The 115,343-nt window shown below is 40.6% G+C and carries 102 protein-coding genes, 1 pseudogene and 1 riboswitch (1 of these 104 only partly in view); of the genes and pseudogenes, 37 read left to right on the top strand and 66 right to left on the bottom strand.

Translation table 11 applies throughout. From position 1 onward, the window contains the following. Positions 1–48 precede the first annotated feature (48 nt). From ssb to EXE30_RS00780, 3 genes are all read right to left on the bottom strand, one after another. Positions 49–615: a single-stranded DNA-binding protein gene (gene ssb, locus EXE30_RS00790; protein ID WP_004673380.1), complete on the bottom strand. Its 567-nt coding sequence runs from the start codon at positions 613–615 to the stop codon at positions 49–51. 51 nt (positions 616–666) lie between these two features. Then, positions 667–2,031 carry an MFS transporter gene (locus EXE30_RS00785; RefSeq protein ID WP_130160788.1) on the bottom strand — a complete coding sequence of 455 codons (1,365 nt, stop codon included), beginning with the start codon at positions 2,029–2,031 and terminating at the stop codon, positions 667–669. Between the two features lie 134 nt (positions 2,032–2,165). Next, entirely contained in the window at positions 2,166–3,248 is a 1,083-nt protein-coding gene (locus EXE30_RS00780) for a DUF475 domain-containing protein (RefSeq protein ID WP_121928997.1), read from the bottom strand. Between the two features lie 175 nt (positions 3,249–3,423). Between EXE30_RS00780 and tenA the strand changes: the two genes are divergently transcribed. Beyond that, complete coding sequence (gene tenA / locus EXE30_RS00775; RefSeq protein WP_130160787.1) at positions 3,424–4,098, top strand: thiaminase II; 675 nt, start codon at positions 3,424–3,426, stop codon at positions 4,096–4,098. Between the two features lie 144 nt (positions 4,099–4,242). Here the strand turns inward: tenA and EXE30_RS00770 are convergent, their stop codons facing one another. The 3 genes from EXE30_RS00770 to EXE30_RS00760 form a co-directional block, all read right to left on the bottom strand. After that, the gene (locus EXE30_RS00770) at positions 4,243–4,596 is read right to left on the bottom strand and encodes a DUF1304 domain-containing protein (RefSeq protein WP_130160786.1); all 354 of its coding nucleotides are present in this window, start codon (positions 4,594–4,596) and stop codon (positions 4,243–4,245) included. A gap of 74 nt (positions 4,597–4,670) precedes the next feature. Then, positions 4,671–5,648 carry a zinc-binding dehydrogenase gene (locus EXE30_RS00765; protein ID WP_130160785.1) on the bottom strand — a complete coding sequence of 326 codons (978 nt, stop codon included), beginning with the start codon at positions 5,646–5,648 and terminating at the stop codon, positions 4,671–4,673. 3 nt (positions 5,649–5,651) lie between these two features. Next, positions 5,652–6,254: a TetR/AcrR family transcriptional regulator gene (locus EXE30_RS00760; RefSeq protein ID WP_034594675.1), complete on the bottom strand. Its 603-nt coding sequence runs from the start codon at positions 6,252–6,254 to the stop codon at positions 5,652–5,654. A gap of 367 nt (positions 6,255–6,621) precedes the next feature. Between EXE30_RS00760 and uvrA the strand changes: the two genes are divergently transcribed. After that, on the top strand, positions 6,622–9,453 hold the full coding sequence (gene uvrA / locus EXE30_RS00755) for an excinuclease ABC subunit UvrA (protein ID WP_130160784.1): 2,832 nt from the start codon (positions 6,622–6,624) through the stop codon (positions 9,451–9,453). A gap of 67 nt (positions 9,454–9,520) precedes the next feature. After that, positions 9,521–10,375 carry an AbiJ-NTD4 domain-containing protein gene (locus tag EXE30_RS00750; RefSeq protein WP_130160783.1) on the top strand — a complete coding sequence of 285 codons (855 nt, stop codon included), beginning with the start codon at positions 9,521–9,523 and terminating at the stop codon, positions 10,373–10,375. 25 nt (positions 10,376–10,400) lie between these two features. Here the strand turns inward: EXE30_RS00750 and EXE30_RS00745 are convergent, their stop codons facing one another. Both EXE30_RS00745 and blaOXA read right to left on the bottom strand, forming a co-directional pair. Continuing rightward, the gene (locus tag EXE30_RS00745) at positions 10,401–12,122 is read right to left on the bottom strand and encodes a GGDEF domain-containing protein (protein WP_130160782.1); all 1,722 of its coding nucleotides are present in this window, start codon (positions 12,120–12,122) and stop codon (positions 10,401–10,403) included. A gap of 333 nt (positions 12,123–12,455) precedes the next feature. After that, a complete protein-coding gene (gene blaOXA, locus EXE30_RS00740; protein ID WP_130160781.1) occupies positions 12,456–13,292 on the bottom strand; it encodes a class D beta-lactamase in 837 nt (278 codons plus the stop codon). A 710-nt stretch (positions 13,293–14,002) separates the two neighbouring features. On the opposite strand from blaOXA, the gene omp33-36 reads away from it, so the two are divergent. After that, positions 14,003–14,899: a porin Omp33-36 gene (gene omp33-36 / locus EXE30_RS00735; protein ID WP_265937111.1), complete on the top strand. Its 897-nt coding sequence runs from the start codon at positions 14,003–14,005 to the stop codon at positions 14,897–14,899. Between the two features lie 123 nt (positions 14,900–15,022). Here omp33-36 and EXE30_RS00730 read toward each other — a convergent pair whose 3' ends face one another. Next, on the bottom strand, positions 15,023–15,673 hold the full coding sequence (locus EXE30_RS00730) for a response regulator transcription factor (protein ID WP_005194029.1): 651 nt from the start codon (positions 15,671–15,673) through the stop codon (positions 15,023–15,025). Between the two features lie 349 nt (positions 15,674–16,022). On the opposite strand from EXE30_RS00730, the gene msuE reads away from it, so the two are divergent. Then, positions 16,023–16,763 (top strand): FMN reductase, encoded by a 741-nt coding sequence (msuE, locus tag EXE30_RS00725; RefSeq protein ID WP_130160779.1) that lies wholly within the window; start codon positions 16,023–16,025, stop codon positions 16,761–16,763. A gap of 27 nt (positions 16,764–16,790) precedes the next feature. Further along, entirely contained in the window at positions 16,791–17,894 is a 1,104-nt protein-coding gene (sfnG, locus tag EXE30_RS00720) for a dimethylsulfone monooxygenase SfnG (protein WP_130160778.1), read from the top strand. A gap of 88 nt (positions 17,895–17,982) precedes the next feature. Here sfnG and acs read toward each other — a convergent pair whose 3' ends face one another. Continuing rightward, positions 17,983–19,941 carry an acetate--CoA ligase gene (acs, locus tag EXE30_RS00715; protein WP_130160777.1) on the bottom strand — a complete coding sequence of 653 codons (1,959 nt, stop codon included), beginning with the start codon at positions 19,939–19,941 and terminating at the stop codon, positions 17,983–17,985. A 451-nt stretch (positions 19,942–20,392) separates the two neighbouring features. Between acs and EXE30_RS00710 the strand changes: the two genes are divergently transcribed. Continuing rightward, positions 20,393–21,382 (top strand): mechanosensitive ion channel family protein, encoded by a 990-nt coding sequence (locus tag EXE30_RS00710; RefSeq protein ID WP_130160776.1) that lies wholly within the window; start codon positions 20,393–20,395, stop codon positions 21,380–21,382. Here EXE30_RS00710 and EXE30_RS00705 read toward each other — a convergent pair. The 5 genes from EXE30_RS00705 to prfB all read right to left on the bottom strand — a co-directional run bounded on the left by EXE30_RS00705 (position 21,362) and on the right by prfB (position 26,219). After that, on the bottom strand, positions 21,362–22,072 hold the full coding sequence (locus EXE30_RS00705) for a 16S rRNA (uracil(1498)-N(3))-methyltransferase (RefSeq protein ID WP_130160775.1): 711 nt from the start codon (positions 22,070–22,072) through the stop codon (positions 21,362–21,364). The genes EXE30_RS00710 and EXE30_RS00705 overlap by 21 nt on opposite strands. Beyond that, positions 22,069–23,388 (bottom strand): 3-deoxy-D-manno-octulosonic acid transferase, encoded by a 1,320-nt coding sequence (locus EXE30_RS00700; RefSeq protein WP_130160774.1) that lies wholly within the window; start codon positions 23,386–23,388, stop codon positions 22,069–22,071. The genes EXE30_RS00705 and EXE30_RS00700 overlap by 4 nt, the downstream gene beginning before the upstream one ends. Before the next feature lie 126 nt (positions 23,389–23,514). Next, the gene (locus tag EXE30_RS00695; RefSeq protein ID WP_130160773.1) at positions 23,515–24,579 is read right to left on the bottom strand and encodes an alkene reductase; all 1,065 of its coding nucleotides are present in this window, start codon (positions 24,577–24,579) and stop codon (positions 23,515–23,517) included. Between the two features lie 56 nt (positions 24,580–24,635). Next, the gene (locus EXE30_RS00690) at positions 24,636–24,938 is read right to left on the bottom strand and encodes an ArsR/SmtB family transcription factor (protein ID WP_034595781.1); all 303 of its coding nucleotides are present in this window, start codon (positions 24,936–24,938) and stop codon (positions 24,636–24,638) included. A 185-nt stretch (positions 24,939–25,123) separates the two neighbouring features. Beyond that, positions 25,124–26,219 (bottom strand): peptide chain release factor 2 gene (gene prfB, locus EXE30_RS00685; RefSeq protein ID WP_130160772.1). Its coding sequence is split into 2 segments (ribosomal slippage): positions 25,124–26,146 and positions 26,148–26,219, totalling 1,095 coding nucleotides; the frame shifts between segments, so codons are not numbered across the junction. A gap of 413 nt (positions 26,220–26,632) precedes the next feature. On the opposite strand from prfB, the gene EXE30_RS00680 reads away from it, so the two are divergent. After that, positions 26,633–27,400, top strand: a complete 768-nt coding sequence (locus EXE30_RS00680) for a putative porin (RefSeq protein ID WP_130160771.1) — start codon at positions 26,633–26,635, stop codon at positions 27,398–27,400. Between the two features lie 287 nt (positions 27,401–27,687). Then, on the top strand, positions 27,688–28,545 hold the full coding sequence (locus tag EXE30_RS00675) for a putative porin (protein WP_130160770.1): 858 nt from the start codon (positions 27,688–27,690) through the stop codon (positions 28,543–28,545). A 43-nt stretch (positions 28,546–28,588) separates the two neighbouring features. Here EXE30_RS00675 and recJ read toward each other — a convergent pair whose 3' ends face one another. From recJ to guaB, 4 genes are all read right to left on the bottom strand, one after another. After that, the gene (gene recJ / locus EXE30_RS00670) at positions 28,589–30,289 is read right to left on the bottom strand and encodes a single-stranded-DNA-specific exonuclease RecJ (RefSeq protein WP_130160769.1); all 1,701 of its coding nucleotides are present in this window, start codon (positions 30,287–30,289) and stop codon (positions 28,589–28,591) included. Then, positions 30,290–30,946: a pyridoxamine 5'-phosphate oxidase gene (gene pdxH / locus EXE30_RS00665; protein WP_130160768.1), complete on the bottom strand. Its 657-nt coding sequence runs from the start codon at positions 30,944–30,946 to the stop codon at positions 30,290–30,292. A 12-nt stretch (positions 30,947–30,958) separates the two neighbouring features. After that, on the bottom strand, positions 30,959–32,296 hold the full coding sequence (gene glmM, locus EXE30_RS00660) for a phosphoglucosamine mutase (protein WP_130160767.1): 1,338 nt from the start codon (positions 32,294–32,296) through the stop codon (positions 30,959–30,961). 126 nt (positions 32,297–32,422) lie between these two features. Further along, positions 32,423–33,889 carry an IMP dehydrogenase gene (gene guaB / locus EXE30_RS00655; protein WP_121929022.1) on the bottom strand — a complete coding sequence of 489 codons (1,467 nt, stop codon included), beginning with the start codon at positions 33,887–33,889 and terminating at the stop codon, positions 32,423–32,425. Between the two features lie 283 nt (positions 33,890–34,172). Between guaB and EXE30_RS00650 the strand changes: the two genes are divergently transcribed. After that, complete coding sequence (locus EXE30_RS00650; RefSeq protein WP_130160766.1) at positions 34,173–36,332, top strand: TonB-dependent siderophore receptor; 2,160 nt, start codon at positions 34,173–34,175, stop codon at positions 36,330–36,332. A gap of 614 nt (positions 36,333–36,946) precedes the next feature. Here EXE30_RS00650 and EXE30_RS00645 read toward each other — a convergent pair. From EXE30_RS00645 to EXE30_RS00620, 5 genes are all read right to left on the bottom strand, one after another. Next, on the bottom strand, positions 36,947–37,522 hold the full coding sequence (locus EXE30_RS00645) for a TMEM165/GDT1 family protein (protein WP_004673431.1): 576 nt from the start codon (positions 37,520–37,522) through the stop codon (positions 36,947–36,949). Between the two features lie 84 nt (positions 37,523–37,606). Next, a riboswitch (yybP-ykoY riboswitch) is annotated at positions 37,607–37,748 on the bottom strand. A 40-nt stretch (positions 37,749–37,788) separates the two neighbouring features. Further along, positions 37,789–38,070, bottom strand: coding sequence for a hypothetical protein (locus EXE30_RS00635; protein ID WP_130160765.1), 282 nt, complete (start codon positions 38,068–38,070; stop codon positions 37,789–37,791). Between the two features lie 134 nt (positions 38,071–38,204). Further along, positions 38,205–40,151: a 2-oxo acid dehydrogenase subunit E2 gene (locus tag EXE30_RS00630; protein WP_130160764.1), complete on the bottom strand. Its 1,947-nt coding sequence runs from the start codon at positions 40,149–40,151 to the stop codon at positions 38,205–38,207. A gap of 2 nt (positions 40,152–40,153) precedes the next feature. Continuing rightward, positions 40,154–42,871: a pyruvate dehydrogenase (acetyl-transferring), homodimeric type gene (aceE, locus tag EXE30_RS00625; RefSeq protein ID WP_130160763.1), complete on the bottom strand. Its 2,718-nt coding sequence runs from the start codon at positions 42,869–42,871 to the stop codon at positions 40,154–40,156. A 206-nt stretch (positions 42,872–43,077) separates the two neighbouring features. Next, the gene (locus EXE30_RS00620) at positions 43,078–43,764 is read right to left on the bottom strand and encodes a M23 family metallopeptidase (protein ID WP_130160762.1); all 687 of its coding nucleotides are present in this window, start codon (positions 43,762–43,764) and stop codon (positions 43,078–43,080) included. A gap of 106 nt (positions 43,765–43,870) precedes the next feature. Between EXE30_RS00620 and EXE30_RS00615 the strand changes: the two genes are divergently transcribed. Next, positions 43,871–44,311: a DUF721 domain-containing protein gene (locus EXE30_RS00615; RefSeq protein ID WP_130160761.1), complete on the top strand. Its 441-nt coding sequence runs from the start codon at positions 43,871–43,873 to the stop codon at positions 44,309–44,311. A gap of 97 nt (positions 44,312–44,408) precedes the next feature. Here the strand turns inward: EXE30_RS00615 and lpxC are convergent, their stop codons facing one another. The 9 genes from lpxC to EXE30_RS00570 all read right to left on the bottom strand — a co-directional run bounded on the left by lpxC (position 44,409) and on the right by EXE30_RS00570 (position 54,502). After that, positions 44,409–45,311, bottom strand: coding sequence for a UDP-3-O-acyl-N-acetylglucosamine deacetylase (gene lpxC, locus EXE30_RS00610; protein ID WP_130160760.1), 903 nt, complete (start codon positions 45,309–45,311; stop codon positions 44,409–44,411). 203 nt (positions 45,312–45,514) lie between these two features. After that, complete coding sequence (gene ftsZ, locus EXE30_RS00605; protein ID WP_130160759.1) at positions 45,515–46,690, bottom strand: cell division protein FtsZ; 1,176 nt, start codon at positions 46,688–46,690, stop codon at positions 45,515–45,517. Between the two features lie 224 nt (positions 46,691–46,914). Beyond that, complete coding sequence (gene ftsA / locus EXE30_RS00600; RefSeq protein WP_130160758.1) at positions 46,915–48,177, bottom strand: cell division protein FtsA; 1,263 nt, start codon at positions 48,175–48,177, stop codon at positions 46,915–46,917. Positions 48,178–48,240: 63 nt separating this feature from the next. Continuing rightward, positions 48,241–49,098: a cell division protein FtsQ/DivIB gene (locus EXE30_RS00595; protein ID WP_130160757.1), complete on the bottom strand. Its 858-nt coding sequence runs from the start codon at positions 49,096–49,098 to the stop codon at positions 48,241–48,243. Positions 49,099–49,101: 3 nt separating this feature from the next. After that, complete coding sequence (locus EXE30_RS00590; protein ID WP_130160756.1) at positions 49,102–50,028, bottom strand: D-alanine--D-alanine ligase; 927 nt, start codon at positions 50,026–50,028, stop codon at positions 49,102–49,104. A 38-nt stretch (positions 50,029–50,066) separates the two neighbouring features. Beyond that, positions 50,067–51,512: a UDP-N-acetylmuramate--L-alanine ligase gene (gene murC, locus EXE30_RS00585; RefSeq protein WP_130160755.1), complete on the bottom strand. Its 1,446-nt coding sequence runs from the start codon at positions 51,510–51,512 to the stop codon at positions 50,067–50,069. 14 nt (positions 51,513–51,526) lie between these two features. Then, positions 51,527–52,624 (bottom strand): undecaprenyldiphospho-muramoylpentapeptide beta-N-acetylglucosaminyltransferase, encoded by a 1,098-nt coding sequence (gene murG, locus EXE30_RS00580; RefSeq protein ID WP_130160754.1) that lies wholly within the window; start codon positions 52,622–52,624, stop codon positions 51,527–51,529. Between the two features lie 228 nt (positions 52,625–52,852). Beyond that, positions 52,853–53,797: a glutathione synthase gene (gene gshB / locus EXE30_RS00575; RefSeq protein ID WP_004673453.1), complete on the bottom strand. Its 945-nt coding sequence runs from the start codon at positions 53,795–53,797 to the stop codon at positions 52,853–52,855. Positions 53,798–54,019: 222 nt separating this feature from the next. Continuing rightward, positions 54,020–54,502, bottom strand: a complete 483-nt coding sequence (locus EXE30_RS00570; RefSeq protein WP_130160753.1) for a glutathione peroxidase — start codon at positions 54,500–54,502, stop codon at positions 54,020–54,022. Positions 54,503–54,684: 182 nt separating this feature from the next. On the opposite strand from EXE30_RS00570, the gene EXE30_RS00565 reads away from it, so the two are divergent. Together EXE30_RS00565 and EXE30_RS00560 are read left to right on the top strand one after the other, a co-directional pair. Continuing rightward, a complete protein-coding gene (locus EXE30_RS00565) occupies positions 54,685–55,137 on the top strand; it encodes a MarR family winged helix-turn-helix transcriptional regulator (protein WP_130160752.1) in 453 nt (150 codons plus the stop codon). Next, a complete protein-coding gene (locus EXE30_RS00560; protein WP_130160751.1) occupies positions 55,138–55,341 on the top strand; it encodes a DUF3565 domain-containing protein in 204 nt (67 codons plus the stop codon). A 7-nt stretch (positions 55,342–55,348) separates the two neighbouring features. Here EXE30_RS00560 and EXE30_RS16150 read toward each other — a convergent pair. Further along, a pseudogene (locus tag EXE30_RS16150) lies at positions 55,349–55,469 on the bottom strand (transcriptional regulator); the annotation flags it as partial. Positions 55,470–55,475: 6 nt separating this feature from the next. Beyond that, positions 55,476–55,811, bottom strand: coding sequence for a hypothetical protein (locus EXE30_RS00555; protein WP_130160750.1), 336 nt, complete (start codon positions 55,809–55,811; stop codon positions 55,476–55,478). A gap of 286 nt (positions 55,812–56,097) precedes the next feature. Between EXE30_RS00555 and EXE30_RS00550 the strand changes: the two genes are divergently transcribed. The 3 genes from EXE30_RS00550 to ddlA all read left to right on the top strand — a co-directional run bounded on the left by EXE30_RS00550 (position 56,098) and on the right by ddlA (position 58,864). Beyond that, positions 56,098–56,523 (top strand): GNAT family N-acetyltransferase, encoded by a 426-nt coding sequence (locus tag EXE30_RS00550; RefSeq protein ID WP_130160749.1) that lies wholly within the window; start codon positions 56,098–56,100, stop codon positions 56,521–56,523. A 282-nt stretch (positions 56,524–56,805) separates the two neighbouring features. Continuing rightward, positions 56,806–57,525: an SDR family oxidoreductase gene (locus EXE30_RS00545; RefSeq protein WP_130160748.1), complete on the top strand. Its 720-nt coding sequence runs from the start codon at positions 56,806–56,808 to the stop codon at positions 57,523–57,525. 229 nt (positions 57,526–57,754) lie between these two features. Further along, on the top strand, positions 57,755–58,864 hold the full coding sequence (gene ddlA / locus EXE30_RS00535; protein ID WP_130160747.1) for a D-alanine--D-alanine ligase: 1,110 nt from the start codon (positions 57,755–57,757) through the stop codon (positions 58,862–58,864). Positions 58,865–58,931: 67 nt separating this feature from the next. Here the strand turns inward: ddlA and pyrE are convergent, their stop codons facing one another. Next, on the bottom strand, positions 58,932–59,582 hold the full coding sequence (pyrE, locus tag EXE30_RS00530; protein WP_004673479.1) for an orotate phosphoribosyltransferase: 651 nt from the start codon (positions 59,580–59,582) through the stop codon (positions 58,932–58,934). A 41-nt stretch (positions 59,583–59,623) separates the two neighbouring features. Here pyrE and EXE30_RS00525 point away from each other — a divergent pair, with 41 nt between their 5' ends. Both EXE30_RS00525 and EXE30_RS00520 read left to right on the top strand, forming a co-directional pair. Next, a complete protein-coding gene (locus EXE30_RS00525) occupies positions 59,624–60,448 on the top strand; it encodes an exodeoxyribonuclease III (protein ID WP_130160746.1) in 825 nt (274 codons plus the stop codon). A 439-nt stretch (positions 60,449–60,887) separates the two neighbouring features. Further along, entirely contained in the window at positions 60,888–61,238 is a 351-nt protein-coding gene (locus EXE30_RS00520) for an arsenate reductase (RefSeq protein ID WP_130160745.1), read from the top strand. A 61-nt stretch (positions 61,239–61,299) separates the two neighbouring features. Here the strand turns inward: EXE30_RS00520 and EXE30_RS00515 are convergent, their stop codons facing one another. Beyond that, positions 61,300–61,737, bottom strand: coding sequence for a DUF2147 domain-containing protein (locus EXE30_RS00515; protein ID WP_130160744.1), 438 nt, complete (start codon positions 61,735–61,737; stop codon positions 61,300–61,302). 188 nt (positions 61,738–61,925) lie between these two features. On the opposite strand from EXE30_RS00515, the gene EXE30_RS00510 reads away from it, so the two are divergent. Then, entirely contained in the window at positions 61,926–62,837 is a 912-nt protein-coding gene (locus tag EXE30_RS00510; RefSeq protein WP_130160743.1) for an alpha/beta hydrolase, read from the top strand. 282 nt (positions 62,838–63,119) lie between these two features. Then, positions 63,120–64,307 (top strand): GGDEF domain-containing protein, encoded by a 1,188-nt coding sequence (locus tag EXE30_RS00505; protein ID WP_130160742.1) that lies wholly within the window; start codon positions 63,120–63,122, stop codon positions 64,305–64,307. Positions 64,308–64,322: 15 nt separating this feature from the next. Here EXE30_RS00505 and EXE30_RS00500 read toward each other — a convergent pair whose 3' ends face one another. The 6 genes from EXE30_RS00500 to EXE30_RS00475 form a co-directional block, all read right to left on the bottom strand. Beyond that, positions 64,323–65,987, bottom strand: a complete 1,665-nt coding sequence (locus EXE30_RS00500; RefSeq protein WP_130160741.1) for an ATP-binding cassette domain-containing protein — start codon at positions 65,985–65,987, stop codon at positions 64,323–64,325. Positions 65,988–66,076: 89 nt separating this feature from the next. Further along, the gene (locus tag EXE30_RS00495; RefSeq protein ID WP_130160740.1) at positions 66,077–66,772 is read right to left on the bottom strand and encodes a glutathione S-transferase family protein; all 696 of its coding nucleotides are present in this window, start codon (positions 66,770–66,772) and stop codon (positions 66,077–66,079) included. Positions 66,773–66,774: 2 nt separating this feature from the next. Beyond that, positions 66,775–68,550, bottom strand: coding sequence for a protein-disulfide reductase DsbD (dsbD, locus tag EXE30_RS00490; RefSeq protein WP_407641618.1), 1,776 nt, complete (start codon positions 68,548–68,550; stop codon positions 66,775–66,777). Positions 68,551–68,711: 161 nt separating this feature from the next. Further along, positions 68,712–69,479: a transporter gene (locus tag EXE30_RS00485; protein WP_171457305.1), complete on the bottom strand. Its 768-nt coding sequence runs from the start codon at positions 69,477–69,479 to the stop codon at positions 68,712–68,714. Between the two features lie 30 nt (positions 69,480–69,509). Beyond that, positions 69,510–70,055, bottom strand: coding sequence for an ankyrin repeat domain-containing protein (locus EXE30_RS00480; protein ID WP_130160737.1), 546 nt, complete (start codon positions 70,053–70,055; stop codon positions 69,510–69,512). Between the two features lie 144 nt (positions 70,056–70,199). After that, positions 70,200–70,571, bottom strand: coding sequence for an HPF/RaiA family ribosome-associated protein (locus EXE30_RS00475; protein ID WP_004673497.1), 372 nt, complete (start codon positions 70,569–70,571; stop codon positions 70,200–70,202). Positions 70,572–71,063: 492 nt separating this feature from the next. On the opposite strand from EXE30_RS00475, the gene EXE30_RS00470 reads away from it, so the two are divergent. The 3 genes from EXE30_RS00470 (at position 71,064) to EXE30_RS00460 (ending at position 73,392) form a co-directional block, all read left to right on the top strand. Beyond that, a complete protein-coding gene (locus EXE30_RS00470) occupies positions 71,064–71,789 on the top strand; it encodes an outer membrane protein OmpK (protein ID WP_130160736.1) in 726 nt (241 codons plus the stop codon). Positions 71,790–72,032: 243 nt separating this feature from the next. After that, positions 72,033–72,581, top strand: a complete 549-nt coding sequence (locus tag EXE30_RS00465) for a GNAT family N-acetyltransferase (protein ID WP_130160735.1) — start codon at positions 72,033–72,035, stop codon at positions 72,579–72,581. A 76-nt stretch (positions 72,582–72,657) separates the two neighbouring features. Then, the gene (locus tag EXE30_RS00460) at positions 72,658–73,392 is read left to right on the top strand and encodes a hypothetical protein (protein ID WP_130160734.1); all 735 of its coding nucleotides are present in this window, start codon (positions 72,658–72,660) and stop codon (positions 73,390–73,392) included. A gap of 267 nt (positions 73,393–73,659) precedes the next feature. Here EXE30_RS00460 and urtE read toward each other — a convergent pair whose 3' ends face one another. From urtE to EXE30_RS00425, 7 genes are all read right to left on the bottom strand, one after another. Continuing rightward, positions 73,660–74,358, bottom strand: a complete 699-nt coding sequence (gene urtE / locus EXE30_RS00455) for an urea ABC transporter ATP-binding subunit UrtE (protein WP_130160733.1) — start codon at positions 74,356–74,358, stop codon at positions 73,660–73,662. 10 nt (positions 74,359–74,368) lie between these two features. Next, a complete protein-coding gene (urtD, locus tag EXE30_RS00450; RefSeq protein WP_130160732.1) occupies positions 74,369–75,196 on the bottom strand; it encodes an urea ABC transporter ATP-binding protein UrtD in 828 nt (275 codons plus the stop codon). Then, entirely contained in the window at positions 75,197–76,267 is a 1,071-nt protein-coding gene (urtC, locus tag EXE30_RS00445; protein ID WP_130160731.1) for an urea ABC transporter permease subunit UrtC, read from the bottom strand. 4 nt (positions 76,268–76,271) lie between these two features. Then, entirely contained in the window at positions 76,272–77,906 is a 1,635-nt protein-coding gene (gene urtB / locus EXE30_RS00440; protein WP_130160730.1) for an urea ABC transporter permease subunit UrtB, read from the bottom strand. A 90-nt stretch (positions 77,907–77,996) separates the two neighbouring features. Continuing rightward, entirely contained in the window at positions 77,997–79,274 is a 1,278-nt protein-coding gene (gene urtA, locus EXE30_RS00435) for an urea ABC transporter substrate-binding protein (protein WP_130160729.1), read from the bottom strand. 251 nt (positions 79,275–79,525) lie between these two features. Further along, positions 79,526–81,409 carry a DNA topoisomerase IV subunit B gene (gene parE / locus EXE30_RS00430; protein ID WP_130160728.1) on the bottom strand — a complete coding sequence of 628 codons (1,884 nt, stop codon included), beginning with the start codon at positions 81,407–81,409 and terminating at the stop codon, positions 79,526–79,528. A 14-nt stretch (positions 81,410–81,423) separates the two neighbouring features. Next, positions 81,424–82,014 carry a YqiA/YcfP family alpha/beta fold hydrolase gene (locus tag EXE30_RS00425; protein ID WP_130160727.1) on the bottom strand — a complete coding sequence of 197 codons (591 nt, stop codon included), beginning with the start codon at positions 82,012–82,014 and terminating at the stop codon, positions 81,424–81,426. Positions 82,015–82,276: 262 nt separating this feature from the next. Between EXE30_RS00425 and EXE30_RS00420 the strand changes: the two genes are divergently transcribed. Further along, a complete protein-coding gene (locus EXE30_RS00420) occupies positions 82,277–83,623 on the top strand; it encodes a PGAP1-like alpha/beta domain-containing protein (RefSeq protein WP_130160726.1) in 1,347 nt (448 codons plus the stop codon). A gap of 119 nt (positions 83,624–83,742) precedes the next feature. On the opposite strand, the gene EXE30_RS00415 is transcribed toward EXE30_RS00420, so the two are convergent. The 7 genes from EXE30_RS00415 to gshA all read right to left on the bottom strand — a co-directional run bounded on the left by EXE30_RS00415 (position 83,743) and on the right by gshA (position 94,329). Further along, positions 83,743–84,207 carry a hypothetical protein gene (locus tag EXE30_RS00415; protein ID WP_130160725.1) on the bottom strand — a complete coding sequence of 155 codons (465 nt, stop codon included), beginning with the start codon at positions 84,205–84,207 and terminating at the stop codon, positions 83,743–83,745. Between the two features lie 973 nt (positions 84,208–85,180). Next, complete coding sequence (locus tag EXE30_RS00410; RefSeq protein ID WP_130160724.1) at positions 85,181–85,696, bottom strand: hypothetical protein; 516 nt, start codon at positions 85,694–85,696, stop codon at positions 85,181–85,183. Continuing rightward, positions 85,680–88,112 carry a hypothetical protein gene (locus EXE30_RS00405; RefSeq protein ID WP_130160723.1) on the bottom strand — a complete coding sequence of 811 codons (2,433 nt, stop codon included), beginning with the start codon at positions 88,110–88,112 and terminating at the stop codon, positions 85,680–85,682. The genes EXE30_RS00410 and EXE30_RS00405 overlap by 17 nt, the downstream gene beginning before the upstream one ends. Position 88,113: 1 nt before the next feature. Continuing rightward, the gene (locus EXE30_RS00400; protein ID WP_130160722.1) at positions 88,114–88,644 is read right to left on the bottom strand and encodes a hypothetical protein; all 531 of its coding nucleotides are present in this window, start codon (positions 88,642–88,644) and stop codon (positions 88,114–88,116) included. Between the two features lie 3 nt (positions 88,645–88,647). Continuing rightward, positions 88,648–92,055 (bottom strand): type VI secretion system Vgr family protein, encoded by a 3,408-nt coding sequence (locus EXE30_RS00395; RefSeq protein ID WP_130160721.1) that lies wholly within the window; start codon positions 92,053–92,055, stop codon positions 88,648–88,650. A 171-nt stretch (positions 92,056–92,226) separates the two neighbouring features. Further along, complete coding sequence (locus tag EXE30_RS00390; RefSeq protein ID WP_130160720.1) at positions 92,227–92,733, bottom strand: disulfide bond formation protein B; 507 nt, start codon at positions 92,731–92,733, stop codon at positions 92,227–92,229. Between the two features lie 18 nt (positions 92,734–92,751). Continuing rightward, entirely contained in the window at positions 92,752–94,329 is a 1,578-nt protein-coding gene (gshA, locus tag EXE30_RS00385) for a glutamate--cysteine ligase (protein WP_130160719.1), read from the bottom strand. 237 nt (positions 94,330–94,566) lie between these two features. Here gshA and EXE30_RS00380 point away from each other — a divergent pair, with 237 nt between their 5' ends. The 4 genes from EXE30_RS00380 (at position 94,567) to EXE30_RS00365 (ending at position 98,546) form a co-directional block, all read left to right on the top strand. After that, on the top strand, positions 94,567–95,106 hold the full coding sequence (locus EXE30_RS00380) for a DUF924 family protein (protein WP_130160718.1): 540 nt from the start codon (positions 94,567–94,569) through the stop codon (positions 95,104–95,106). 37 nt (positions 95,107–95,143) lie between these two features. Then, the gene (locus EXE30_RS00375) at positions 95,144–95,704 is read left to right on the top strand and encodes a CC0125/CC1285 family lipoprotein (protein WP_005194100.1); all 561 of its coding nucleotides are present in this window, start codon (positions 95,144–95,146) and stop codon (positions 95,702–95,704) included. Between the two features lie 13 nt (positions 95,705–95,717). Next, complete coding sequence (locus tag EXE30_RS00370) at positions 95,718–97,028, top strand: DUF445 domain-containing protein (protein WP_130160717.1); 1,311 nt, start codon at positions 95,718–95,720, stop codon at positions 97,026–97,028. A gap of 150 nt (positions 97,029–97,178) precedes the next feature. After that, complete coding sequence (locus EXE30_RS00365; protein ID WP_121929070.1) at positions 97,179–98,546, top strand: MATE family efflux transporter; 1,368 nt, start codon at positions 97,179–97,181, stop codon at positions 98,544–98,546. A 79-nt stretch (positions 98,547–98,625) separates the two neighbouring features. Here EXE30_RS00365 and EXE30_RS00360 read toward each other — a convergent pair whose 3' ends face one another. Then, positions 98,626–99,456, bottom strand: a complete 831-nt coding sequence (locus tag EXE30_RS00360) for an SDR family NAD(P)-dependent oxidoreductase (protein WP_130160716.1) — start codon at positions 99,454–99,456, stop codon at positions 98,626–98,628. A gap of 268 nt (positions 99,457–99,724) precedes the next feature. On the opposite strand from EXE30_RS00360, the gene EXE30_RS00355 reads away from it, so the two are divergent. From EXE30_RS00355 to phoR, 3 genes are all read left to right on the top strand, one after another. After that, entirely contained in the window at positions 99,725–100,402 is a 678-nt protein-coding gene (locus EXE30_RS00355) for a TetR/AcrR family transcriptional regulator (RefSeq protein WP_130160715.1), read from the top strand. A gap of 256 nt (positions 100,403–100,658) precedes the next feature. Then, on the top strand, positions 100,659–101,369 hold the full coding sequence (phoB, locus tag EXE30_RS00350; protein WP_004673541.1) for a phosphate regulon transcriptional regulator PhoB: 711 nt from the start codon (positions 100,659–100,661) through the stop codon (positions 101,367–101,369). Positions 101,370–101,377: 8 nt separating this feature from the next. Further along, positions 101,378–102,736, top strand: a complete 1,359-nt coding sequence (phoR, locus tag EXE30_RS00345; RefSeq protein WP_130160714.1) for a phosphate regulon sensor histidine kinase PhoR — start codon at positions 101,378–101,380, stop codon at positions 102,734–102,736. 86 nt (positions 102,737–102,822) lie between these two features. Here the strand turns inward: phoR and EXE30_RS00340 are convergent, their stop codons facing one another. Continuing rightward, the gene (locus tag EXE30_RS00340; protein WP_130160713.1) at positions 102,823–103,275 is read right to left on the bottom strand and encodes a PACE efflux transporter; all 453 of its coding nucleotides are present in this window, start codon (positions 103,273–103,275) and stop codon (positions 102,823–102,825) included. Between the two features lie 94 nt (positions 103,276–103,369). Between EXE30_RS00340 and EXE30_RS00335 the strand changes: the two genes are divergently transcribed. Continuing rightward, positions 103,370–104,263: a LysR family transcriptional regulator gene (locus EXE30_RS00335; protein ID WP_130160712.1), complete on the top strand. Its 894-nt coding sequence runs from the start codon at positions 103,370–103,372 to the stop codon at positions 104,261–104,263. Between the two features lie 341 nt (positions 104,264–104,604). Here the strand turns inward: EXE30_RS00335 and EXE30_RS00330 are convergent, their stop codons facing one another. Next, a complete protein-coding gene (locus EXE30_RS00330) occupies positions 104,605–105,006 on the bottom strand; it encodes a MarR family winged helix-turn-helix transcriptional regulator (protein ID WP_130160711.1) in 402 nt (133 codons plus the stop codon). 121 nt (positions 105,007–105,127) lie between these two features. On the opposite strand from EXE30_RS00330, the gene EXE30_RS00325 reads away from it, so the two are divergent. The 3 genes from EXE30_RS00325 (at position 105,128) to EXE30_RS00315 (ending at position 107,907) form a co-directional block, all read left to right on the top strand. Continuing rightward, positions 105,128–105,604, top strand: a complete 477-nt coding sequence (locus EXE30_RS00325; RefSeq protein ID WP_130160710.1) for a GNAT family N-acetyltransferase — start codon at positions 105,128–105,130, stop codon at positions 105,602–105,604. A gap of 504 nt (positions 105,605–106,108) precedes the next feature. Beyond that, complete coding sequence (locus EXE30_RS00320; protein ID WP_004673553.1) at positions 106,109–106,450, top strand: DHCW motif cupin fold protein; 342 nt, start codon at positions 106,109–106,111, stop codon at positions 106,448–106,450. Between the two features lie 521 nt (positions 106,451–106,971). Further along, the gene (locus EXE30_RS00315; protein ID WP_130160709.1) at positions 106,972–107,907 is read left to right on the top strand and encodes a hypothetical protein; all 936 of its coding nucleotides are present in this window, start codon (positions 106,972–106,974) and stop codon (positions 107,905–107,907) included. 114 nt (positions 107,908–108,021) lie between these two features. Here EXE30_RS00315 and asd read toward each other — a convergent pair whose 3' ends face one another. The 3 genes from asd to pncB form a co-directional block, all read right to left on the bottom strand. Continuing rightward, positions 108,022–108,873, bottom strand: a complete 852-nt coding sequence (gene asd / locus EXE30_RS00310; protein ID WP_130160708.1) for an archaetidylserine decarboxylase — start codon at positions 108,871–108,873, stop codon at positions 108,022–108,024. Further along, a complete protein-coding gene (locus EXE30_RS00305) occupies positions 108,870–109,718 on the bottom strand; it encodes a sulfurtransferase (RefSeq protein ID WP_130160707.1) in 849 nt (282 codons plus the stop codon). The genes asd and EXE30_RS00305 overlap by 4 nt, the downstream gene beginning before the upstream one ends. 369 nt (positions 109,719–110,087) lie before the next feature. Continuing rightward, positions 110,088–111,290 (bottom strand): nicotinate phosphoribosyltransferase, encoded by a 1,203-nt coding sequence (pncB, locus tag EXE30_RS00300; protein WP_004673560.1) that lies wholly within the window; start codon positions 111,288–111,290, stop codon positions 110,088–110,090. A 152-nt stretch (positions 111,291–111,442) separates the two neighbouring features. Here pncB and dtd point away from each other — a divergent pair, with 152 nt between their 5' ends. Next, positions 111,443–111,883, top strand: coding sequence for a D-aminoacyl-tRNA deacylase (gene dtd / locus EXE30_RS00295; protein ID WP_130160706.1), 441 nt, complete (start codon positions 111,443–111,445; stop codon positions 111,881–111,883). A 63-nt stretch (positions 111,884–111,946) separates the two neighbouring features. Here the strand turns inward: dtd and EXE30_RS00290 are convergent, their stop codons facing one another. From EXE30_RS00290 to serB, 3 genes are all read right to left on the bottom strand, one after another. Next, positions 111,947–112,426, bottom strand: a complete 480-nt coding sequence (locus EXE30_RS00290; RefSeq protein ID WP_130160705.1) for an SCP-2 sterol transfer family protein — start codon at positions 112,424–112,426, stop codon at positions 111,947–111,949. A 142-nt stretch (positions 112,427–112,568) separates the two neighbouring features. Further along, entirely contained in the window at positions 112,569–112,904 is a 336-nt protein-coding gene (aciT, locus tag EXE30_RS00285; protein WP_130160704.1) for a ciprofloxacin tolerance protein AciT, read from the bottom strand. Between the two features lie 408 nt (positions 112,905–113,312). Beyond that, a complete protein-coding gene (serB, locus tag EXE30_RS00280; protein WP_121929082.1) occupies positions 113,313–114,533 on the bottom strand; it encodes a phosphoserine phosphatase SerB in 1,221 nt (406 codons plus the stop codon). Positions 114,534–114,596: 63 nt separating this feature from the next. On the opposite strand from serB, the gene EXE30_RS00275 reads away from it, so the two are divergent. Continuing rightward, on the top strand, positions 114,597–115,343 hold the 5' portion of the coding sequence (locus tag EXE30_RS00275; RefSeq protein ID WP_171457304.1) for a hypothetical protein. The gene runs 549 nt beyond the window's last position; the window shows 747 of its 1,296 coding nt (coding positions 1–747); the start codon lies at positions 114,597–114,599; the stop codon falls past the right edge of the window.

Below are 115,343 nucleotides of genomic sequence, written 5' to 3'. Positions count from 1 at the left end.
CTTCTCAACTATTGAAAAGGGGCTTTTTTTAAATCTTAATTCAACCAATTAGAATGGTAAATCATCATCTAAATCAGCAGGTGCTGTCGCAGCAGGTTGTGGTGCAGATTTTGGTGTATTAAAACCATTACCCGCTTGTGGATTGCCCGCATAATTGCCTTGACCCTGACCACCTTGGTTATTGTTGTTATAACCTGTATTTTGGTAACCACCGCCTTGATTATTATTGTTATTAAAACGTGGTTGGTTAAAATCGCCACCGCTCTGTTCACTACTTTGCTGACGTGAATCCAACATTTGCATTTGATCGCCACGAATTTCTGTGGTGTAACGCTCTTGACCATTTTGGTCTGTCCATTGGCGTGTACGCAATGAACCTTCGATGTACACTTTTGAGCCTTTGCGCAAATATTGCTGCGCGATTTCACCTAAACGGTTATGCAATACAATACGATGCCACTCAGTCTGTTCTTTACGTTCGCCCGTACTTTTATCTGTCCACGATTCACTAGTTGCAATCGAAAACTGTGTGAGCGAGCCACCATTTGGAAAAGTTTTTGTTTCAGGATCTTTACCCAAAGTACCGACTAAAATTACTTTATTCACACCACGCATTTGCTGTCATCATCCTATGTATTTCTGTGTTTTACTTTATAAGAGTTATGCTTAAATGGCTAGCTCTTTCCCCAACAGCTGCGTTAAATCCTGTCGCGCAGCATCATCTAAACACTGTTTATCGACTTTAATATAAGCAACTTGCTGATCAGGCATCACCACAACTTCTTCAATACCACGAATTGCCAATAGTTTTGAAGTCCACTCATCCATTTGTTTAATTTCAGGTAATGTAAACACCACTGAAGACAAATAACGCGGCTGGGCGAGACTAAAACTAATCAACAACCATAGTATAGCAATGACCGTCAAGACACTCCAACCCAGTGCAGTATTCTGTAACATGATCAATTGACCACCCAAAATACCACCACAAAATGCACCTAAAAATTGGGCACTGGCATTCACCCCCATCGCAGTCGCTTTGGATTGCAGCGGTGCCGATTTAGACAACCACGATGGCAGTAGCGCTTCCATAACATTAAACGCAATAAAGAAAATACCCAAACCTGCCAATAGCAGATATTTTGATTCATAACCAAAAATCAAAATAAAGAGTCCGAGAATAATCCCTGCGATTGCAGACAAGAAAATACCGCGCATTTTGCGATATTTTTCAGCAATGATAATGCTTGGAAAAGCAAAAAATAGACTAATCAGCAATAACGGTAAATACACCCAACCATGTTTTGCCAAAGGAATTTGAGCATATTCGATTAACTGCGATGGCACATACAAAAACATCGAGGTGAGAAGTAAATGTAAAGAAAAAACAGAAACATGCAGTCGATTTAAATCGGCCATCTGAATGACTTGTTTAAGCTGTGGCAAGTAGCCTTGTTGAAAGTTGCGATGATGGCGTGTGACTTTGGGAACCAACGACAACATCACGATCGCAATCAAGCCCATCAATGTCGTGACCCAAAACAGCCCTGAGATTCCCACGAGATGAGTCAACCAAGGACCTAAGCTAAAGGCAACCACAAACGACAGACCGATACTCATGCCCATAATCGCCATAGCTTTAGTACGTTGCTCTTCACGCGTCACATCTGCCAGCAAAGCCATGACCACCGCAGAAACCGCGCCAGCACCCGCAATTGCTCGACCAATAATCACCCCATAAATGGTTTCTGACATGGCCGCAATCGCACCACCGAGTGCAAATAACAATAAGCCAAGGATGACCAAGGGCTTACGATTAAACCGATCCGCCAGCAAACTAAATGGAATTTGTAACAGTGCTTGGGTCAGTCCATACACGCCAACCGCCAAACCGATCAATGCTGGTGTTGCATATTGGTATGATTGTCCTGCAACCGCAAACACAGGAATAATCATGAACAAGCCCAACATGCGTAAGGCAAAAATGCTACTTAAGGCAAAGGTTGAACGGCGTTCTAAAGCATTCATCATTTCAAGACACTAAAACTGGCTCAGCGGATTATAAGCCATCCGCTCACAAAGCGTTAAAAAAACACGACCTAAAAATTAAAAAGGGACGTTTCCGCCCCTTAGTTTTATTTTAAGCCTTTAAACTGAATTCAAGCTTAAGGCAGTTGTTGCTGTCGTCTGTTGTATTGGATGGAAGCGATCACCGCCCAAACAATAAACGCTACACCAATCAAACCTGTGACCACTTCTGGCACATGCACCCCAGTACCACTGGTAATCATAATAAATGCCAAAGCACCAATCGCATAGTGAGCACCATGTTCTAGGAAAATATAAGCTTCTAAAGTCCCTTTCTCGACCAAATAAATCGTCATCGAACGTACGAAGATCGCACCAATCGCCAGACCCAGCATGATGATCACTACATCACTGGTAATCGCAAACGCACCAATGACACCATCGAAACTGAAAGATGCATCGAGCACTTCTAAATACAAGAAACCACCAATTCCTGCTTTTACCACACCCTTCGACGCACCATCAGCACCTGAGGTTACTGCATTTCCACTCTCGTCTACTTCGGGCTCACCACCCAGTAAATGACTTAAGACTTTCACGCCAATGTAAACCACAATGCCCCAAATACCCGCCATGGTCACAACCAAACGCTTCGCTTCATCGACATGCGACGCCATAATCAACATCGCCACCAATGCAATAAACACAGACATCGCAGGGACACTGGCCAAATGCGCAAGTTTAGATTCGATCCAACGGAACCAATGGGTTTCTTTTTCATCATCAAAGAAGAAGTTTAAAAACACCATTAACAGGAATGTGCCACCAAAGGCAGCAATCTCAGGATGATGTTCCATGAGGCGTGCGGAGTATGCCTTTGGATCATTCAGTGCCAATTTCACCACTTCCATCATACCCATGTCTGCGGTCACAGCCACAATCATAACGGGGAAGATTAAACGCATGCCAAATACAGCGATTAAGATACCGACAGTTAAGAATAGCATCTTCCAAAAATGATCCCAGTTACGTAACACTGAGGCATTCACAACGGCATTATCAAACGAGAGTGAAACTTCCATAATGGCCAAGATGGCCGTAATGGTTAAGGCTTTGAGCATGGTTGACACACCCGCCTCAGGACCATGCGTATAGCCCCAATAAGCAGACAGTGCCAAGCACACGATCGTAAAGAATATTGAAAAACGGAAATGCTTCATGAGCAGCCTTTTATTCGAAATTGTTGGGTCATAAAAATGTGTCTATTGTAGGCGAGTTTTTGCCGAAAGATAGTGCAGATTGTTGGACTTATTTTGAGATCAAACGCGATCAAAACCGACTTCTGTTATAGTTTTAACACGATTCATTTTCATCATTTTTTAACAGGTTCAATTCATGACTTTTTCCCAGACACTTTGGCAACGCAACCACCATTTATATCAACAAATTTTAGCCTTGCCCTTTAACCAAGAACTGGCTGCGGGCACCTTGGATCGGACGGTTTTTTGTCATTATGTGATTCAAGATGCACATTATTTATTGGCTTATGGTCGGGCACTTGCAGTTGCGGCAGCAAAAGCCTTTGATGCAGATGATGTGATTCAGTTTTCTGAGGCTGCCAAAATTGCGATTATTGTGGAGCGCAGTTTGCACAATGATTTTATGCAGGAATTTGACGTTACTAAAACCGAGTTTGAAAACACGCCGTTGACACTCGCTTGTCATCATTACACCTCTTTCCTGACAGCGACGGCTTGGTCAGAAAGCTATCCCGTGATTTTGGCAGCACTACTGCCTTGTTTCTGGATTTACGCGGAAGTGGGGAAAGATATCGTGAGCCAATCGGTTGCGAATAATCCGTACCAAGCATGGATAGATACTTATGCAGGTGAAGAATTTAATACAGCGGTACGCAATGTGATAGCAACCGTGGATAAAGTAGCGGCGCGCTGTGATGAAGATACTTTAGCAAAAATGCACGCAGCTTATACCATGGGTGCAAAACTGGAATGGTTGTTTTGGGACAGTGCCTATCAAAAACGTCAATGGTTCGGTTTAGACAACATTTAACCAATTAAAATCATTTATATCATCGTAAAAAAGCCCCAATTAAGGGGCTTAGTCGTATATCGTATCGTCCGATATACTGTATGAGGCTCATCTCAAACTGATTGCATTAAAACACAAACGAGATCGAGTGAATACCTTTATCCATTAAAAAAAGTTAACCGCAATTAAAGCAATCAATGCCGGCACAGCTTGAATATAAATAATCTTTTTACTGGCGGTCAGCCCACCATAAATACCAGCCACCAACACACAGCCTAAAAAGAAATTCGCTAAAGGCAATGCGTAGCTTTCAGGTGCACACAACGACCACAATAAACCTGCGGCAAGAAAACCATTATAAAGACCCTGATTTTGTGCCAAGATCTTGGTTAGTTTTGCCTTTTCTAAACTATTACCAAATGCTTTTAAACCCGCGGGTTTATCCCACAAAAACATTTCAAGCACTAAAATATAAACATGCAATAATGCAATCAATCCTACGAGCAGTTGTCCGATCATACTTTTTTCCTTTTTATTGTGTCTGAACTTAAACAGACCAACCGCGCGGCTGATCTGCTATTTTTCCAATTATGTTATGGTTTTAACAATACTTTACCCTGACGAGCGCCGTGAGTCGCCTTCAGTGCAGCCGTTTTAATGTCATCAAAACTAAAAACGCCTTCAACAGGTAAAGTCAGTTTCTTTTGTGTCGCAAGCGTTAACAGCTCAACAAACAACGCTTTTTTACGTTCTGCTGGCATTTCTTTATTGACCACACTTGCCCAGAAACCTTTCACCGTCGCTTGTTTGAATATCAAATCACCCGATGAAATCTGCATGGTTTCGCCTGTCATACTACCAAATGAAACCAATAAACTATTTTCACTTAGCAAATTCAGCATCTCACCACTGGCCGTTCCACCGATTGAATCTACCCCAGCAATCAGAGCTTGATCCGCATGAATGGCTTTGACTTGTTGCTTCCAATCCTCCTGATCAGTTGCAACCACATGTTGGATACCTAAAGCCTGCATCTCAGCAATTGCATCAGTACGGCGTACTAGGTTAATGACTTGTAAACCACGTGCCTGTGCAATCATGGCAACTGTTTTACCGACTGCGCCATTGGCAGTATTTTGAATCAACCATTGTCCTGCTTGAACATTCACGAAGTCTAATAACATCAAGGCACTAATCGGCATCCCGATCAATTGTGCTGCTGTTTCATCATCAATCGCATCGTTTAAAGCAATGATACTGTGTGCAGGGGCAATAAAATATTCAGCCCAACTCCCATGGACACCAGCGACTGCTACACGTTGACCTAGTTTACTTTGATCAACGCCTTCACCGACTGCATCGACAATACCTACCGCTTCGCTCCCGCCAATAGCAGGTAAGGTCGGCTTGTAGCCATAACTACCACGCACGGTCCAAACATCATGATTATGCATCGGAGACATGATGGTCTTGATACGTACTTCACCCGCTTTAGGTTCAGGTTGTGGCATATCACCTAACGCTAAAACGTCTACGGGTTCGCCAAATTGATGATGGATAATACTTTGCATAATTTATTCCTGTATCGGTTGTAACAGCTGTTGCGTGGTTTCTAAGGCCAAATGTAATGGTGCTTTGTCCTGTGCCAATTTGGTCATCAATGCAGCACCTAACCATAGCTGGTACATCACTTGAGCTGTTTTAAATGGGTCAAGATGTGTCGGAATCGAACCTTGCTGTTGCCCTTCTTGCAGCAATAAAGCCAGCTGTTGCGTCAGCCGATGCACACCTAAGTTCAAAATCTGTCGCATGTCTTCTGATAGATCAGAAACCTCTGCCGCGAGTTTCACAATTAAACAATTCTCTGCCCAACTGCCATAAATAGGATCGTCAATCCACGCCTGCCACAAAGCCATCAACCGTGCATAAGCACTTGATTCGCTCTGCTGCCAAAGTTGTTCCATTCGTACTTTATAGTCAGCCATATATTGTTCTAACAAAGCACAACCAAAGGCTTCCTTTGAAGCAAAATAATGGTAGAACGAACCTTTCGGCACATCACAGGCTTTTAAAATTTCTTGTAAGCCCACGCCGACAAAACCTTTACGCAGTACCAATTCAAAACTGGTATCTAGAATGTGTTGTCGAGTTGCTTCACTCTTCATTGATCGTTTCATGTCCATACTATAAATTAATATTAGACCAGTCGTCTAGTAAAGTTATGTATTTTTCTTTGCCTACACCTTAGCTGTAGATATCTGTGGCAATGAATGATAAAAATACAACTCGGTTAGCGTGAGACAGTGGTTATAAATGTGGTCTAACCGTCACAATTTGTCGTTTTAAATATTTTTATACCACTTGAACAATTTTAAGGCGCTATCATATAAGACCTGTTCAACAGTAAGATGCTGCTCAGAAATTATTTTAAATTTAGATGTACTGAATCTTCCAGCATTGCATTTAAATTGAATAATTGATGATGCATGACATCAATGTTCAACGTCGTTTGATTTTCTATTTGCATATTATTGAGATGTTTTAATGAGCCAAAGTCATATCCGTATTCGAGGTGCACGTACCCATAATTTAAAGAATGTGTCACTCGATATTCCACGTGACAAGTTTGTGGTGATCACAGGGCTTTCAGGTTCAGGGAAATCATCGCTCGCATTTGATACATTATATGCTGAAGGCCAACGTCGCTATGTTGAATCGCTTTCAGCCTATGCACGCCAATTCCTTTCGCAAATGGAAAAACCTGAAGTTGATTCCATTGAAGGTTTATCGCCTGCAATTGCGATTGAGCAAAAATCCACGAGCCACAATCCTCGCTCAACTGTCGGCACGATTACTGAAATCTATGACTATTTGCGTTTGCTGTACGCGCGTGTCGGCACACCGTATTGTCCTGAACATGACCTCCCAATGGTGGCACAAACCGTTTCAGAAATGGTCGATGCGGTCAAAGCGCTGGAAGAAGGCACCGCACTGATGTTGCTTGCGCCTGTGGTACGTGAACGTAAAGGTGAATACACTCAACTGTTTGAACAATTACAAGGTCAAGGTTTTGTACGTGCACGTGTCGACGGCGAAATTATTGATATAGATACCCCACCTGAACTGGATAAAAAGAAAAAACATACCATTGAAGTGGTGGTGGATCGTTTTAAAGTCCGTGATGACTTAGGCAATCGTATCGCAGAGTCTTTTGAAACAGCGCTGCGTTTAGGCAGTGACATTGCCGTTTTATCGTGGATGAATGGAGAACACCCTGAACGTGTTTTTTCAGCCAAACATTCATGCCCTAAATGCGATCGTGCTGTGGCAGAACTTGAACCGCGTTTATTCTCGTTCAACAATCCATTTGGTGCCTGCCCTGTCTGTGATGGCCTAGGCACACGCAGCCATTTCAGCGCAGATAAACTGATTCCAAATCCTGAACTCGCGATTAGCCAAGGGGCGATCCGTGGTTGGGATAGACAGCGTCCGTATTACTACACCATGTTGCAAAAAGTCGCAGATCATTTTGGCATTGGCTTAGATGAGCCGTGGAATACGCTGGATAAAGATACACAAAAGAAATTCTTACAAGGCACAGGCAAAGAGAAAATCGACCTCAGTTATATCGATGAGCGTGGTCGCAAACACAACCGTGTTCAAGCTTTTGAAGGTGTATTGCCGCATTTAGAACGTCGTTATCGTGAAACCGAATCAAATTACGTGCGTGATGATCTGGCGCAATATTTATCTAATGCTGCCTGTGATGCTTGTGATGGTTCGCGTCTCAATGAAATCTCTCGTCACGTCCGTGTCAAAGATAAAACCATTGCCCAAATCACCCAAATGTCGATTGGTGATGCCGAGAATTACTATCAAGACCTCAGTCTTGAAGGTGCTAAAGGTGAAATCGCCGATAAGATCTTTAAAGAGATTCGTGAGCGTTTACATTTCTTGGTCAGCGTTGGATTGAATTATTTGAGTTTGGCACGTTCAGCAGAAACCCTCTCGGGTGGTGAAGCACAACGTATTCGTCTCGCTTCGCAAATTGGTGCAGGCTTGATGGGCGTCATGTATGTACTGGATGAACCATCGATTGGTCTACATCAGCGCGATAATGATCGCTTGTTGCAGACTTTGGTTCGCTTACGTGACTTGGGCAATACCGTGCTTGTGGTCGAACATGATGAAGATGCCATTCGTGCTGCCGACCATATTATTGATATTGGACCAGGTGCTGGAATCCATGGCGGCGTCATTATCGGTGAAGGCAGCTATGATGAAATTGCCAACAATAAAGACTCACTTACAGGTCAGTATCTTTCAGGCAAACTGAAAATCGAGATACCTAAGCAACGCACCCTATCACCACGCCCCGACGAATTTATCAAACTCTCTGGGGCAAGTGGTCATAACTTACAAAATGTCGATCTCACCATTCCATTGGGCATCATGACCTGTGTCACTGGCGTTTCGGGTTCAGGTAAATCGACCTTAATTAACCGTACCTTATTGCCTTTAGCGGCAACTCAGCTGAATGGCGCAACCACACTGACTGCTGAAAAATTCGATTCGATTGATGGTTTACAGCATCTCGATAAAGTAGTGGATATTGATCAAAGCCCGATTGGACGTACTCCGCGTTCGAACCCTGCAACCTATACAGGTTTATTCACTCCAATTCGTGAATTATTTGCACAAACACCTGAAGCCAAAGCACGTGGTTATAGTGCAGGTCGTTTCTCATTTAACGTCAAAGGTGGACGTTGTGAGGCTTGTGAAGGCGATGGCATGATCAAGGTGGCGATGCATTTCTTACCTGATATGTATGTGCCGTGTGATGCTTGTCATGGCAAGCGTTATAACCGTGAGACTTTAGAAGTCGGTTATAAAGGTAAGAACATTTCTGATGTTTTGGAAATGACGGTGGAAGATGCAGCCGAGTTCTTTAGTGCGATTCCTGTGATTCACCGTCGCTTAGATACTTTAATGCAAGTCGGTCTGGGTTATATTCGTTTAGGTCAAGCCGCAACCACGCTTTCAGGTGGTGAAGCGCAACGGGTCAAACTGGCGCGTGAGTTGGCAAAACGAGATACAGGTAAAACTTTATATATCTTGGATGAACCAACCACAGGTCTGCATTTCCATGATATCGCCAAGCTACTCGACATCTTGTATGAGCTACGCAACAAGGGAAATACCATTGTGGTGATTGAGCATAATTTGGATGTGATCAAAACTGCCGACTGGGTGATTGATTTAGGGCCTGAAGGTGGTTCTGGTGGTGGTCAAATCATCGCAGAAGGCACACCTGAGCAAGTGGCTGAGGTTGAAATGTCACATACAGGTAAGTTCTTAAAACAGATGTTGAAATAAAATACAACCTATTATGATTTCATGATAAAACGGTGATTCATTCACCGTTTTTTTATTTGAGGGAATAATGCGGTTTTCAGAAAGATATGGTTTTAAAACAGTCCGTGAAACCTTACTAATCGATAGAATTACAGATGATCTAAGAAATAGAATTTGGTCTGAAATCTATACCCAGTTTCTAAAACCTTATGAAAAAAATACCAATGACAAGGCAGAGATATATTCTTATCTAATTGAAGATATTTGGAGTAATTTTTGTAAATTACCTTTAGATGAGATGAATATTGTTCAAATCGATATATATCGCCGAAAAAATATCAATACACTCAAGCAAAATATTTTTGATTCAGAATGGTTTTCAATTTATGAATTTTTAGAGTTTATACTTACAAATTCTTTTACCAATCGCCCATATAACCGACATCCTTATAATCAACTAGTAAAAAATATATCAATTATTTTAGAGCAAGAGTCTTCTGCCTATAGAATTATAAATAGTGTACTAGTTCAAATAACTTCCGAACAAGAAATACGATCTATTGAAGATGCATTAGCAAATACTAGTAAATTTTCTGGTATTCAACAACATCTCCATCAAGCATTGAAATTAATATCAGATCGTCAAAATCCTGATTATCGAAACTCAATTAAAGAGTCCATTAGCGCCGTAGAATCAATCTGTAAGATCATTACTCAGGATGATAAAGCTACACTAGGTAAAGCGCTTAAAATTATTGGAGAAAAATATAGTTTACACGCTGCTCTTAAAAGTAGTTTAAGCCAACTTTATGGCTATACTTCGGATGGAGATGGCATACGCCATGCAATGCTAGAAGAGTCGAATTTATCTTATATAGATGCAAAGTTCATGTTAGTTTCTTGCACAAATTTCATAAACTATCTAATTGAAAAGACCAAATAGTTATGGGGTAAATTCAATTTATTCCTTACCCCTCCACTACATTCTTACCTCTGGCTTTCGCTTTTAACAACGATTGATCTGCTTTTTCCAAAAGCTCTAACCAACTCTCTGCACCAATAGCCACTCCAATACTGACAGAAACCTGAATCGCCTTCCCCAGACTTGTAACAACGATATTCTGCGTAGCAATCCCTAAGCGAATACTTTCCGCAATCGCTTTCGCTGCCTCCATTTGAATACTTTCAATCACTACCAAGAACTCATCACCGCCATAACGCACAATGAGGTCAGAAGCACGTACATTGTGCTTAAGTTGTTCTGCAACCATTGCGATCACCTCATCGCCAACCAGATGCCCATATTGATCATTTACGAATTTAAAATGATCAATATCGATCGCAAACACACATGTTTGAGATAGTGCATTGGGCTTGGCAGTTAAATCATTAATATATTCTTCTAGTGCCAACCGATTTGATACACCCGTTAATACATCAGAATTGGCAATTTGCTTGAGTTGTGACTCCATCAAATCACGCTGTTTAAGCATTAGTTTTAATTTATTAATTGCTTCAAACAAGGTATAAAACTCATGTTTTGATTTCTGACGAGAAGGTGGCCCATGCATCGTATCCGATAAACCCAAAATCATCTCACGTGCTTTAATCAAAGGGCTAAACACCTTTCTCTTGGTATAGATCATCGTAAATAAAGCAATTAATAAAGATAAACTTGAAATAGATAGAGTAAAAAAATACTGTTGTTTAGCATTTTTATTCTGTTGCGTTGCGATAAGCACACTGTAATCCAAAATATACTTTTGTAGATCAATGACGGTGGTGTATTTATCAACAATTTGCTCTGTCAGTTGCGTCCCTGTTAAAAAATACGTTTGATTATTTTGACTTTCATCCAATAATCTACGGATGATAGGTAAGCCTTGATCTAGAAACTCCGTTTTTACACGTTGATGTAATCGGATGTAATCAGAAGTTTTCATATATTGCGGCTGAATCACATCAACCAAGGACCAAAGGTATTGGGTCTGATGCTCTGTCTGCAACGTCCTTGCACGGTTTATATCAGAAATTTTTTCAGAAAAAGTAATCGGCGCCATAACATTCGATGCAACTCGTCCCGCCTGATCACGCATATCCGTTAGAATCAATATTGAAATAAAATAGTTCGACATCTTACTGTCTTTACTTTTCGACTGCGCCATCAACTCATTAAGAAGCTCACGACCGTTATCCCAAACACTGAACATTGTTAAAATGGCATGATCTAATTGCTGCGATGTTCGTTGAGATTGTGGTATTTCCGCATAGGCATCAACGATTTTACGCGCATGCTCTAATTTTACTTTTAAATCTGTTTGGAGCTGTGTTGATACTGAATTAAAACCTGCTTGATTTAAAATAGATACTGTTTCATTAATCTGCTCATCAACAACTAATCTAAAATCAGCCAATTCCTGTTTATTTTTTTCTATTTCTTCTGATGTACTCGACATAACCTTATTGGCAGGTCCACGCTCTCTAGAAATCTTATTTGCTGTTTGGACTAATGCACGTAAGCTGGTGATTTCATTCAGGACCTGATTTGTTTTATTATATTCTTGAAAACTATTAAGAATTAAGGGAATTGAAATATAGAGAATGGATAAGATAATAATCGCCATGCAGACAAAAAGTCGAAGGCTAATTTGTTCTGAACGTAATTTAACACGCCTTAAGTTACGTCCCATAAACCCACCTTGTTTTTCTCAAAAAGCAATCCAGATTGATTTTTAAACAATCACTGATTCTACCTGTGTTCTCTCAACCTCAGCAAATATCAATCTTCTCAATATCATTGATCAAATCACCTAGCGGCAAGGCTATTGGAGAAATAGATTCTAAAGATAAAAATTATCAATTTCACAAATCAGTCTCATCCGTACATAATTTAATCAAGCCAGACGATATCTACATTTTTATTTTTTACCCTCTAGGATGTTTTCTCCCCCAAATGCAAGCATCCTATTTCCCAGCCCAACTTTATTGTTAAAGTTGGGCTTTTTTTAGAGAAAGAAATTTTATTATTTGGGTAGCAAATCCAATTGTTGTAATGCTTGATAAACAATGGCTTTACGCGCATCGCCTTGCTTAGGATTATTTATTTGCATATTTAAAGAAAATGCGATCACTTGCCCATTCGGTTGCTCAATCCAGCCCGTCCACCAACCTACTTGCGGCGTTACATCCATACCCCAACCACTTTTGGCATAAATTTTGGTTCCTTTAACTTCATCAACCAAAACCATTTGTTTCACTTGTTGTTGTACAGACTGATCAAATGCAAGCTGCTTATGAGCCAAAGCATAAGCAAATTTCACTTCTTCAACGGGGGTGATTTTGAGCGGACCAACCAACCAAAAATCATCGACTTGCGTTCCGATCTCAGTATTGCCAAAGCCCACTCGTTTCACTTCCTTTGCCATCAGCTCTAACCCAATACGTCGGGCCAATTCTTGATAAACAGGCACTGCCGATGCCTGCATCGCCTCTGCTAAGGTTAAATCTTTTTCCCAACTCGCAAAAGCGCGTTTTTGACCATCCCATTTAAACACTTCATTTGGTGAGCTTTTGTGATGTTGTATCCCAATCAATGCATTTAACATTTTGAAGGTTGAAGCAGGAATAAATGCTGTATTGGCACGGCTCAGATCATTCCCATATGCTTGAAGCGTCTGCCCATCATAAGTGAGCAATACGCCTACCGTTTGAGCCTGTTGAAACAAAGAAGCGATCTTGGTTTGATCCTCTTTTTTTATCGTGGCTGTTTGTGCTTGAGAATTTAAATTTTGACACCCCACCAAAGTCAGCCCAACCGTCAATGCAGCACTTAAGGTAAGATGTTTTAGTATTTTTGACATAGCAGAAGAGAACTAGAGTATAGGATTGATTACTATAAAACTTTTATATTATTCACTCTGTATTGTTATCTCATCTATAATAGGAAATGAACAGACAAAAAAAAGCTCAACCTTGGGGAAAGCTGAGCTGCTAAACTTAAAATACACAAAGAAAATGTTCGGAGATTGTAAAATGCAAATTACCTATCTCTTGCTTCACATTATGTGAACTAGACCTCACAATGTAAAGCTGATTAAATAAATCATTTTTTAATATTTAATCGGATTATCAGATTTCACCTTTAAATCTTTTCTTTCATTCATATTAACTGATCATGATTTACGCAAAATTTACTCACTATTTTCTGTATAGTTCATCGCAAAATTATTAAAAAAATATGCTTAAAACACACTTTTAATGGCAAAATTATGACACCAGCCAGTACACATTAAATGTAAAAAACGATCACAATGATCGTATTAACCAATAAACAAAATCTCATACAACACCCAAAAATGATCTTGGATCTTAGCTACAAATAATCATATCCAATTGTTAATTATAAAATTTAATAAAGGTTGACAACAAAATTCACTTTTGTTTGTTTTTTGAACAAACTTCAATTTAGGCTTCACACTTCGTCGGAGGCTTAGATTTATGACATTGACATCATACTTTGTTACAATACAATGAGTCCAACTTAACTCAATCACTGTTAAAGCTGGAAATTATTATGAAAAAACTCGGTTTAGCCACTGCTTTATTATTAGCCATGACCGGTGCTAATGCTTATCAAGTTGAAGTTCAAGGTCAATCTGAATTTTTAGATACAACTGTAAATGACAAAAACTTTACTGGTGCTGGACAAGCAACTTACTACTTCAAAGATGTAGACGCTTCTAAAGGTCCTTTAGCTGAAGCTGCGTTCTTAAACCACGCATCTAATGTTTCTGCTGCTTACAGCTATACTAAACATGATGGTGATGAAGTTGTAACTTCTGAAACTCAATCATATGGCGCAAAAGGTGAAGCTTACATCCCTACACCATACCTTCCAGTATATACAAGCGCATCTTATAGCCACACTAAATCTAAAGTTGACGGCGAAAAAGACAATGGCGATCGCTATGCTTTAGAAGTTGGTGCGATGCTTACACCTAATTTCTTAGTTGCTGTTGGTTATACCAGCATTGCTGATCAGTTTGCTTTAGATGCAAACAGCGTACTTTCAAGCGGTATCGTAAAATCAGTAGCTCAACCATTAGTGATTGGCGAAGACCAAGATGCAATTACTGCACGTACTAAATATGTAGGTAACATCGACGGTACAAACATGGCTGTAGGCTTTGAAGCTGGTCTTGTTTATGGCGATACAACTGCATATGAATTAAAGTCTGACCTTTACCTAACGCCTAAGTTAAGCGTTGGTGCTTCTTATGCAGAAGTAAGCGCAAGCTCTAACCCAGCAAGTGACAAATTCTCTCCAATCAAATCTGCTTGGGGCGCGAACGTAAACTACTTCATCACTCCAGCGGTTGCTGTTGGTGCAAGCTACGTAAATGCAAATGCAGTAAATGCTGACTTAGATACGCAAACTGTTGGCGTAAACGCGAAGTTCCGTTTCTAAGATTGAATCTATGCTCTATATAGAGCAGACGATACATCATAAAAAACCAGTTCATTTGAACTGGTTTTTTATTTTTAAAGATCAAAGAGAAATGAAGTATCTCACCTTTATCTTTATATTGAATTACATCTTTTTGTCTTCAATATTTAATGCACCAATGGCTAATACGGCTTGAGTACGGTTTTGTACCCCTAATTTACGAAAAATCGCAGTCACATGCGCTTTAATGGTGGCTTCTGAAACCTCTAACTCATAGGCGATTTGTTTGTTCAATAGCCCCTCAGCGACCATCATAAGCACACGGAATTGTTGGGGGGTCAGTGATTGCAGACGTTCTGCCAAAGCTGTCTCATCAGCAGCTCTTGGGTCAAAACCTGCATGTTTCGGTAAGCTTGGCGGTAACCAGATTTCCCCTTCTAACACATGCTTAATAGCTTCACCAATATGACTTGGATGTGATGACTTCGGAATATAGCCCATAGCACCATGTGCTATGGCACGCTGAATAATCGAAGCTTCTTCATGTGCAGAAACCACAATGATCGGAATGGCAGGATATTGAGCCCGCACATAGACCAGAGCAGAGAAACCCGAAGCACCAGGTAGATTTAAATCGAGTAACACTAAATCTGGTTCTGCACCCTGTTCTAAACGCTTATAGAATTCGTTTACATCAGCCGTTTCTTGGATCTGCGCTTGTGGCAAACTGTAACGAACCGCTTGAATTAAAGCATGTCTAAAGAGAGGGTGATCATCTACAATTAAAATATTCATAAGCGCTATAAGCAATCTGCTGTTTTAGTACGTCACTGTACGGTGTTTATTAAAATTAACCTATCTAAGCCTATTTTTAAATAAACCATTGGTCAAGCACTCTGACATTTTTTATTCCCTTTTCCAGTAAAATAAATCAGATATTCGTATAAATCACATAAATTAAAATTCAACATTCAAAATTTTGAGGAGAAACATAGAATTAAACCACTGTGAATTTCCAATGTTGTGCGATTGAGCGATATATCTTTAAATCAGATAAGCTTGCAGCATTTCCTTATTTTACTGTGGTACGACGATATAGATAAATAAAAGCCATTGGTAATGAACTTTTATTTAGGCAATCACTATGTCCAATCGTAATGCAGTTTCTACTCCCCTCAATATCGTTGCTGTTTCTGGGGGTTTAAATAGCCCATCAAAGACTGAGAGCCTCATCCAAGCCATTCTGGATGAGCTTGCAGAAGCCATTCATATCAAAGTACATTTTGTGAAACTCAGCGAGATCGGGCCGTTATTAGGTGGTGCAATTTACCGCAATCAATTACCCCAACGGGTACAAGATGACTTGGCTGCGGTAGAAGCAGCCGATGCATTGATTGTTGGCACACCTGTTTATCGTGCTTCATTCACAGGATTATTCAAACACTTCTTTGATTTCGTCGAACAAACAGCGTTGGTCGATGTTCCAGTTTTATTGGCTGCTTCAGGCGGCAGTGATCGTCATGCATTGGTGTTAGAGCATCAATTGCGTCCTTTGTTTAGCTTCTTTCAAGCACAAACCTTACCCATTGGGGTCTATGCAACTGATCGCGATTTCACACCAGAATATACCGTCAAAAGTGAACAGTTGTCTGATCGCGTGACCTTAGCCGTGGCACGTGCGTTACCGATTCTCGAATGGGCGCCAGCCAAAGGACAACGCGCTGCCGTGATCAAAGCCAAAACCGAACAGGCCAATCAAAACTTAGGGATTAACAAGCAGATTGAACAAGCAGAGGTTTTACCATCTGCGGCCGTTCCAGACTTAGATGCAGCCGAATCTCGCTTGCACCCCAAGTCCACAAAGAATTTAACCCACGTCGCATAAAATCAAAAATGTCTAGAGGGTAGAAAAATGACAACAACATCAGCAATTAAATTCGCTTATTGGGTCCCCAATGTCAGTGGTGGACTTGTGGTCAGCAATATTGAACAACGTACCGATTGGAGCTATGACTATAATATCCGTCTAGCACAAGCTGCCGAGAAAAGTGGCTTTGAATATGCACTGACCCAAATCCGTTTCACCGCAGGCTATGGCGCAGAAAATCAACATGAATCAGTCAGCTTTAGTCATGCGCTATTAGCCAAGACTGAAAAACTTAAAGTGATTGCTGCCATCTTACCCGGCCCTTGGAAGCCTGTACTTGCCGCGAAACAACTAGCGACTATTGACTATCTCACCCAAGGCCGTGTTGCGATTAATGTCGTCAGTGGATGGTTTCATGGCGAGTTCGATGCAATAGGCGAGCCGTGGCCTGAACATGATGAACGTTACGTCCGCTCTGAGGAATTTATTCGTACACTCAAAGGCATTTGGAGCACAGATGACTACAGCTTTGAAGGCAAATATTATCAATTCAAAAACTACACCCTAAAACCAAAACCTTTGCAGAAACCCTTTATTGAAGTGTTCCAAGGAGGGAGTTCACGTGCTGCGCGAGATATGGCCGCACGCGTCTCAGACTGGTATTTTACCAATGGCAATAGCATTGAAGAAATCAAAAAACAGGTCGACGACGTTCGTCACAAAGCCAAGCTTGCCCATCGACAAGTGAAGATCGGAGTGAATGCATTTATCATTGCCCGCGATACAGAGCAAGAAGCACATGCTGTGCTGAATGAAATCATCGCTAAAGCAAATATAGAGGCAGTCAATGCTTTTGGAGATGCGACCCGTGAAGCAGGTGCTGCTGCACCAGAAGGCGAAGGTAATTGGGCAAAATCAACTTTCGATGATTTAGTGCAATATAACGATGGCTTTAAAACCAATTTAATCGGCACACCGCAACAAATCGCTGAACGCATTGTGGCGTTGAAACATGTGGGCGTAGATCTTGTGCTGTCTGGTTTTCTGCATTTTATTGAAGAAGTTGAATATTTTGGAGAGAAAGTACTGCCTCTGGTGCGACAGTTGGAACAAGAACAACGAAATCAACTAACTGCTAAATCGGCTTAAACTTAAATGGTATTTTGAATAATAAGAAAAATAAAAGGTTGTGGCGCAAAAAACTACCCCCAAGACTCGGCTTGGGGGCTTTTTCTATTTATCCTTCAACACTGCTGGCTGTTGGATACACCGTTGCAATTAAAGCATCAACCACCGCTGGTTCAGCAAGGGTTGAAGTATCGCCCAAGCTATCCAATTCATTCGCTGCAATCTTTCTTAAGATACGACGCATGATTTTACCCGAACGAGTTTTTGGTAAAGCTGGCGCCCAATGCAAGGCATCTGGCGTTGCCACTGGACCAAGGACTTTACGCACCCAATTGACCAACTCTTTACGTAACTCTTCAGACTCAGAGACATCCGCTTGTAAGGTCACAAAGGTACAAATGCCTTGTCCTTTAATATCATGTGGCATACCAACCACAGCCGCTTCAGCAACTGCTTCATGGGCCACCAGTGCACTTTCAATTTCAGCAGTCCCTAGACGATGTCCAGAGACATTGAGTACGTCATCGACACGACCTGTGATCCAGTAATAGCCATCTGCATCGCGACGTGCGCCATCACCTGTGAAATAGCTATTTTTGAAGGTCGAGAAATACGCTTCAATAAAGCGTTCAGGATCACCCCAAATGGTGCGCATTTGACCCGGCCAAGAATCTTTAATGACAAGGTTACCTTCATTGGCACCTTCAAGTTCATTGCCTTCACCATCCACCAAAGCAGGCTGAACCCCAAACATTGGTCGAGTTGCTGAACCTGGTTTCAATGCAGTGGCACCTGGTAATGGTGAAATCAAAATACCGCCTGTTTCTGTTTGCCACCATGTATCCACAATCGGGCAACGGCCTTCACCGACCACTTCGTTATACCAATTCCATGCTTCTGGGTTAATTGGTTCACCCACTGAGCCTAATAAACGAAGGCTACTACGATCACTTTCACGAACATAAGCATCACCCTCTCGCATCATGGCGCGAATCGCGGTTGGTGCAGTATAAAGAATGGTGACATTGTGCTTATCAATTACATGGCCGATACGTGCCCAAGTTGGATATTGTGGAATACCTTCAAACATTACGGTTGTCGTGCCATTACACAACGGTCCATAAAGTAAATAACTATGTCCTGTAATCCAACCCACATCGGCTGTACACCAGTACACATCATCTTCTTTAAGATCAAACACTTCTCTAAACGTGGTATTTACATACACCAAATAACCACCAGTGGTATGTAATACGCCCTTCGGCTTACCTGTAGAGCCAGAGGTATACAGAATAAATAGTGGATCTTCCGCTTTCATCGGTTCAGGTGGGCAGTGTTCATCCACTTCCATGATTTCGAGGTGATACCATAAATCACGTGCTTCATTGAACTGAATCGGATTGCCCGTGCGATGTACCACAATTACATGTTCAACGCTATCCGTACCCTGAATCTGTAATGCAGCATCCACATTTTCTTTTAACGGAATGATCTTGCCACCACGCATCCCAGCATCGGCAGTAATGACTAATTTCGCTTGGCTATCGTCAATTCGGCTGGCCAAAGAGTCTGGTGAGAAGCCACCAAATACCACACAATGTACAGCACCGATACGCGCACATGCCAACATGGCAATCGCCGCTTCAGGAACCATTGGCATATATAAAACGACGCGGTCACCTTTAACTATCCCATGTTTCTTGAGAACATTGGCAAAACGACAAACTTCATCATGCAATTCAGCGAATGAAATGATTTTATGACGTGATGGATGATCACCTTCCCATATAATGGCAGGCTTTAATGGATTGTCTTTTAAATGACGATCCAGACAGTTAGCAGAGACATTCAGCTCCCCATCAGCAAACCATTCAATTTTAAAATTATCTGGGTCAAAACTGGTATTTTTGACTTTGGTAAATGGTTTAATCCAATCAATATTTTGTGCTTCTTCTGCCCAAAATGCATCAGGCTGTTCAATAGAATATTGATAGCGATTGAAATAGTCTGTTTCCGAGATTCTTGCCGTTTCTTTAAATTTTTCAGGCACTGGGTAGATTTCTTTCATAACTTATTACTTCCTTGGTCTTTTATCTCATACCCTAGATGTACACATCTATTTCTTGGGTATGCTTGTGCTTTCTTGCAGTATGGCGAGCATATACACGAGTAAACAATGCGGCTTTGGTCGTAGGAGTATTGTTCTTATACACCCAATCTAGTTTGAAAATTTATTTAAAATAATTTAAATTTGAACGACTTGTCGATGGTTTTTATTCTCAAAATTGATCGTTATTTTGATCATTGCCCCACACTTTAAGCGCGCGATTCATCAGAAATACCGACCATGAGGAACGTCTATTCAGCAACATTTTTTCCAACAATAATCATAAACGATTACGATGGTTTCGTTATAAAATAAACCGATAAAGCTGTTAGTAAATTTTTCATCCATGTTGGTCATACATTCATCATGATGGCTTTCTTGATCAACCTCCAAACGAAATAGAGACGTCCCCTTGGCAAACGAACAAATCAACTTGACGAGTGTCGCTAAAGATACAGGTACCCTGATCCAACAAGCAGGCACAAAAACCTCAGAAACTGTATTGGCGCATACTGAAAAATACCATGAGGCATATAGTGCTATCGATAAAATGGTACTGGTTTTTTGGGAACGCTTACCCTATATCGGCTTAGCCATTTTTGTCTTTGTTTTGTTTTGGTTACTGACCAAATTTTTTAAATTCTTTATCAATAAAACCCTCAGTAATCGCTCTTACACGCGACAAAACTTAGTTCTTGTTTTGCATCGCGTCGGCAGTACCTTTATTTTATTTTTCGGTTTCCTGATCGCACTTGTGATCGCGATTCCTGGCTTTACTCCTGGTCAATTAATTGGCGCACTAGGGATTGGTTCGGTTGCCATTGGTTTTGCCTTTAAGGATATCTTCCAGAACTTACTATCCGGCATACTGATCTTATTAGGAGAACCGTTCCGCATCGGTGATGCCATTATTGTCAATGGGATGGAAGGCACGGTCGAAGATATTCAAATTCGAGCCACTTTTTTACGCTCTTACGATGGTCGTCGGATCGTGATTCCAAACGCGACGGTGTATACCAGTGCAATCACCGTAAATACAGCTTATCAGCAACGACGCTGTGAATTTGTTGTGGGGATTGGCTATGATGATGATGAACAAAAAGCCAAGCAAATCGTATTGGATATTCTCAACAATGAACGTAGCGTACTGAGTCAACCGAAATTTTCGGTCAATGTGACTGCACTGGCGGACTTCTCAGTCAACCTTACTGTTCGTTGGTGGATTGATACCACAGAAACCGATATTCTGTCCTCTTCAAGTATGATACAAGCACAGGTTAAACAGGCCTTTAGTGCCCAAGGAATTAATATTCCTTATCCGATCCAAGAATTTAAAGTTCAGTCAAACCAAGTCGCTCAACTTCCAACAAACATAAAGCCTTCAGACAATCAGACGACCTAAAATATAAGAAATAGCGGTTTCTGTACGTAAAATACGGTTGCCCAAGCACATCGCTTGGCAACCATTTTTTTTGAGCAGCTCAATCTCATACGGGATAAAACCACCTTCAGGTCCTACGATCACCGTACATGTCTGTTGAATGGCATGCGGCATCGACTGGTCTGCATAAGGATGCGCCACATAGGCAGGTTTTTCGGCGCTAATCAAACTTGGCAGCACATCCTCTACAAAAGGTTTGAAGCGTTTATACATCTGAATTTCAGGCTCAACCGTATCGCCTGCCTGCTCTAGCCCCAAAGTGACATAGTCATTCAGTTGTTGCAAAAATGGGCTTTGCCAATAGCTTTTATCCACCCGATAACTATGAATCAAGCTGATCCGCTCTACACCCAGTGTGACCGCATCCATGATGATGCGACGTAAAACTTTCGGACGCGGTAACGCTAGAATCAAATGCACAGGAAGTTTTTCAGGTACGTCCTCCACCTGAATCGGTTTCAACACAATCCTTTGCTCTGAAATATTCAAAACTTCGGTGAGATAACGCTGACCATGACGAATACCGATTTTTAAAGTATCGCCTATATTCAATTGAACATGCTGTTTTAAATGTTGTAATTGACGTGGATTTTCAATCAACCATTGCTCTGCGCAAGCTGTTTGAGAGGGTTCAAGTAAAACGATGTTCATGATGCATCTGGTGCTTTCAAATAGTGATCGAGCAGTTGAATATGCTGTTGCAACGAACCTTGATTGCGTTGCAACACCACTTGAGCCTGTTCGATGAGTTGCTGACGTTGCTTTGAATCATCCAAACAGCCGAGAAGCTGCGCTGTCACCTGTTCAGCATTTTCCCCGACCAAAATCCCTCGCGCTATAACGAATTCATCGACAATGCTTTGGAAATTAAAATACCGAGGGCCTATGACCGTGGGCACATTCAACACCATCGGTTCTAAAATATTGTGCCCGCCACCGGGTTCATTAAGTGAACCACCAACAAAACACGCCTGACTCATGGCATACCACAACCACATTTCACCCATACTATCAGCCAGAAAAACTTGGGTATTCGCCTCGATACGCTGTCCTAAGCTGCGACGCTGCGTATCTAAATTTAGATTTTGGCAAACTTTATAGACTTCATCAAAACGCTCAGGATGACGTGGCACAACGATACAGAGTAAATTTGGGTTTGAATTTAAATGTTGTTGAAGCTGCTTCAGTAAAATTTCTTCTTCAGGCGCATGAGTACTGGCTAAAGTGATAATTTGCCGATCTGCCAATTGCCAATCTTGTTTTAGTTGTTCTGCTTGCTCAATAAAATCAGTTGGTGCGGTAATATCAAACTTAATATTTCCCACCACTTGACTCTTCGTTTGATCTAAACCTAAATCAACATAACGCGCTAAGGTGGCGGAATCTTGTGCCAACATCCACGTGAGTTGCTGCAACATCGGCTGGGTTAATCGTCTCACCTTGGCATAGCCTTTGGCTGATTTTTCTGATAGTCGAGCATTCAATAAAATACAAGCAATCTGGTGCTGCTGTGCTGCTGCAATTAAATTTGGCCAGATTTCAGTTTCGACTAACGCTAAAATTTTCGGTTGATACAGAGCAAAAAACTGCTTGAGTAAAGGCTTTTGATCAACAGGCAAATAGACGGCTTGAAATAAATCCAGATAAGGTGCTTTTAGAAACAGGGACTTTGCGCGGGCTTGACCTGTCTTGGTAGTATTGGTCACGAGCACAGGATGACCTAGTTTTAGATAATGTTCGATTAACGGCTGCGCTGCATTGGTTTCACCCACCGAGACCACATGGAACCACATTGCATGCAGATTTTTAGGCGGTTGAAAGGGACCAAAACGCTCAATACATTCTTGTTGAAATAGCACATCACTTTCAGCACGTTGTTTTATTTTCCAACGGTATAAGGGCTTAAGACAAGCCAGTAGAAGGTTGTACCAAAATGGGGTTTGCTGTGCTGATTTTGCCTGCGCCATTCGAGACCATGATTCACTATTTGATTTCAGTTCATTATGCGGAATTTAAACAAAAAACTCATGCCATTTTTTAGGGCTCATTGATATTTAACAAGCCTCAATGACATGAGTCTTTTTTAAAGCATGTTATGCCTCAAGCTTTTCAAATGCAGGATAGTCGGTATAACCCTCTGCACCAGCAGCATATAACGTTTGAAAATTTACCTGATTTAAGGGTAGATCATGCTCTAAACGGTCTAATAGATCTGGATTGGCAATATACGCTAGACCAAATGAGACAGCATCTGCTTGTTCAGTGGCCAAAATACGTTTCGCAGACGCTGGCGTTAATTTTTCATTGGCAATCCAAACACCATTAAATTTCGGACGTAAAGCGGGCATTAAACTATCTTCCGCCTCATATTCACGGGTGAAAATAAAGCCAACTTGACGTTGATCAAGTTGTTCAACCACATAACCGAAAGTCGCTAACGGATTTTCATCCGTCATGTCATGTGAGTCACCACGAGGAGCAAGGTGTACGCCGACCCGACCGGCACCCCATACTTCGATAAAAGCATCCACGACTTGTAACAATAGACGCGCACGGTTTTCAACTGAGCCACCGTATTCATCATTACGTTGATTGGTTCCACTTTGTAAGAATTGGTCGATCAAATAGCCGTTCGCTGCATGTAGTTCAACCCCATCAAAGCCAGCGGCTTTGGCAAGTTCGGCGGCATTTTTATATTGTGCAACAATCTCTTGAATTTCCTCATGAGATAAAGCACGAGGCGTCACAAATGGACGTTTAGGACGAAGTAAACTCACTTCACCTGCAGGCTGAATCGCACTTGGCGCAACGGGGATATCGCCATCCAATAAATCTGGATGTGAAATACGCCCAACATGCCAGAGCTGAACCACAATTTTTGAACCCTGCGCATGCACAGCATCTACAATTTTATGCCACGCCTGAGCTTGCTCTTGTGACCATAGACCTGGTGTGTTGGCATAACCCGCTGCTTTAGGACTAATCACTGTTGCTTCAGTAATGATTAAGCCCGCATTGGCACGTTGTTGGTAATACTCCACCATTAAATCGTTTGGAATACGCTCCGCACCACTACGTGCTCTCGTTAATGGTGCTAATACCAAACGGTTTTTAATCGTAAAGTCACCTACTCGTAATGCAGAATTTAGTTCAGCCATGATCGCCTCAACTTCACTTTTATCAACGTATTAAAGGTTGACCTTTAAATACGTTTTTAGAGTGTTTGTTTCAAATGTTCGATGTATTGCTGAATCAAAGCTTCATTACGCGTGAAATATGACCACTGTCCATATTTTTCAACTTGTATCAAACCAGCCTGCTGTAATACAGACAAATGATTCGACATCGTTGATTGCGCAACTTTTCCTAAACGCTCAATGTGCCCTGCACATACGCCGCGTTCAAAACTACCACCACATTGTTCAACGGGCAAAAATCGCTCAGGCTCTTTTAACCATTGCAAAATCTGTCGACGTAATGGATTGGCTAGGGCCTTGCTTATAACATCAATATCCATAGACTCACCACGTTTCTCAACAAGCGAAGCTTCGTTCAGCACCTAGAATCAGTATATCGAAATTTTTAAATATTAATATCTATTTTTTTCGATATTAATATCATGTTTTTCCGATTAACTGGTTTGTGCTAAACGAACTTGCCGTTTAAATTAATTTTCCAAAGTCTCTTTGTTAGGAAAGAGATTTATAGACCCTGCTTTAAACTTGCTTCGATAAATTTATCTAGATCACCATCAAGAACCGCTTTGGTATTTGAATTTTCCACACCTGTACGCAAGTCTTTAATGCGTGAGTCATCTAAAACATATGAACGAATTTGACTGCCCCAACCAATATCTGACTTTGAATCCTCTAAGGCTTGCGCAGCTTCATTACGTTTACTCATCTCTAATTCATAGAGTTTGGCGCGTAACTGTTTCCAAGCATGGTCGCGGTTCGCATGTTGTGAACGTTGATTCTGACAAGCCACCACAATCCCTGTTGGCGCATGCGTTAAACGCACCGCAGAGTCAGTTTTGTTAATGTGCTGACCACCTGCACCCGAAGCACGATAAGTATCCGTGCGGACATCGGATGGATTGATATCAATTTCAATATTGTCATCGATCTCAGGAGAAATAAACACGGCAGAGAAAGATGTATGACGGTTATTGTTACTATCAAATGGTGATTTACGCACTAAACGATGAACACCCGTTTCTGTCCGTAACCAACCATATGCAAACTCACCATCCACACGGATGGTTGCAGATTTAATACCTGCCACATCACCGTCAGACACTTCCATCAATTCAGCTTTAAAACCGTGACGCTCGATCCAACGCATATACATACGCAACAACATCGATGCCCAGTCTTGCGCTTCGGTACCGCCAGAGCCTGACTGAATTTCGAGGAAGCATGGATTTGGATCCATTGGATGACTAAACATACGACGGAATTCAAGATTGGCCAATGCAGTTTCAGCACTGTCTAATTCAGTTTGCACATCGATGAGTAGACTTTCATCATCCGCCTCAACAGCAAGGTCAAGCATGGCTTTGGCATCATCAAGTTGTTCCGCCAAACGGTCAAACACTCCAAGCGTATTTTCTAAACTGCCCTTTTCTTTGGCGATGGCTTGCGCGCGGCTTTGATCATTCCAAATTTCTGGGTCTTCTAACTCTCTTAAAACTTCTTCTAAACGCTCAGCCTTTAGATCGTAGTCAAAGATACCCCCGTAATGTTTGGCTACGATCAGATAAATCTTTCAATTGGTTTAAATACGGATTAATTTCCACGCGTTTTGTCTCACAATATTTTTTCACTCAATCGATTATTTTAACATAAGTGTTTTGTACTACACAGCCTCTGCGAATCGAACAAATTTCTTTATTTCTGATCTCAGAATAATCACTTTTTCTTATTGATTTTATGATTCTCAAATGACACATTTAGCGACAATAGTGTTTATGAATTACACGAAAAATACCAAAACACACAATGCCTCCCAAGTTTTAATAAATCAAAACATTAATTTTTATTTAAATTAATCAATTAATTAAGGAATACAAGTTACAAGCTACTTACATTCGTACTATCCGATTACCGACTTAGGATTGACGCAGGATGTTTTTAGCCTAGACTAGAAGTTGTAACAAAACATGTAATCAACATTCCTTTGGTTCATTATCTCAAAAAAAGGGGCATAACCATGAAAAAATTAGCAATTGCATCAGCACTTTTATCTGCGCTTGCAGTAACAGGAACTGCTCATGCTTATCAAGCTGAAGTAGGTGGTTCATATACTTATACTGATTGGGATGATTTCGATGGTAATCATAGCTTTGGTGTTGACGGGACTTATTATTTTAACCCAGTGCAGACTCGTAATGCACCCCTTGCAGAAGCAGCATTCTTAAACCGTGCTAGCAATGTAAATGCAAAAATTAACTATGCTGATAATAGCGGCGTAAAAAATTCCCAGTATAGCGCTGGTGTAGAGTATTTCGTACCGAACAGTGATTTCTATGTGAGTGGTCGACTAGGTCGTAGCGAATTAGAAGTAGACAAAACGCCGATTGACCAGAAAGTGACAACCTACGGCGCAGAAATTGGTTATTTACCAGCTCCAGGTTTACTACTTGCACTTGGTGTAGTCGGCTACGATGAAAAAGATGGTAAAGACGGTGCAGATCCAACCTTACGTGCTAAATATGTGACTCAAGTGGGTGGCAATGACATTAACTTAGAAGCATATGGTGCATTTGGTGATCTTGACGAATATCGCGTTAAAGGTGACTACTACCTTGATAAAACGCTAAGTGTTGGAGCTGACTACTACAACAATGACTTAACTGATCGCGATGAGTGGGGCATTTCAGCGAAAAAATTCCTCAACCAACAAGTGAGCTTTGAAGGTCGTGTTGGCTTCGGTGATGACTACAATACTTACGGTATCCGTGGTGCATACCGCTTCTAATACTTGAAGCTAAATACTTTAAATCAACAAACAAACAGCCTGAAAATTTATTTTCAGGCTGTTTTTAGTTTTATATCTTCGCAAAATAAATGCGCCCAACCTCATACATGCAAAGTCATACTAAATATAATCAAAAACTGAAATAATAAAAAATGTCTAATTAAGATGCCTAAAACAAAAATATAACTGACCATTTATTTAATTATTGACGTTTTTTCTTTTTTGATTAAACTACCGCTGTTACAAAATATTAATAAATTAATTATTTTAATGAATGGGGTCTCCATATGAAAAAACTCAGTTTAGTCACCGCAATTTTCGCATCTGTTTTTGCATTGAATGCAAATGCCTATCAAGCAGAATCAACAGTTTCATATGAACATATCGACATGGATGATGGCAAAGGCAATAGTGTTGCGATTACGGGTAAATACTATTTCAGCCCAATACAAACCCGCAATGCACCTTTAGCAGAAGCAGCATTTTTGAATAAAGCATCCAATATTGGTGGGGGTTTTGCTTATAACAAACTTGAAGATGATGAAGATCTAATAGAGTTACAATTTAATAGTCTTGGTGTAACAGGTGAAGTCTTTATTCCTGATACACAATTCTATGTATCGGGTGCCTTGTACCGTACCAACACCAAAGTCACAGTTCCATTATTCGGTTCAGACTCAAAAGCACATAATGGTTATGCGCTTGAGGCAGGTTTCTTGCCTATCAATGGTTTATTATTCGCAGTTGGTGTTGCTGATTTATCGAAAAGTTTTGATCCAGTACAACTTGCACAATATGGTTTTATTACCAATTTCATGAACTCTGCTACCGTTTCGGGCAAAGATGATGATACTGCAGTGACCTTACGTGCCAAATATGTCACTCAAATTGGTGATCACTATACTAACTTTGAAGCTCAAAGTTATTTCGGTGATGAAACCACATACCGTTTGGCTGCTGATCTTTATTTAGACCCAACACTCAGTGTCGGTATTTCATTTGCAGACTCTACTGCTGATGATTCAGATAGTATATTCAACATTCGCGCACAAAAATTCTTTACACCACAAGTCGCTGTTGGTGTTGGCTATACCACTATTGATGGCGCAGATTCTTTTGGCATCAACGGTACTTTCCGTTTCTAATTCTAAAAAATAATATAAAAAGTCGCTATTAAAAGCGGCTTTTTTATTGTGTTAAATGTATCACTTGCAATTGCAAGCTAGTATTTCCATTATAGATATTACGTTCTAGGGTATAAACCAAATCGACATAGCCCAACATCGGATTAAATTCAAAGCGATCAACTGCATTAAAAGCAATTGCATCAATTGCATGTTGCCCCAGTGAAACTTTTAATTTCAAATGTTGGTCTTTCAACCAACGATAATCAATCACTTTAAAACGACCTTCAAACTGAGGCAGTGGAAACTTTTGTCCCCAAGGTCCCAACTGCTCAATCCAGTCCAATGTAGACAAATGCAAGGCTGAATCAACCAACTCACCATCTGTCCACAAGGTCGCTTGAAATAGCTCTTTATCCATTTCAGCAATAGACTGGGTAAAGACCATTTTGAATTCATCAAAATGCTGTTTTCTAAGGGTCAAACCAGCTGCAGCAGCATGCCCACCAAAATGACTGATCAAATCTGGGCGTTGTTCTGCCACCAGTTCAATCATATCGCGAATATGAATCCCATCGATGGAACGTGCTGAACCTTTGATATGAATACCATCTTCATCTGGTGCAAACACTAAGCTTGGACGATAGAATTGTTCCTTCAACCGCCCTGCCACAATACCAATCACACCTTGATGCCATTGTTCATCAAACATCACCAACGCAGCAGGTAAATGCTCGGCTTCAAGCTGAATATGCTGTAAAGCTGTTAATGCTTGCTGCTTCATTTCAGTTTCGACTTGGCGACGTTCGATATTGAGCTGATTGAGTTGCTCTGCAAGTGGATAGGCCGTTGCCATATCTGGTGCTAATAAACACTCAATACCGATGCGCATACTCTCCATACGCCCAGCGGCATTAATTCGTGGTCCAATGACAAAACCTAAATCTTGCGCGCGCAATGTTGCTGCATCGCGTTTGGCAATATCCAGTAAAGCTAAGATTCCGGCACGACATTGTTGCTGCTGAATGCGCTTTAAACCAGTATCAATCAGAATACGATTGTTATAGTCCAAAGTTGCCACATCCGCATAGGTGCCGAGTGCGACTAAATCTAAATATTGGGTAACTTTACAGCTACTTTTACCCTGCTGAGTGCGAGCACTAGCTAGTTTGGCCAACACATAAAAAGCAACACCCACTCCTGCCAATGCTTTACTCGGAAAATCACAACCCAGTTGATTTGGGTTAACCACCGCCTCTGCATTTGGCGTCGCTTTTGTGGTCAAGTGATGATCGGTAATAATCACTTGCATTCCCAATGCCTGTGCTGTTTCTACCCCTGCGTGGCTGGAAATACCATTATCGACTGTAATCAACAAATCAGGCTGATAGCTTTGTTGTGCCAGCTCAGCAATCTTTGGTGTGAGTCCATAACCATATTTAAAACGATCAGGAACAAGATATTCAACCTGAGCCCCCATTTCCCTTAATACCAACACCATCAGGGCCGTACTGGTTGCACCATCGGCATCATAATCGCCGATAATGACAATTTTTTTCTGTTGATCAATCGCTTGATCAATCAATTCCACCGCAACATCTAACCCTTTTAAGTTGGGAGAGAGTAAATGCTTCAGCTTTAGTTCAAGTTCTTGCTCGGATTGAACCCCTCGTCTCGCTAAAATTTCAGCCATAAACGACGGCACGCCCTGAAATTGTTCAGGGCGCGTGAGAAAGGGTCTTTGTTGAATGTGTATCTTGGTCATTTATGGCATCAAGCGTTGGATAATCCAAAGTCCGTTTTGTTTTTCATAACTCAAACGATCATGTAATCGATTCGGTCGTCCCTGCCAGAACTCATAATAATCAGCCACTAATCGATAGCCACCCCAAAATTCAGGCTTAGCGAGTTCACCCTGTTCACCGATCTGCTGCTGCAAGTCTTGGAAACGTTGCTGTAATTCGTCGCGGCTGGCAATTCGTCCACTTTGCGGTGTACTGATATGGGCTGCAATCTGACTATCACGTGGGCGTTTGTGATAATACTCCGCTGACTCTTGTTCAGAAATCTTGATCACCTGTCCGCTAATCCGTACCTGACGCTCCAAACTCGGCCAATAAAATAACAATTCGGCAAAAGGATTCTCAGCAAGGTCTACACCTTTTTGACTGTCATAGTTGGTATAAAAGTCATAGCCTGCTTCCGTGGCGCCACGTAACAATACGGTACGCACATGTGGTCGCCCTTGGGCATTTGCCGTTGCCAAAGACATGGTATACGGCTCATGTAAATGTGCAGCTAGAGCATGATTAAACCAATTTAAAAACTGAAGATGTGGATGATCACTAATCTGTGCTTCGTGTAACTCACCTTGTTCATAACTTAAACGTAATTCACTTAAGTCTTTAATCACATCACTCATGCCGACTCTCCGCTATGCAACTTGGGCTTGAGCGCGTACTGCATCAGCCAATTGATGCGCTAAAGTTTCAACTTCTTGTTGTTGATCACCTTCAACCATCACCCGAATCACTGGCTCAGTTCCTGATTTACGAATCAAAAGTCGCCCACGCCCCTTCAATTGTTGTTCAGCTTTTTCAAATTCAGCAACTAAAGCAGGAATCGAGTATGGATCAATCATCTGCTGCAAACGCACGTTGACCAGTATTTGTGGGAATAAGTCAAAACCTTCGACCAACTCATGTAAAGCTTTGCCTTGTTCGACCATCACTGTTAACACTTGCAATGCTGCGATAATTGCATCACCAGTGGTGCTCTTATCCAGTGTCAGAATATGACCTGATGGCTCACCGCCAATCACCCAGTCATTTTCTTCAAGCGCTTGTAAAACATAACGATCACCTACACTCGCACGCACAAAACCGACATTGGCTTTTTGCAATGCCAACTCAAGTGCCATGTTGCTCATCACTGTTCCAACCACCCCTGTAGGCTTATTTTTCGCCTGTGTCGCTAGGATATATAGAATATGATCACCATCAATCAATTGACCATTTTTATCTACCATCACGACGCGGTCGGCATCACCATCAAAAGCAATACCTAGATCGGCGTTATGTTCAACAACTGCTTTCTGTAAATGTTCAGGATGAGTAGAACCACAATTTTCATTGATATTTAGACCATCTGGTTCGTTATACATCGAGATCACTTTAGCACCCAACTCACGGAATACTGAAGGTCCTACGCTATAAGCAGCGCCATTGGCACAATCCACCACAATTTTTAAATTACGCAAATCAAAATGGTATGGGAAGGTCGACTTACAAAATTCGATATAACGTCCATTGGCATCTTTTACCCGAACGCTTTTGCCTAAACTCGCATTGTCCTCAATTTGAAGATCATTTTCTAATTCTTGGTTAATTTGTTCTTGCAACGCATCGGGAAGCTTTTTACCCTCACTCGAGAAGAACTTAATGCCATTGTCATAATAAGGGTTGTGGGATGCTGAAATCACAATCCCAGCATGGGCATGTAGTGCACGGGTTAAATGAGCGATGGCTGGCGTCGGTAATGGACCTAATAGATGTACATATACACCTGCTGCATTAAGACCTGCTTGTAGAGCCGCCTCTAAAATATAACCGGATAAGCGTGTATCTTTCCCCAAAACAACAATTGGCTTATTTTTCGGACTGGTGCGTTTTAATACTTTTCCAGCTGCAAAACCTAGTTTCAATGCAAATTCAGGAGTAATTGGCATTTCTCCAAATTTGCCACGAATTCCATCAGTACCAAAATAACTCATTATTTACTCACTTTCTTATCTTTTATATGGATTGTAACCATATCTTTTTCATGTTATTCACTTTACACCAAAACAAAAAAACCGTCAGTGAACTGACGGTTTTTCAATCTAAACAGTTACCAAAAATCAACCAATACGATAGTTGGGTGCTTCTTTGGTAATCGTCACGTCATGCACATGTGATTCTTGCATACCCGCAGAGGTGATCTTCACAAATTTAGCATTTTCAGCCATTGCTTCGATATCTGCTGAACCGGTATAGCCCATAGATGAACGTAAACCACCCATCATTTGATGTACAATCGCACTCATTGGGCCTTTATAAGGTACTCGACCTTCAATACCTTCAGGAACGAGCTTCTCTACCCCTGCTTTGGCATCTTGGAAATAACGGTCAGATGAACCTGAAGCACCAGACATCGCTCCTAAAGAACCCATACCACGATAGGCTTTATAGTAACGTCCTTGGAAAAATTCAACCTCACCCGGCGCTTCTTCAGTACCCGCCATGAGTGAACCTACCATGATCGTGCTTGCACCTGCTGCAATCGCTTTCGCCATATCGCCTGAGTAACGAATACCACCATCAGCAATCAAAGGAATCTGACCTTTCAAAGCACTCGCAACATTATCAATCGCAGACATTTGAGGAACGCCAATCCCTGCAACGATACGTGTGGTACAGATTGAACCTGGGCCTATACCGACTTTCACAGCATCTGCACCCGCATCGAGTAATGCCAATGCTGCATCACCAGTGGCAATATTACCGCCAATCACTTGAACTTGTGGGAAGTTTTGTTTAACCCAACGCACACGTTCAATCACACCAGCAGAATGACCATGTGCCGTATCTACGACAATCACATCCACACCAGCTTCAACCAACGCTTCTACACGTGCAGGTGTTTCCGCACCCGTACCAACTGCAGCGCCCACGCGTAAACGACCGAGTTCGTCTTTACAGCTATTTGGATAAAGCTCAGCTTTACGGAAGTCAGTAACTGTGATTAAACCTTTCAGTGCATTGTTTTCATCAACCACCAATACTTTTTCAATACGGTGTTTTTGAAGAAGTGCTTGAATATTTTCTTTCGATTCGCTTTCAAGAACGGTAACTAAGCGGTCTTGACCTGTCATGATGTTGCTTACAGGTTGCTCAAGATTGGTTTCAAAACGTGTATCACGCCCTGTCACGATCCCAACCACTTTGCCATCTTTCACCACTGGCACGCCACTAATGTTATTGGCTTGAGTAATCGCAATCAATTCACGAACAGTGGTTTCAGGCGTAACGGTGATTGGATCTTTCACCATCCCCGCTTCAAATTTTTTCACACGGCGTACTTCAGCGGCTTGTGCTGCAATATCCATGTTTTTGTGCAAAATACCAATACCACCATTCTGCGCCATCGCAATCGCCATACGTGACTCAGTCACTGTATCCATTGCAGCCGAAACGAGAGGGATATTAAGTTGAATTCCGCGAGTTAAACGTGTCTTTAGAGAGACATCTTTTGGGAGAACAGTTGAGTAGGCAGGAAGTAATAAGACATCATCGAAGGTTAACGCTTCTTGAACGATGGTCAGCATAACAATCTCACTGGTAATTTCCGTGAGCTATTATAAACAAATTTCGCTGTATTTTTCATTTTCTATGATGAAATAATTTCTACCTGACCATTTCTTTTCTATTTCACCCATGCTTCACACTGCCATTTTTACCACAACCACAGATTTTCGATGATTTTTTTAGACAACACTTCCATCACTCAGTTTAAAAATAAATATTTTGGACATTTTAAAAAAGCTCTTTTTTAAATACAATAATTCTCATTATCAAATCCGACTTCTGCTTGTCTAGGCTGACTCACTTATGCGACTATCGCAACGACTCCCATATTCACCTACCCTCTTAACGCTTGCTGTTCTGACCCTTATGACCACAAGTCATGCAGCAACTGCGACTCCCCAAAGTAGCGAATCAACCAATATCCTGCCCACAATCGAAATTCAGGCAGAACAAGAGCCTACATCAAGTTACGTGGCCACCAAAGCCAGCTCACTGTTAAAGTCAAATGACCCTTTATTTAAAACAGCTCAATCCGTTAGTGTGATTACCCAAGAACAATTAGAACAGAAACAGGCCTCTACGCTAGCCGAAGCCATCAATGGGGTTGCAGGTGTGGTATCAGGACAACTTGGACGACGTGGCTGGGATGATTTTATTATTCGCGGGCAAAACTCATCCGATCAGGTGTTTATTGATGGATTACGCCAAGGGCAAAGCACTTTCGTTGCCACCGAAATTTCAGGCATGGATCAAGTCCAAGTTTTAAAAGGCCCTGCATCGGTCAATTTTGGTTTGGTACAACCCGGTGGCATGGTCAATATGGTGACCAAGCGGCCCCAAGCAGAAAGTTTCTATCGCGGCACATTGACCTATGGCTCAAATCAACTCAAACAAGGCACATTTGATCTCAACTACAGCCCGAATAATAGTGATAAAGGTGCTTTTCGTTTAAATGGACGTATTGCTGATCAAAACGATCCCACCGACTTTGTTTATTTCAAGAACGACTATATTTCACCATCTTATAATTTTGATCTCGGTGAAAATACGAATTTATCGGTGATTGCCAGTTACCAACATCGTGAATATCTGCGCCAACAAGGTTTACCCATTTTAGGAACGTTGTTGGACAATCCAAATGGTTCATTAAACAGCAAATTATTTATCAGTGAACCGTCACATGGTGCTTACAATGCAGATGTGTATCGGGCAGGTTATAATTTCGCTCATAAGTTTGAGAACGAATGGCAGTTCAAGCAAAATTTTGCCGTACAAAAAACCGAAATGCTAGGTCCAGCAGTGTTTGCAGCAACAGGTAAAAACTTTTGGGCGAAAGATAAAGATGGAAAAATTGATTACACCACGATTCAGCGCCAAGGGCGCTACCAAGACGTGGATAATCTAAACTTTGCGATCGACAATCAGCTACAGAAAACCTTTAAACTTGCCAATATGGCGCATGAATTGACTGTTGGTGTCGATGCCATGCAAGAAAAAAGTGATTACATCAATAATCGCTGTACAGTCGGCAATTTGAATGTATATGAACCGCAATATGATACCACCGTGGTTTGCCCTGAAACGCCAACGAACCATGATATCAATCGTCTCAGATATACTGGCTTATACCTACGTGATCGAATCCAACTCAATGATCAGTTGGTTTTAAATCTTGCTGGACGTCATGATTGGGCAGAAACCAGCAATACCAATTTGATCAAAAATACTGAAACAACACAATCTGACAATGCCTTTACCGGCAATGCCTCCCTCCTGTATAGCATTAACGATATCGTTGCACCTTATGTCAGTTACGCAACATCCTTCTTGCCCACAACAGGAACTGATTTTTATGACAATGCCTTTAAGCCAGAGAAAGGAAAACAAATCGAAGTCGGTTTAAAACTGCAAAGTCCCGACCAACATATTCAAGGCAGCATTGCATGGTTTGATTTACGCCGCCAAAATGTTTCTGTTACCGACCCAATAAATAGTGGTTTTAAAGTACAACGTGGCGAACAAATGACACGTGGGGTCGAAACTGAAATCGCCGCCCAGCTCTTTAATCAGCTCAAAATCACAGCGGCTTATACCTACACGCCTGACGCTGAAACCAGCAAAGATACCGTAGCCGATAACATTGGATTGCGAATCGATAATATTCCCAAACACAGCTACAGCCTTTCTTCCCGTTATCGTTTTGAACAGAATTCCAATATAGGCTGGTATGTGGGTGCTGGCTTTCGAGGTGAAACGAAGAAAAGCGTCAATGGGTTAGCTGTCGACATCCCAAGCTATACATTATTTGATACAGAAGCAGGTTATGATGCCGAACACTGGGGTGCTCAGCTTGCCATTCGTAATTTATTTGATAAGGATTATTATGCAGGCGCACTCAATGAGAATCTAATTACCTTAGGCAATCCACGTCAAATTAACTTTACAGTGAAGTTTAACTATTAATCGGATAGAGTCCCCCTTTATCAAAGAGAGGGGACTCAAAAATTGTAACTTGTTCTGAACAAGTGAGTATGTATAACCTGAGTCCGACATAAGGCTAATTCAATAACGAAGTGCAACAAATTTCAGTGTGGTTTTCATTTTCTATGATGAAAATAATTTTAATACTGTCCCTTAGAAATATAAGTACAGGCTATAGAGGTGTTAGGTCGTAAAACTGTCAAAAAAATATCATTGCTTAAATAACTATATTGTATTGTCCATGTTAGATTTCTTGTATCTCGATCCGCCTCCGTAAGCTTATAAATATCTGAGCAACCCCTTACAGGTTCGCCATAATATTTCCATTTCGTATACATTAAATAATCATGCGATGTTCGGAACAAAATCGTCACCGCACCTAAAATGACAAAACCCAAAATCGTTCCAATCAAAATTTGATAAAAATAGCGTTTCTCATTTTTTTTATTCACAGGCTCAATCATCATTATCCTTGATCGCTGAAATTCTAAAAAAGTTAGGTTTAAATGCAAAAGATTTGTAAGGTCTTTATCCGCATAAAACCTTAAAAACTCACGTGATACACACGTGAGCGTTGCTCTTTCTCATGTTAAACATTACAAGAAATAATGCTGAACCAAAGCCGATAGACCAATAATTAAGAAAATCGCAGCACCAATCTTATGAATCAAAGCAATCGGCAAACGTTCAGCCAATTTATTACCAATAAATACCGCCGGTGCATTGGCAATCATCATGCCTAAGGTTGTGCCGAGCGTGACCCAAAAAATACTGTCAAAACGAGCCGCCAATGCGACCGTTGCAATTTGGGTTTTATCGCCGATTTCTGCCAAGAAAAATAAGATAAACGTTGCACCAAACACACCAAATTTTTGCCATTTATTGATATTTTCAGTTTCATCACCCAATTCATCTGGAATCAACATCCAAATCGCCATCCCAATGAAACCCAAGGCAAGAATCCACAATAAGATTTCAGGACTCAGTACGGTGGTGATCCATTGCCCAAGGACAGCCGATAAACCATGATTAATCAATGTCGCCAATAATATGGCAATCAGAATCGGAATCGGTTTACGAAAACGTGCGGCAAGCAATAAAGCCAGAAGTTGAGTTTTATCGCCCATTTCTGCAAGGGCAACGATAGAAGTCGAGATGAGAAATTCATACATTGTTGAATGCTCTGGCTAGCAAAATATACCGATGACCTATCCCTCCTGCTAGCCAAAATCAAATAGATTGATTGCAGAGTGATAAATCAAAGGTCTTGCCAACAAAAGCACAGCTAAAAAGCTGTTTTTGGTTCTTTGCTATGATGACCATGTTCTGTTGAACAATTATGTTGATCATCACCTCTTTACTTTGCGTAAAGAGCGGCTACTCCCCAATGAAGTGGTTTTATTCTAACAAATCCATATCCTATTTAAAATCTCTAAATTTAGATTTTTTGATACCACCACAGTACACATCTAAAAAGCCCCAATAGGCATGCAAAAACGACATTGCCGCCAATAATCCCCATACTTCCCCAACCGCTGGTGCTGCCCGCATGCTGCGCTTGATATTCCATTGTCATCGCCACGGTCGCAAGCAACACCTCCAAGCCCATTACGGCATAGATGATCCATTCCCATGGAAAGTGTAAGTAACTCACCCACAATCCCATCAGCACAAAAACAATCAACACGAGCGGTAACATCACTTTATAAATCGCGAACATCTCTACCTCTAGTTTAAGCGTATTGAATTCTGATGATTCATTCTAAATAAAACAGCGCTCAAAGAAAGTCTGTTATTTTAAATTTCCCAAAAAAGAAAACCCCGCATAAGCGAGGTTCTCTATATTCAAATTATTTACAGCAATAAACTGCGAATATCTTTTAATAACTTAGTGAGCTTATTACTAAAACGTGCCGCATCTGCACCATTAATCACACGATGATCATAAGATAATGATAGTGGCAGCATTAGTCGCGGATCAAAGTCTTTGCCATTCCAGACTGGTTGCATAGTTGCAGGTGAAATACCCAAAATTGCAACTTGAGGCCAGTTGACCAGTGGTGTAAACGCCGTACCGCCAATTGAACCTAAGCTGGTAATAGTAAAGTTCGCACCTTGCAAATCTTTCGGTGACAACTTACGATCACGCGCTTTTTGGCTCAGCTCAGCCAATTCAGTGGCAATTTGCTTAATCGATTTCTGGTCAGGATTGCGCAATACAGGAACGGTTAATCCATCTGGCGTTGCAACCGCAATACCCATATGAATTTCATTACGTAATAGCACGGATTTTTGATCATCCGCCAAGTGTCCAGCAAAATAAGGCTCTTCTTTCAGCAAGTGAGCAACCGCTTTGGCAATAAATGCCAAGATGGTTAAGCTAATCCCTTGCTTTTTAAAACCTTCTTTGAGTTCACCACGCCACGCTTCTAACTCAGTAATATCCGCTAAATCAAACTGCGTGACTTGAGGAATAAAGTTATTCAATGACAACTGCGGAACAGAAACTTGCTGCAAGCGCGTCATCGCTTTAACTTCACCGCCACCGAAGGCACTAAAGTCTGGTAAAGCTGGTAAACCAGAAGCCGCTGGTGCAGCTTGAGTTGTTGGACTTGCTGGTGCTGTAGTCAATCGAGTTTTTACATATGCAAAAACATCGTCTTTCATCACACGACCATGCTCACCCGAAGCTTTGACTTGCCCAAGTACCACACCCAATTCCCGTGCCAACTTACGCACCGCTGGGCCAGCATACACTTTGGCGTTGTCGGCCTCTTGTTGCTTGCTCAGCTTCTCTGGTTGCGCTGGAGCTGACTGCGTTTGAGCCGCCACTGGTTGTGGTTTAGTTGCTGGACTACGTACTTCTTCAGCTGGAGACGCTTTCGGTGCTTTGGCAGTGGCTGGAACAGCCTCGCCACTCACTTCAATACTTGCCAACGGCATCCCTTGGCGCACATCTTGATTCAATGACACATGAATGGCTTTCACGATGCCTGCTGATGAACTTGGTACTTCCACTGAGGCTTTATCTGACTCAACCACGCATAGACTTTGTTGTGCTTCTACACGATCACCGACATTGACCAAAATTTCAGAAACAACTGCCTTATCTACACCAAGATCAGGCACTGTGATTTCAACTTCACCTGTTGTGGTACTGGTTGAGGCAGGTGCTTCGGCTTCAGCAGGTTCAGCTTGCGGTGCTGACGCAGTTTCAGTGGTTGTTGTTTTGACTTGAATCAATACAACACCCTCTTTAACACTGTCGCCTTCTTTAATCTGAATCGACTCAACCACACCAGCGACCGAGCTTGGCACTTCTACTGTGGCTTTGTCTGACTCAACCACCACGATGCTTTGCTCAGTTTCAATCTGATCACCAACTTTGACCAAAATCTCTGCAACCAATGCTTTTTCAACACCAATGTCAGGCACTTTCACATCAACCACTTGCGTCGCATTCGCTGTTTTAGCCGCCACTGGTGCTGGTTGGTCTTCAGTTTTCTCAGCTTTTACTTCCGCTTTCTGACTTTCTGCTTTAGGTGCTTCAGTCGTGGTCGCTTCTGACGCTTGAGCTTGCTCTTCAAGCTCAATCAGAGCCACGCCTTCTGTGACTTCATCACCTTGTTTTACCAAAATGCTTTTAACGACCCCTGCTGCAGTGCTGGGTACTTCAACTGTTGCTTTATCTGATTCTAGAACCAAAAGGCTATCCTCAACTGCAACGTGATCACCCACTTTTACCAAAATCTCTGCGACAAGAGCCTTATCTACGCCAATATCAGGTGCTTGGATTTGCATGATTAATTCCCCTCACCCGCTTGATTTTCAGTGTATTCAGCCACGGCTTGAACTTGTGGATGCGCTTGTGGAGCCCAAGCCACTGGACGATCAGTATCTAATTCAAAGTTAGAAATTGCATCTTTAACCAAACGTGCATCTACTTCACCTTCGTCAGCTAATTTTTTCAAAGTCGCAACAACGATATGCGCAGCATCAACACCAAAGAAACTACGTAAGTTCGCACGTGTATCTGAACGGCCGTAACCATCTGTACCTAATGCAACAAATGGACGACCATCAGGAAGATATGCACGGATTTGTTCGCTGTACGCACGCATATGGTCTGTAGCAGAAACGACGATACCTTCTGTACCACGTAATTGTTTAGATACCCAAGATTCTTTCACTTCTTCAGCAAGCGGGTGTAAGCGGTTGTATTCTTCACATGCCATGCCATCACGTGACAACTCATTGAAGCTCGTTACACTCCAAACGTTTGAGTGGATTTGGTATTCATCACGTAAGATTTTCGCAGCTTTAATCACTTCACGAAGAATTACACCTGAACCAAGTAATTGGACAGTTGCTTTTTCATCTTTTTCGAACAAGTACATACCACGTTTAATGCCTTCCTCAGCGCCTTCTGGCATTGCAGGATGCTCATAGTTTTCGTTCATTACCGTGAGGTAATAGAACACGCGCTCTTGGTTCACATACATACGTTGTAAACCGTCGTGTACGATCACGGCCAATTCATAACCAAAGCATGGATCATAAGATACACAGTTTGGAATTGTGTTCGCCAAGATATGTGAATGACCATCTTGGTGCTGTAAACCTTCACCGTTCAATGTGGTACGGCCAGCAGTAGCACCGAGTAAGAAACCTTGTGCCTGTGCATCACCTGCCGCCCATGCAATGTCACCAATACGTTGGAAACCAAACATTGAGTAGTACATGTACATTGGAATCATCGGCAAGTTGTTGGTTGAATAACTGGTACCTAACGCCGCCCATGCACTCATCGCACCAGCTTCATTAATTCCTTCTTGAAGCATGTGGCCGTCACTTGCTTCACGGTAATGCATTAACTGCTCTTGGTCTTCTGGGGTATATTTTTGACCGTGAGCGGCATAAATACCGAGCTGACGGAACATGCCTTCTAAACCAAAAGTACGTGCTTCATCTGGAACGATTGGTACTACGCGGTCTTTAATTGCTTTTTCTTTCAGTAAGGCAGAAATTAAACGCACCATCAACATCGTGGTCGATTGTTCTTTACCACCTGAACCATTTAATACAGCATCAAATACAGACAACTCAGGAATCGCTAAAGTTTCACTCTCACGACGACGTGCAGGTAGGTAACCACCTAATGCTTCACGACGCGCCTTCATATACTTCATTTCTGGAGAGTTTTCACTTGGGCGATAGAATGGGAGCTCTTCTAACTTATCATCTGTAAATGGCAGGTTAAAACGGTCACGTACATATTTCAAAGAGTCGACCTGCATTTTTTTGATTTGATGAGTTTTGTTCACCGCTTCAATTTCCTCAGACAAACCGTAACCTTTGACAGTTTTCGCAAGAATAACTGTTGGTTGACCTTTGGCTTTCATTGCTTCTGCATAGGCAGCAAAAACTTTATACGGGTCATGACCACCACGGTTAAGATTATCGATGTCTTCATCGCTTAAATCTTTTACAAGTTCCGCAGCTTCTGGGTACTTGCCAAAGAATTTCTCACGTGTATATGCACCACCTTTCACTTGATAGCGCTGGTACTCACCATCAACTGTTTCTTCCATTACCGCTTTTAAAGCGCCTGAATTATCTTGAGCCAGTAGAGGATCCCAATGACGGCCCCACACCACTTTAATCACACGCCAGCCCGCACCACGGAATAAAGATTCTAATTCTTGAATAATTTTACCGTTACCACGTACAGGACCATCGAGGCGCTGTAAGTTACAGTTCACGACCCAAATTAGGTTATCAAGCTTTTCACGACCAGCAAGTGAAATTGCACCCGTACTTTCTGGCTCATCCATCTCACCATCGCCAAGATATGCCCAGACTTTACGATCTTCTTCTTTGATTAAGCCACGATTCATCAAATATTTTTGAATGTGTGCCTGATAAATCGACATGATTGGACCAAGACCCATTGATACTGTTGGGAATTGCCAATAGTCCGGCATTAAATACGGATGTGGATAGCTTGGTAAACCGTTACCCCCCACTTCACGGCGGAAATTACTTAACTGTTCTTCAGTTAAACGTCCTTCAAGGAATGAACGTGCATAAATACCAGGAGCACAGTGTCCTTGGTAATAAATCATATCTCCGCCAAAGTTATTGCTGTTTGCGCGGAAGAAATGGTTAAAACCTACGTCATATAATGTTGCACTTGATGCGAAGCTCGCCAAGTGTCCACCTAAATCATCACCTGTTTTATTCGCACGAAGTACCATTGCTAAGGCATTCCAACGAATCAATGCACGAATACGGCGTTCCATATCTTGGTCGCCGGGCATCGCAGGTTGTTCTTCAACTGAAATCGTATTGAGATAAGGTGTATTTAAGCGTTGAATCGGAACATGTTTCGCAATCGCCCGTTGATAAAGCTTTTCCAGTAAGAAAGCAGCGCGCTCCGTGCCCATGTGCTGTAATACTGAATCAAAAGCATCTTGCCATTCTTGGGTTTCCTGCGCGTCAGAGTCGCCATAAAACGCCATATAATTCACCTTTTCCCTTAAGTTATATTGTTGTTGCTATATTTATCATGTTTTGGCTTCATAAAGGTATTGCCCTAAATGAATACAAAAGCACTTAATATTTTTTTCCTAAATAGTCATTGACCCAAATCAAACATAAAACATAAAAAATCGCCAATAAAGACGATTTTTTTTAAATATTGATATACAAGTGTTAACAAATTACATTAAGGCAACATTGCAAGGTAAGTTGAAGGGTTTTTACGTTGACCATCTTTCACAACTTCAAAATGTAAATGCGGTCCAGTACAACGACCTGTACACCCAACATTGGCAATATGCTGACCAGCACCTACACGTTCACCTGCATTCACCATCAAGCGTGATGCATGTGCATAACGCGTGACATAACCGCTGCCATGATCAATTTCAACGTATTGACCATAACCTGTACCCCAACCCGCTTTTGTCACTACACCAGGACCTGTTGCATAAATGGGTGTGCCTGATGGTGCTGCAATATCAACACCAGAATGGTGACGGGTCGAACCTAATAAAGTACGATTGCCCCAAGTGGAACTTACTCGACCTTCTTGTAGCGGGTGACTCACCAACCAAGAATGACCTGTACCCGCTGAGAATGATGATCCGCTATCTTGACGACCATATTTTTTCTCAATGGTGGCATTATTCAATTCAATGGTTTTTTCACGTAACTTAACCGATACATTGGATACAGCAGGTAAATCAATATCATCTGGGTGGGCATAAGAACCCTGAGCTAAAGTCTTTGATAACTGTTCTAAACGGTCACCGTCAGTTGCTTGATTCATATTTTGATAGTCTGCAAAAGCAACTGAAGCAGCTGAAGCAGCCAATGAAAATGCGAGTAAAATACGACGCGTATGATGCATAAAAAACCTCTTGAAACCGTCCTTAAAAAGTCCCTTTATCATCTCTTCCTTGATAACAGCTAAAATAAACGCTTAAGATGAACACACCACCTCGAAGGAAGTTGACATGTCTGAACCTAGCAACGTTTTTCAACAGAAAGGACAACGTACCAAAACTGGAAACTTAACGTTTCTGACGACGCAAGTCACACAATGGACACAACTTACGAAAATTATTCAACCTTTACTACCCCAACCAGAGCAATGGCAGGTTGTTTGTTATCAACATGGTGTTCTGATCATAACAGGTGAAAATCAAGCAATGATTAGTCAACTCAGTTATTTGCAAAGCCACTATGTTGCGCAGTTAGCTCAACTCGAAGGACTCCATGATTTACGAAAAATTCAAGTTCGTTTAAGACACAAAATGATTGTATCTAAAGAACTATCCCCCCCATCAAAGGTACTTACATCAGAGACTCAAGAGCAATTGCGTAGCGCCGCTGAATATGTGAGCGACCCTAAGCTTAGCCAAGCTTTACTACGTTTGGCAAGCAATAAAAAGTAACAGCTCAACTTAAGTGATGGAATATGCTGTTATTTTCCGTGATATGTGTCTCATTTTAATTCGTTACATTATAACATAGGCATGAAAAGACAATGACTTATGTCACACTTACATAAGGAATCGGGCAATTACTTTCGTCATCAAATGTTACAATTTCATAGCTGCTTGGATCATTTTGAACATTGCGTAATAGTTGATTATTGAGCGCATGACCTGATTTATAGCCATCAAACTTGGCGATAACCTGATGCCCGAGTAAATATAAATCCCCCACAGCATCTAAAATTTTATGTCGAACAAATTCATCTGAGAAGCGCAATCCTTCTTCATTCACAACGCCCGTATCATCCACACCAATCGCATTGTCTAAGCTTGCGCCCAATGCCAGATTATTGGCTTTTAAGTAGTCTAAATCTTTCATAAAACCAAAGGTGCGAGCTTCACTCACTTCATACACAAAGACTTCCGTTGAAAAATCAATGGTGGCGGATTGGTATTCTTTGGCAAATGCAGGGTGATCAAAATCAATGGTAAAGTTCAGCTGAAAACCTGAATGAGGTGTAAAAATCGCGCGTTTATCTTCTATTAATGCTTCAACAGGCTTTAAAATTCGAATAAATTTCTTCGGGGCATCTTGCTCAGCGAGTTCGCCTTGCATCAGCAAATAAATAAATGGCCCTGCACTTCCATCCATAATCGGAACTTCAGACGCAGACACCTCAACAATCAAATTATCAATCCCCAGTCCAGCAATCGCACTCATGACATGCTCAATAGTCCCGACTTTAATATCATCTCGAACAAGATTTGAACACATGAATGCTTCTTGAATCAGCAAAGCATCGGCGGGAATGTCCACTGGCGGATTTAAGTCGATACGGCGAAAGACAATACCTCCATCAATATGGTGTGGAACAAAATTAATCAGCACCTTTTGACCACTGTGCAGACCAATACCGCTCGCTTTCACCACACGTTTGAGAGTCCGTTGTTTCAACATGCCATGCCAACTTTATTTGCAAAAACCGCTATAAGTTAGCATATTTGGGGTCTTTTGGCACTTCATAAATGGATTGCCTTGTCAAAGAAAATCTTAATAAGAGCAGACATAAAACGTAAGCAATAGCGACATGACGGCCAATTTATTCTAAAAAATAAAAAAAGGGGTAATGAATACCCCTTTTTAACAACTCTAAAATTTGATTATTTGCGTTGCTGATTTTTCAAATAGTCTTGAATACTCATTGGAGATGAAAGCGGCGAAGAACTTGGTGCTGCACTCGCGGAAGACTCCGCATTGGCACGCTTGTTAATCGCAGGAACATCATCCTCATCAACGGCTTGCGCCCCTTGAGATGAAGCATGCGCACTGGTCGTACGTTTTTTATGATCAACCTCAGCCGAATTTCGAGTTAAACCCGTTGCAATAACGGTCACACGAAGCTCATCACGTGCATCTGGATCAAATACGGTGCCATAGAAAATCTCACCATCATCCAAATCAACAATTTGATTGACAATATCGGTAATAATTTCTGTTTCACGAAGGGTAATATCATCACCACCCGTAATATTGATCAACACGCCTTTGGCATTGATAATATTTACATTATCTAGCAACGGGCTGCGAATCGCTTGCTCAGCAGCTTGGCGTGCACGATCTTCACCACGACCTAAACCAGCACCCATCATGGCATAACCACGTGTACTCATCGCTGTTTTTAAGTCGGCAAAGTCAAGGTTAATATGACCACGATTGACCACGAGATCGAAGATACTGCGAACCGCATTTAACAATACGTCATCTGCCTTTTTATAGGCATCTTTCATTGAAATATCGCCATAAACACTGAGTAGGCGCTGGTTCGGAATGATAATTAATGAATCAACATGCGCTTCTAAAGCATCAATACCTTTTTCCGCAGATTTCTGGCGACGACGACCTTCAAAGTTGAATGGTGTGGTGACGACACCCACAGTCAAGATACCCATTTCTTTTGCAACTTCAGCCACCACTGGCGCTGCGCCGGTACCCGTACCACCACCCATGCCTGCAGTGACAAAGACCATGTCCGTGCCTTCAAGGTGTTGGCGAATCAGGTCACGACTTTCTTCCGCAGCAACCTGACCGACTTCTGGGTTTGCGCCAGCGCCTAGGCCACGGGTACTTTGCTCACCCAATTGAATCTTGAATGGTGCATTCATACAATCCAGTGCTTGCTTATCTGTATTTGCACAGACAAATTTCACACCTTGAATATCAGACTGCGCCATGTGCTGAACAGCATTACCACCACCACCACCAACGCCAAACACTGTGAAACGGGCTTGACCGTTGCCATCGTCTAGTTCATCTTCTATAAATTCAAATGAGGCCATGACCTTTAGATTTCCTAATATATTAATGGCAGTTACTTCAGCCCGTTACTGCCCTGATTTTTAAAACTACTGATGTTTAGGATGCTGTGCAATAATCACCAACTTGTCAAGTAGAGTGACCTACTATTACAACTTCCTAACAAATTTTCCTAAAAATAACTACAACTAAAGGTGTGTTTAGATTTCAATCATGCCTTGCGTTATCTGTGAAATCTCTACCAACCCTAGAATATAGCCTTTAATTTGCTATTCAATGCATTCCAGCCATTGGCAACACGATCCACAAAACTACGATCCGCTGCTTCTTCTGGTTCTTCAACCACATCTTGCAATTCACTTTGGCTAAACATCAACAGACCTGAAGCCGTGGCATACATCGAACGACGCAAAGCTGGTAAATGTTGATCGTCCGCATAGACCTGCAACGGTGGATTGCCCAAGTGTGCAGAAACACCAAGCATCCGTCGCGCCAAATTCACCATACCCTCAATTTGACAAGCATCACCCGTTAACACCACGCCATGATACAAACCATGAATCGCGCCACTATGTTGTAACTCTTCACGAATGAGTGCAAAGATCTCTTCATAACGAGCAATGATGATTTCTGCAAGCTCAATGCGACTAATGGTTTGAGGACCATCAATGCCTTGCACTTGAATCATATGATCAGGTTTCACCACACTTAGGTCAACACAACCATGCAGTATCTTGATACGCTCAGCTTCGTCTGTAGTGGTCTGTAGAACAGCGGCAATATCACGCGTTACATTTTCACCGCCACGCTGCAAAGTACGTGCTAGCGCTAGGCGTCCATCCAGGTATACCGCAATATTGGTAATACCCGCACCAATATCCACCAAACATACGCCATATTCTTTTTCATCTTTGAGCAGACTTGCTTCCGCGGTTGCTAAGCAAGAGACCACCATTTTTTCCACCCCGATATTCGCACCTTTCATCGCACGATCAAGGTTCTGCATAGTACTAATCGGCATCATCATCAATTGATAATGCCCCGTCATACTGTGCGCAGACATATTAACGGGGTTCTGTACCCATTCTGCCGAATCACCCAATTCAAATCCGAGTGGCACTGCACTTGCTAGGTAATAATCTGGGGAAACATGACTGGCTTTCGCCAACTCTAACGCCCTGACCACTTCATTTGTTGTAATAATATGATCATGGTTAGCTACAGGCGTACGACCAGACGCATAAAAACTCTGTAATTCAGTACTTGGAATAGATACCCATGCACTATGAATACGGCACTCTGCCATATCCTCAGCTTCGGATACCGCATTTTTGATTGCCGCAATGACCTTATCTAGACTGACAATCTTGCCCTTAACCATACCTCGGTTACGAGCAGATGCCATGCCAATGACTTGAATCTTGTCCGGCGCATGGATTTTACCAATTAAAACTGTGACCTTATGAGTCCCAATATCAATCGTAACAACTGAGGGAACAGTTTCACTCATTACTTGAATACCATATTTTGTTGTGTAGTACGGGCAAACTGCCTGTTGTTTTCAAGCCACGTATTATGGCTTTGCCTGAATTGCACCTGCAAGGCTTGTGTCATCAATCGTTACAACAAACTGACCGTTGACGATCTTAGGCGGTGTTGCATTTCTCCATTGAATGGCAAGGCCATTCCGATAACGCAAGTCAATCGCCGAGATTTTGGGCCATACAGGTTTAAGATCCGTTTGTGCCAAATGGCTTAAGCGTTGTAGTTTATTCATGGTTTGATCTTGATCTACAATAATACGTAAACCCGAATCAAACTGCATAAACCACGTCATACGCTCAGTTAAATACAACTCTTTTAAACGCAAATCAGCAGGCAGAAAAAGCTGATTAATTTCATTATAACGGCGCATCATCATTTTGGATTGGCTGGTGGGACCATGTAAAAGCGGTAAATTTGGATGTGCTTTTGGCACAGCTTCGCTAAATACTTCACCATTGTCACTGAGCAAACGCCCTGTTCCCCAACGCGCAATTGCATGACGCGGCATCACCCGCACACGAATTGCATTTGGCCAAGCTCGTGACACGACCACACGGTCGACCCATGAAACGTTTAATGCTTGATCTCGAATAAGCTCTAAATCCGAAGTGAAATAATTATCTTGAATAATCGGTGTTAGTTTTTGAGCTAACAGCTGGTTTTCTTGTTCTGAATTTGCGCCAACCACCTGCAATTCCGCCACTGTGGCATCAGTCATGACTTTATACAAGCCATAAATACCCAATGCCAGCATCGCGACTGCAATCACCAGCAATATCCAGCCACCCGCATTCACCATCTTTTGTTGAGGTGAAGGCGGTTTCTCATGAATAGAGCTAATCGCAGGCCGTGATTTACGACGCATAGATGCAGGGAGTTGAGCCATAAATTAAGCCGACTTTGTTAACGTTTGCTCTAAAATCGCAACGCAGAGCTGATCGAAACTATAACCCACGGCTTGTGCTGCTTTTGGCACGAGAGAATGACTGGTCATACCTGGAACAGTATTCACTTCCAACAACCAGAAGTTGCCTTGCTCATCTTGCATGGCATCAATACGTCCCCAATCTTCCGCACCCACGGCTTGAAAAGCACGCAAGCAAAGCGCTTTTAAACTTTGCTCTTCGGCTTCGCTTAATCCACAAGGAATCCCGTACTCAACATCATTACGTTGATACTTGGTTTCATAGTCATAAAATGCGACATCTGCTGGAGGTTGTAAACGAATCACAGGTAAAGGCTGACCATTCAAAAATGAAATGGTAAATTCACGGCCTGTAATCCATTTTTCAGCCATCACCACAGCATCATGCTGCGTTGCTTTTTCAATTGCAGCAGCAAAGTCTTCTGCTTTCTCAACCTTACTCATGCCGACACTTGAGCCTTCATGCACAGGTTTAATAATCACAGGCAAGCCTAATTCCGCAATCACAGCATCTAGGTCAGTCGCTTTGCTAATAATGCGGTATGGCGCTGTTGGTAAGTCACTGCCTTGCCAAATTTGCTTGGTTTTGACCTTGTCCATACCAATCGCTGAACCTTGTACCCCAGTGCCTGTATAAGGAACATTTAACCATTCCAACACCCCTTGGATCTGGCCATCTTCGCCACCGCGACCATGTAATACGATAAAAGCACGATCATAATCAGCCAATTCAGTCACACTACGATCTTGTGGATCAAATGCTTCTGCTTGCACGCCCGAACGCAACAATGCATCTAAAACGGCTTGACCACTATCCAATGACACAGCACGTTCAGCCGACTTCCCACCAAACAACACAGCAACTTTGCCGAATTTTGCAGCATTTGACACGTTTATATCCTTAAAACTTTAATATTCACAAAATACAATTATTTGGCATACAAGCGATGCTGAGCCAATTCTACCGAAATTGCCCCCACGTTACCTGCGCCTTGTGTTAATAACAAGTCATTCGCTTGTAACACTTTTTGTAAAACACTTGGTAAATTGCCTTCGACTGGATCAACCAAAATCGGTTCAACCTGACCGCGTAGACGAATACTACGCGCTAAAGCTCGGCTATCAGCACCGACCACTGGTTTTTCACCTGCAGCATATACTTCCAACAACAGTAATTGATCAACCTGAGACAACACATCCACAAAATCATCAAAACAATCACGGGTACGACTATAACGGTGCGGCTGGAACATCATCACTAGACGGCGATCTGGGTGGCTGGCACGCGCCGCTTTAATGGTCGCTTCGACTTCTTTAGGATGGTGACCATAGTCATCTACCAATTTCACCAAGCCATCCCCGACTTCAAACTCACCTTGAACCTGGAAACGACGACCGACACCGCTAAATCCGGCTAGCGCACGACAAATCGCCTCATCCGAAACGCCCTCATCGGTTGCCACCCCAATCGCAGCAAGTGCATTCAGTACATTATGCAAACCTGGTTGGTTGACGGTGACACGTAACGGCTCACGATCTTTACGCAACACCGTGAAGTGTGACCGCATACCATCTTGTTCTACATCAATGGCACGAACGTCATTGTCGTCATCAAAGCCATAAGTAATCACAGGACGACCGACTCGCGGAAGAATCTCGCGAATATTGGCATCATCACCACAGACTACAGCTAAGCCATAGAACGGTAAATTATGTAAAAATTGGATGAAGGTATCTTTTAACTTGTCAAAGCTACCGTCGTAGGTATCCATGTGATCCGCATCAATATTGGTGACGATGGCCGCCATCGGTTGCAAATACAAGAACGATGCATCTGACTCATCGGCTTCAGCTACGATAAAACGGCTTTCACCAAGTGCAGCATTTACACCTGTGCTATTCAACAATCCACCGATCACATAGGTCGGATCGAGGTTTTCTTCAGCCAACATAGTGGTGAGCAAACTGGTGGTGGTGGTTTTACCATGCGTACCTGCCACAGCAATCCCGTGACGATAGCGCATCAACTCACCCAACATCTCCGCACGACGCACGATCGGCGTACGCTGCTCGATCGCGGCTTTGATCTCTGGATTTTCAGGATCGATTGCAGTTGAAACGACCAATACATTGGCATTTTTAATATTTTCAGCACTATGACCAATATACACTTTGATGCCATTGGCTTCGAGTTGCGCTGTGGTTTTTGAGGCTTTAATGTCAGAGCCTGAAATTTTATAACCTTGGTTACTCAATACTTCGGCAATACCGCACATCCCCGCACCACCAATCCCCACAAAATGGATGTGTTTAATACGGCGCATCTCTGGCACTTTAATCAGCTTTTTAGCTTGGTTTGGATTTGTTGGAGACATAGATAAAACTCGAATTACAATTTTTTAATTAGATCAACCACATGCTGAGTTGCATTCGGTTGTGCTTGTTGACGTGCTTTAATAGCCATTTCAGATAAAAGCTGGCGATTGAGTAAACTCGCCAACAGCTCATCTAATGCTGCTGGTGTCATCTCTGCTTGCTGACAAATCTTGGCAGCCCCCACATTTGCAAGGAATTTAGCATTGGCAGTTTGGTGATCATCCACCGCGATCGGCAAAGGCACAAAAACTGCAGCCAAACCAGCAGTGGCGACTTCAGTAACCGTCAATGCACCCGCACGACAGATAATCAGATCTGCTTCACTATAGGCTTTGGCCATATCTTGAATAAAAGGCTGAACTTCAACATGTAAACTCGCAGGTGCAGCTTGATAACGATCTCGCGTTGCATCTTGCTGATTTTGACCACACTGATGGAATACATTTAACGGCACATTGAGCTTGATCAAGGCTTCAGGTAAACGCTCATTTAACGCTTGCGCACCCAATGAACCACCGACAATCAGAATATTGATCGGTTGCTGCTCTTGTTCCCGACTTTGATAACGCCATGACGGATTCAAAATCGCGCTGATTTCAGCTCGCACAGGATTGCCTGTGGTGACTACTTTATCACTGCTTGGAAACGTATTTGGAAAAGCCTGACAAACTGTTTTGGCAATCCGTGACAGTTGGGTATTGGTAAAACCAGCAATGGCATTTTGCTCATGAATTAATACTGGAATACCCAGCAAACGTGCCGCCAAACCACCCGGTCCTGCAACATAACCACCAAAACCAGCGACAGCATCAATCTTGAGCTGCTTCATGTAGCGCATTGCGCTTAAAGTTGCTTTTAAAATTTTAAAAGGTGCAGTGAGTTTACGTAATAAACCATTGCCACGCACACCTTGAATATCAACTTGATAAATCGGAATGTTTTGATCTTTGAGTAAGCGATTTTCCATACCAGTTGGCGTCGCCAACCATGAGACTTGGCAGCCTTCTTGTTGAAGTTGCTTGGCAACAGCAAGCGCAGGAAAAACATGCCCACCCGTACCAGCGGCCATCATCAAGACATGTTTGGGTTTGTTCTGTGGTGAATTGGTCACGGTGTAATTCTTCAACTCAAAAAAGAAGGTTATCGTCTATTGTTTTCGGCAGTTATTTTAATCCTAAAGTTTCATTCACGAAAAGCGAATTTCACTTGTTTACAACAGAAAGCTATACTTTTTGCAATTGTTTGCTAAAAACATGATGATGTCTACATCTAATTGCCCATTTACTGCTAAATTAACATAAAAAATAAATGGGCAATTCGGTCAAAAATTGATAATAAATTAGTTTGTACGACCCGCTTCTAACACCGCAAATAAATCATCGGCAATGGCAGTGCCAAATTGGTCATCAATCTCACGAATACAGGTTGGACTGGTGACATTAATCTCAGTGACATAATTGCCAATCACGTCTAATCCAACGAAAACCAGACCTTTTTCACGCAAGAATGGTCCAACTTTTGCCGCAATCATTTTGTCATTTTCACTCAGCGGACGAGCTTGTCCTAAACCACCCGCAGCCAAGTTGCCACGCACTTCACCGTTTTGTGGAATACGCGCCAAGCAATACGGCACTGGCTCACCATTAACCATCAAAATGCGTTTATCCCCTTCCACGATTTCAGGAATATACCGCTGCGCCATGATTGGACATGTGCCCAGTTCAGTGAGCATTTCTAAAGTTGAACCAATATTCACACCATCTTGATACAAGCGGAAAATCCCTGTACCACCCATGCCATCCAATGGTTTTACGATGACATCACCATGTTCTTTGATAAATTCACGAATTAAACTTTGTTGTGAAGTCACCAAGGTCGGCACTTGTAACTCAGGGAATTGGGTAGCAAACAGCTTTTCATTACAGTCGCGTAAGGATTGTGGTTTATTGATAATCCACGCCCCTTCTCGCTCTGCCTGTTCCAAGATATAAGTGCTATAGACAAAATTCATATCAAACGGCGGGTCTTTACGCATCAACACCACATCATAAGCAGCAATCGATTCTTTTTGCTTTTCGCCTAACTCATAATAATGGTCATAATCTTCAAAGACTTTTAACGGCGAAATCAAACCAAATGCTTTGCCTTGATCAATATACAAATCTTGTTGTAATGCATAACCCAACTCATGTCCACGACGGCTGGCAGCCCATAACATTGCCATGGTGGAATCTTTTTTTAGATTCACAGTTTCAATTGGGTCCATCACTACAAGTACACGCATAATCTGACGCTCGTATTTTTAATCTTGGCAAAAGTATAGCGAACTTTAATGATGATGTTTAAACAAGTTATGTAATTCTTAATTATAAAAAAATCTATTTTATTCAGTCGTCTACAATGATCTATATATCAGGTCTGAATTGATCATTGATTAAAAATGAGAAAATTACTGGTAGATGATTTCAATACCAGTAATTTCCAAATCATCAACACTTTATACAACTTATGCCAAAAGTTTTTGAATATCTTTCGCAATTTTTTCTGGTTTTGTCGTTGGAGAGTAACGTTTGATTACTTCACCTTTTTGATTGATCAAGAACTTGGTGAAATTCCATTTAATGCTTGCGCTGCCTAACAGACCTTTCGCTTCCGAAGTTAAGTATTGATACAAAGGATGTGCAGTTGGTCCATTCACGTCAACTTTGGCAAACATCGGAAATGACACACCGTAGTTGCGTTGACAGAAGCTGCCAATTTCTTCATTGCTTGATGGATCTTGATTGGCAAACTGGTTACATGGAAAGCCTAAAATCACCAAACCTTGTTGTTGATAATCCTGATATAGCTTTTCAAGGCCTTCAAATTGTGGGGTTAAGCCGCATTGACTTGCGGTATTGACCACCAATAAAACTTTGTCTTGATAATCTGCAAGGTTCTTTTGCTCGCCTTCTAACAGTTCAGCTTGAAAATCATAAATTGTCGTCATAACAGTTCTCTCTTTAATAAAAATGTGCAATATCCAACGTCGCTGTTTAGGTGATTCAGCTACATGGCAAATAATATTGCACACAATTATCTTGTGTGCAAGTTAATTATGCACAATATACTTTTACGTGTTTCCAAACTATACTGTTCTCTAGCTATAATGATGGTGTTGAGGAGTAAAGCATGACTGAAATTTCTTACTTGGATAATCAAGTGTGTTTTGCGATGTACTCCGCGACCAATGCAATGATTCGTCAATATCGCCCGTTACTTCAGGAATATGATCTGACCTACCCGCAATTTATTGTATTGTTGGCTTTGTATGAAAAAGACAATGTGACTTTGTCTGAAATTGGACAAAAGACCTTTTTTGATTCAGGAACGTTGACACCGATTATTAAGAAACTCGAAGAAAAACAGTTTTTAAAGCGTGTTGCTGTTAAAGAAGATGAGCGTATGAAAAAAGTGATCTTGCTTGAAAAAGCACTCGCTGCAAAAGATGAAATCACTTTAATTCCATTTAAACTCGCCTGCTCTTTGGGCGTCGACCCCAATGATTTGGTGGCGATCCATAACTTATGCCATCGTTTTTTAAAGGGTTTGGAACATTCTAAACTTGAAAGTATGAGTGAATAAATGCAACAAACCATTGTTGGATTTCATTTAGATGACGAAGGACATTACGTAGCTGATCTCGCTTGTGGCCACACTCAACATGTGCGCCATGATCCACCGTGGCAAAATCGCCCTTGGGTTTTGACTGAGCGAGGGCGTAAAGAAAAATTAGGTGTAATGTTAGAGTGTAAAAAGTGTGATGAAATGAGATTCGTATTAACATAATGGGCGATTACGAATTAGCACCCATTGCTGCCACATGCTTTTTCATAGTCGAGAATTTCAGGTCATTACCATGCTTATCGATTGATGAAAATGGGTTGCTTAATTCCTAATGTTTCAGCCACTTCTCTCATAATTTAAGCAACTATTTCAGAAAGCGTAATATCTATGATCTTTTTAGTCTTACTATCAAAAACAACTTTATATAAAATTGTTTTTGAATCATAATAATAGATATAAGTGACTATTAATTTCTTTTCCCAGATTTTGGGAAAGTTAGTGTTGAAATTTATACTTAAAGTTTCAATTTGAAAATTATCAGTTTTAGGGATTAAATGTTTTATATCCTTTAAGAACTGAGGTGTTTCTTTAATTTTTTCAAAAAACTCTTCATCTGTATGACGTTTAATTTGTTCTAAATTTCCATACATTAAACCACGATATAATAAACGAGCATCTGTTTTTTGTTCCATTGAAACCGTAGTTAGGCTATCAAGATTACTACAGCTAACCAATGAAAACATACAGAATAAAATTATTAGATATTTTTTACACATATTTCACTCTTTTTTAGATTTCCCAATTTTGTTTAAGCCAATAATTAAAATTTTAAAGTCATTGCCACGATTTTCGATTGCTGACAGGTTATTTGATTCCAAGGGTTGCAGCCAGTTCTTTCTGGGAAATTTTTAGCTCTTCTCAGATAAGGTGAAGCTGAGTTTCCAAAATATGATATCTTTAATATTTTTAGGATATTCCATGCTACAAAAAGCTTCTAAGACTGATTTTCCTATTCTTATTGATATTTGGGAAAGATCAGTAAGAGCTACTCATAATTTCTTACCTGAAGAGGAAATTAAGAACTTAAAACCTTTAATTCTTAATGAATATTTTCATCATGTATTACTTTATAAATATGTTCAAGATGGACAAATAATAGGTTTTATTGGCACAAGTAATGACAACATAGAAATGCTGTTTATTGATCCAGAATTTAGAGGTAAAGGCGTAGGACGAGTTTTAACTAATTTTGCAGTCACAGAACTAAAAATAGAAAAAGTAGATGTTAATGAAGAAAACCTTCAGGCTGTTGGATTTTATGGAAAATTAGGATTTAAACTAATAGGACGATCTGAATTAGATGGTCAGGGTAAACCCTATCCTATTTTGCATTTAAAAATTTAGTATTGCTAAAATTAACATAATACGCCTTATGTGAAATACTTAATTTGCTCCTCTTCATATCAACATCTTAAAATAAGCCGTTATAGGGTTCAGCGCACTAAAGCGGCTTTTACATGATTTTCCACGTTCCACGCTTATCTTTTAATCATCATTTCAATGATTGATGAATTAAACCGAAAACAAAACTCTCTTATTTTTCTTAATAACTAAACTCAATCCTTGACCTCAAGCTAAGTTGAGCTTTTATAGTTGCATCATAATCTTGAATACAAGGAAAGATTGATGAGCAATTCGAATAAAACATTTCTCATATACGGCGTCAGTAAAGGACTAGGAAAAGCGATTGTTCAGGCTGTGCCAAAGTCAACCGATATCATCTATGGCGTATCTCGAACTCAACCGCAAGAAATTCAAAATTTAAACTGGATTTGTGCTGATCTCTCCAAACCTGAACAAGCTGCAAGTGATGTAAAGATAGCTATTGGACAGCAAAAAGTTGATGTGCTGATTTACAATGTCGGCATTTGGGAACAACAGGCATTTAGCGAAAGCTATAATTTTGAAAATGTTTCTGCCGCTGAAATCAACCAAATCATCAATACCAATATCACTACTTGTATCCAATCCATTCAATCTTTAATTGAAAATCTAAAGCGCTCTGACAATGCCAAAATCATTCTCATCGGTTCAACTTGGGGTGTTGAAAATCATAACGGCAAAGAACTTGTTTTCTCCGCCACCAAATTTGCTTTAAGAGGTATTGCGCAATCCCTCAGAGAAATCTTACGTGAACACTTAATTGGAGTGAGTGTACTTAATCTAGGCTACCTTGCCAGCGAATATGAAATCACCAAACCTGTTGAAGAAATTTTAGAAGAAACGGAATATTCCTTAATTCCTTTGGCAGATGTTATTCAGGCGATAAATTTTATTATTTCAACCAGTAAGGCAGCCTGTGTTAAAGAAATCCTGATGCCTGCAATGTTGGATCTGAATGTTTAGTTTTTTATGAATACGCTAAATGGCCCTCATAAGATGAGCCAACACATTCAAAATCCAATTTTCGGTAGAGTTCTACTGCAGGATCGTTATCTGCATCGACAATTAGGTGCGAATACTCTCCTCTTTAGCTAAGCGTACAAATATTAATAATGATGTTACATCGTTAAGAGGTAAATTAAGGTTTAGTTTTTAAGTCTAAAATCATGCAAATACTCTAGGAAATATCGATATGCAGAGAAAAAATATTGGAATTATATTTGGAGGAAAATCAACTGAGCATGAAGTTTCTCTTCAATCTGCAAGAAATATTGTTGATGCTATAGATCCAGAAAAATATGATGTGACATTAATCGGTATTGATAAAAATGGAATATGGCATCTCAATGAAAGTACTCATTTTTTATTAAATTCAGATAACCCATCTCTAATTGCATTGCATCAATCAGGGCGAAATATTGCGTTTATCCCCGGTAAAAATGAAAAACAGATTATTGAGTTTCAAAACAAAACTCTATCACAATTGGATGTAATTTTTCCGATCGTTCACGGAACACTTGGCGAAGATGGTTCTCTGCAAGGATTATTAAGAATGGTGAACCTGCCATTTGTTGGTTCTCAAGTACTCAGTTCCGCCATGTGTATGGATAAAGATATAACAAAAAGGCTTTTAAGAGATGCGGGGTTAAATATCACACCGTTTATCAAATTAACGAAAAAAGATAGAAACAAAATAAATTTTGATATTGCAAGCTCTCAGCTTGGCTGTCCCTTATTTGTAAAACCTGCTAATCAAGGATCTTCAGTAGGTGTCAGTAAAGTAACTTCTCAAGATGAGTTTGAAACGGCCATAGATACGGCATTCAACTACGACAATAAAATACTGATTGAACAAGGGATTGATGGCAGGGAAATAGAATGCGCCATTATCGGTAACGATGAACCTTCAGCAAGTGTTTGTGGAGAAATTGAACTTGAAGATAGCTTCTATTCTTACGACACAAAATATATTAATGATAAAGGTGCAACAGTAACGATACCTGCAAATGTACCCGATGAAATCAGCCAAAAAATTAGAAATATTTCAATCAAAGCTTATGAGGTTTTGGAATGCACTGGGCTCGCAAGGGTTGATGTTTTTTTAACAAAAGACGGGGACATTTTTATTAATGAAATAAATACTTTACCAGGCTTTACCAATATCAGTATGTTTCCAAAGCTATGGGAAGCGAGCGGGCTAAATTATTCTGACTTGATTACGCGTTTAATAGAATTAGCGATTGAACATCATGAAAATAGTGCTCAACTACAAAATACAGTCTCTTTAAATAAGATAGAGTAAGTATATTGTTCCCCAAAACCAAGTAACAAAAAAGGAAGCCTTCGCTTCCTTTTCTACCATCTAAAATTTAGATACCATATTTTTCACGATAGGCCTGCATATTTGCTAAAGCTTCTTTTTCGCCTTTTGCATCTAAATAATCCATCAAATCTTTCATGGTAATTAAAGCGTGTACAGGGATTTCGAGTTCTTTTTGCACTTCCTGAATCGCAGAAAGTTCACCCTGACCACATTCCTGACGATCTAGCGCCACCAACACACCTGCAATGGTCGCACCTGCATTTTTCAAGATCGTGACCACTTCACGAATCGCAGTACCCGCAGTGATCACATCATCAATGATCCAAACTTTTTGACCAGCAACCGATGCACCAACTAACATGCCACCTTCACCGTGATCTTTGGCTTCTTTACGGTTAAAACCCCACGGTATGCTCTTGCCATGTACTTGAGATAACGCCACTGCTGTCGCTGCAACAAAAGGAATGCCTTTGTACGCAGGCCCAAAAATCACACCGACATTGTCACACTGAACCAATTTATCCGCATAGCCTTGTGCTAACAACGATAGTGCTTCACCATCATTGAGCAAACCTGCGTTAAAGAAATAAGGACTGACACGACCTGATTTTAAGGTAAACTCACCAAATTTAAGCACACCACGTGATAATGCGAGTTCGATAAAAGCTTGCGGATGAAATGACACAGGCGTTGTCATATAAGGTGCTCCAAATTCTTCAATTGAGGTTAAACAGACGTATGATACCAAAGGATAGCTATCCAAGTGATGTAAAAATTCTTCGAGTCGTTTCAATTAACGTGAATGGGCTGCGCGCATCCGTAACCAAAGGACTTTTGGAATGGCTAGAACAGTCTGATGCTGATGTCGTATGTATGCAAGAAAGCCGCATCACCCATGAACAATGGACCGACAAATTTAAACCTGAAGGCTGGTATACCCACCTGTTCCCTGCTGAACGGGCAGGCTATGCAGGCACGGCGATTTATAGTCGTCTACCTTTCGTGTCTGTACAAAATGGCTTGGGGTTTGAACTAGCAGACTCTCAAGGCCGCTTTATCACCGCTGAATTTGATTTAGGGCTGTCACATCCTGTTCATATTGCCTCGTTATACTTACCATCAGGATCAAGTGGTGACGAAGCGCAAGCACGTAAAGATTTATTTCTACAAGAATATGCCCAAATACTAAAACAATGGCGAGATGAAAATAAATCGATCATCGTGTGTGGTGATTACAATATCGTGCATAAACGCATTGATATTAAGAACTGGTCGGGCAACCAGAAATCATCAGGCGTCTTGCCCCATGAACGTGCATGGCTCGATCATATCTATGATGAGTTGGGATATGTCGATACTTTCCGTGAAGTACGACCTGAAGCAGAATTGTACTCATGGTGGTCAAATCGTGGTCAAGCCCGTGCCAAAAATGTAGGTTGGCGTATCGACTACCACGCCTGCTCTCCAGACTGGAAAGCACGTGCTGCAAACGCTTGGGTCTATAAAGAACAATGGTTTAGTGACCATGCACCTGTGATTATTGACTATAAAATACACGATTAAGTGAACAGTTGTTCACTTTGACCGCTTCTTTAACTTACATGCCATGTCGTTTTTTGTGTATTTTTATTTAGCTGCTGTATCGGCATTATAGCTGCACGGCACAGGGAAGCGGTCAGGATGACCACAAAAGGATAGGACGCCGTAGGAAGACAAAATAAACTTAGTTTAAGTTTATTTGCAAGGATGAGACATTGGACGTTGAAATGAGACCCGCATGATCAGGATGATTAAATGCGGGTTTTCTCTTTTCTGAATATACAATTTTATTGATTTTTCCCTTCGCATTCAGCGCAAAGAACCAATCTACTTATTACCTACTTGATTGACACTTATTAATACCCTACATCGATCAACTTAATAAAAAAATTCGGCTGGCAAATCACATCGCTTTTCAGTTAGGCTGTGAGGAAGATGATTCACTGTTTTTGATGGTTTGAATATGTTTAAAATTTACGGTATTAAAAATTGTAATTCGATGAAAAAAGCTTTTGATGCACTACAAGCCAAGGGTATTGATTACCAGTTTCATGATTATAAAAAACAAGGTATTGATGCCTCAACTCTAGAAGTTTGGTTAAAAGACATTGGGGCAGAGAAAGTCCTGAATAAAAAAGGCACCACATGGCGCAAATTGACGGCGGACGAACAAGCCCACGCCACTAACAATCAAGACAATCTAATTGAGGCTTTAATCGCTCAACCAAGTTTAATTAAACGTCCAGTGCTGCAAACGCCACAAGGTTTTGTGATCGGGTTTGATGAAGAAACTTATCAAAACTTATCCGCATAAAACCGGCGTCACAAAAAAACCGAGTCATTTGACTCGGTTTTTTTGGATTGATCAAGACAACTTAGTTAGAACGTACCCAAGTTTGGTTACGACCCAGTGCCGCAACACCGATATAACCGCGTAATTTCAGCTTTTGACCACCGTCAGTGAGTTCAGCTTTGAGTTTATAGGTTTTACCATTTTTTGGATCAACGATAGAACCGCCATCATAATTTACACCACCCGTATTTTTCAGATTACGAACAATGACCACACCATTCAGTGATTTATTATGAAATGGGCCTTCACATTTCGTACAAACGCTTTCTTGGCCAGGGACTAAATACTTCTGAATCGATGCAGATAATGAACCATCCTTTTGTTCAGTAAACTTGACGATCGCTTTTGGCTGCTTGGTTTCATCATCAATGGTTTGCCACACACTACCGTGTAATGCGTCCGCCGCATTGGCAAAAGCTGTCAAACTAAACAATCCTAGTGCTAAAGCAATTTTCTTCATTTTTGTAATATCCTTAATGGGTCTTTTAAGACTAAGAGTATTGAGAACTTCCATCAATTTTGCAATTCTTGATTGTGACTATTAGGTACAATCCAAACAGCTTCAAAACGCTGCTTTAATCACAAGAAATGTGGACTAAAATCAAGTGCTCTCTTAGTTATATACTGCTCTAACAATATGGAAAAATTATGAAATTTGGTACTGTTTGGAAATATTATTTTACTGAATCCCTACTCAAAGCGACCATCCGTACACCGAGTCAGTTTAATCTAGCACCGAATGCTTTGCGTCCCGTATTGGATCAACTATGTCGTTTATTTCCCCACAATCCAAATGTAGGAATTCGTCCTGTACGTTTGGCAGGTATCCGTGGTGAAGAAATTAAAACTCAAACCGCTGCAACTCAGCTCATTTTTCATATTCATGGTGGTGCTTTTTTCTTGGGAAGTCTCAATACGCACCGTGCTTTAATGACCGACATTGCGGCATGTACGAAAATGCAGGTTATCCATATTGATTATCCTTTGGCACCAGAACATCCGTTCCCTGATGCGATCGATGCAATTTTTGATGTTTACCAAGCATTATTAGTACAAGGTATTAAACCAAAAGATATTATTATTTCAGGTGATTCTTGTGGTGCAAATCTCGCATTAGCGCTGTGTTTACGTCTCAAACAACAACCTGAGTTGATGCCAAGTGGTTTGATTTTGATGTCGCCTTATTTGGATTTGACTCTCACTAGTGAATCGCTGCGTTTCAATCAAAAGCATGATGCTTTACTTTCAATTGAAGCGTTACAAGCAGGTATCAATCATTATTTAACAGAGGATATCCAAGCAGATGATCCTCGGGTATCGCCATTATTTGATGATTTAACAGGTCTACCACCTACATTGGTTCAAGTTGGGTCAAAAGAAATCCTGTTGGATGACTCAAAACGCTTCCGCGAAAAAGCGGAGCAAGCTGACGTTAAAGTAACTTTTAAACTCTATACAGGCATGTGGCACAACTTCCAAATGTTCAATGCATGGTTCCCAGAAGCTAAACAAGCATTAGCAGATATTACTAAATTTGCACATCGACTCGATCGTGACTAAACCAATTCAATGTGTGCAAAAAATGGTCAGCTATCGCTGGCCATTGTCATTCTTGATTCACTTTTGTCTTCATAAAATATGATTAATTGAATATTTAGATAATAGTCGATTTATCAAAGAATTTTTCCTGTCCTCATTTGCACTCAAAAGCTTAAAACTAGACTTTTTTCCCATTCTAAAGGTGCTATTGTTATTTCAATAATCGTTTCTTAATCTTTCTGATGGCGAATTTACACTCATAAAGTCTCTTAGGAATCTCATTGCATATAAGGATGCATGCCAATGATAAAGATTCATTTTAAGCATTTAGCAAATAGAGAAAAATGGAGTTTCTCACAATTTTGGAAACATGAACCACTGATTAACTGGAACATGTTAAAGAAATCTATTCTGCTGCTTATACTCGCTGCATTTATGACCCTTATTGGGATTATTTGGGACAGTCTGGTCTTATTGAATCCCATTACATGGCAGTGGGTAAATTTACCGTTGGTTCGTTCTAAATTATGGACCAACGTGATTATGCTGATGGTTTTTTTAAGTCTTATCGTGCCTTGCTATCGTTACAAAGACCATGCGTGGGCGCATACAATCATTCCAATTTTAAGTGTACAGCTTTTTACCGCTCTACTCTGTCATACCAGTTATTTGATCGGCAGTTTTAGCCCTGCCACCATGGTGGTATATGTGAGCGTCGTCGCGGTTGGATTAGTTTTATTTAATCGCAAGATGATTTATTGTGCGCTTATTCCAGCAACGATTGCTTTGTTATTCTGTAGTATTCTCAGTATGTTCGGTGTACTTCAATATGCACCTTTGTTTAATCCAGAGATTCTGAGCCAAGCGGAAATGCACCCATTTTGGGTAGGGAGCATGTTGTTTTTCCTGCTACCTATTTTGATTGCCTGTTTATTTCTATTTGAAATTATATTGACCCAATGGCGTTCACGAGAGTTAGCAATTCAGCATCTGAGTCGTCTCGATCCACTGACCGATGTGTTAAATCGACGCAGCATTGGTGCTTATCTAGAAAAATTACACCAACAACCCAACTCGTTATATTCAATTGTATTGCTTGATCTAGATCATTTTAAAAATATTAATGATCATTTTGGGCACAGCATGGGAGATCAGGTTCTGATTCAGGTCGCCCAATGCTTAACCAAACATTTACGCGATCAAGATATGATCGGTCGTTTTGGCGGTGAAGAGTTCATTTTATTATTGCCGCATACCACGACCACTCAAGCGCAAAATATTGCAGAACGTTGTCGTTTAGCGATTGCACATCTACGATTCATGACAGAAGATGAGCAGACTTTTTCAGTCAGTGCCAGCTTTGGGATCAGTAGTTCACTTAATGCTAATGAGCCGCACCTGATTATTAGTCAGGCGGATCAGGCTCTTTATGCGGTTAAAGCAGCTGGACGGAATCAAGTTCAGATCTTTGAAGATTTTACGAGTAGCTAACAGTTGAAAATAGGACTAGGTTAAAGGTGTTATAACCCTGAATAATTGCTCGACATCAATAATTTCGTCCGCAAGATCTTTACATTCTTGAGCGTGTGTAATCACAATTAATGTTTCAATATGTTCATTGAGGAAATTTAAAATCCTGATGCTTGTATGAGAATCCAATGCTGAGGTTGGTTCATCTAAAATGAGCACTTTAGGTTTCTTTAGCACCGCCCGTAATATATTTAAACGTTGCTTTTCGCCGCCTGAAAAACTTTTCAGATATTCATTGATGTCATCATCTAATGAAAGATTTTTATCGAAAAGAAGATGTTGTAGATCAAAAATTATAAGCAGTTGTGATATCTCATCATCGGCATAAGAATACTTAGCGTTATAGATTAGGTTTTCTCTTAAAGAGCCAGTAAAAATAGAATAGTTTTGCCCTACAAAAGCCACTTCATCAAAAATTTTAGTAGAGTACTGTTTCGTAATGTCTAGACCTTTATAAAATAACTGCCCTCTCTTTAGTTTATAAGCCCCTAGCATATAATTGATTAAAGTTGATTTTCCAGTTCCAGTTTTTCCAATAATCACGTACATCTTATTCTTATATAAATCCAAATTTACTTCAGCACTTAGCTTACCACCGACTTCTAACAATGCGTTCTTGAACGAAAATAATAAATGATCATTCTGATACATTTTATTATTTAACTCATCTTTTTCAAACTCAAAGTAGCTATAAAAATTTTCTACTGCTACAGCATTACCTGCAAGTAAGTTAATTTGTTGAGAAATCATAAGAGATGGCATGGTTAGCATCATGATATAAGAGCTAATCATCACCATATCGCCTGTGGTTATTTTTCCTATGGAAAATAACTTGGTTGAAAGAAGTAAAAAACCAAGCAAGAATAGAAAGATGAAAGCAATTTGGAAAATCATTAAACAAGCAATTTTTAAGTGGCTACTAAAGCTTTGATTAATAAATTTCTTTACATTCTTTTTAAAATAATCGACTTCAAAATCAACAGCATTGTTCACTTTGATCTCATAAGCATTATTTATCTTTTCAAGGAACTTACTGTTTAAAATATTTTTTATTGAATATAATGGTTCATAATACTTTTTACTCTTCCTGTTAATAAAAACAGAAATCAAGAATAGTCCAAATGCTGTCCCAAGGAAGCCTAAAGCAAAAAACACACTAATATTTACACTAAGAATATAAGTAATAAAAATAAGCTGTAATATCACGGGGAAGAAAGCAAGCAAGAATGCAAAAGTGATCATAGAAAATGCATTACTTGCTCGTACTGCCTCGGCATTAAATATACCAATATCGACTTTATCTTGCTGAGACTTTTCTATCCTAAGATAATTTTCCAAACTCGCAATGAGTACCGAAGTTTCTTGTTTTGCACTAATCAAGCCACCTAGCGCATTTTTAATCCACTCAATAATCTGTGATAAAAACCAAGCAAGGCAATATGAAATCACTAAAACATAAATATAGTTAATACTTTCATTCTGATGAGTACTATCAATAATAAGCTTAATAAAGTAAGGAAGAATAGCGGTAATAAAACTTGTGGCAATAACCAAGCCAATAAGAACAATTAAATGTTGCCTCTCATTTTTATAAAATTTATTGGAAACACGCCACATTGCTTTATAAGTTTTTAAAAACACCGAGCAGTTTCTCCTATTATGGCTATATTTCAAGCCATAATATCACTCATGTTTTGATTATGAGGGGGAGTTCTTTGTTTGGATTTTGTCTAGTTGGTCAAATACTCTTCACGATTTTGACGGTACGGCTCATCAAGAGGCACAAACATTTGTTCTTGTTTGGCTTCGGCGATCCACTGCTGAACCGATGCCAAAGACAAGATTTTTTGCATATAGACTTGGCTTGAAGCAGAGACAGGGAATTGGAAACACACAAAACGCATCACTACTGGCGCATAAAATGCGTCGGCAACACTAAACTCACCACATAAGAAGCTATCTTCACTTGGGCGTTCTGACCAAATTTGTTCAATACGAGCTACATCAGCACGAAGTTGATCATGCTCAGCCCAAAGTTTTTGACCAATATGGCCTAAATCAGCCTCAATATTCATTGGACAAAGATTACGTAAACTTTGAAAACTGCTGTGCATTTCTGCGCTAATGCAACGCGCTCGAGCACGTAATTTTTTATCCTGTGGCAACAAGTTTTTTTCAGGAGATTGCTCTGCGACGTATTCACAAATCGCCAAACTGTCCCAAACCGTCACATCAGCATCCACCAGCACAGGTACTTTACCCGTCGGATTCAGTTTCAAAATTTCTGTCTTAAATGGACTATCTAGTTCAAAATCATCAAACTGAATGAGATGCTCTTGAAACGAAATCCCTGCCTGTTTTAATAATATCCAAGGACGCATCGACCAAGTAGAGTAATTTTTATTGCCAATAAATAAAGTATACATGCTTATGATTTTCCTTCAAATAAAGCCAGTTGCTGTAATAAATCTGCCTTTTTAAATGCCCCAGTTAATCGTAACGAACGAATTTCTTGTTGTTGCTGATCTAAAAATAAGTAGGTCGGCGGTCCTAAAATATCCCATTGCTTTAATAAAGCTTGATGAGAAGCATCATACTGACTTAGATCTAGCTTAATTAAATAATAAGGTGCTAAGGCTTGTTGTACTTCTGCATCTTTTAAAATACGGTGCTCAATTGGCTGACATGCCACACACCAATCTGCATACACATCAATAATAATGCCGCGATCTTTCGGCGCATTGGCTAACACCTCTTGAAATTGCTCAGCGGTCTTTGCCACATGCCATTCAGCCAACTTCTCCGCCTGAACAGAACCCAGATTCTGAATATGTTGATATTGAGTATAAGCAAGAAATGGTATGGTGAGTATTAACAAGAGAATATATAGCCATTGCAACTTACCTTTTTGAGCGAATAATCGGTAAAGTGCATACATAATAAAAGCCAAACCTAAAACGAGGCTAAGCAATTGCATCGCCAGCTCTGGCAATAACGGTCGCAGGAAATAAAGGCTTAATGCCAACATTAAAAAGGCAAAAATCACCTTAATCTGATGCATCCACTCGCCTGCTTTCGGTAAAGCTTTAGCACCTAAAACACTCGCGAGCAATAAAGGCAATCCCATCCCAAAGCCAAGCGTGAACAACAGTAAAGCACCTTGCCATTGATTTTGGTTTTGTGAAATAAACAACAATATCCCAGCCAATGGCGCAGTCATGCAGGGCCCAACCAATAACGCGGAAATCATGCCCATGACACTAGCACCGATTAAAGTACCGCCCTGTTGCATCGACTGCATACGATCCAATTGATTGACCCATTTCTGTGGCAGTTTTAGCTCAAACAAACCAAACAAGTTTAAGGCAAATACAACGAATAAAAGGCTAAATGCAATCAAAGTTGCGGGTTGTTGCAACCAACGTTGAAAATTAAGTCCTGCGGTTGCAGCAATCATACCTAACACGGCATATACCATGGCCATACTGACCACAAAAGTAAAGGCGATCGCCCACGCTTTGACTCCTTTGTTGTCACGGACAATCAACGAGGTCAGAATCGGCAACATTGGTAATGAACACGGCGTAAAGGCCAATAATATCCCTAAACCGAGAAATAACAATACACTATAGGCCAGTGAGTGTTGTGCCAAGGTCGTAGACCACTTTTGGTCTTCTGCCATACCTGCTGAATTTGTCGCAATAGAAGAATCTAAAGCAGAGGATTGATCATCTGAAGCGGTATCAAACGCTGTAGTTTCAGTATTTAAGGCGTTGGCAGAACGAGCCACATCTAAAAAACGTTTTTGTGAATTTGACGCTGTGTTTTGTACACTGACTAGACCATCGGCATCGGTCTGAAATTCTATATTTTGGGGTGGGTAACAAATCCGATCTTTGGCACAGCCTTGCCACGTTACTCGATAATGTTGAGATGCCTGTGTTGGGATCTCAAATTCAGCTTGCTGATAATAAACTTGGCTATGTCCATAGTTCTCATCATATTGATCAACCGCTTTAGGCAAATTTAATTGTACGGGTTGATTGCCTTGTTGTACTTCGAATTTGTGTTGATACAAATAATAGTTTGGTTGAATATTCCAATGGAGTCGCGCCTGATTACGCTCAGTCGATTCAACCGAAAAGGCAAATGCATCTTCAGGGTTTAACAGCTGCGCTGATATATTCTCTTGGGCATAGGTCATCGACCCACACAACAACAATAAACTACCAAGGAAGTAACACATCAGTTCGGAACTGTAGCCACCCTGAGTACATTTTTTCATGATGATTTCTCTTCGATCAGCCCAATGCTCCCGATGAGATATACAGGAATTCACGGGAGATCATGAGAAGATAATTTTGCTTAAAATAAAACTGATACGCCTAAACCACCGTTGTAGCTTCTGGCATCACCATTTAAATCAACCCCAACATTGGCATCGAGCTGCATACGATTATTCACCGCATACACCAAACCAGTGCCTAAGCCATATTCGTAATCTTGGCTTTCTGCTTTACGGTAAATAAATTCTGAGTATCCAGATAATTTACCTGCAATTTTATAATCAATGGTTGGAATCGCAGTCACTGCCCAATTACTGTTTTGCGCTTCGTAACGCATGGTGATCGAGGTACCGATCAGATCACTAAACTCATACGCTACAGCTGAAGTTAAACTATAGATATCATCATGGGCAGTGAACTCATCATTTCCTGTCGCCAAAATAGCTTCGGCCAATAAAGCCATAGTGAGACGATCATCGTGTAGATTAATGGCTTTTTTCAAACCAATACTGACATCACCTAGGCCATTAGTTTCTTTGGTCATGCCCGCACGTTTATGCTGCTGCCAAACAGGACCTTGCCAGCCAAGCTGTAATTCCAGTCCTTTGGCCAAACCTGTACGCAATAACATGTCGCCATTGAGGGTTAAGGTTTTCTCTTTTTCACCATCTACGTTTTGTTGTTGATAGCTGACTGTCGGCAAACCTTGTTCCCATGCCAACTGCCCGACAGGCGTAATTCCTGTGCCCATACCAGCGCCAGGACGATCAAAAGAAAACTCAGCAGCAAAAGCAGTGCTCGCCATCGTCGATATAGCAATAAAACCCAATGTTTGAAATTTATTCATCATTATCCTCTTTCTATTCTTAGCCTACGCTTATGCGGTCAGTTCTTTTGACATTTTTGCGCCATTTTTACGCAGTAACTCAAGTGTTTCACGCTCTTCGGCTAATGACTCAGACCAGTCGATTTCATCAAAATCACAATCAAAGAACAGTTGGCTGATTGACGATAAAATCGTTAAGCCTTCTTCATCACGTGTGTTTGGATCAACTTTTTCATCTAGTAGACGTTGTACCACTGGCGCACAGGCTGAACTTGCTGCATCCCAAAGTGGCCCATAAAACTCCTCTGCGTCCCACAAATATAAATTTGCTTTTGCCTGAATGAGTGCGTCTAAAATATCTAAATAGACTTTAAGTTGTTGTTGTTTTTCAGTTTCAGCGATGGGTTGATTGGCTTCATAAGCCTCACAAATTCTTTCCCACCACACAAATAGACCATCACAAATGACTGAAACTGGTGGTCCCTGTTCAGGATCAATAAAATTTGGGTCAAGACCTTCAGCAAGTAGAGATTGCACTTGGGCTAAATCGAGTTGTTGTATGGCTTGCACCAAGGCCTGTTGCTGTTTGCTTAACATGACCAATTCTCACAATATAATATTTAATGTTTCTATTATGCCGAATATCCCGACAGCTTTTTATAAAACGAACTAAAAATCATGTATAAATTTGATACACGCATAAAAAAAGCCCGATACTGGGCTTTTTTTATGCAGATATGATTATGCTTCTTTTACATCTAAATCATCATCTACATCAATATATTCAGGCAAGCCACCACGGTGGTGGTCTTTTTTCTCATATAAATGCTCCAGACTACGTTTCAACTTATCAATCGCACCATGAATAGAAAAATCAATATTTGCAGCTTTATGTGTTACTGCGACAGGTTTCAAACCTGCTGGGCGAGCTTCGATCATACAGCGTTTATCATGATCTCCCGTTTTTTCCCCATTTTCATCACTAAGATGAACTGAAAAATGTGTAATACGCTCACTATAGCGTTGAAATTCTTGCATTAGTTCTGCACGGACATAACCAATTAAACGTTCACTACCTTGAATGTTTTTATCTGTACGGATTTCAATATTCATAAATATCTTCCTCTCTTTTCGATGAGACGTTTTGACTAAACTTATTATTTAGACGCATTTTGAGCATGCCGTCATTCAGTGCAGCTGTATATTCTGATTGTGTAAATACCTGTAGTCTCCTAGCTTTGCATCTGTTGCTTTTCAGTACATAAGAAGATCTTCTATATTTCCAATATCCGTCCATAATCAAAAATATGCAAGCTGATTTTTAACATTTTTTATTGGGGTTTGTATGTGCTTCGCAACAGCTATTATTTAGGCCACAAAAAATTTAAATGATATCAGCAACATTTGCGAGAACTGATTCCCTCAAATGAAGAAGAAATAAGAGTTGTGGAATGTCGATGCACTAGCCACAACAAAGCACTAAAATACATTGCTCTTTTAGCTCACCGCTCCCTATACAATTCTTTTGAGCATTTGGTCAAATTTGGCTTTATTTTTGCTTATTTCCTTGTATGCTTTACACGCCTTTTTAGGGGGATCTTTTTAATGCAATTTAAGCAACTTGCGGCGACATGTGTATTGGTATCAACGGCAGCTTTCACTCAGGCAAAGCCTATTTGGCAGGACTTTAGCCTCACGGGTTTATATGGTGAAAACTATGAAGTTGTTGATGAAAAGCAAACGACTTTAACGGTTGAATATGCGGCAAAAGTAAAATATGCCGATGTATTCTTTTTTATGGATCGTATGCGTGGTAGTGATGACAATAAAAGCACCTATTTCGAGCTTTCTCCGCGTCTAAGCCTAGGTGAGGTTTCAGGTCAAAAACTGGCTTTTGGCCCAGTTACAGATATTTTGATCTCAACAACTTGGGAAGCAAACAGCGCCGATGGCAATAACTTCGATAATTTCTTATACGGCGTAGGTTTTGATCTTAAAATTCCATATTTCCAATATGCGAATATCAACTTCTACCGTGCCAATAATGAAAACACCGCTGATGACTATCAAATGACTTTGGTCTATGCGTTGCCATTTAAAGTTTCCACAGAAGAATTCTTGGTCGATGGTTTCCTCGACTGGTCAACGGCTGAAAAAGATCATGCCAGCGAACTTAACTGGACCACACAATATAAATGGAATGTCGGCAAGCACATTTCACCAGACACTCGTTTGTATCTTGGTGTTGAGCACTCAGTTTGGAATAACAAATTTGGTATCAAAGGCAGCGACGAAAACAACGTTAGCGCTTTAATCAAATACCATTTCTAAAGCTTAGCTCTAGTTTGCTAGCGTGGCAGGCGGCATGGATGCCGCCCGTTTGGCAGGGGTCACATGAACGTACCCTCTGCCAAACAAAGGATTTTTGCTTACTTTTCATCCCTGAAAAGTAAGAAATTACCTATACAAAAATAATCTGCTTCCTCATAATCTATGCGGCGCTGCCAATTTACTTGAAATAAAAATTAGTTTACTGATACAAATTTATCTGTCACTCATTTAATCCATAAACCTATGCCAATTCCTATCCAATTTGCACCTTTCATATTAAATCAGTATTACCAGATTCGTTTTGCCACTGTCGATGACCTAGACGCTATTGTTGCGATTTACAATGCTGAAATTTTAACTGGAACAGCCAATTGGAATGATCAAGCAGTTTGTTTATCTGAATATCAACAACGTTTTCAACAATTACAAACACAGCAATTTCCCATGATTGTGGTCGAAGATTTACAGCATAAAAAAGTGGCAGGTTATGCTTACTATGCTGCATTTCGGAGCATTAGTGGTTATCGCCAAACCATTGAACATTCAGTTTTTATTGACCCAAACTACGCACGTCAAGGTCTTGGTAAGGCATTGATGCAACAATTAATTTATTTAGCGACCCAACAACAGATGCATATTATGGTTGCGGCAATTGATAGCGAAAATACAGGCTCGATCGTGCTACACCAACAACTCGGTTTTGTGCAAACAGGTTACATGCCAGAAGTCGGACAAAAGTTTGGGCAATGGCGAGATTTGGTATTGATGCAATTACAACTTCAACAAGCATAACAATTTCATCACTGCCGTCATGGTGGATTGCTCGTTAAAATCAAAACAATCAGATTTTTAAAAAAGACAAAATAAGATGAAAGCATTACCATTATATTTTTTTATTACTAGTGTTTTCGCAGCGACCACAAGTTTCGCTGAATCATCCTTTGAACAAGAGTTACAACAAGGCTGTGCCAAAGTAAAACAATATGCACAAGCGGGCAAAAAGTTCTACGATCAGAAGCAATATGCAAAAGCGGTGAAACAATTTGAAGATCAAGCTGCATGGGCACATTTCTGCCAACTAAATACAGAAGAAAGTGGCATTCAAGTCACTGATCGAGACGTTGAGATCGCCAATAATAATGTCGGACTGAGCTATGCCAAGCTCGGCAAACCACAATGGGCAAGAGTCTGGTTTTTACGGAATAAAGACACTAAAACCAGTCAATATAATTTGAAACAACTACCCAAACCCAAACTATCGACTGATCTACAAGGCATCTATGTCCGAGCCAATGGCTTTGGTCAATGGGATTACATCACCGTCAAAAAACAACAGAATCGATATCTTGTTGATTTTGAAGGTTACTATTTTGGACTGCGTGGACTTATTTATGGTCCAAACCTAGGTTCATTTGAAACCAACATGCCGATCACCGCAAAACAGGCAAAATATCGTTATGAAGACTGTCAGATCAAACTTCAATTTTTAAATGATCCGCAGAATGGACAAAAAATCGAGGTAGAACAAAACAATGGTCAGTCCACATGCGGCTTTGGACATAATGTTTATGCAGGTGGTACGTTTTATAAGGTTGAAGGTTAACAAACAATCAAAAGTCAGCCTCAAATATGATACTCGGAAATGTCATCTACAACCTGCGTGGTATTTGCAAGAGACTGTCTTTGCAATATCATTTGAAGTATTGAAAGAAGCGAACAGGTTTTGTAGATGACAATGCCTTTGCCTACTTTGGGCGAAACCAAAGTAGGGCGAACCGCAGGTTTATCCTAACATTAGATATAAAACAATAAGATTCCACAATGATCACTGTTTAATCAGGCCGTAGGTGGAAAATCTCTTTCGAGTGTTTTAAATCGCCACCAACTCCCGAATCCCTTTTTCAGGCATATCATCACCACGCCCTTGTGCAACCACCTGCCCCCGTGCCATCACCGTATAATTATCAGCAAATTCTTCAGCAAAATCATAAAACTGCTCAACCAACACAATCGCCATTTCACCTTGATCTGCCAATTTACGAATCACCCGCCCGATATCTTTAATAATCGAGGGTTGAATCCCTTCTGTTGGCTCATCCAAAATCAAAACTCGAGGTTCAGAGGCCAAAGCTCTGGCAATAGCGAGCTGCTGTTGCTGACCACCAGACAAATCCCCACCACGACGATGTTTCATCTCATCCAACACAGGGAAAATCTCATAGAGATGACTCGGCACTTTACGCGTCTTTGCCCCTGAAAATTTCGCCATACCAATCAAGATATTTTCCTCAACAGTGAGCGTCGAAAAAATATCACGGCCCTGTGGCACATAGGCCAACCCTGCACGTACTCGCTGTTCAGGTGACATCTTGGCAATATCTTTTCCATCTAACAGCATCTGCCCTGATTTGATTGGCAAAATGCCCATTAAACATTTGAGTAAAGTGGTTTTGCCCACGCCATTGCGCCCCAACACCACACTACACTCACCTACAGGTGCAGACAACGACACATCACGCAGAATATGACTACCACCATAGAACTGGTTAATTTCTTTCACTTCTAGCATACGTGTCCCCCTATCGTCCCAAATATTTTTCAATCACATCTTCATTGGCTTGTACTTCTGCCAATGTTCCCTCAGCCAAGATTGCCCCTTGCGCCAACACCGTAACTTTTTCACTGATGGTGTCAATGAAACTCATGTCATGTTCCACCACCACTAAGGTGTGGTTCTTTTTCAACTCTAAACAGAGTTCGGCTGTACGCTCAGTTTCGGCATCGGTCATGCCTGCCACAGGTTCATCCAATAAAATCAGCTTGGGACGTTGCATCAACAACATGCCAATTTCTAACCATTGCTTTTGTCCATGTGACAATAAACCTGCTGGCTTATGGATCAACTCTTTGAGACGGATTTGCTCCAATGTTTCATCTAAAGCCAGTTGTGCCTCAGGATCTAAACGACTGAACAAGCTTTGCTTGACGCGTTTATCACGTGGTGCAGCCAACAGTAAATTTTCCAACACTGTGAAGTTTTCAAATACCGTCGGTTTTTGGAACTTGCGTCCAATACCCGCTTCTGCAATCTGCTCGGTACTCATTTTAGCTAAATCATAGTTTTGCCCAAAAAATGCCGTCCCTGTAGTCGGTCGAGTTTTACCTGTAATTACATCCATTAAGGTGGTTTTTCCTGCGCCATTTGGTCCAATGATGCAGCGTAATTCACCCTCAGCAATATAGAGTGATAGATCATTCAAGGCGCGGAAAGAATCGAACCAAACACTGACATTCTCTAAGTACAGTGCGATACCGTGACTAAAATCCGCATCCTGTGTTTTGGTGCGTCCGTAGCCCTCACCAAGCTGACCGCCATGTTGCGCTGAATTGGTACTGACATCATTCATTTAGTTGCGCTCCTTTTTAAAACGGTCAAATAAACCAATTACCCCTTTAGGTAAAAACAAGGTCACCACGATAAACAATGCGCCTAAAATCAAGAGCCATGCTTCTGGTGCAGCGACGGTAAAATAAGTTTTTACCGCATTAATCAGACCTGCGCCTAAGATTGGACCAATCAACGTACCGCGTCCGCCTGCCGCGACCCACACCGCCATTTCAATCGAGTTGACAGGGTTCATTTCACTTGGGTTAATGATGCCAACTTGCGGCACATACAGTGCGCCTGCTATGCCTGCAATCACCGCGGACAATACCCACGCTGAAAGCTTGTACCACAACGTGCGATAACCTAAATATTGCAAACGGTTTTCACTGTCACGAATCGCACCTAGGACTCGACCATAAGGGCGGTTCATCAATTGACGTAACCCGATAAAACACAACATCAAGACCAACGCTGTGGTAAAGCACAGCGTGGCACGCATCGGTGCAGAGGTAATGTCAAAACCCAATAAGGTTTTAAAGCCTGTAAAACCGTTATTGCCACCGAAACCTGTTTCATTACGGAAGAACAATAACGCTGCTGCAAACACCATCGCCTGAGTGATAATCGAGAAATAAACCCCTTTGATTTTGGAACGAAAGGCAAAGAAACCAAAAATAAAGGCAACGATTCCTGGAACTAACACCACCAAAGCGATTGCCCACACAAAATAATCTGTTCCTGCCCAATACCACGGCAATTCAGTCCAACTGAGAAAGCGCATAAAATCAGGCAATCCATCCCCTGCAGATTGGCGCATCAGATACATACCAAAGGCATATCCGCCCAAGGCAAAGTACAAGCCATGCCCTAAGCTTAGAATCCCAGCATAGCCCCATACCAAATCCAGTGCCAAAGCCACCAAAGCCAAGCACATGATCTTGCCAATCAAGGTAATCCAGTAGGCAGATAGGTAAAATGCCGAATCAGGTGACAACAGATGCAACCAAGGGAGTATCAATAAAATTCCGAAACAAAAGCCAATGGCGACTGCGCTATAGGGTTTATCTGCAAATAAAGAAGTGATTTTCATTGGCTTACTCCACAAAACGGCCTTTGATGGCAAACAAACCTTGTGGACGTTTTTGGATAAACAAAATCACAAGTACCAGTAGAATAATTTTTGCCAATACAGCACCCATGCCGATTTCCAACATCGTGCCGCTAATGCCTAGACCGAGTGCTGCCAATACTGCGCCCCACACTTGTCCAACGCCACCAACCACCACCACAAGGAAGGCATCAATAATGTAGTTTTGTCCAAGATCAGGCCCAACATTGCCGACTTGTGCCAACGCACAGCCTGCCAGCCCCGCTAGACCCGAACCTAAACCAAATGCCATCATGTCAATCCGCGCTGAGCGAATGCCGACTGCACGTGCCATCTGACGGTTTTGCGTGACTGCACGAACGAACAGACCAAAACGTGTTTTATTCAGTAGGAAAATCAACAGAAATAACACTGCAACGGTAAACACAATAATCGCGATACGGTTATACGGCAGCATCAAGCTTGGCGTCAGTGCAATACCGCCACTGAGCCATGACACATTGGAGACTTCGACATTTTGCGCACCAAAAAACATGCGAACCAATTGCATCAGAATCAAACTGACACCAAAAGTTGCCAGCAGCGTTTCAAGTTGGCGACCATATAAGGGGCGAATCACCGTGCGTTCGATCAACATGCCGATCAAAGCACTCACTAAAAAGGCAGCGGGAATCGCGGCCAGTAAATACCAATCGACCAATCCAGCAAAATGGGTTTTAAAGAAACTTTGCACCACATAAGTGGTATAAGCGCCGATCATGATCAATTCGCCATGAGCCATATTGATCACGCCAAGCAATCCATAGGTAATGGCGAGACCAAGTGCAGCAAGCAATAAAATACTGGCGGTACTTAAACCCGAAAACACATGTCCAGACCACTCACTGGCCTGAATTCTGGTTTTAATTTTGCTCTTGGCATCAACCAAAGCGGCATGTAGTTCTTGATTGTTGATCGGTTGCGCTAGACTTTGTTCCATCAATGCCAATACATCAGGACGATTCGACTCAGCCAACACATTGACCGCAGCAATTTTTCCAAATACGTCAGTATCATTGAATTCTAATCGTGCTTTGAGCTGCGCCAGTCGGGCTTTGACTTTATTATTTTGTTCAGTTAAGTACAGTCGTTTAACCATCGCCAAATCGATTTCAGCTAAGTTATTTTCTAAAATATCCACCGCAGCCAAACGTTGTGATGCATCTTCAGAATCAAGCTTGACTTTGGCTTGCCCAAAATTGAGCGCCTTGCGTAAAGTATTGACCAAAGTAACTTGGGACAAATCGGCAGGCCAATCTTCCAATACCTGTTTAGCAGGGTAACTCAATAAGACCTCATCATTTTGTAAGATGTAAGTCTGTCCTGCACTATCGGTATACAACTCATTTTGGTCAATATACGCAACTAACTGATCAAGCTGTTCAATACTGGCTGGCCATTGATTCAGCATGGCACGGCGCGTGGCGAAATCTGCCTTCACAAAACTTTGAATCGCATCTTGAGTAGTTGTAGGCGTTACGATAGGAGATGTGGACGCCGAAGTACTTTGCTCTGCCCAAGCAAGACCACAAAAAAACTGTGCCATAACGCAGAGCAGTGCTAACACATAGTGTTTCGCCATATGACTCCCCTTTATTGAATCTATATTTGAATGGTTAAATCAAAAAAATGAAAAGAACCTACTGCATCAACAACAGGTTCTAAAAAGCTTTTATTTCGGAATATATGGGCTCCAAGGCTCTGCTGGAATGGTTTCAGGCGTTTTATAAACCACATCAAACTGACCATCGGCACGGATTTGTCCAATCATCACAGGCTTGTGTAAATGGTGATTGCTAGCGTCCATTTTTAAGGTATAACCCGACGGCGCAGCGAAGGTTTGACCTGCCATCGCCTCACGAACTTTATCTACATCTGTCGTGCCTGCTTTCTCAACAGCTTGTTTCCACATATTGATGCCGACATAGGTTGCTTCCATTGGATCATTGGTGACCACTTTATCGGCATTTGGCAATTTGTATTCCACCGCGAATTGTTTAAATTTATTCACGAATTCAGTATTTTTTGGATTTTTAATCGACATGAAATAGTTCCATGCCGCCAAATGCCCCACCAAGGGTTTGGTATCGATCCCGCGCAATTCTTCCTCACCGACAGAGAATGCCATCACTGGAAGCTCTGAGGCTTTAATCCCTTGGTTGCCTAACTCACGGTAGAAGGGAACGTTTGAGTCACCATTGATGGTAGAGATCACCGCGGTTTTCTTACCCGCTGAGAATTTCTTAATATTGGAAACAATAGTTTGATAATTACTATGACCAAATGGGGTGTACTCTTCCATGATGTCGGCATCAGCAATGCCTTTCGACTTCAAGAACGCACGTAAAATCTTATTGGTGGTACGTGGATAGACATAATCCGTGCCGAGTAAGACAAAGCGTTCAGCTTTCCCCCCCTCGTCACTCATTAAATATTCCACAGCAGGAATCGCTTGCTGATTCGGTGCTGCGCCTGTATAGAAAATATTTTTAGATTGTTCCTGACCCTCATATTGCACAGGGTAGAACATTAAGCCATTCAACTCTTCCACCACAGGGAGAACAGATTTACGTGATACCGACGTCCAACTTCCAAAAATCACCGCGACCTTGTCTTGGGTAATTAACTGACGAGCGCGCTCCGCAAACAACGGCCAATCCGATGCAGGATCGACCACCACTGGTTCTAATTTTTTACCGAGTACCCCACCATTGGCATTGATTTCATTAATGGTCATCAATGCCGTATCTTTCAGCGAAGTCTCAGAAATCGCCATCGTGCCTGAAAGGGAGTGTAAAATTCCGACTTTAATGGTTTCACCATCGGCTGGCGCAGCTGTGGTTTCTGTTTTTGTTTGTTCTGTTTTTTCTGCAGGTTTGGAACAGCCAACCAAACCCATCCCCATCATGGCTGCCATAAGTACCGACATTGACATCATTTTATTTTGCATCTTTGTTCTCCACAGATTGATATTGTGATTTCAACTGAGTGGAGTTATTCAATTTTCATGCCAACAAGTTAAATTATTGTTTTATATAAATATTAACCAAAAAGGTAAGAGAAAAATCCAATCTTGTATACAACATTGCATACAAAAAACACGCTGCGACCTAAAATGATGCATTTTTGTGCTATATATAAAAAGCCAAGCATCGTGCTTGGCTTCTATGAATCTCTAATTGTTCAGTGCGAGCTAAAATCTTAAACCACAATATCCGCTAAATTGCCCTTTTGCTCTAACCAATGCTTACGATCAGCCGAACGTTTTTTGGCAAGTAATTTATCCAACAAACTTGCGGTGAAATGAGCATCATCCAAATCTAACTGTACTAAACGACGTGTATTGGGATCCATCGTGGTTTCACGAAGCTGGCTAGCGTTCATCTCACCCAGTCCTTTAAATCGGGTAATTTGTGGGTTTTTATTGCCCTTCACTTTCTTCAAGATCGCTTCAAGTTCCTCATCATCAAGGGCGTAATGCACATCTTTGCCCACATCAATACGATAAAGAGGCGGCATCGCAACGAATAAATGACCTGCTTCGACCATAGTTGGAAAATGTTTAACAAATAGAGCGCACAGTAAGGTCGCAATATGCAAACCATCCGAGTCGGCATCGGCAAGAATACAGACTTTGCCATAGCGGAGTTCCGATAGATCATCACTGCCCGGATCAACCCCTATTGCAATGGCAATATCATGCACTTCTTGCGAGGCTAATACCTCATCCGAAGACACTTCCCACGTATTTAAGATCTTTCCACGAATCGGCATAATCGCTTGAAAGTTTTTATCTCGAGCTTGCTTGGCACTTCCACCTGCGGAATCACCTTCGACAATAAACAGTTCACTGTCTTCACGAGTCAAGCCGACACAATCAGCTAATTTCCCAGGCAATGCAGGACCCGCAACAATCTTCTTACGCTCAACTTTTTTCGCCGCTTTTAAACGACGTCCAGCTTTCGCAATCGCCATCTCAGCCAATTGCGTGGCAATCTCAGCATGTTGATTGAGCCATAAAGCAAAGGCATCTTTCACAATATTCAACACAATATTGGATGCTTCACGACTAGATAAACGTTCTTTGGTCTGTCCTGAAAACTGAGGTTCTTGGAATTTCAATGATAAAATAAAGTTGACACCATCCCAGACATCTTCGGCAGAGAGTTTCACGTTGCGCGGCAATAAATTACGTAGCTCACAAAACTCACGTAAGGCTTCGGTCACACCTGAACGCAAACCATTGACATGTGTTCCACCTTGCGCAGTTGGAATCAGGTTGACATAACTTTCCTGAATTTGTTCGCCACCCTCTACATTCCAACAAATCGCCAGTTCACATGCTGCACGGTCTGCTTTACCACTACTGACAAAGGCTGGTTCAGGTAAAATCTCACGATCCTCCAACTCATCCATCAAATAGTCAACTAAACCATTTTCAAACTGCCATTCGATCCGTTCATTATTAATCTTATCGTCGTAAATGATTTTTAAGCCTGCCGCTAAAACGGCCTTGGCCTTTAAATTATGCTTTAACGCTTTTAATGCAAACTTCGGACTATCAAAATACTTCGCCTCAGGCCAGAAGCGTACAGATGTTCCTGTCGCGCGTTTGGCGACTTTGCCTTCTAATACAGATAAAGGTGCAACAGGCTCGCCCTGCTCAAATGCCATTTGATACAAGTTTCCGTGGCGTTGTACTGCCACCTCAACTCGCGTTGACAATGCATTGACCACCGAAATCCCAACACCATGTAAACCGCCTGAAAATTGATAATTATCAGTACTAAACTTACCGCCTGCATGCAGTTTGGTTAAAATAATTTCGATACCACTTTGACCATATTCAGGATGAATATCGACTGGCATACCTCGTCCATTGTCCTCAACTGACAACGACCCATCTTCATATACCGTGACATAGACTTGATTGGCATGTCCTGCAAGCGCTTCATCGACAGCATTATCAATCACCTCTTGTGCCAAATGGTTAGGCCGTGTGGTGTCGGTATACATGCCTGGACGACGACGAACAGGATCTAAACCAGAAAGAACTTCAAGAGATTGTGCTGTATATTGTGTCACTTGGTCTGACTTCCTTATTGAATCGCTGCCGATAGAAATTCGAGTACTAACGCTAATCTTTCTTCAAAATCATCCATTGCATGACTGCCACCAGTGTCAGTGAAAATCAAAGAGGACGGTTGTGCTGCACTATAATAACGTTGTGCCTGATGATAATCCAAGACTTCATCGCCTTGTTGCAATAGCACTAAAGTTTTATCGGCATTTTTTAGCTCTACTTCAGCAATCGACTGTAATTGTTGCAAGTGTTCGGCATTGAGTGTCCATGACTCGGTGATTTTGAGAGGGATTTGATCAATCCCGAATAGCGTTTGAAATAGCTGCCATGGTTGCATAGCTGGATTGATCAATACAGCAGGACAAGCATACTTGGCGACAAAATACGTCGCATAAAACCCACCTAAACTACTCCCTACCAAAACCACTTGTTCTTTGGGTTGAGATTCAATCAGTTGAGAAACCTGCTGAATGACTTGCTCAGGAGACTGGTTCAAATCTGGCAAATGTACTTGAATATGATCGTAACCTGCACAGTATTGTCTCAATTGTTGCCCCTTTTTTGACATCGGGCCACTACGAAAACCATGTAAATAGATAATTTGCATATGCACCAAAATAGACAGCAGCTTGACAGATAGTGAAATAAATCACATTATTAATCATAATTGATAAACAAATAACAATATAATTTACATATAACCCTTAAATTGTCCGACATAAAAACCGATACTATGCACCGTTCATCAGTATTCTAAAAAAATTACGGATGAAACAGCAAAAGATAGAAGCGTTTGTTGTAGTTTATCTAAACAGTATTAGGTTCATAAATTCAACCCTTCGGTATATATCAAGGATGAGGAAATCAATATGCCAAGTTTAACACCTCTGCATGAAACCTACTGTAAGTGGGACAGTACCCCTCCCAGTCAGGCAGATGCTTTGGAAGGTTTGGCACAGCTCGTCAGTACCAGTTTGAGTGGGGTACACGAATTGATGCAATTGGTACAAACTGAAGTGTTACGGACAACGCTCGGTTTAAGTGCACAAAAAGCCAAAAAATTACAAACGCACCCACAACTACAGAAATTCTATCAATTCTCTTATGTCGCCATCCAAAAGTATGGTCGTAGTTTTCTTGCACCAAACTTGCGCAAAGTAATTGAAAAATTTCCTGCTCTACATGATAAACCGCTCACCCCTACCTTACATTTTGCGGTGGGTGCACTTAATGGGATCTTTGGTGATTTTTTCTTGAAGCAACATAATCCAATGGCTTTGCCGATGGTGCTTTATGATCACTATGGATCTTTACAACAAGGTGAACTCACAGGTCGAGTGGTGATTTTAGCGCATGGTTTATGCATGAATCATTTGACGTGGTCGAATAATCGTTATGGTGGTATTGGTGAGCGTTTACTGGCTCAACGCGATAACAACACCATGTTGTATCTTAACTACAATACTGGGCGACGCATTTCCGCTAATGGACGTAGTTTTGCCAGCGTACTTGAAGACTTGATCCAACGTAATCCACGTATTACCAGTATTGACTTGATTGGACATAGTATGGGGGGATTAGTTTCTCGTAGTGCATTGTTCTATGGAAAACAAGATCTCTGCCAATGGGTACACATGGTTGAAAACTTGGTGTGTATCGGTTCTCCACATCATGGTGCAGCACTGGAACGTTTTGGTTTTATTTTACAAGACAAGATTGGGGCATTCCCGTTTATTAGTCTTATTGGCCAATTGGTCAATATTCGCAGTAACGGTATTTTAGATCTGCGTCATGGTAGTGTTCGTGATGATGATTGGGAACATAATGATGCACGTATTGGTTTTGCAGATGACAATCGCAAACCAGCGCCTTTACCCTCACATATCAATACCTTCTTAATTGCAGGTACATTAGAATTCGAAAAATTACGGACTAAAGCACTCACTGTGATCGGAGATTATTTGGTCAGTGTAAAGAGTGCGTTAGGTGAACACCCAAATCCTCGTTTTCAACTTAAATTACCTGATACGCATAAAGCGGTGTTCTATGGTTTGAATCATTTTGAGATTCAATACCATTCAAGTGTAGCTGAACAAATTACGCGTTGGCTCTATCCTGATGTCAGTGATAAAGTTGAACAAGGTGTTCAAACGCATCTGATTAATGTGCCAAATAACTATACCTTTGATGATTTAGAAGGGATTGTTGAGACTTAAAGTAAAAAGCTTGGCTGTAATAGCCAAGCTTTTTTAAATATATTCGGGATATTTGACGCCAAATTTCTTTTTGCTTTACAGTATTTTGCTTATAAAACAGTTTATTTTAAACAGTAACTCTATGGTGCATTAGAATTGCGTATATCCAGCATTTCATTACAGTATTTAGAATTAGAATAAACGAAAATCCGCTGGTTTTGATTTTCCACTAAAATGGCATCTTTATCATCACCAAAGGCATTTTTAGACACATCACATTTATAAGATGGCAGCTTAAAATTCTTTATGGCTTCACATTTTGGTTCAGCAGAAGCTTCATCAAAACCATACCATTCCGTAATATTTTTATTGAAACAAGAGATTTGAGCTGTTTGATCAGTTTTTTCCGTTGTAACTATTTTATCTGTACCCTCTTTTGTCTCATCTACTGCTAAAGCTTCGCTTGCGACACTGGGTGGTTGTTCATGTACTTCTGTATGCATTACTTTTTGTTCATTATTTAAACCATCTTGTATTTTATCCTGACTTTTATCACTACATGCAATTAGAGTGCTTATAAAAATTAAAATATAAATATTTTTCATGAAAAAATGCTCATAATGATGCGCTATCTAAAAATGGAGTAGGATCGATTAAATCCGAACGCCGTTTATAAACACTTGTACCGTTTAAAGTGCCTTTATTATTTGGATCTGAGTACATTTCCAAATGCAACATCATACTCAGAACTTTTATTCAAAGCTTCCCCACATATTTGAAGTATATATCCTTGTTACTATATTATTTTTATTAACATCGAAATTAACTCCTACGTCATCAATAGTTACGTTCTTCGCCCCATAACACTCTTCTATGTAGCTAATACCCTTATAAGCTTAAATAACAAACTGACCATTAACTTTTTTTACTTTACTCCAATTCCCACTAAAAGTAATCTCTTGGACTTCATGACAGTTAATTATAAACTCTCTCTAACTTTTAGCAGAATGATTAATATCACAACCTATTTAAAATAATTGAAAGTAATAGTCTCTGATCCATTTGTTCTCTTAGGTACCTCCCATCCTCTATAAAAAAAACTAAATAGTGTATTTGCTACATTTTTGCCATCTTGTGTGATCGTTATATTAAAACTATGTATTGACAGTCGTACTTTTAAGGCTTGATTGTTGATTGCTTCATCAAATTTGAAATAAGCAGTTTATTAAATCAAGCTGATCAGAATTATTTAAACCAAGTAGCTAGTCACTTAATACGAGACTAAGAAAAGCTCTAGATTGGCAAACACTATTATAAAAATTTGTCCAATTGATTGATTACCCATCTAGCTTTTAAATCTGTCGCACTTCATGTTTAGATTCGCCTCACTATAACGTGCATATTTAATAAGGGTTTATTGATAAGCTTAACGAGGCTAAGTACTAGATAACATCAATAAAATAGTAAAATTTAAAATTGTGGCATGATCTTCACAAACTCAACCAAAATATTAATAGGTATTGATAAACTCTTATCTGACAACTTCATACGAAGTCACTAGATAAGAGTTTAAGAAACCTATATGCAATCCATTAAAGTTCCTATAGATATCGATGTAACAATATCTGAATCAACAGTATACTTTAAACCTAACTCTTGATTTTGGTCACTCCAAAAATAGACAAAAATATTTTCGCCTGCTACACCATTTTCATTATCTTCAACTTCAGGTTTTAGATTTGAAGGGTGTTTTTTATAGATTTGATCCATATGATCCCCTATAGCAACACCATAAGGAGATAAAACACCTTGCTTTGAGGTTCTTATAGTTGTAATTAACCCATCACTAACTTCATAACTTATCCCATTATCAGAATTTACTTCTTTAGCTAAAAAACAGCCATCAAAGTCTTCTGTATATTTCTCTAATTTAGCACTGTCAAAAGCACTATTTACTTTTATACCATTTACACCATCTAGTTCAAATTGAATATTTTGTGCCTTTATATCAGTTTCCTTTTTTATGTCGCCACTACAGGAAATAAATAATACTCCTACTAAAATTAACCAGAACCCTTTAAATATCTTCAACATTATAACTATGCCTTCCTATGTGTAAATGATGATGGTGACCATCCCAATAACTAGTACCAGGTACTTTAGCCGTGCCACCAACTTCTTTAGTACCTGTTAAAAAAGTACCAAACCCAAATTTCCTTAGTATCTGTACAAATTTTGTATTCGCAGCCATATCAAAAGTAGAGTAATTAGTCCATACAGCTCCATTCTTATGAACTCCATTAATGCCTAAATATCTAAAATCGCCAGCTTCTCCATTAATATGACTAGTGCTGGGTCTAGCTGATTTAGCATCGATTGTACTAAAACCACTCCCAACAAACTCTTCATTACCATAATCAATAAGTGCCCCTAACACTGCGGCCATTGTTATACCATTTAAATAGTATCTATGACTGTCACTTATTATAGTCCACTTATAATTAATAGCATCACTTCTATAATATGTATGTTTTCTTTGATCGATAAGATAAACATTACCCCCTACAGTTACATTGCTCTTCCCTCTTTTTGGAGCAACAATAAATCTAGACTTCCCCAAATTATGAGCGCCACCATTCTGATCATAATAAATAAACTCTGCATACCCCGTTGCAGCTCTATTCTCTCTTTTAATTTTTCCATTATGATAAATATGATAACGAGTTGTATCACTGGTTACAGGTGCTTGACGACTCACTGTGGTGATCGGTCGACCACCATTTTGTGTATAGCTATTATTTTGTCGGGCTTGATTATTCTTATCCGCTTCGGTTTTAGCTTTTTTTCTTTCCTCCTCAGCTTGTTTTTCTTTCTTTTCGGCAGCTTCTTTTTGCTGTTGCTGCAATCTCGCTGTTTCTGCTTGTTGTTGTTTTTGTTGTTCATCCGCTACTTCATGTAGTCTTGATGCTTTTACTGCACTTGCATTTACAATAAACCCTTTAGTTACAACAGACTTTTCAACTCTACTTGGAACCAAATTTTTACCTTTGACTCCAAAGCCAAAAACAAAGCCTGTAAGCATTTTTACAGTAATAATCCCTGATGCATTTGTTCTTTTAGGAATCTCGCGCCCTCTATAAAAAATACTAAACAATGTGTTTGCTACGCGTTGACCGTCTTGAGTGACGCTTATACTAAAACTATGTACAGGTAACCGTACTTTTACGGTTTGATTATTAAGTGCTGCATCCACTTTAAAATGATGAATCACTTGTTTATATCCATCCCCTTCTACAGAAACCTCAATATCCTGACCTTCTTCTGCAACAACTCCTTGTCTTACACCATTGTTATTTGCGGTATGCTTTTTAATATTCCCTTTGTACGTGAGGAAAAAATTCATATTCGGAATAGGTTTCCCTGAATCACCTTCCACGATTTGAACGTTGAATTGAATATCTTTTAATGCGGAAGTTGAGTCTACCGATGGCGAAGATGGTGCAGCTTGCTCATTCCTCACTTCTTGCGGAGTCTTATTGGCTTGTGGTTTTGGCTGAGGTGAATTTTCTGCTTCTAAGGTTGCTGGATAACTTGAAACCGTGAAATCACTTAAGGTAGCTTTCTGCTTCTCATTGGCTTTTTGGAGGATGCTATTAGACTCTTTTCCATCCGCTATAATTTTTATTTCTGTATTCGGATGACGAACAATAACTGGAAGCTTGCCATGCTCATCGCTTTTTACCCTTACTCGCGATTCACCAGATACATATTTCCCATCATAACGCGAAACTAATACCACTTCTTTATTTGCTAAAGCACTTTTCTCTGAGTCAGTTAAACTTATATAAATCTTTCTTTTGCAACAGATTTCTAAATCAAAATGGTTAAACATTTCGATATATTTACTGATATGTGTGCCATTTCCATCTATTTGATTTGACCCCTGAAATTTTGGAATGCCCAAAAAAGCACCCAGCCCCCCAATGCCAACTAAATGCATACCAGCTATGGCGCCTGACTCTGAAACTTCAATACCTTGAATCGTTCTTCCAAAATACTCATTTAGATTATTATTTCTCAATTGATTACATAAATAACCAATCCACTCCTTAATAACTTCATATTGAATTTGAGGATTTCTCAAGAAGTCTAGCTTTGAGTTTATATTTCTTTTACCAGACCATTTACCAATCCAATTATTTGAATCAAATTGACTCTGCCATCTTTTCCGTATAGGCGATTTTTTGTCAGCACCTTTAATATCCTCGTACGATATTCCGTGGTCTCCCAAATAATAACCCAAATCATATAAAGCTTCTTCCCCAAATTGAAACAACCCCATATAACCGGACCCATTTACCTTATTCGCAGCACGAGTATTTATGGGGTGATCTATTGACAAAGAGAGATCAGATGAAGACTCTTTAAAACTTACTGCCTCAATAAAACCTGCTAAATTATTTTCAAAATTCTTGGTATCATTTTTATCAAATTTAATTGTTTTTATCATTTTAATTCTCTTTATACCAATCATTGGTCTTATAAAAACTCATACTCACAGATGTATTATTTTTTAAATAGCTATTTAGAACGTATCTAGATTTATCATCCACACCAATACTAGCACAACTTAAAACAACACCTGAGCGAGCACCTTCTTCTGAAGGAGCAACTATTTTTCTAAAATAAGCAAAAGCATTTTTATTATCATATGCGATCCATACATCATCTTTGTCTTCCTTGTAATTTGCATTATAAATATAATATTCTTTATGGTTATACAAAACCTTAGAGCAAATACCAGTTGACATCCATTGATTATTTTTCCGTTTTAAATTCAGTTGATCTAGCAGTTTGAGTCGATTCTGGCTTGCACTATTTTGACCGAACTCCCAGACATGCTCACACTCAACTTCCCCTAGAACTTTAATCTCCACTACTGGCTCATTCCAATATTTTAAGCATTGTTTAGAGCTCTCTGCATATAAACTCACACTTTGCAATAAAACCAATGAGCCAATAAATACTTTAGCTATTTTCATTTCTTAATCCCCACATCCAAATTGCTTAAAATCATGTTCTAAATTCGATTCATCTGTAGCGTCTATTTGAGCATGTTCACAGTCATCATGATGGTGTTCATCGCCACCGCAACACGCCTCATCCGAGCTGTGATTTTCGAGCATCGGCTCTTCTACCAATAGCAACTTATCTGCACTTTCTTTGTCTTTTCCAAGTAAAACAACTTCGATTTGGTCAGGGTTGTCGCTAAAGATTCTTCGTGTTCTCGCTCCATCATCAAGCACACCCACATATTCTGTTTTCTTCGCGCGATTAATCACCTTATAAAGAAAACCTTCTTGTAATAATTCAGGAGAAACCAAACCACTAAAATCAAAACGTCGGCTGTACACCCCACTCTTTGGCATGGTCGGTAGCTCAGCATTGACAACTGCACCACTCTCAAAGACATGCTGTCCTGCCTTAACCTTGAAATTACCGCCAGTATTTACAAATACCCCATCCTTATTAATCTTAAGCTGCGAGCCTCCTGCCTTTAGGTCGATTTCGATTGGACTGGTAATCTCGATCTTTTCTTCTGTCGATATAATCTTGATCACCCGACGGGCAATTGCTTCGATCATGTCATCTTGTGCTTGTAATTCAACTTTTCCTTTGGCGGCATAGGCTCGTATTCCTTTTTGGGCTGCAAACAAGCTGATTTTGTCTTGCGCATGCCCAATAATATTTTTCTGGGCACTCAAATTGATGGAACCACTGGCACTTTCTGCAATGTCTTGCGAGGCTTGTAAAATAATATTCTCAGGTGTGGTCAGCGCAATTCCATTCGGTGAGGCCAACAGCATCAATGCTTGTCTAAAGATTTTTCCTTGGGCTTGTTGTTTGCTGTCCTTACTCTTTTCTAAGTCTTGGGTATAATTTTCCATAAAGCCTTGCAAAGAACCCAATGCTTGTAATGGACTGACCTTTAAACTGCTGCCTTTACTAAACGTTCCACAGCTACTCATCAGATCAAAGTCTTTAATATCGACATTCGCAAGGACTTGTCCGACTTCTTTTAGACCTTCAAAGGGGTTGTGTTGAATCTTATCTTTGAGGGCTGCTAGTTGTCCTTTGACAATATCTGCACCGTGTTCTTCAACATTTTCAATAAACGTTTTAAGATTCTCCACTGCATCTTTTGCATCTGCGAAAAATGCATTAAATTCATCAACAATGGCTTTACTATTTCCACCAAGCGCACCAATATCACCAATAAAACCACCACAATCTTTTAAAGCATTTAGCGGATTGCTTTGCATCTCATTTTTAAAAAGATTTACGGTATTGTTTAATGCCTGTCCTTTGGTTTTTAACTCCAAAGACTGTATAAATTTGGGTAAACGTTCAATGACATTGAGCGCATCGGCTTGTTGTTTGTGAGCAATGTCACTTAGCATTTTCATGCTTTCAAAACCTTCAGTCAGCAATGATTGCGCTTGGGCTGCTTCCAAGTGATCTGCGATCGCTTGTTCTTGTGCATAGGTACTGATCAGCATACCTTTACCTGCACGTACCGCGCCCCAAGCATCCGTTCTGAGTTCAAAACCCTCACCACGTCCTGCACTGTGTGCTTGTTCTTTTGGATGGCTTAAATGCCCTAAGTTCAGTTGAGTTGCAGCATGACTACTTTGTAATTGGGTACTAATCTGCCCCGTGGTATCGTCAAATCTGAGTTGGTTGAATCCTCGACCATCGACTTCTTGACTACGAATACCACTGAGTTTTTTGGTATCAGGGAGTTGCCCTTTGATATCGAATCGAGTCGGTGAACGCTGCGCCTCATGGATTCGCCCCGTCACAAAGGGGCGATCAATGTTGCCATCAAAGAAATCAATCACAACGATCTCACCTATTCGCGGCAGGAATCGCGCACCATAGCCTTCACCCGCCCAAGGTGTCAGAACATCCACCCAAGCGGAGTCGGTATCGTTGTCATTGGTGCCAGCGCCACCATCATGACCATGATCATCGGCACGAGTAAATAGAAAGCGTACTTTGATCCGTCCCCATTCATCCACATGAATGGTTTCACCTGCTGGGCCTACCACCTTTGCTCGTTGAGGATATGCAATGGGACGATGTTGTAAGGGCTGATATTCAGGTACGGTGGGAATATGACGGCGTTGCAGTGTGAGTTGGTTGCCTTGACGTTCTTCTAACATTGAGTGACTCAACAGAGGTTGCCAATGACTCTGCTGTAGCAATTGCTTGACCTGTAAGTTCAACTCTTTAGGTAAGTTATTTTGGTTATAGAACTGCTTCGCCGTAATGAGGAAGTTTCTATCCGCACTGGCATGCTGGTCAATTTCTGGGTGTTGTTTGAGTTCAAACCAATAACCCACATGCGCATCACGAACCGTGGTATTGGCAATAAATTGTTTTGCCTGCGCACTATGGTAATTGCTCAGTTGTTCATTGATGCGTTCGATTTGATGATTGCCTGAGGTACTCGCACCATCCTCACCATTCAGATCTTGTATCCATGCAGGCGTGAAGTGCCATGCATCCTCTAATCCTAAACTTGCATTGTCATAGTGATCACTGTGTCCGTGGGTACTTTGGACACTGCCTGCGCCATCTTCTTGATCAAGCGCATCCGCTTGCCAACGTTGGATATGCACCGTGGTCGGTTGCAAGCTACGTTCTGCAACCAAACTGGTCATGCTGTCATATTGTTCTGTAGCACTACTACGGTGGTAACGAATACTATGGCGCTCAAGCGCTTGGTAGTGGTTATTGTCATCAATCAGTCGGAGTTTTTGCGCTTGAATTGGAGATGCACTGAACGGAACAAGATGCTGAGCTTCATCAATTAAGCTATTGATCGATTCAGAAGCCAACAATCGTTGAATGAACATTGAATCGAGTTCATTGTGCTGCATGGTAAAGGGACGAACATCATAGTCTTTGCTAAGCCCACTGAGATCTAATGTCAAACTCGCTGCAAATAGAGGACTACGTTGTTGCCACTCTTTAAATAAAGTCTGAACAATTTCAACCACCGATTGGTTCATAAATACCCGGCTATTACGGCGTTTTGTCCATAATGATGTGGCATCTTGCATGGTGAGACGATAAAGCGTAAGTGCTCCATCACTTTGACCTTGAGCTGCCGCGGTAATAATCCCTGTGCTGCGCGCCAATTGTCCAGTATCAGTGACCTGATCGACTGCAACAGTACATCCAATAAATTTTTTAAGCGGAATGCTCGCATTGGTAGACAGGCAAATGAGTTCTGACGTTAGCCCTTGATTTAAAACATGTTTTCCAGATATTAGCTGTAAGAACACCTGCGCCGTTAACATCGGATCTGCAAATTGGACGTGTATCGCACGCTTCTGTGCATTTAACCCCAGTTTTTCTAATACATTAAATATATTCAAAAGCATTTTTTATGATCATAATTTTAAGAATCGGTTGAACTTTATAAGAAAAATACCTTTCTGTACATAAAAAATAGTTGTTTTTATCTAAAAATATATCCAATTGATTTAAAAGAAAAAGCCCCTAAATATTGATATATATTCAGGGGCTTTTTAGTTGTTTTAAAAACTCTATGGTTATTGTTTAGCTGTACTATATTTTCTAAAAAGCTGCCATAAACAAATCAGCAATATCAGACTGAAATAAATCAATGACCATACTGGTAATGACTGACCCAAGAAACTCCAATCGACTAAAGCACATTCACCAGAACCAGAAAGCACTTGTTGCAATACTGTTTTCATGGGCAAGACATCAACCAAATAATCCAAACCTGGACCACAACTTGGAACCTGATCAGCTGGTAAGTTTTGCAACCAAACATGTCGTGCTGCAACACCCACCGACCAACCAATCGCTAATGTCGCCAGCAATGCATAAAAACGTTTAAATACATTTGAAATCGGGTTATGAATGAATGCAACCAGTGCAATCAATCCCATTCCAATTAGACCTACACGTTGAAACACACACAATGGGCAAGGTTCCAATCCTTGCACATGCTCTAAATACAACGCGAACGAGAGTCCGATAATACTGGTCAGTACCAATACTGCACTGACCAAACGGTAATTCCATCGCATAGGAAGTCCTCAAAAGATTTAACGGTATTGTGCAAGATATTGTTCAAAACTCGTGTCATTTTCTTGTTCAAGTTGCCACTGTTTTTGCAACGACGTTTGCGCTAAATGTTCAAAATATTGCTGTCTTTCTGCACTGAGTTGATGCTGGTCATAACAATCTACATGCTGTTGAGCCATGACACTACCAAAGTTCCATGTGCCACCATGCTGTAAAGTATCTTTGATCACTTGTGCTGAAAGGGTATTTTCAACATCATTTAAACGCTGTTGCATGACATAAACAGCATCCTGATAAAGAGAAGTACCATCCATTTGATCTAGTGTCGCGGCACAAGTATGAATTTCGCTTAAATGTTGCTGTGCCCAATCCTGAAATGACACTGTTAGATGCCCTTCTTTGATCTGGGCATCTGCTGCACGCCCTCGATTGACCACTTCAGTTTGATTTTGATCAATCTGATCTTGTTCGTCAGACCATAGATCAGGACTTTCCCGCAATAAACAATACAAGGCCAGACTTTCTAAGAACCCTGCTGTGGTTTCATCAATCCCAATCGCACTATAGGGATTCACATCGACCGCACGCAGCTCTACATAACCCACACCACGATTCTTCAATGCTTGCGAAGGGGTTTCACCCGCTTGAGGCACTTGCTTTGGACGCACTAGACTGTAGTATTCATTTTCAATCTGTAAAACATGGTCATTGATTTGAATCGGTTCACCTGCCTCATCATTCAAACCTAAATCAGTAAATGCAGGATATGGCGTATGGACGGCCTTTTGTAATCCATCTAAATAATCATGCAAATCGTTATAATAAATCCCCAACTGCTTTTGTGCTGAGTTTTGGTAACCCAAACGTCCCATACGCAAGGCAGTTGCCTCTGGTAAGTACAAGGTTCCTTTGACCAAAGGCTGTAAATGGTGGTTACGCCCTGTTAAAAAGCAACGACAGACCGATGGACTTGCGCCAAGCAAATACATCACCAAGGGAGTCATGCGAATAAAATTTCGGATCAAGGCAAAATAACGATGGCTTCGATAATCTTGCAAACTGAGTTGTTTTAGTTCTTCATTTTTTTCATGCTGCTGCAAAGTTGCAAACAACTGATCAGGAAAAGATAAATTATAATGTACACCTGAAATGGTCTGCATCCGACGACCATAACGTACTCCCAAACCATGACGATAAAGCGTTTTAAAACGCCCGATATTAGACGTGCCATACTGAGCAAGTTTTATATTTTCTTCATTGTCATCCAGCATACAAGGCATGGAAAGCGGCCACAATTTCTCACCATCTTCGAGTTGCTGGTGCACCACCTGATGAATATCGCTTAACTCATTTAATGCAGCGGCAATGGTATTGTGTGGCGTGGTAATGAACTCCATTAACGCTTCTGAATAATCAGTCGTAATATGGGGATGTGTGAGTGCTGAACCCAAAGCTTTTGGATGGTTTTTTTGTGATAAAAATCCATTGCTTTGCATACGCAAACTTTCACGCTCGATACCGCGTAACATACCGTCTAATTGTGAGGCATTTACCCAAGTCGGTACAATAGCGGACGAAAGTGTGCAAGGTTGGTTCATAATTTATATGCTCGGTTATTCAAGATCGGCCAACCAGATCAAGGCTGGTGACTTCATCGCGTGTATTCGCATGCCAAACATGCCTACTGTCACGACTCCGCCAATTATAACGACTATTACGATCTAGTCATCTGATTGTATTCGCTTAGCTTGGCAATTTTTATCACAATCTTGCTCTATAAGACATGCTGAAATTGTGATTTTATTAAAAATAAATCTTCCAATGGATACTCAACGATGCAAGCGCAAGACATTCTTGATTTTTGGTTTTCTCCCGATCATCGCTCACTTTGGTTTGCCAAAAGTGATGAATTTGATACGAAAATTCGCGGGCTTTTTCAACCGATTCATGATCAAGCAACTCAAGCAGAACTTTGGTCATGGCGTCAAACACCTGAAGGTCGTTTAGCTGAAATTATTGTTTTAGATCAATTCTCACGTAATTTATATCGTGATCAAGCACAAGCTTTTGCGTATGACAGCATGGCATTGATGCTGGCTCAAGAAGCAATTAGCCTACAATTAGATGCTCAGTTAAGCCCTGAACAACGTTCCTTTTTATATATGCCATTTATGCATAGTGAGTCCAAGCTCATCCATGAATTTGCCTTAAAACTGTTTCAACGTTTAGGCAATGAAATCAACTTAGATTTTGAGAAAAAACATAAAGTGATTATCGATCGCTTCGGACGCTATCCTCATCGCAATGCGATCTTGGGACGAACATCCAGCGCCGAAGAACTTGAATTCTTAACACAGCCAAACAGCAGCTTTTAAGTCGATCTCCCCTCGACGTCAGACAGAGGAATTGCATATGAAATCGTTACTCATCTGTGCCCCGCTATTGGTCACATTGGCATTTACAGGGTGTGCCAGCATACCGTCTCAACCCAAGACCTTTGATCAATTGGGGCAATTCACCGCTTATCCATTAAATAACAAAAGCTTCCGTATCGGCTTCCAAGCAGGAAATAATCTGAGTTATGGTACAGCTGAGGAAATTACCTTACTCAAGGCAGCACAAACCACGCTCCAAAATGGGTTCCGTTTTTTCACTGTAGTTGATGACCCAAGCAATGCGCGGTTCAAGGAGCAACGCCAAGCGGTAATTTATCCGAGTCGACCGTATTATCCTTATGGCTATTATCGTCGTCACCCCGCCTTTTGGCCGGATCCATTCTATGATGTACCACAAGTGGTCAATCTTGATCCCATCCAAGTGTCGTATACTATTGAATGCTTTAAGACTCAACAGCAATCACCTGATGCATTTGATGCACAGCTGATTTTGCGATCCTTAGGACAAAAATACGGATTGAGTCCAACAGGAGAAGTGTTGCAACCCCCTGCACCACCTCAAAACAAAAATGAATGAATAGGATGACTCAATGAATTCAGCCGAAGAAATCCACAAAGTACCAAGCCTGCAAAGAAGTAAATACTTCGCCACCGTAGCATTGGTGATTGCAGTGATGACGTGGATTTGTTTAATGGTCGTGGCGCATTTTCTGCCTGAGTATCGGTGGCTGATCCATATTTTCATGTTAAGCGCCGAAGCAGGTGTGGTCGGTGGTTTGGCCGATTGGTATGCGGTGACAGTGTTATTCCGCAATCCATTTGGGAAAATCCCATTACCCAAACTATTACGTGATCATACTGAGATTATTCCACGGAATAAGGCACGTATTGCTGAATCAATGGGTCGTTTTGTTCAGGAAAATTTCTTATCTCCCCAAATCGTGCAACGTAGTTTGCAAAATACCGACCTCAGTTTGGCGGTCGGTCAATGGTTAGCCAACCCCAAAAATAATGGACACGTGGTTCAAATCATCCAGCAAACGGTTCCGAAAATTTTTGAGTTTGTCAGTCAGGATCAAATTGCCAATTTTGTACAAAACAACAGTGTGCAATGGGTGCGCAGTACCAAAATCAATACGCTTGCCAGTGAAATGTTACGTGCAGTTTTGGAAAATGACTTCCATCAAGATGTGTTACAACGTGGACTCGATCTGGCTCATCAATGGATGGTGTCACATCCAGAAGAAGCACGAGAGTTGTCTCGCACATTATTTAAAGAACTGGGGGTCTGGAAACTGGCTAAAGGTGCGAGCTGGATCGGCATTGATGTGCAACAGCGTACTATTGACTCGCTGATTGAAAGAGTGGAGTCGATGTTGGCCAATCCTGAACACCCATGGAGACAAGACATTGAGGCAACCACTCATGCCCTCATGCTACAACTTGCTGATACCGATAGCGAAGCAAGCCAACGTTTGAACAGTGGTAAAGATGCCTTGCTGGATAGCCCACAAGTTTTAAACTTTATCAGCGGTGCGATTGCGATTTTATGCGATGCAATCAAAACAGATTTGATGCAACCCGATTCAGGCATTGCCACCAATTTACAAGCAGCGATTCAACAACTTGGTGTAAGCCTGATCCAAAATGAAAATGTTCGCCACGTCCTCAATGAAAAAATGGTGGGCTTAGCCACCAATTTCAGTGAGCAATATAGTGACAAAATCATTCGTTATATTAGTGAACGCATCCATGAGTGGGATTCACGCGAAATGATTGCCAAAATCGAGAGTGAAGTTGGCGGTGATTTACACATGATCCGTGTCAATGGTGTGATTGTCGGGGCCTTTATCGGTTTGATCTTGGGTATCATTCGTGCCTTTGTTGAAAATGTTTTGTAAAAGGTTTGAAATGATCAACTTTTCACGTAAAGTTGATCATCATAAAACTCATTCTTGGCTGTCGCCAAGCTCAATACCGCAATCATTTATCCGAACAAAAATAAGCAATCATGTTGCAAATGGCGTAGAGGAAGATACCAAGGAATTTGAATGACCCCACACCAAACATTGGTGATGCAACCCAATCTCTGGAAAACATTTTTTGTTTTTCTAGTGCCGCTGATCGCCACCAACATTTTGCAAAACTTGTCGGGGACGATTAATACCATATTTGTTGGGCAAATGATGGGGGTCGATGCAATTGCAGCGGTGTCGGTTTTCTTCCCTATCCTGTTTTTTTTGCTGGCATTTACCATTGGTATTTCGGCAGGTACCACAGTTTTAGTGGGTCAAGCTTGGGGCGCGCAAAATCTAGAAAAAGTTCGTAGTGTGGTTGGGTCAACCCTTTTTATCACCTTAATTGGTGGCACAATTATCGCAATCTTAGGCTTTGTTTTTGCTGAACATATTCTCAATCTTTTAGGTACTGATCCCAAAGTCATGCATATGTCGCTACCTTATGTGCAATGGATGCTGGCAGGTAGCCCCTTACTGTTTGTTTATATTATTTACACCTCTATTTTACGGGGTGTCGGTGATAGCGTCACTCCGCTGATTGCATTGGGTTTGACCAGTTTAATTGGTTTAGCAGTCACGCCAGTCTTACTTAAAGGTTATTTTGGTTTTCCAGCCTTAGGCATCATCGCACCCGCGATTGCCACCATCTTAGGCTATAGTGCAGTGTTGATTTTTCTAGCTTTCTACCTCAACTATAAAAATCATCCACTTAAAATAGATCGTCAATTGCTCCAACATATCCGCCATGATGCAGAATTAAGCAAACTGATTTTTAAACTAGGCATTCCAACAGGCATTCAAATGGTCACCACTTCTTTGGCTGGATTGGTGATTATAAGCTTGATCAACCGTTACGGCGCAGAGGCAACTGCAGCCTACGGCGCAGTCAATCAAGTCCTCAACTATATTCAGTTTCCGGCATTGTCGATTGCCATCGCAGCATCGATCTTTGCCGCCCAAGCGATCGGTGCAGGCAAACCAGATCTGTTGGCCAAAGTCACCCGCACCGCATTAAGTATGAATTTTTTATTTACGGGTAGTCTGATCATACTGGCGTATTTATTCTCGAAATATTTAATGGCGCTATTTATTACTGATCCTGCAGTTATCGAACTGGGACAGCAATTATTATTCATTGTGCTGTGGTCACTGCTGTTTTTTGGCGCAAGTGCAATTTTTGCCTCGATCATGCGTGCTAGCGGAACCGTAAACGTGCCGATGCTGATCAATATTTTTACTATTCTTTTAATCGAAGTGCCTTGTGCGTATTGGTTTAACACACTTTGGGGACTCAAGGGAATTTGGATGGCTTATGCACTCGCTTTTGTGTGTTTATGCCTATTCCAAGCCGCTTATTATCAATTTGTCTGGAAGAAACGCGAGATAAAGATTCTGATTTAAGCGTAAAAGTGCATCATAATCTTCAGCGTCAAAAAAAAGCCATTCAAACAAGAATGGCTTTTTATCTTAGTAGCGGAACTTACATCATTTTCGTTGCAAGTGCAGCAATACGTTGATATCCCGTTGGGAACAACCGTTGGAAAGAATCAACAATACGCGCATCTGCACCAATCAATAAACGACGTTTGTCTTTCAACACCGCATTTAGAATTTGACGTGCTGCTTCTTCTGGTGGCGTACGCAAGAATTTATCGAATTGTTTGATTGATTTACCTGGATCCATACCCAAGCTTTTCATACTGTCGTTCATTTTCGCCGCTTTTGCGATATTGGTACGGATCCCACCTGGGTGTACACAAAGCGAGCTGACACCACTCTTTTCAATATCAAGTTCTTGACGTAAAGATTCTGTGAAACCACGCACAGCGAATTTAGTCGCGTTATACGCTGATTGCGTTGGTTGTGAGGTTAAACCGAAGATACTTGAAATATTGATGATATGACCATCTTTGGTTTGCTTGATAAACGGTAAAAATTCTTTGGTCCCGTAAACCACACCCCAGAAATTAATCCCAACGATCCACTCTAAGTCTTCATAGCTTGCGCCTTCCACGGTTGAGCCGAGTGCCACACCCGCATTGTTGAAGATCATATTGACTGAACCATGATCTTCAACAGTGTCTTGCGCCCACTGTTTCACTGCATCCCGGTTTGAGACATCCAACACTTTTGTGGTCACTGTAATCTCAGGATACGCTTTCAATAGTTCGGTTGTTTGCGCCAAACCCTTTTCATTGATATCACTCAATGACAAATGACAACCTTGTTGAGCCAATAAAACAGCTAATTGTTGTCCAATCCCAGAACCTGCACCTGTGATCGCTGCGACTTTATTTTTAAAATTTTTCATTGCCTATCCTTTGTGTTGCGAATGATATGCACATATTCGCCTAGATTACGTGCAGTTTAAGATGTAACCAATATAATTTTGACAATACACGTTGTCAATATAGTACACTATGCTTTTAAGACAAATGGCAATAACACACACATTACTTGTCATATTGGGTCTATTTACATTTAATGAGATAAGATTTTTAGGCGATACAAGGCATAGTTGCATAATGTAAACTGAGCTAGACATACGGTATAAAGACTTTTAGGAAACGGTTCTTTCAATGACAACTCAAAAGCAAGCCAAAGCGAAGAAAAACAATAGCGAAACCAAAGAGCGTCAATTCAAGGGTCTTTCTTTAACTGAACGTAAAGAAGCGCGTCGTGAAAAATTGATTGAAGCTGGGATCGCTACTTACGGCACTCAGGGTTTTTTCTCAGTCACTGTCAAAGATGTCTGTAATGAAGCCAAACTTACCGAACGCTATTTCTATGAATCATTTAAAAAAAGTGAGGAGTTATTCCAAACTGTTTTTTTAAGAATGATTGGGGAAATGCAAAGTTGTTTAACACAGGCGGTGTTACTGGCTGCGCCCGAACCGAAGAATATGGTGACTGCTGGGCTATCGGCGTTACTGAATACCATTCGAAACGATCCGCGTATGGCTCGGATTATTTATATTGATGCCATGTTGGTTCAAGACTTACACAATCAAGCGACGATCCAAGAAACCTTGACTCAGTTTGATCGGATCATCCAGGGCTTTGTGATGATCACCATGCCCAATGTTCAACAAAGTACCGAGGAAGTGTCTTTAATGGCGACAGGCTTAAACGGTTATGTCACACATATTATTATTCGTTGGGTCTCGGAAGGCTTCAAACAACCGCTAGAGGACGTGTTAGCGGCTTGTTGTGCAGTGTTTTTATCCTTTATCGCAACAACATCACAAAAAAATTAAAATCATTTTACAGTTTTGTGACAAATAAAACTGTTAAACTAGGATCATATTAACCAAATGAATTCATTTGTTTTATTGACAAATTACCTGTCATCATTTGGTCACTATGCTGCCGCACAATTGTCACAATTTATTGCTAAATTCGACTTTATTCACTCTTTTGCAATGATATTGTCATAATTAATCTTTGTAATAAGCCTGTCATAACAACAAAACGGTTCACCATTACCGTTATAAATTTTGAGGGTATTGCGCTGTGAAAGATGACTATATTTTAATTGTCGACGATGAGCTACCGATTCGTGAAATGATCCATACCTCTTTGGATATGGCAGGTTTCCAATGTTTACAAGCTGAGGATGCCAAACAAGCACATCAAATTATCGTTGATCAGCGTCCTGCTCTTATCTTGCTAGATTGGATGCTACCGGGCGGTGTCAGCGGTGTAGATTTGTGCCGTCGTCTCAAACGCGATGAGAATTTGGCTGAAATCCCTGTGATTATGCTGACGGCGCGTGGCGAAGAAGATCATAAGGTACAAGGTTTAGATGCCGGTGCCGATGACTACATGACCAAACCTTTTTCTACCCGTGAACTGGTTTCTCGAATCAAAGCAGTCTTACGTCGTGCCAATGCATTGAGCGGCGAAAAAGTGATTGATGCCAATGGTTTAATGCTTGATCCTGTCAGCCAACGTGTCAGCTTCGGTGACAGCATTTTAGAGATGGGACCAACCGAATATCGTTTACTCGCCTTCTTTATGACACATCCTGAACGCGCTTATACGCGCGCACAATTGCTTGACCAAGTCTGGGGTGGTAATGTCTATATCGAAGACCGTACCATTGATGTGCATATTCGTCGTTTACGCAAAGTGTTAGAACCTTATGGGGTCGATCGTTTTGTACAAACGGTACGTGGCACAGGTTATCGTTTTTCTACACGAGCTGATTTGGCAGCAGGTTAAAGCCCTTTATGTACGAACCCTATCCCGTCCCTGAACTGGCACGTGAACACCAGCGTTTTCGCTATAGCAGTTTATGGGCTTTTGCAAAGCAAGATTTAAGACTGTTACTTTTTTTCTTATTGATTGCAAGCTTAATCGGATTTGGAGTGGGCTATTTTTGGAGCTGTATTTTCATCGCATTTGTGGTGTTTTTTATCTTACAGCTCCGCTCGCTTTACTTGGTCAATGAATGGATTTCAAATCGTCCTTATGATGTTCCACCGAACTTAAATGGGATTTGGGGCGCATTACTATTCAACGTCTATCGTGCTCAACGCCAAGAACGTATCGTTCAAGCAGAAATGGTGGGCTTGATTGACCGTGCACAATCTTCGTTGTTCGCCTTAGCTGAAGCAGTGGTATTGATTGATGATCAACATCAAATCGAATGGTGGAATCCAGCAGCCGAAAAGTTATTAGGCATTGAACCTTTAGATCGTGGACGCAACTTATTGACGATTTTACGTCAGCCGAGTTTTATTGAATATTTTAAACATAGCGATCAAGCACCCGATGGGATTCGTCTACAAGTACAGATGGATGAAGAACGCTATGTGCAGGTCAAACTGACACGTTTTGGCGGAGAAAGTCGACTGTTAGTGGCTTATGACACCACACGCGTACACAACCTAGAGCAAATGCGTAAAGATTTCGTCGATAATATTTCGCACGAACTACGTACACCACTCACCGTGCTGAGCGGTTATATCGAAACCTTTACCGATCAGGATGATATTACCCCGCGTTGGAAACGTGCCTTCACGCAAATGCAATCGCAAACCAAGCGCATGAATGCATTGGTCAATGATTTATTATTGCTGTCCAATTTAGAAAACAATAAAAAAGTCGCCAAAAAACAGATCATCGATATGGCAAATTTAATGAATCAAATCTTTGATGATGCTCGTGCTTATAATTTAGATTATGGTCATACGCTCAATTTAGATATCGATAGTCATTGTGATCTGATTGGTTCAGATATGGAAATTGCCAGTGCTTTCAGCAACTTGATCACAAATGCGATTAAATACACCCCCAAAGGCGGCATTATTACCATTGGTTGGCATGAAGAAAACGATCAAGCCTTTTTTAGCGTACAAGATAATGGGATCGGTATTGATCCGAAACATTTGCCGCGTTTAACTGAACGTTTCTATCGGGTTGATAGCGCGCGAAGCCGTCAAACAGGTGGCACAGGTTTGGGGCTTGCGATTGTCAAACATGTCTTGATGCAGCACGGCGCACATTTAGAAATCACCTCTAAAGAGAATGAAGGTTCAACCTTTACTGCTGTTTTCCCAAAAGAACGTTTATATCGAATGATCTAAGTATTCTACGCAACAGTTATAGTGCATTTAAAACTAAACAAGCCGATCTCAACAGATCGGCTTGTTTAGTTTTAGCTGTTTTAAAATTAGCCAGTTACTTTCGAACCCAGTTCATTTTCTTCAAGCAAATGGCTTGGCAGACCAAAGATATGATCAAAAAGATAATTATAAACAAAGGTATAGCATGGAATGATTACCATCAAACTAAAATCTAGTAAGAAGGCTTTGAGCAAACTAATCTGCATCCACCATGCAATCAGCGGAATCAAAATCATCACCAATATGATTTGGAAGCCAATCGCATGTGCAATTCGTCTCCACACCGTTCGTGTTTTGGAAATTTGGGTTTTTTCCCACATCTCAAAAACATAGTTATAAAAGAAATTGACCGTGACAGCGATCACCGCAATCAGAATCGATAAAGGCCCTGTATGGCTAATCGTGGTGCCAGAAAGTGCAGCCAAAATCAGCGCACAGATAAAAAAGCTAAAAACTTCATAGAAAAATACATAAGTTACTCTTCTTTTGGTTCCTTGCATCACGACACCTTAAAATCAATAATGATTGGATTTTACGCCTTAATTCTGATAAAAAAAGTTAATCGTGATCAGATTTACTGACAAGGAAACAGACATGAAACTTAATAGTGAACAGCTGGAATTAATCCTTGAAATTATGGATCGCGGTAATTTTTCAGCTGCCGCACGTGCGCTAAATCGAGTTCCTTCCGCGGTCAGTATGGCGATCGCCAATTTAGAAGCTGAACTGAATTTAAAATTATTTGAACGCAGTAAAAATCATCTTGCACCCACGGAAGTCACACGCTCGATCGAGCCGCATGCACGATTGATCGTAACCAAAATGCGCCAATTAGAATTGCATCTAACCGAGCTTTCAACGGGACTGGAAACCAGTCTCTCGATTGGTGTCGCAGCGGATATCAATCAGAAGTTTTTATTGGCAGGTATTGAGCATCTGATTCAACACTTTCCTCTCTTAAATATTGAAATGGTCAGTGCACCTCAACAAGAGCTGAAAACACGTCTGCAAAATAATGAAATTGATCTGTATATCGCCTATAGCTCATCGACGATCGACGTCAATGAGCGGTTCCGATTACTCGGTGTTGAAAAATTTGTGGCTGCCGTTTCACCCAAAAAAGCACAACAGCTGAAAGATCATAATAAGAATGAACTGACGATGCTTTCAGAGTTGAGACAAATCGTGATTGCCAGTAAAAATTATCCGCTGCCTGATCCACGGGTGTTGGTTTCAGATGCATGTTGGTATACCGATAATTTATCGATGGCAATCAATATGGTGGAACATGGCATGGGTTGGGGTAATTTTCCCCTATCCGTTGTAAGTGAGCATTTTTCTAAACAAAGTTTGGTTCGATTAGAGTTTAGCGATACCACCAATGGCCTAGATATGCCGATTCATGCGATTTGGCAGAGTTACAAACCTTTGAGTAAGACCTTACAGATGCTAATTGAACTTTGGATCAAACAAATTGAAATTGAATAAAAAAAGCCCGACATCCTGTCGAGCTTTTTCCATATTCCTTTCACTAGGTATGATTCCTGTCATACCTCACATCCCGATGCGAAAACTTATTGTTATTTTTTTATGTTTTGGAACTTCCTGTTCCTGATGAGTTCATATTAGTTGATTCGATTGGGTCTGAATATGGGACATTGCCTCTAATCGTTGTAAGAAAAAGCGTACAGGGTTTGGTATTTGAAAAACTGCTGATCAACAGCCAAAAAATCTCAAATTCGTTTTTGATATAGCTTTTACCACTAAAGAAAATATTCTGATTTTTTCCGTATAGCGTCCATTATTCTTTGTAGAAAACTAATTCACAATCAAAGACGTTTTAAGAGATCGGTTAGCATTAATATTTGATCTTCTCCTAGACTATCCTCGATTTCTTGTTGAACCTTCTGCCAGTGAGGAAGAGCTGCTTTTAAAAGTTGAAGTCCTTCTTGTGTTAGCTTTAAAGTCACTTCTCTTTGATCTTTATCGCCTTGTGTCAGTTCAACAAGCGCCATTTTCGCTAGGACTTTCACATTCCGCCCCACTGTCGAACGCTCCAACTCCATCTTTTTAGCTAAAGATGTGAGGCTAATCGGTTCAGCTCTCTTAATCATTGATAAAAGAGAGAATTGGGTAATATTGATGCCAAACTCAGCCAATGCAGCATTATAACGATGCCCTAAACGTCGGGAAGCACTGCGTAACTTTGCACTGTAACAAGGTAAAATCATAAGTCCAATTAATCCCTTCAGGTTAAGCTTAGTTTGACACAAATGATAAATCTTGTAGAACTGATATCTTTCCACTAACATGAGGGTATATACCCGTATTTTTCACTACTGTGGTTGATCTATGAAAATTGTTGAATATAACGATAAGTTTAAAGATGACGTTATTGATTTAATTTTAAGTATTCAAAATATTGAATTTGATGTCGGTATCCCATTAGCTGAGCAAACAGATATTCAAGATATACATAAATACTTTATTACATCAGGTGGAAATTTTTGGTTAGCATTAGATCAAAACGATAAATTGATCGGAACAATTGGGCTTCAGGCACTTACGCCACAAACAGCTATTTTAAAAAAGTTTTTTGTTATTTCTGAATATCGAGGTCATCAAGTTGGAATGGCTTTATATAGTGAGCTTTTAAAATTTGCTGAAATAAATCAATTTTTAGAAATCTTTTTAGATACGCCAGCTAAAGCAACTCAATCACATAAATTCTATCGTAAAGCTGGATTTGAAGAAGTTGCCAAGGAGCTATTACCTGTTGCATACCAATATCCAGACAGAGATTCACTCATTTTTCATTTAAAACTTTAAGCTAGGGAAATAGGGATTTAGTCGAGTTATCAGGCATTCCCCCCACTCAACAACATCAGAGATTAGGTAAAAATTTGAAAGAAAAAAGCTCGACATCCTGTCGAGCTTTTTTCCGTATTCCTTTCACTAGATACCATTCCTGTTGTATCTCACATCCCGATGCGAAAACTTATTATTATTGTTTTATGTTTTGGAACTTCCTGTTCCTGATGAGTTCATATTAGATATTTTGATGGGGTCTGAATATGGGACATTGCCCCTAATCGTTGTAGGAAAAAACGTACAGGATTGTGTTTAAAAATCTGGCTATAAGCACCTAAGCTGCTAATAAAAAATCTGTTTTTTTTCCAATCTATCGATTTTATGGTCGTCGATGCGAATAAACTTTTAATTTTTATTATTACATTAATTTTCTTTCATATAGTAACCATTATATTAAAGGCGTATTGCAAAAACTAAATTTATCTATAGTTTGAGAATGAACCTAAATTTTTGGAACAGAATATGAATATTTTCCCTTTTCCATTTCAAGTTACTGATTGGGAAAAAATAGAAACCACAGAATACAGTGGAGAAACAGGAAAAGCGTATTGGAAGACCCAGTATTTTGGTGAAGAAACCAATAAAATTCGAGTAAGAATTGTCGAGTATTCAGCCAATTACTTAGCCGATCATTGGTGTGAAAAAGGTCATATTTTATTTTGCTTAGAAGGTGAACTTGAAAGTAGATTAAAAGATGGCCGCACCTTTATTTTAACCCAAGGAATGAGCTATCAAGTTGGTGATCATGCCGAGCCACACCAATCCTTCAGTTTGAATGGTGCTAAATTATTAATCATTGATTGAATTAATCTAATACAGTTGATGCAAACTTAAATTAAAGACATTCAATGCATACACTCAGTGATAGATCAGACCTTAAGTAAAAATTTGAAAGAAAAAAGCCCGACATCCTGTCGAGCTTTTTCCCGTATTCCTTTCACTAGATACCATTCCTGTTGTATCTCACATCCCGATGCGAAAACTTATAATTCTTGTTTTATGTTTTGGAACTTCCTGTTCCTGATGAGTTCATATTAGGTAATTTGATTGGGTCTGAATATGGGTCATTGACGTTAATCGATGTAAGAAAAAGCTTATACAGGAGTTGTATTTAACACTCTAGCAACAAATACCTAAACAACTAATAAACAAGTTGTTTTAAATCGACTTCTTTTAAAGCTTTTAGCATTCTATAGAATATTTAAATTCTGATTTTTAATATTCAAATAACCCCTCTTTCTTAAACGACAAATTATGTCGCAATAAGCTGACAAAAAATATTTTTCATCATAAAATCAAACTAATAAATATGGAAATAGGTTATTGTGAGAAAAGATACTAAAGAACTCTTATTAACAGCCTTAAAAACTATAGTTGCATCAAATGAGTTTCGTGAAAGCTTGCTAGAGATAAATGAAAACTTTTTCAATCTAAAACAAGAGTCTCATATACGGAACGTATTATTAATCCATATAAATAATTTTTTTAAAGAAAAAATTTTAAACTATAAGGCTATATCTGAACACCCTAGGATTAACAATACAAGAATTGATTTATCAATTGTTAATTTGGATTCACTAGATGATATTTTTAAGATTGAATTTAAATTTCAGTTGATAGGAGACTATAAAAGAGGAAATATTATTTATAGAAAAAATGAAATAGCTTATGATTTTAATAATAAAAAAAGTGACTTATTTATTTTGATTGTTATTGAGTGGGATGATTCTGAGAAGCTGAAATTTGATAAAGCATGCGGCTTAGAAAAATCTTTAATTAACTTTAATAAAGGTAATACAAATCACTGGAGAGATGCTATTAATCTATTATTTAGTGATGTTCATACATCAGAACTTTATGAACATGAAAGAATTGAAATTTATAAACCATATAAAACGCTATATCATTTTTATTTTTTATCTCAAAGATGTGAAAAACAATCAAATGTACCCTATGACAAACTTTTTAAGTTGCTACCTTTTCTTGAGAAAGTACAAGAATTACAACTCACTGAATATGAACTACTAATTAATCAGTTTATAAATGCAATGGATAAGCACATGTGTTCTAACTATGATGAAATTTTAGCTGATGTTAATACAAGTGCTGAACAATTACAAAATCTTACTGAAAAGCAATTATTAGCATTTTTAACAGCAGCAATTCTTAGAGATAGGTTTATTGATTGGTATCTGAAAGATTTTATTAAATCTGGAACTCTACTCTTAGCTTTAAAGGAATTGCAGTATAAAGCTAACTAAAAGAATACTTCAGATTATTTTTTTCTAAAATTTACCAATACCCTTTATGTACAATACATAAAAAATTAAAGCCCCTCAAACTAATCAAGGGGCATTTTAAAAATTACTTATAAATTAAATCGAATGACCCAACCGCTCACCCATTACTACAGCCGAATTGGCTTTAAACTGCTCTTCCCAGACCATTTTATCTTTTTCAAATAAAATGACAGCGGTTGAACCGAGATAGAAACGCCCGAGTTCTGCACCTTTCTCAAGTTTCATTTGATGATGCTGTAACTCAACACGACCTGTAGGTTTTACTTTACCTGTTGCAACCGTTTCAATGCCTGCCACAATCATTGCACCCACTAAAACCACAGCCATACGACCAAGCTCAGTATCAAACAAACACACCATGCGTTCATTACGCGCAAATAAACCAGGGATGTTTTCCGCAGTCACTTGGTTCACTGAAAATAATTCACCCGGAATATATAATGTTTCCGTCAATGTGCCTGCCAATGGCATATGCACACGGTGATAATCTTTAGGTGACAAATAAACAGTCGCAAATTGACCTTCATGGAATGGTTTCGCCAATTGCGGATCACCAATCAATTTCTCAACAGAAAAACTCTGACCTTTGGCTTGAAAAATATCACCTGCTTCAATTTTACCAAGCTGTGAAATCGCACCATCCGCAGGGCAAACAACACTATCTGCTCGCTCATCTACACCACGTACACCATTTTTTAAGGCACGGGTAAAAAATTCATTGAAAGACTTGTATTGCAGAGCATTGCTTTGCTCAGCAATACTCATATCAATACCATATTTTGCTTTGAATGCTTGAATAACAGCAGTTTTCACCAAAACATTTTCACTTGCGGCAACCTTGCCAATAACACGACTGAGCTGATGTTGCGGTACTAAATTTTGTGCTTTGATAAAGAATTGTTTTTTTAAATCTGCTGCAAAACTCAAGACGGTGACTCCCCTGAAATAATAGGACTATCGAGGCGATTGCCCCATTCACTCCACGCACCATCGTAGGCTCTGACTTGCCAATTGAGCAATCTCGCCAAAATATACGCCAAGCCTGAACGGTGATGCGACTGACAATACACCACGACAGGTTGTTGTAAATCAAAGCCTAATTGCTCTAAACGTTGTTGAGTGCGTTCAAGCGAGTGTAATTTTAGATGATTTTCACGATTAAGGGCAGTACTCCACTCAAAATGCATTGCATTTGGAATGTGACCGCCGCGTCGCGCAGCTAAACGCAAACCTATATATTCGTCATGACTACGACAATCCCACAACTGGATATTGTGTTCTTGAACCTGCTCTAATAATTCATTATATTCAATACGGTGTTGTTGTACCGCATTCAAATCCACCTGTACACGTTCGCGAATAGGAATAAAGGTTTCAACATCAGTGGTCGTTGGCAAACTTGCACCCAACCAAGCGTGAATGCCACCATTGATTAGACTGGTGCGAGTAAACCCAAGGCAATGTAAATTCCAGATCAAGCGTCCTGCCCAAGCCCCACCTTCATCGTCATATACCACCACATGATGCTGAGGTGAAATATTTAATTTTTCAATTAAGGCTTTTAAACCCTCTACATCGGGCAATACACCATTGGCTTGTTCATTTTGCGCAACTAAATATTTAGGCTGTAAATGAATCGCATGAGGAATATGCAACTGTTCATAAACCGATGCCCGACTTAAATCAATCACACGAATCAACTCATGCCCCAAATGCGGAACAAGTTGTTCAGGTTCAATCAGTAAACCGAGTTTAAAATCAATGTCAGTCATTGTTATGGAATCTTGTGATCACAGCATTGTGATTGATTTTAGCATAGCTCAGTTTGTATCTTTGTCTGATTTTTTGCATTCATTTGGCAGCAAATCAGATATAGCAATAAGTCCAACGATTATGAATTAAAAGTATAAAACTTAATAACATTGAGAAAGTTAAGCCTTGTAAATCTCTAGAGAAAGTTTACTGGTGCGAAGGCGGCATGGATGCCGCCTGTTGAACTTCGGCATAAAGGATGTGCCGTCAGTTCAACAAAAGATTTTTGTTACTTTTGATCTTTCAAAAGTAAAAAATAACTCTACAAATCACTTGTAAGATTTAAGCCATTCCATGACAGCACTCGCTTTTTAGTGATCAAAAAATGACTAAACGTCCTCAATCTCAAACACTTGTCGTAAATAAGCAAGGAAGGTCTCATTATCACTCATGGTTTTTCCTGAACTATCCGAGATTTTGGCTACAGATTGGCGATTACACTCCACCAATTTCAACACAATATTCAACGGTGTCTGCCCCATATCATTGGTCAGATTGGTCCCTATTCCAAAACTAACTTGGAAACGATCTTTAAAATACTGATGTAATAACCATGCCTTTTCTAAATCAAGACCATCACTAAAGGTCAGCATCTTGGTCTTGGTATCAATTTTTAATTTACGGTAGTGAGCATAAGCTTTGTCGCCCCACTCATACGGATCACCACTGTCATGCCGCAAGCCATCAAATAACTTGGCAAAATACAAATCAAAATCACGCAAGAAGGCATCCATACCGACCACATCGGTCAAAGCAATACCAAGATCTCCCCGATACTCTTGTACCCACGCTTCTAGTGCCGCTTTCTGGAAGTTGCGTAATCGCACATCCAATGCTTGAAAGGCTTGTAAAAACTCATGCGCCATCGTTCCGATGGGGCTAATGCCAAGTTCTTTAGCTAATAGCACATTGCTGGTTCCACGAAATACGGTTGGTGCAGCAGTATGAAACGCTTGTACCACATGCTTCTGCCATTCAAAACTATAACGGCGACGTGTTCCAAAATCTGAAACCAAAAAGGGTGGATCATTTTCTTGTTGTAATTCAGCATACTGTTGCAACTGAATCAACTTCTGCTGTAACCGACGCTCACCTTCAACCCAAACATCATCATGACGAATACGGCGGAAATACAGTTCATTGACGATGGCCAAGACAAAAATCTCAAACATCATCGCTTGAACCATGGGTCCTTCGATTCGAATATCTAAACGCCCAGCGTCATCAACACTGGCCTGAATAAAACGACGTTTCAGTTGGAATAATTCTAGATAATCAACGAAATCACTTTTGATAAAACGCAATGAGCGTAAGTATTGCAGCTCATCTTCTGCAAATTTTAAATCGCAGAGCAAATCGAGTTGATGATTTAAATCAGCTAAAATTTCTGCCAAAGGATAAGCCGTATCTTTTAAATTCCGACAACGAAATAAATAAACACTATGGGTTTGCGGAAACTGATGTAACACCACTTGCAACATGGTGAATTTATATAAGTCGGTGTCGAGTAAAGATCGAATAATGGCAGACATAGGTGCTGGTTTTAACCCATTCTTTTGCATAATATCTTTCGTTATACAACCAAAGCGCTGCTGTTGGATAGTAGACTTTTGCTGCAAAGTCACTTTTTAATCAAGCTTCTCTGCTAAAATCGCCTGTCTTTTTTCAATTCTCTTTCAATGTTATGCGCGCAGTTATTCAACGAGTCCTCGAAGCCAAGGTTGTGGTTGACGGTCAAACGACTGGTGAGATTCAACACGGTTTATTAGTATTTTTAGGCCTCGGCAAAGAAGATACCTTTGAGAAAGGGCAAAAGTTGATTGATAAGATTCTAAAATATCGAATCTTTGATGATGAACAAGGCAAAATGGGCTGGAATGTCAGTCAAGCCAAGGGTGGGGTTTTATTAGTGTCTCAGTTTACCCTTATGGCGCAAACCCAAAAAGGCTTACGACCTGACTTTGGACCTGCTATGCCACCGACTGAAGCCAAAGCGCTGTATGAACAATTGGTTGAGTATAGCCGTCAACAATTTGAACAGGTTGAAACAGGGATTTTTGCGGCGGATATGAAAGTGCACTTAATCAATGATGGTCCAGTGACTTTTAACTTAGAAATCGAATAATTCCAAACAATAAAAAAGCTGCCAATTTGAACGCATCAAATTGGCAGCTTTTATTATGGCTTTTTATTTGCCTGTTTTTTCTTTAATAAATGCACGTGCTTGACGTAATTTTTCTTTTACAGGTTTTGGCACTTTAGGTGGAATTAATTTCGCAGCTTGGTTAAACCAAACCAACAAACTAAAGTCGCCTTCCATTTTAATACTGCCATCTTGCATCCCAGTCATGAATGCAGTTGGATCACCTTTCACTAACGTTTTTACGCCTTGCTCACTATCGGCAAATTGTAAAATAAAGTCAGCTTTTTCTGGGCTACCTGCAACTGTCTCAATCTTGCCATGGTTCACAAGGATTTGACGTGCCAGTCCTAAATCAGTACCGATTTGAATACGGAACTCGCGATCATGTACCAACTCAATAAACTTCGGGCTAGTACGCGCTAATTGCTTCATACGTAACGCCAAACCTGCCACTAACAAATCAAGTGGATCAGTACTTACATCAACAATAGGTAGCTTAACCACAGGTAAAGAAGAAAGCTTCATGACATTTATGCCTACAGTATATGGTGGAAATTAAGACAATCCGTATCCTAGCACAATTGTAGAAAGGTCGGTAAAAGCTTTGTCACAGAATACAACAAAGGCATGCTGAGCATGCCTTTGTTGTTGTTCGAATTATTATAAGTTATCGGCTAGAACATTGTTGCTGATCGTCCTTATATACTGGTGTATGTTCAATATATTGACGATTTGCCAATTGTTTTTGTGCTTGTTTGTCTTCACGTAAAAGGATAAATGTAACCGTTACCATCGCGAGGCTTAAGGCTGTCAGATAACTATAGGCGACTGATATCTCAAATATGGTTTGTACGCCAAAGCGCACCACCTCTAACAGTCCCCAGCAGAGCATACCCGCCAACATAAAACCTAACCAACGACGATAAGGAGAAAAGAAAACAGCAATAACTGCGACAGCGATTAAGCTAAATCCAACCCACATGGTGAAATTCGCTGCTTCCATAGGAACCTCCGTCTTAAAAGGATGGTCTGTATTCTTATTCAGACCTCATCATAATTGTTCTGTATCTCTAACAGTACTTCGTATTGCATTTGCGTCTTTAAGCATTATGGAGTGTTTTTTTTAGAAAAAAAGAGCCTTAAATTAGCCACACGACACAAGCTGTCGCAATATGCTTTTGTCATTACATTTTTTTAAATTACAAAAGTCCTGAATTTCTATATAGCATCAATTGCAGCGTGTCATTACAAAAAAACTGACATCAATTCGGATGTATAAAAACTTTTTTCTAAATTTTTTTATCGTTGTTTTTCTATACATTTAGACATAAATATGAAGAAAAAAAGACAGACTAAAAATGCACAATGCCGCTCAAAAAGCGGCACTGTTTTAATGCAATTATCATCGTATTTAAGCACGATTCAGGTCTTTATCATGCATTCCTAATAGATATAACACCCCATCCAAGCCCACGCTAGAAATAGCTTGATTGGCATTTTGACGCACCAATGGTTTAGCACGGAATGCAACACCTAAACCTGCTATAGACAGCATCGGTAAATCATTGGCACCATCCCCCACCGCCATGGCTTGTTCAAGTGAGATTCCCATCCGTTCAGCCAATTGGCGTAACAATTCAGCTTTACGTGCGCCATCAACGATTGCGCCTTGGACTTCACCAGTAACAACGCCATCTTGTACATCTAAAATATTGGCGTGAACTTCATCAATCCCAAGTTTTTCTTGTAGATATTCAGCGAAATACTGAAAGCCACCAGATAAGATCGCAGTTTTATAACCCAATGATTTTAATGTCGTAATCAGACGCTCAGCACCTTCAGTAATAGTCAAACGTTCTGCAATCTTAGGTAGAACTGAAGCATCTAAACCTTTCAATAAAGCAACGCGAGCACGAAAGCTTTGTTGAAAATCTAATTCACCTTGCATAGCACGCTCTGTAATTTCAGCAACTTGCGCACCAACACCTGCTTCTAAGGCGATTTCATCAATCACCTCTTGTTCAATTAAAGTCGAATCCATATCAAAGCATACTAAACGACGATTACGGCGATAAGCATTGTCTTCTTGCACTGCGACATCAATATTCAATTCGCCAGATAAACTTAAACAGGCAGCACGCATGGCTTGTGCATCTAGCATTTGACCACTTAAACCAAACTGCACACAGGCACGACGAGGAAAATGACTTTCTTCTTCTAAAGCCAAACGACCTGACAGTCGAGTAACTGTTTCGATATTAAAGCCCTGACCTGACACAATATTTGTGACAGCTTGCAAGTGTTCTGCGGTTAATTCTGGCGCAAGCGCTGTGACAATATAACGTGTTCTGCCACCTTCACTGACCCATTGCTCATATTCTGCGTTGGAGATTGGTTTAAATCGAACAGTTAAGCCAATATCATGTGCTAAAATCAGGATCTCTTTCATTGCTAATGCAGTTGCAGTTTCATTATCCGAAGCAACAACAATCCCTAAAGTGAGTTGATTGTGGATAACGGCCTGTCCAACATCGAGTATTTGCAAAGAATGTACGGATAGTACTTGCATTAATCGAGTAAACTGATTCGGTTGATCTGGTCCTAAAAAGGATATAAGAATGATTTCTCGCATGAATTGACTCGTGTTTGAGCGACAACTATTGTGTAAGAATCATAGCATAACCCATGAATCTATTTGCCTTGGAAATTTAACTTGAATGCGCCTCGCCAAGGGCTATTTGCTAGCCTACTGATCGTAAGTTTTGCATTGCATACCTTTTTATTGGTGATTGCAACGACACATCAACTCAATGAAAATCGCGCCAGCCAAGGACAGCTGATGACCAGTCAGCTGGTGGCAGATAGTCTTGCAGAACTGGAACCCGCCAATACCGTTTCGTTGGCATTGGTTGCCAATCGCTATGCCACCAATCCAAGCGTTGCATCGATTCGTATTTTAAATGCAAATCAGCAAGTGCTGGCGACCAGTGGTATGGCCAAAACACGTCAGGGCGAAGTATTCGTCCGCGATGCATTGCAAAATGAAAAGAAAGTCGGAACGGTTGAAATTACCTTAATTCAACCTAGCATTGGGGAGATCTTGCGCACCCAATGGTTGGCAATATTTGCATCCTTATTTATTCACTTTCTTATTTGGTTGGCTTATCGTGTGATTGCTCGCCCAACACGCAGTGAATACTTGGCGCGTATCAATCAAGAAAACCATCTTAAACATGAAATTCAGCGTTTAACCCAAGCCCTCGCGCTTGAAAAGCAAAATACCATCACCTTAGTCGCTCAAGCGCAACAACAAACCAAAGCACAGTCCAAACCACGGGTTGAGAAAAGCCCAATAGACCAATCTCAAGTTAATGATCAAGCTTTAGCACTCAATATTCAGTTTTATGATCCAAAACAACTCTTGAATAGTGTCAACCAATCT

Origin of the sequence: Acinetobacter halotolerans (assembly GCF_004208515.1) — a bacterium.
Taxonomy (GTDB): Bacteria; Pseudomonadota; Gammaproteobacteria; order Pseudomonadales; family Moraxellaceae; genus Acinetobacter; species Acinetobacter halotolerans.
The sequence above is the reverse complement of the archived record's forward strand: the minus strand, read 5'-3'. Positions and strand labels throughout refer to the sequence as shown.

Excerpts from the sequence above, each read along its gene's own strand:
- ssb (WP_004673380.1), bottom strand. The coding sequence starts at position 615 with ATGCGTGGTGTGAATAAAGTAATTTTAGTCGGTACTTTGGGTAAAGAT.
- EXE30_RS00785 (WP_130160788.1), bottom strand. The coding sequence starts at position 2,031 with ATGATGAATGCTTTAGAACGCCGTTCAACCTTTGCCTTAAGTAGCATT.
- EXE30_RS00780 (WP_121928997.1), bottom strand. The coding sequence starts at position 3,248 with ATGAAGCATTTCCGTTTTTCAATATTCTTTACGATCGTGTGCTTGGCA.
- tenA (WP_130160787.1), top strand. The coding sequence starts at position 3,424 with ATGACTTTTTCCCAGACACTTTGGCAACGCAACCACCATTTATATCAA.
- EXE30_RS00770 (WP_130160786.1), bottom strand. The coding sequence starts at position 4,596 with ATGATCGGACAACTGCTCGTAGGATTGATTGCATTATTGCATGTTTAT.
- EXE30_RS00765 (WP_130160785.1), bottom strand. The coding sequence starts at position 5,648 with ATGCAAAGTATTATCCATCATCAATTTGGCGAACCCGTAGACGTTTTA.
- EXE30_RS00760 (WP_034594675.1), bottom strand. The coding sequence starts at position 6,254 with ATGAAACGATCAATGAAGAGTGAAGCAACTCGACAACACATTCTAGAT.
- uvrA (WP_130160784.1), top strand. The coding sequence starts at position 6,622 with ATGAGCCAAAGTCATATCCGTATTCGAGGTGCACGTACCCATAATTTA.
- EXE30_RS00750 (WP_130160783.1), top strand. The coding sequence starts at position 9,521 with ATGCGGTTTTCAGAAAGATATGGTTTTAAAACAGTCCGTGAAACCTTA.
- EXE30_RS00745 (WP_130160782.1), bottom strand. The coding sequence starts at position 12,122 with ATGGGACGTAACTTAAGGCGTGTTAAATTACGTTCAGAACAAATTAGC.
- blaOXA (WP_130160781.1), bottom strand. The coding sequence starts at position 13,292 with ATGTCAAAAATACTAAAACATCTTACCTTAAGTGCTGCATTGACGGTT.
- EXE30_RS00730 (WP_005194029.1), bottom strand. The coding sequence starts at position 15,673 with ATGAATATTTTAATTGTAGATGATCACCCTCTCTTTAGACATGCTTTA.
- msuE (WP_130160779.1), top strand. The coding sequence starts at position 16,023 with ATGTCCAATCGTAATGCAGTTTCTACTCCCCTCAATATCGTTGCTGTT.
- sfnG (WP_130160778.1), top strand. The coding sequence starts at position 16,791 with ATGACAACAACATCAGCAATTAAATTCGCTTATTGGGTCCCCAATGTC.
- acs (WP_130160777.1), bottom strand. The coding sequence starts at position 19,941 with ATGAAAGAAATCTACCCAGTGCCTGAAAAATTTAAAGAAACGGCAAGA.
- EXE30_RS00705 (WP_130160775.1), bottom strand. The coding sequence starts at position 22,072 with ATGAACATCGTTTTACTTGAACCCTCTCAAACAGCTTGCGCAGAGCAA.
- EXE30_RS00700 (WP_130160774.1), bottom strand. The coding sequence starts at position 23,388 with ATGGCGCAGGCAAAATCAGCACAGCAAACCCCATTTTGGTACAACCTT.
- EXE30_RS00695 (WP_130160773.1), bottom strand. The coding sequence starts at position 24,579 with ATGGCTGAACTAAATTCTGCATTACGAGTAGGTGACTTTACGATTAAA.
- EXE30_RS00690 (WP_034595781.1), bottom strand. The coding sequence starts at position 24,938 with ATGGATATTGATGTTATAAGCAAGGCCCTAGCCAATCCATTACGTCGA.
- EXE30_RS00680 (WP_130160771.1), top strand. The coding sequence starts at position 26,633 with ATGAAAAAATTAGCAATTGCATCAGCACTTTTATCTGCGCTTGCAGTA.
- EXE30_RS00675 (WP_130160770.1), top strand. The coding sequence starts at position 27,688 with ATGAAAAAACTCAGTTTAGTCACCGCAATTTTCGCATCTGTTTTTGCA.
- recJ (WP_130160769.1), bottom strand. The coding sequence starts at position 30,289 with ATGACCAAGATACACATTCAACAAAGACCCTTTCTCACGCGCCCTGAA.
- pdxH (WP_130160768.1), bottom strand. The coding sequence starts at position 30,946 with ATGAGTGATGTGATTAAAGACTTAAGTGAATTACGTTTAAGTTATGAA.
- glmM (WP_130160767.1), bottom strand. The coding sequence starts at position 32,296 with ATGAGTTATTTTGGTACTGATGGAATTCGTGGCAAATTTGGAGAAATG.
- guaB (WP_121929022.1), bottom strand. The coding sequence starts at position 33,889 with ATGCTGACCATCGTTCAAGAAGCGTTAACCTTCGATGATGTCTTATTA.
- EXE30_RS00650 (WP_130160766.1), top strand. The coding sequence starts at position 34,173 with ATGCGACTATCGCAACGACTCCCATATTCACCTACCCTCTTAACGCTT.
- EXE30_RS00645 (WP_004673431.1), bottom strand. The coding sequence starts at position 37,522 with ATGTATGAATTTCTCATCTCGACTTCTATCGTTGCCCTTGCAGAAATG.
- EXE30_RS00635 (WP_130160765.1), bottom strand. The coding sequence starts at position 38,070 with ATGTTCGCGATTTATAAAGTGATGTTACCGCTCGTGTTGATTGTTTTT.
- EXE30_RS00630 (WP_130160764.1), bottom strand. The coding sequence starts at position 40,151 with ATGCAAATCCAAGCACCTGATATTGGCGTAGATAAGGCTCTTGTCGCA.
- aceE (WP_130160763.1), bottom strand. The coding sequence starts at position 42,871 with ATGGCGTTTTATGGCGACTCTGACGCGCAGGAAACCCAAGAATGGCAA.
- EXE30_RS00620 (WP_130160762.1), bottom strand. The coding sequence starts at position 43,764 with ATGCATCATACGCGTCGTATTTTACTCGCATTTTCATTGGCTGCTTCA.
- EXE30_RS00615 (WP_130160761.1), top strand. The coding sequence starts at position 43,871 with ATGTCTGAACCTAGCAACGTTTTTCAACAGAAAGGACAACGTACCAAA.
- lpxC (WP_130160760.1), bottom strand. The coding sequence starts at position 45,311 with ATGTTGAAACAACGGACTCTCAAACGTGTGGTGAAAGCGAGCGGTATT.
- ftsZ (WP_130160759.1), bottom strand. The coding sequence starts at position 46,690 with ATGGCCTCATTTGAATTTATAGAAGATGAACTAGACGATGGCAACGGT.
- ftsA (WP_130160758.1), bottom strand. The coding sequence starts at position 48,177 with ATGAGTGAAACTGTTCCCTCAGTTGTTACGATTGATATTGGGACTCAT.
- EXE30_RS00595 (WP_130160757.1), bottom strand. The coding sequence starts at position 49,098 with ATGGCTCAACTCCCTGCATCTATGCGTCGTAAATCACGGCCTGCGATT.
- murC (WP_130160755.1), bottom strand. The coding sequence starts at position 51,512 with ATGTCTCCAACAAATCCAAACCAAGCTAAAAAGCTGATTAAAGTGCCA.
- gshB (WP_004673453.1), bottom strand. The coding sequence starts at position 53,797 with ATGCGTGTACTTGTAGTGATGGACCCAATTGAAACTGTGAATCTAAAA.
- EXE30_RS00570 (WP_130160753.1), bottom strand. The coding sequence starts at position 54,502 with ATGACGACAATTTATGATTTTCAAGCTGAACTGTTAGAAGGCGAGCAA.
- EXE30_RS00565 (WP_130160752.1), top strand. The coding sequence starts at position 54,685 with ATGACTGAAATTTCTTACTTGGATAATCAAGTGTGTTTTGCGATGTAC.
- EXE30_RS00560 (WP_130160751.1), top strand. The coding sequence starts at position 55,138 with ATGCAACAAACCATTGTTGGATTTCATTTAGATGACGAAGGACATTAC.
- EXE30_RS00555 (WP_130160750.1), bottom strand. The coding sequence starts at position 55,811 with ATGGAACAAAAAACAGATGCTCGTTTATTATATCGTGGTTTAATGTAT.
- EXE30_RS00550 (WP_130160749.1), top strand. The coding sequence starts at position 56,098 with ATGCTACAAAAAGCTTCTAAGACTGATTTTCCTATTCTTATTGATATT.
- EXE30_RS00545 (WP_130160748.1), top strand. The coding sequence starts at position 56,806 with ATGAGCAATTCGAATAAAACATTTCTCATATACGGCGTCAGTAAAGGA.
- ddlA (WP_130160747.1), top strand. The coding sequence starts at position 57,755 with ATGCAGAGAAAAAATATTGGAATTATATTTGGAGGAAAATCAACTGAG.
- pyrE (WP_004673479.1), bottom strand. The coding sequence starts at position 59,582 with ATGACAACGCCTGTGTCATTTCATCCGCAAGCTTTTATCGAACTCGCA.
- EXE30_RS00525 (WP_130160746.1), top strand. The coding sequence starts at position 59,624 with ATGATACCAAAGGATAGCTATCCAAGTGATGTAAAAATTCTTCGAGTC.
- EXE30_RS00520 (WP_130160745.1), top strand. The coding sequence starts at position 60,888 with ATGTTTAAAATTTACGGTATTAAAAATTGTAATTCGATGAAAAAAGCT.
- EXE30_RS00515 (WP_130160744.1), bottom strand. The coding sequence starts at position 61,737 with ATGAAGAAAATTGCTTTAGCACTAGGATTGTTTAGTTTGACAGCTTTT.
- EXE30_RS00510 (WP_130160743.1), top strand. The coding sequence starts at position 61,926 with ATGAAATTTGGTACTGTTTGGAAATATTATTTTACTGAATCCCTACTC.
- EXE30_RS00505 (WP_130160742.1), top strand. The coding sequence starts at position 63,120 with ATGATAAAGATTCATTTTAAGCATTTAGCAAATAGAGAAAAATGGAGT.
- EXE30_RS00495 (WP_130160740.1), bottom strand. The coding sequence starts at position 66,772 with ATGTATACTTTATTTATTGGCAATAAAAATTACTCTACTTGGTCGATG.
- dsbD (WP_407641618.1), bottom strand. The coding sequence starts at position 68,550 with ATGACCTATGCCCAAGAGAATATATCAGCGCAGCTGTTAAACCCTGAA.
- EXE30_RS00485 (WP_171457305.1), bottom strand. The coding sequence starts at position 69,479 with ATGAATAAATTTCAAACATTGGGTTTTATTGCTATATCGACGATGGCG.
- EXE30_RS00480 (WP_130160737.1), bottom strand. The coding sequence starts at position 70,055 with ATGTTAAGCAAACAGCAACAGGCCTTGGTGCAAGCCATACAACAACTC.
- EXE30_RS00475 (WP_004673497.1), bottom strand. The coding sequence starts at position 70,571 with ATGAATATTGAAATCCGTACAGATAAAAACATTCAAGGTAGTGAACGT.
- EXE30_RS00470 (WP_130160736.1), top strand. The coding sequence starts at position 71,064 with ATGCAATTTAAGCAACTTGCGGCGACATGTGTATTGGTATCAACGGCA.
- EXE30_RS00465 (WP_130160735.1), top strand. The coding sequence starts at position 72,033 with ATGCCAATTCCTATCCAATTTGCACCTTTCATATTAAATCAGTATTAC.
- EXE30_RS00460 (WP_130160734.1), top strand. The coding sequence starts at position 72,658 with ATGAAAGCATTACCATTATATTTTTTTATTACTAGTGTTTTCGCAGCG.
- urtE (WP_130160733.1), bottom strand. The coding sequence starts at position 74,358 with ATGCTAGAAGTGAAAGAAATTAACCAGTTCTATGGTGGTAGTCATATT.
- urtD (WP_130160732.1), bottom strand. The coding sequence starts at position 75,196 with ATGAATGATGTCAGTACCAATTCAGCGCAACATGGCGGTCAGCTTGGT.
- urtC (WP_130160731.1), bottom strand. The coding sequence starts at position 76,267 with ATGAAAATCACTTCTTTATTTGCAGATAAACCCTATAGCGCAGTCGCC.
- urtB (WP_130160730.1), bottom strand. The coding sequence starts at position 77,906 with ATGGCGAAACACTATGTGTTAGCACTGCTCTGCGTTATGGCACAGTTT.
- urtA (WP_130160729.1), bottom strand. The coding sequence starts at position 79,274 with ATGCAAAATAAAATGATGTCAATGTCGGTACTTATGGCAGCCATGATG.
- EXE30_RS00425 (WP_130160727.1), bottom strand. The coding sequence starts at position 82,014 with ATGCAAATTATCTATTTACATGGTTTTCGTAGTGGCCCGATGTCAAAA.
- EXE30_RS00420 (WP_130160726.1), top strand. The coding sequence starts at position 82,277 with ATGCCAAGTTTAACACCTCTGCATGAAACCTACTGTAAGTGGGACAGT.
- EXE30_RS00415 (WP_130160725.1), bottom strand. The coding sequence starts at position 84,207 with ATGAAAAATATTTATATTTTAATTTTTATAAGCACTCTAATTGCATGT.
- EXE30_RS00410 (WP_130160724.1), bottom strand. The coding sequence starts at position 85,696 with ATGTTGAAGATATTTAAAGGGTTCTGGTTAATTTTAGTAGGAGTATTA.
- EXE30_RS00405 (WP_130160723.1), bottom strand. The coding sequence starts at position 88,112 with ATGATAAAAACAATTAAATTTGATAAAAATGATACCAAGAATTTTGAA.
- EXE30_RS00400 (WP_130160722.1), bottom strand. The coding sequence starts at position 88,644 with ATGAAAATAGCTAAAGTATTTATTGGCTCATTGGTTTTATTGCAAAGT.
- EXE30_RS00395 (WP_130160721.1), bottom strand. The coding sequence starts at position 92,055 with ATGCTTTTGAATATATTTAATGTATTAGAAAAACTGGGGTTAAATGCA.
- EXE30_RS00390 (WP_130160720.1), bottom strand. The coding sequence starts at position 92,733 with ATGCGATGGAATTACCGTTTGGTCAGTGCAGTATTGGTACTGACCAGT.
- gshA (WP_130160719.1), bottom strand. The coding sequence starts at position 94,329 with ATGAACCAACCTTGCACACTTTCGTCCGCTATTGTACCGACTTGGGTA.
- EXE30_RS00380 (WP_130160718.1), top strand. The coding sequence starts at position 94,567 with ATGCAAGCGCAAGACATTCTTGATTTTTGGTTTTCTCCCGATCATCGC.
- EXE30_RS00375 (WP_005194100.1), top strand. The coding sequence starts at position 95,144 with ATGAAATCGTTACTCATCTGTGCCCCGCTATTGGTCACATTGGCATTT.
- EXE30_RS00370 (WP_130160717.1), top strand. The coding sequence starts at position 95,718 with ATGAATTCAGCCGAAGAAATCCACAAAGTACCAAGCCTGCAAAGAAGT.
- EXE30_RS00365 (WP_121929070.1), top strand. The coding sequence starts at position 97,179 with ATGACCCCACACCAAACATTGGTGATGCAACCCAATCTCTGGAAAACA.
- EXE30_RS00360 (WP_130160716.1), bottom strand. The coding sequence starts at position 99,456 with ATGAAAAATTTTAAAAATAAAGTCGCAGCGATCACAGGTGCAGGTTCT.
- EXE30_RS00355 (WP_130160715.1), top strand. The coding sequence starts at position 99,725 with ATGACAACTCAAAAGCAAGCCAAAGCGAAGAAAAACAATAGCGAAACC.
- phoR (WP_130160714.1), top strand. The coding sequence starts at position 101,378 with ATGTACGAACCCTATCCCGTCCCTGAACTGGCACGTGAACACCAGCGT.
- EXE30_RS00340 (WP_130160713.1), bottom strand. The coding sequence starts at position 103,275 with ATGCAAGGAACCAAAAGAAGAGTAACTTATGTATTTTTCTATGAAGTT.
- EXE30_RS00335 (WP_130160712.1), top strand. The coding sequence starts at position 103,370 with ATGAAACTTAATAGTGAACAGCTGGAATTAATCCTTGAAATTATGGAT.
- EXE30_RS00330 (WP_130160711.1), bottom strand. The coding sequence starts at position 105,006 with ATGATTTTACCTTGTTACAGTGCAAAGTTACGCAGTGCTTCCCGACGT.
- EXE30_RS00325 (WP_130160710.1), top strand. The coding sequence starts at position 105,128 with ATGAAAATTGTTGAATATAACGATAAGTTTAAAGATGACGTTATTGAT.
- EXE30_RS00320 (WP_004673553.1), top strand. The coding sequence starts at position 106,109 with ATGAATATTTTCCCTTTTCCATTTCAAGTTACTGATTGGGAAAAAATA.
- EXE30_RS00305 (WP_130160707.1), bottom strand. The coding sequence starts at position 109,718 with ATGACTGACATTGATTTTAAACTCGGTTTACTGATTGAACCTGAACAA.
- pncB (WP_004673560.1), bottom strand. The coding sequence starts at position 111,290 with ATGTCTGCCATTATTCGATCTTTACTCGACACCGACTTATATAAATTC.
- dtd (WP_130160706.1), top strand. The coding sequence starts at position 111,443 with ATGCGCGCAGTTATTCAACGAGTCCTCGAAGCCAAGGTTGTGGTTGAC.
- EXE30_RS00290 (WP_130160705.1), bottom strand. The coding sequence starts at position 112,426 with ATGAAGCTTTCTTCTTTACCTGTGGTTAAGCTACCTATTGTTGATGTA.
- aciT (WP_130160704.1), bottom strand. The coding sequence starts at position 112,904 with ATGGAAGCAGCGAATTTCACCATGTGGGTTGGATTTAGCTTAATCGCT.
- serB (WP_121929082.1), bottom strand. The coding sequence starts at position 114,533 with ATGCGAGAAATCATTCTTATATCCTTTTTAGGACCAGATCAACCGAAT.